Origin of the sequence: Salmonella sp. HY31 (assembly GCF_042604575.1) — a bacterium.
Classification (GTDB): domain Bacteria; phylum Pseudomonadota; class Gammaproteobacteria; order Enterobacterales; family Enterobacteriaceae; genus Salmonella; species Salmonella diarizonae.
In genome coordinates this window covers 4,195,430-4,309,616 of record NZ_CP170479.1, presented here as the reverse complement: position 1 = coordinate 4,309,616, position 114,187 = coordinate 4,195,430, and the positions used below count along the sequence as shown (strand labels likewise).

The window sequence follows — 114,187 nt, the reverse complement described above, 5'->3', positions numbered from 1 at the left end:
GTAATTTTAACGGTGAAACGGAAGCGGTTGACTGGGCGCTATTGTGGCTGCCGGAAGGCGGCGAATTACTGACGGAAAGCTACGTCAACCTGATCCCGACCATGCAGGGGGGGACGCACGTCAACGGTCTGCGCCAGGGCCTGCTCGACGCGATGCGCGAATTTTGCGAATACCGCAATATTCTGCCGCGCGGCGTTAAACTGTCGGCGGAAGATATCTGGGATCGCTGCGCTTATGTGCTCTCCGTGAAAATGCAGGACCCGCAATTTGCCGGGCAGACTAAAGAGCGTCTGTCGTCGCGTCAATGTGCGGCATTTGTTTCCGGCGTGGTGAAAGATGCCTTCAGCCTGTGGCTGAACCAGAACGTGCAGGCGGCGGAACAACTGGCAGAGATGGCGATTGCCAGCGCGCAGCGGCGACTGCGCGCCGCAAAAAAAGTGGTGCGCAAAAAGCTCACCAGTGGTCCGGCGTTGCCGGGGAAACTGGCGGACTGTACCGCGCAGGATCTTAATCGGACCGAGCTGTTCCTTGTGGAAGGGGATTCGGCAGGCGGTTCCGCCAAGCAGGCGCGCGATCGCGAATATCAGGCGATCATGCCGCTCAAAGGTAAGATCCTTAACACCTGGGAAGTCTCTTCCGATGAAGTGCTGGCCTCGCAAGAGGTGCATGATATTTCCGTGGCGATCGGTATCGATCCGGACAGCGACGATCTGAGTCAGCTGCGCTACGGCAAGATCTGTATCCTGGCGGATGCGGACTCCGATGGTTTGCACATCGCTACGCTGCTTTGCGCGCTGTTTGTCCGACATTTCCGCGCGCTGGTGAAGAATGGACATGTCTACGTCGCGCTGCCGCCGCTATACCGTATTGATTTGGGTAAAGAGGTCTATTACGCGCTGACGGAAGAAGAGAAGGCGGGCGTACTGGAACAACTGAAGCGTAAGAAAGGCAAGCCGAACGTACAGCGGTTTAAAGGCCTGGGTGAAATGAACCCGATGCAGTTACGCGAAACCACGCTTGATCCGAATACTCGCCGCCTGGTGCAGCTCACCATTAGCGATGAAGACGATCAGCGTACTAACGCGATGATGGATATGCTGCTGGCGAAGAAACGTTCTGAAGATCGACGCAACTGGCTACAGGAAAAAGGCGATCTCGCGGATCTGGATGTGTAACGGTTGTTGCACGCTTTATCCGGTCTGCACACCGCAGGCCGGATAAGCGAATCTGGCATGACGCCGTAGCCTGATGGCGACACTTGCGCATCTCATCAGGGCTACGTCAGACGATGGTAATAACTTAAACGCCGGATTCCAGAATACGAATATTCATTTCCAGCACATCGTCTTTTACCGCGTCGCTATAGGCTTTCATATGTGGGGTTTGCAGATGCGCCTCAAGGTGCGCAACGCTTTCCCACTGTTCAATCATCACGATCGAGTCAGGCGCTACAGTCTGAAAACTCACGCCCGCGGCATGATCCACCATCGGCGCGTAACCGTGGCAACCCTCTTCTTTAAGAACGGTTGGAATGATTTTCGCAAACTGATCGAGGACGGCCTGACGGTGATGTTGGCCCGGACGTGTGCGAATTTCGGCAATGACGGTAAGCATGGTTAACTCCTTCTAATTCCAGGATGACCAGTTAAGCAAAAATTTCGCTCAGATGCTTGCGATATTCTGCGGTATAGCGCGGAACATCCGGCATTTTAATCACGTCGTTGGCAATAAACGTTGGCAGCGCGTCCATGCCCAGGAACTGGTTGGCTTTATGGAATGGCAGATAGACGCCATCTACGCCTACGCCGTGGAAAAACTGATCTTTTTCGGTAAATGCTTCCATTGGCGCATTCCACGTCAGTGACAGCATATATTTTTTCCCCTGCACCAGACCGCCGGAACCGTACTTTTTCGCGGCATCGGAACGCGTGCGGCCATCGCTGGCATAGAGCGTGCTGTGACCTTCGGTAAAGACATCATCCATATATTTTTTTACTGTCCACGGCGCGCCCATCCACCAGCCTGGCATCTGCCAAATCACCACGTCAGCCCAGACGAAATTCTGCACCTCTTCTTTAATGTCATAATCGCTGTCGGCACGGACGATCTTAACCTGATGACCCAGATCGCGCAGAAGCCCATCGGCAACTTCGGTCAGGGTGTCATTCAACTGGCCGTTGGAGTGCGCGAATTTTTTCGCCCCGTTGATAATCAGTATGTTGCTCATTATTTTCCCTCTAAGGAATGCGTTTGCTGCTGATTCTACGCTGACGGGCGGTACGGTGAAATTAGCAAAATGTGCAAAGTCTTTTGCGTTTTTGGCAAAAGTCTCTGCTACCAGCGTACTACGGCCTCAAATCCACCTTCCGCGGCGTTGCCAAACGACACCGTCATGCCGTGCAGCGTAGCGATGCGGCGGACTATTGATAATCCCAGACCGCTGCCGGTCACACTTTGGCCAGGCGGGCGATAAAAACGCTCGCCGATATGCGTCAGAATCTCTGGCGCTACGCCGGGGCCGTTATCTCTGACGGTGAAGCTGCGGGCATGTAAGGTAACGTCGACGACGCTGCCTTGCGGACTGTAGCGAATCGCATTATCCAGCAGGTTACGCACTAACAGGCTTAAGAGTAGCGGCTGACCGGTACGTATGACGTCATGGGCGTTAAGCTGTAAACGCACGTCGATATTCGCCTGCTGCGCCGGATGATAAATGTCCATCACCGCGGACTGCAGCAGCTCTTCCAGCGAAATCTCCGCCACATCCTGCAAATTATCGAGCGAATCGAGGCGCGATAACGTCAGTAGCTGATCGACCAGCCGCGTGGCGCGATCGATCCCCGCATGGAGCTGGGTCAGCGCTTTATCTCGCGTCAGCGGATCGTCTCCCGAGAGTTGCGCCACCTCGGTTTGTACTTTCAGCGCGGCCAGCGGGCTGCGCAATTCATGGGCGGCGTCGGAGGTAAATCGCCGTTCGCGCACCATCATGGAGTGGATGCGGCTAAAAAGCTGATTAAGTGCTTCGACCAGTGGGCGAACCTCGCTCGGTACGCCTTTGGCGTCGAGCGGTGTCTCCGATTCCGGCGATCGGAAACGTAGCGCCTGCGCCAGCTTCTTCAACGGTCTGAGCTCGCGGTGAAGCAGGAGTAATAAAATCAGTAGCATGAAGGGAAGGGCGCTCAGCCACGGCGTTAATTGCGCCGCCACGATCGCCAGCGCCATATCTTCGCGGTAATCCCACTCCTGACCGACGACGATACGATAATTACCGTCCGCCGAGTTCAACCACAAAAAACGCCAGAGGTCGTTGTCATCTTTCAGATAGCCATTGTCGAAACCTTCCCGGCGATAGCGATACGGAATATCCTGACCGTTATCGCCATCATGCAGCAACATTTTGCCGTCAGCGGAAAAGATGGCGAACGCCAGCGCATCGTCATCGATATGCCCATGTTTTAATTTCTTTGGCGTATGCGCCATGCGCTGCGGGGCGTTGATCTCGTTAAGATCGAGGGTGCTAAGCCGTCTGGCGAACAGCATCAACTGTGTGTCAAACAACTCGTCGACATTATCCGTCGTCTTTCTCCAGGCCACAAAACTGGAAATTGCCCAGGTGATGGAGACCAGAATCAGGAAAATAAGCGTCAGCCTGACGCGCAGGCTAAGACGTTGCGTCAATTTCATGCGTCACCCAGGGTGTAGCCGATGCCGTGTACGGTGCGAATAAATTCGCTGCAGAGCTTGCGGCGTAAATGATGAACATGGACTTCCACTGCATTGCTGGACACGTCGTCATCCCAGTTATACAGCTTCTCTTCAATAAGCTTGCGCGGCAGCACGCGACCTTTGTTGCGCATTAACAGTTCCAGCAGCGCGAACTCTTTCGGTTTTAGGGCTAGAGGTTCGCCGGCAAGTGTCGCGACGAGATTACCTGGATTGAGTGTCACCTGGCCGTGGCGCAATTCGCTACTGGCCTGACCGCTGGCGCGGCGTACCAGCGCCTCCAGACGGGCTGCGACCTCAATGAGCGCAAAAGGTTTACATAAATAGTCATCGGCGCCCAGACGTAGCCCCTCGACGCGCTCTGCTAACGCATCGCGCGCCGTCAGGATCAGTACCGGTTCCTGTTTACCCTTTTCGCGCCATTCGCGCAAAATATCCCGTCCGTCCATCCCTGGCAGCGTCAAATCTAAAATGACCGCATCATAAGGCGCGCTGTAAAGCGCCTCTTTGCCCGGACGTCCCTCGGTAAACCAGTCGACGCTGAAACCCATTTTACTCAGGCCCGCTTTTATGCCATCGCCAATAAGTGTGTCATCTTCTACCAGTAAAATTCGCATCTGTTCTTCCCTGCGGTAACTCGCGTTACCGTCAGTTAACCTTGTCGCCGCAGGCGATGTACAGAAAAAAAGAATCTTTTTTTGCCTTAAGAAGTTGTTAAGGATTAACTTATTAAATGGATCTGAAACGACATGAAAGGGAAAAGTAATCATGAAAAAATTAGCTGCAATCGTTGCCGTTATGGCATTGTGTTCTACCCCGGTTCTGGCGGCTCAGCAGGGCGGCTTCTCCGGCCCGTCGGCGACGCAAACGCAAGGCGGCGGATTTGTCGGCCCGAACGGCAGCAGCACGACGGTAGAGAGCGCTAAATCGCTGCGTGACGATGCGTGGGTAACGCTGCGCGGGAATATCGTCGAGCGCATTTCCGACGACCTGTATCTGTTTAAAGATGCTACCGGTACTATCAATGTGGATATTGACCACAAGCGTTGGAACGGCCTGACCGTAACCCCGCAGGATACCGTTGAAATTCAGGGCGAAGTGGATAAGGACTGGAATTCCGTTGAAATTGACGTAAAACAGATCTCTAAAGTTGCCAAATAAACCCCATCAGGGCCGCGCTCGCGGCCCTTTTCTTTGTGACTCAACGCGCCAGATAGGGTAGTATCTGCGGCAATATTGCCTGAGAGATACCGGGTATTGTTCGGGCTAACAGTTGAGGAATCACAATCAATGAGCGAGATGGCAGAGCGCCTTGCGCTGCATGAATTCACGGAAAACGCCTATCTGAATTATTCCATGTACGTCATCATGGACAGGGCGTTGCCGTTTATTGGTGATGGTCTGAAACCCGTTCAGCGTCGCATCGTCTACGCGATGTCTGAACTGGGCCTTAACGCCAGCGCCAAGTTTAAAAAGTCCGCCCGTACCGTCGGCGACGTGCTGGGTAAGTATCATCCGCATGGCGACAGCGCCTGTTATGAAGCGATGGTGCTGATGGCGCAGCCGTTTTCTTACCGTTATCCGCTGGTCGACGGGCAGGGAAACTGGGGCGCGCCTGACGATCCGAAATCGTTCGCCGCGATGCGTTATACCGAATCTCGCCTGTCTAAATATGCGGAACTCCTGCTGGGGGAACTCGGTCAGGGGACGGCGGACTGGGTGCCTAACTTCGATGGCACCATGCAGGAACCGAAAATGTTACCGGCGCGTCTGCCGAATATTCTGCTGAACGGCACCACCGGTATTGCGGTGGGGATGGCAACAGATATTCCGCCGCATAACCTGCGCGAAGTAGCGAAAGCGGCGATTACGCTGATTGAGCAGCCGAAAACGACGCTGGATCAGTTGCTGGATATCGTCCAGGGGCCGGATTACCCGACCGAAGCGGAGATCATTACCCCACGTGCGGAAATTCGTAAAATTTACGAAAACGGGCGTGGCTCCGTGCGCATGCGCGCGGTATGGACCAAAGAAGACGGCGCCGTGGTGATCACCGCGCTGCCGCATCAGGTGTCCGGCGCGAAAGTGCTGGAGCAGATTGCTGCGCAGATGCGTAATAAAAAACTGCCGATGGTGGACGATCTGCGCGATGAATCGGATCACGAAAACCCGACGCGTTTAGTGATTGTGCCACGATCCAACCGTGTGGATATGGAGCAGGTGATGAACCATCTGTTCGCCACCACCGATCTGGAAAAAAGCTACCGTATTAACCTGAACATGATCGGTCTGGATGGTCGCCCGGCGGTGAAAAACCTGCTGGAGATCCTGACCGAATGGCTGGCGTTTCGCCGCGATACGGTACGTCGTCGCCTCAACTATCGTCTGGAGAAGGTCCTCAAGCGCCTGCATATCCTCGAAGGTCTGCTGGTGGCGTTTCTCAACATCGACGAAGTGATTGAGATTATCCGTAGCGAAGACGAACCAAAACCCGCGCTGATGTCGCGTTTCGGCATCACCGAGACCCAGGCGGAAGCAATCCTCGAACTGAAACTGCGTCATCTCGCCAAGCTGGAAGAGATGAAAATTCGTGGCGAGCAGGACGAGCTGGAAAAAGAGCGTGACCAGTTGCAGGGCATTCTCGCCTCCGAACGCAAAATGAATACCTTGCTGAAAAAAGAGCTACAGGCGGATTCCGATGCCTATGGCGACGATCGCCGTTCTCCGCTGCATGAGCGTGAAGAAGCTAAAGCGATGAGCGAACACGATATGCTGCCGTCCGAACCGGTGACTATCGTGCTGTCGCAGATGGGCTGGGTGCGCAGCGCCAAAGGTCATGATATTGATGCGCCGGGGCTTAACTATAAAGCGGGCGACAGCTTTAAAGCCGCGGTGAAAGGTAAGAGCAATCAACCGGTGGTGTTTATTGATACCACCGGGCGTAGCTATGCTATTGATCCCATTACGCTTCCGTCGGCGCGCGGGCAGGGCGAGCCGCTGACCGGCAAACTGACGCTGCCGCCGGGGGCGACCGTAGAGCATATGCTGATGGAAGGCGATGACCAGAAACTGCTGATGGCGTCGGATGCGGGCTACGGCTTCGTTTGTACGTTTAACGATCTGGTTGCCCGTAACCGTGCCGGTAAGGCGTTGATTACTCTGCCGGAAAACGCGCACGTCATGCCGCCGTTGGTGATTGAAGACGAGCACGATATGCTGCTGGCGATTACCCAGGCCGGACGTATGTTGATGTTCCCGGTAGACTCTCTGCCGCAACTGTCGAAAGGCAAAGGAAATAAGATCATTAATATTCCGTCAGCGGAGGCGGCGAAAGGCGATGATGGTCTGGCGCATCTGTACGTGTTGCCGCCGCAAAGCACTCTGACTATCCATGTCGGGAAGCGCAAAATCAAACTGCGTCCTGAAGAGTTACAGAAGGTGGTCGGCGAACGCGGACGCCGCGGCACATTAATGCGCGGCCTGCAGCGTATCGATCGTATTGAGATTGATTCACCGCATCGCGTAAGACATGGCGACAGTGAAGAGTAAGAAGGTGTCACTCGTAGGCCGGATAAGGCATTTATGCCGCCATCCGGCGCTCTGCCGTTGCCGGATGATGATGCAGTAGCGTCTTATCCGGCCTACGGTTTCAGATCGGATTAACATTAAAATTTCCCGTAAAACCGTTGTTTATTCGTGCATTGCGATTAACAATACGTTTTTCCAGAGAGCCACACTTACCAAAATCCTAACCTGAATTTCAGGTGACGTAGAATGCCGGGCTCTTAGGCCTTCAGAGGTTGTTATGCTATATATTTTTCGTCTTATTGTTACCGTTATTTACTCCATTCTGGTCTGTGTTTTCGGTTCTATTTACTGCCTTTTCAGCCCACGTAACCCAAAACACGTGGCGACGTTTGGACATATGTTCGGTCGCCTGGCCCCGCTGTTTGGCCTGAAAGTGGAGTGCCGCAAACCCGCAGACGCGGAAAGCTATGGCAATGCTATCTATATCGCTAACCACCAGAATAATTATGATATGGTCACGGCGGCGAATATTGTGCAACCGCCAACCGTGACGGTGGGGAAAAAAAGCCTGCTTTGGATCCCGTTTTTTGGGCAACTGTACTGGCTGACCGGTAATCTGCTGATTGACCGTAATAACCGCGCCAAAGCGCATAGCACCATTGCGGCAGTGGTTAACCATTTTAAAAAGCGCCGTATTTCTATCTGGATGTTCCCTGAAGGTACGCGTAGTCGGGGACGCGGTCTGCTGCCGTTTAAAACCGGCGCGTTTCATGCGGCTATCGCGGCTGGCGTGCCGATCATTCCTATCTGCGTTTCCAACACCTCTAACAAAGTCAATCTAAACCGCCTGAACAACGGACTGGTGATTGTGGAAATGCTGCCGCCAGTCGACGTCAGCAAATATGGTAAAGATCAGGTTCGCGAGCTGGCAGCCCATTGCCGTGCGTTAATGGAGCAAAAAATCGCGGAACTTGATAAAGAGGTTGCGGAACGTGAAGCGGCCGGTAAGGTTTAAGCGATCTTACTCTGTTATTGTAGAAATCATTTTTTCAGGCACAACTCTTTAGCCTGTTTTACATGGAGCTTATATGTCATTCAGTCGGCGTCAGTTTCTTCAGGCATCGGGAATCGCACTATGTGCAGGCGCGATTCCCTTCAGGGCGAATGCTGCCGGTCAGCAGCAGCCGTTGCCTGTTCCGCCGTTGCTGGAGTCCCGTCGCGGACAGCCGCTATTTATGACGCTACAGCGAGCGCACTGGTCTTTCACGCAGGGCACGCGCGCGCCGGTTTGGGGAGTAAACGGTCGTTATCTGGGGCCGACAATCCGCGTCTGGAAAGGCGATGACGTTAAACTCATCTATAGCAACCGTCTGGCGGAAAATGTCTCCATGACGGTTGCTGGTTTACTGGTGCCGGGGCCGCTGATGGGGGGGCCAGCGCGTATGATGTCGCCGAACGCCGACTGGGCACCAGTGTTGCCGATTCGCCAGAGCGCCGCGACGCTGTGGTATCACGCCAACACGCCTAACCGCACTGCGCAGCAGGTGTATAACGGCCTGGCCGGAATGTGGCTGGTCGAAGACGACATCAGTAAAACGCTGCCCATTCCGAACCATTACGGCGTGGATGATTTTCCCGTCATTATCCAGGATAAGCGGCTGGATAACTTTGGGACGCCGGAGTACAGCGAACCGGGAAGCGGCGGTTTTGTCGGCGATACGTTGCTGGTGAACGGCGCGCAAAGCCCCTATGTCGAAGTGTCCCGCGGCTGGGTGCGGTTACGGTTATTGAACGCCTCGAACTCGCGCCGGTATCAGCTCCAGATGAGCGATGGCCGGGCGCTGCATGTGATTTCAGGCGATCAGGGCTTTTTACCTGCGCCGGTTTCCGTCAAACAGTTGTCACTGGCGCCCGGCGAGCGACGTGAGATCCTGGTTGATATGACTAACGGGGATGAAGTCTCGATCACCTGTGGGGAAGCGGCCAGCATAGTCGATCGGATTCGCGGTTTCTTTGAGCCTTCCAGTATTCTGGTTTCTACCCTGGTGCTGACGTTGCGGCCAACCGGATTGCTGCCGCTGGTGACCGATAATCTGCCGATGCGTCTGTTGCCGACGGAGATCATGAGCGGCGCGCCTATCCGCAGCCGGGACATTAGTCTTGGCGACGATCCGGGGATCAATGGCCAACTGTGGGATGTGAATCGCATTGATATTACCGCCCAGCAAGGCTCCTGGGAGCGCTGGACGGTACGCGCCGATATGCCGCAATCATTCCATATTGAGGGCGTCTCTTTCCTGATTCGTAACGTCAACGGCGCTATGCCGTTCCCGGAGGATAGAGGCTGGAAAGATACCGTCTGGGTGGATGGGCAAGTCGAATTGCTGGTCTACTACGGTCAGCCGTCCTGGCCGCACTTCCCGTTCTATTTCAACAGCCAGACGCTGGAAATGGCGGATCGCGGCTCGATTGGGCAGATGCTGGTAAACCCGGTGCCATAATCCTTTTCTCGCCCGTCAGGGCGAGAGGTGAATACCTTTCGATTTCTCCTTCGTTCCGGCTTATAATCCCCGGCCTTTGATTATTTTTTTACCATTTTTGGAAGCACTATGAGCGCAACATCCCTGATCCAACCGGATCGCGACCTTTTCTCCTGGCCGCAGTACTGGGCCGCCTGCTTTGGGCCGGCGCCGTTTTTGCCGATGTCACGTGACGAAATGGATCAACTTGGCTGGGATAGCTGCGACATTATTTTGGTGACGGGCGACGCGTATGTCGATCATCCGAGTTTCGGCATGGCCATTTGTGGCCGTATGCTGGAATCCCAGGGCTTCCGCGTCGGTATCATCGCTCAGCCGGACTGGAACAGCAAAGACGACTTTATGCGTCTGGGCAAACCGAACCTGTTTTTCGGCGTCACCGCCGGTAATATGGACTCGATGATCAACCGTTACACGGCCGATCGCCGACTGCGCCACGACGATGCCTATACGCCAGATAACGTGGCGGGCAAGCGCCCGGACAGAGCCACTCTGGTCTATACCCAGCGTTGCAAAGAAGCGTGGAAAGATGTACCGGTGATCCTCGGCGGCATTGAGGCCAGTCTGCGCCGTACCGCGCATTACGACTACTGGTCTGATACTGTGCGCCGTTCCGTGTTAGTCGATTCCAAAGCCGACATGTTGATGTTCGGCAACGGTGAGCGTCCGCTGGTGGAAGTGGCGCACCGTCTGGCAATGGGTGAAACCATCGATCAGATTCGCGACGTGCGTAACACTGCGATTATGGTTAAAGAAGCTCTGCCTGGCTGGAGCGGCGTCGACTCCACTCGTCTGGACACGCCGGGTAAAATCGATCCAATCCCCCATCCCTATGGCGAGGATCTGCCGTGCGCGGATAACAAGCCGGTCGCGCCGAAAAAGCAGGAAGCTAAGGCGATTACCGTGCAGCCGCCGCGTCCGAAGCCGTGGGAAAAAACCTATATCCTGTTGCCATCCTTTGAAAAGGTGAAAGGCGACAAGGTGCTGTACGCCCATGCGTCGCGTATTCTGCATCACGAAACTAACCCTGGCTGCGCGCGGGCGCTGATGCAAAAGCACGGCGATCGCTATGTCTGGATTAACCCGCCCGCTATACCGCTCTCCACTGAAGAGATGGATAGCGTGTTTGCGCTGCCGTATCAGCGCGTACCGCACCCGGCTTAAGGCAATGCCCGCATTCCGGCCTATGAGATGATCCGCTTTTCGATCAATATCATGCGTGGCTGCTTTGGTGGCTGCTCTTTCTGCTCGATCACCGAACATGAAGGACGCATTATTCAGAGCCGCTCGGAAGACTCTATCATCAACGAGATCGAAGCGATCCGCGACACGGTGCCGGGGTTTACCGGCGTGATCTCCGATCTGGGTGGTCCTACCGCGAACATGTATATGCTGCGCTGTAAGTCGCCGCGTGCGGAGCAGACCTGTCGTCGCCTGTCGTGCGTGTATCCGGATATCTGTCCGCATATGGATACTGACCATACGCCGACGATCAATCTTTATCGCCGCGCCCGCGAGCTGAAAGGCATTAAGAAAATCTTAATTGCCTCCGGCGTGCGCTACGACATCGCCGTGGAAGATCCTCGCTACATTAAAGAGCTGGCGAGCCATCATGTGGGCGGCTATCTGAAGATTGCGCCGGAGCATACTGAAGAAGGTCCGCTGTCGAAAATGATGAAACCGGGTATGGGCAGCTACGATCGCTTTAAAGAGTTGTTTGACCTTTACTCTAAACAGGCCGGAAAAGAACAGTATCTGATCCCGTATTTTATCTCCGCGCATCCGGGCACGCGGGACGAAGATATGGTGAATCTGGCGCTGTGGCTGAAGCGCCACCGCTTCCGTCTGGATCAGGTGCAGAACTTCTACCCGTCACCGTTGGCGAATTCGACCACCATGTATTACACCGGCAAAAACCCGCTGGGTAAGATTGGTTATAAGAGTGAAGATGTGGTGGTGCCGAAGGGAGATAAGCAACGTCGCCTGCATAAGGCGCTGCTGCGTTATCACGATCCGGCGAACTGGCCGCTGATTCGCCAGGCGCTGGAAGCGATGGGGAAAAAGCATTTGATTGGCGGTCGCCGTGAGTGTCTGGTGCCTGCGCCGACCGTTGAAGAGATGCGCGAAGCGCGTCGCCAGAACCGCAACACCCGCCCGGCGTTGACCAAACATACGCCAGTGGCGCATCAGCGACAGGGGCTTGCTGCTAATAAGAAGCGCGGGAAAGGCGCGGGGCGTTAAACGGTTTTACAGGTATCCTATCAGGCTGGATAAGGCGAAGCCGCCATCCAGCGATTATTTTGCCTGATGGCGCTGCGCTTATCAGGCCCACAGATCGACCCAGGCCGAACGCATCCGGCAACGATTACGCCTGGATTTGCCGAATTCTGGCCGCCAGCGCGGCCAGTTTTTCATCACCCGCCCGTTCATGATCGTGCGATGAGAGATACCCCTCGTAGCGCTCGAAAAATTTATTCTGTCGCGATTCGATAGGTTTCCATTCACTCAGATTAGCTGTGCCGTGCATCGGACTTAGCTTACTGTGCACATGATCGACGCCAAATCCCTCAAAAAACATCCCGGTACGGCCCACATCCACAAACGCCTTATCCAGCAGTTTCGCCACTTTTTGCGTCGCCAGCATCAGGTCCGCCAGCGCCTGCGGTGGTAGATCGAACGCGTAGCTGGGGTAATGTTTTTTCGGGATCACTACGGTAAACCCATCGGTATTCGGAAAAATGGACAAAAAAGCCAGGTGATGCTCATCTTCCCAAACTTTATGACAAGGCGCTTTACCTTCAACTATTTGACAGAAAATGCAGGTCATTCCATTTCTCCGTTAACCGAGGGGCTTATCGATGCGTTAAGCGTTTAATACAACCCTAACACTTTCCACCATGCGAGGCCGACTGTCAAAAAGACCGCCTGATTAAAGAGGCTGATAATAAATCCCGTTCGCCACCAGACGCCCGTCGGTACATAGCCGGCGCCAAAAAGAATAGGGCCGCGTGCGTGGGTATACTGCGTAAGAGAGCAGTACAGGCTGCTGGTAAACGCCAGCATAAGCGCCATCGGCGCCGCCGGTATATTCAGATGCAGACCGACGCCCAGAAACACCGCATACAGCGCGGCGATTTGCGCGTTGCCGCTGGCGAAAAAATAGTGGGTATAAAAATAGGCTGCGTTAAGCAGCAGCAGGATGATCATCCAACTGGTTCCATGCATCGTACTGCCGATGCTGTCGCCAATCAGGTTGCCAAACCAACTGGTGAATCCTAGTTTCTTCAACTGGTTAGCCATCATCAGCAGCGCGGCGAACCAAATCAACGTATCCCAGGCGCCTTTTTCGCTTTTAACGTCTTCCCAGGTGAGCACGCCGCTCAGTAATAAAATTGAGAGACCGACAAAAGAGGCCGTTGTGGCATCCACGCCAAGCGTGTCGCCAAAAATCCACAGCACCAGTAACACGCCGACGGTCGCCAGCATGAGCCACTCGCCGCGCGCCATATTGCCCATTTGCGCCAGCTCTTTGCGCGCCAGATCCGGCGCATTCGGCGTATGTTTAATCTCCGGACGCGTCAGCCAGTAGACCAGCAGCGGGACGATAAGAAGAGAGACCAGGCAAGGCAGGAGCGCTGCGATAAACCAGCTTCCCCAGCTCAACGTAACGCCGGCGTTCGCCGCCAGTTTTACCGCCAGCAGATTACCCGTATAACCGGTCATAAACAGTGCGGCGGTGACGTCGTTAACATTGCCAATACAGGTGATCAGAAAGGTGCCGATTTTACTGCGAGACTCATCTTCCGGATGTGAATCAAAGCTGCGCGCCAGCGAGTCGGCGATCGGGTAAATCACGCCGCCGCAGCGCGCAGTGTTACTGGGCATCGCGGGGGAGAGGATCAGATCGGCAAACGCCAGGCCATAGGCCAGGCCCAGCGTTCGTTTACCTAACAGACGGATCATTTGTAGGGCGATACGCCGACCCAGCCCGGTTTTGATAAACCCACGGGCAATCATAAATGCCACGACGATAAGCCAGATCAGTGAACTGTTCAGCTCGCTCAATGCCGTGGTAATCGCGCCGCTGGCCGTTTTATCGCCGGCGGCATAGGCGAGCGCAAAGACGGTGATGCCGATAATACCGACCGCGCCAATAGGCAGCACTTTCGCCACAATTGAGGCGATCGTCGCGACAAAAATAATCGCGGAATGCCAGGCCGGCGCGCTTAACCCGGAAGGGGGCGTTAGCTGCCACAGTCCGGCGGCGATCACCAGAATAAGAATGAATGGGAGCCATTTGACGCCCTGAGATTTTTTTTCCGCCACAATCACACATCCATAAATATTTTATATGCATTAAGTAAGATGATAATTAATATGAATAAATTTTCATAAAATCAGAATAATGCTGCGCTTGTGCGCGGGGGAAATATACTGTTAAATGTGCGCCAATTGTTTCTTAATATTTCGGAATGCAAAAAAGCCCGACGAAATCGTCGGGCATGAAGCGCGGTAAGTCCGGCTTAGCCGCCGAACTGATCCGGATCGGGACCGAGGCGTTTTCCTTGATCCAGTTTTGCGATCTCGCCTAATTCATCTTTATCGAGACGGAAATCCCAGACAGCAAAGTTTTCCGCGATACGGGAAGGGGTGACGGATTTCGGGATGACGACCAGCCCGCAGTCCAGATGCCAGCGAATAACAATCTGAGCGGGCGTTTTGCCGTATTTATCCGCCAGCTCGCGAATCACTTTCTGATCGAATACGCCTTCGCCGCCCTGCGCCAGCGGGCTCCAGGATTCGGTCTGGATTTTATGCGTCGCATTCCACGCATGTAGCTGGCGCTGTTGCATCAAGGGGTGTAGCTCGATCTGGTTGATTACGGGGGTAACGCCGGTTTCATCGATCAGACGCTGGAGGTGATGGATCTGAAAGTTACAGACCCCGATACTCTTTACCAGCCCCTCTTTTTGCAGCGCGATCATGCCCTTCCAGGCTTCCACATAGTGATCGATAGCCGGTACGGGCCAGTGCATCAGATAGAGATCGAGATAATCAAGCTGCAGTTTTTTCAGACTCTCCTGCAGGGCTTCGCGGGGACGTTTTTGATCGTCATTCCACAACTTGGTGGTGATAAACAGTTCTTCCCGCGCCACGTTCGCTTCTTTTAACGCTTTACCGACACCCTCTTCATTCTGATACGCAGTGGCGGTATCAATCGATCGATAGCCCACCTCCAGCGCTTTATGAATCGCCGCGATCACCTCTTCATTGCTTGCTTTCCAGACTCCCAGTCCAAGTTGTGGTATTACGTTGCCATCCTGTAGCCTGATAATGGTTGGATTAGCCATGATGTGTTCCTCTTTTAATTGGCTCGCCGGAGTCGGGTCCGGCGAGACTAAGTGACTTAAGTCTGGACGAAATGGCCAAAAACGAAAGTCAGAGGCGAAAAAACCTTAGCGCGCCGCTTCGTAAATCCGACGACTGACATCCAGCGTAATATCCTGATTTTCACCTAAATTTGTGCATCCATGCGCCTCAAGTTTGGCCAGTAGTGCCGGAATAGCGCTGCCATCCAGACCGTAATCGGACAGGTGGGTAGGCACGCCCATTTGTTCGAAGAAATGGCGGGTGGCGGCAATGGCGGCATCAATACGTTCGTCGTCGGAACCGTCGGTGATATTCCATACACGTTCAGCGTATTGCAGGAGTTTTGCGCGTTTAACGTCGCGTTTTTCGTTCCATAGCGCAGGCAGAATGATAGCCAGCGTTTGGGCATGATCGAGACCGTGCATCGCCGTAAGCTCATGACCCAGCATATGCGTCGCCCAGTCCTGCGGAACGCCAGCGCCAATCAGGCCATTTAACGCCTGAGTGGCGGCCCACATCACGTTAGCGCGGACGTCATAGTTTTCAGGCTCTTGCAGCGCTTTGGGACCTTCTTCGATCAGTGTGAGTAAAATGCCTTCGGCGAAACGATCCTGAATTTTGCCGTTAACCGGGTAAGTGACGTACTGCTCAACGGTATGGACGAAAGCATCCACGACGCCGTTCGCAACCTGGCGCGGCGGTAATGTATAAGTGTAGACCGGATCGAGTACGGCAAATACCGGTTGCACGAACGAGGAGTGGAAGGCCTGTTTATCGCCAGTGGTTTTACGGGAAATGACTGCGCCGGCGTTCGATTCTGAGCCGGTTGCCGGCAGGGTCAGCACGGACCCCATCGGGATTGCGCTACGAATCTCAGTACCGCCGGTTTCCAGAATGTGCCACGGATCGACGCCGTCCGCATACTGCGCCGCTGCGGCGATAAATTTGGTGCCGTCCAGTACGGAGCCGCCGCCAACGGCCAGCAGGAATGTAATATTTTCGTCGCGTACAAGCTGAACGGCCTTCATCAGCGTTTCATAGGACGGGTTCGGTTCGATACCGCCAAACTCCCTAACGTCCAGCCCTTTTAACGCCTCCTGAACTTGCGCCAGTACGCCGGTCTTTTTCACGCTACCGCCGCCATAGGTAATCAGCACATGGGCGTCCTGCGGGATCTGATCGCGAAGATCGACGATTGCGCCTTTACCAAACAGAATGCGGGTAGGTGTATGTAATTTAAAATTGTTCATTGCTCATTCCCTTATATGGGTAAAAAGAGGGCAGACGGCTGTCTGCCTGATGGTCATCATTGTGGTCTTGTGATAGATGTCTCTCAATGCACATTTCTGCCAATGTTTTGCCTATTTCTCCAGAATGCTGGAGAAAATCGCTAAAAATGCGCACAATCCAGCGGAGTGGATTTGATAAAAGAATGGCGCGTTATGAATCGTGAAGCAATTTGCTTACAGCTAGCGGATAAAATTAATTATTTGAAAAATAATGATAAAATAATCAGCGAGCGACTACCGGGTATTCGTCTGTTATATGGCGTTGAGCCGGGACCGCGCACGCCGGTCATGTATCAGCCTGGCATCATATTTCTCTTTTCCGGCCATAAAATTGGCTATATTAATGAACGCGAGTTTCGTTACGACGCTAATGAATATCTTTTACTGACCGTTCCGCTCCCTTTTGAATGCGAGACCTGGGCGACGCCGGAGATACCGCTGGCCGGTATTCGGATCGACATTGATGTGCTGCAACTGCAAGAGTTGCTCATGGACATTGGCGAAGATGAGCGTTTCCAGTTGCCGATGGCGGCCAGCGGGATTAACTCCGCCACGCTGTCGGACGAGATTTTATGCGCGGTGGAAAGGTTGCTGGATGTGATGGAGCGCCCGCTGGATGCGCGGATTCTGGGAAAACAGATTATTCGCGAAATTCTTTATCATGTGCTGATGGGGCCGCGCGGCGGGGCGCTGCTTGCACTGGTTAGTCGTCAGACGCACTTTAGCCTGATCAGTCGCGTACTTAAACAGATCGAAATGAAATACACTGAGAATCTGAATGTTGAGCAACTGGCGGCAGAAGCGAACATGAGCGTGTCGGCATTTCACCATAATTTTAAGGCGGTCACCAGCACCTCGCCGTTGCAATATTTAAAAAGCTACCGACTGCATAAGGCGCGGATGATGATGATTCACGACGGTATGAAGGCCAGCGCCGCGGCGATGCGGGTCGGCTATGAGAGCGCATCGCAGTTTAGCCGGGAGTTTAAACGTTATTTTGGCGTGACGCCGGGCGAAGATGCGGCAAGAATGCGGACAATGCAAGGGAGCTAAGTGGGTCATCCCGCCACAGGCCAACGAAGCGTAACCGGGCCATCCTGGCCGGTTATGGATGCCTCAGGCGTTACAGTATTTCTTTTTAATCACCACGACCAGCGTACCTAACAGCCCGGCGACCAATAGCGCGATGGGAAGGATCATTAAAAATGTCATTACCTGGTCTTCATGGCGCTTAACAAACGGGATCATACTGAGCGCGTAGCCGAAGCTGGTCACGACAGTCACCCACAGCAGGCCGCTTAACCAGTTAAAAAACTGAAACCGGCGGTTGGAAAGGCCGGAAATACCCGCCATCGTTGGCAGCAGAGTGCGGACAAACGCCAGAAAACGCCCGGCAAGCAACGCTAACAAACCGTGACGGTCAAACATGCAGGTGGCGCGCTGATGATATTTTGCCGGAAGCTGCGCCAGCCAGCCTTTGACGGTACGCGTATTACCGAGCCAGCGTCCCTGGATATAACTTAGCCAGCAGCCGAGACTGGCCGCGGCGGTGAGAATGCCAATTGTTGGCAAAAAATGCATCACATCCTGGGCGATCAGCGCGCCTGCCAGTAGCAGCAGACTATCGCCGGGTAAGAATGACGCTGGCAGCAGACCGTTTTCTAAAAATAGCGTGGCGAACATGACAAAGTAGACGACGCTGACAACGTGTGGATTCGCCAGCGCGGCAAAATCATGTTGCCAGAGCGCAGCGATAATATCTTGAATGACAGCCATGAACTTTCCTGTGGAACAGCATTTACGCTTTTATGTGCCTATTGTACTCCTGAATCGCCCGGGATGCCTTGATCCCGGACGCAACAAACGCAGACTTTTCCACGGAAATTGTCTGCATATATGTCCATCTGCGGCAACTTTACACAATTCTGGCGAATCCGGCGGCTAAATCAGCGATTAAATCATCAACATTCTCTAAACCAATATGCACCCGGACCAGCGTACCGGTAAAATCTACGCCGCCTGCGGGACGAATCGCGGCGATCTGTTCCGGCTGATTGGCGAGAATCAGCGATTCGTAGCCTCCCCAGGAGTAGGCCATACTGAACAGCGAAAAGTTATCCAGATAGGCTGATAATTCTGCCTCGGTCAGCTTTTTATTGAGCACGAAGGAAAACAGACCGCTGCTGCCTGTAAAGTCTCGTTTCCAGAACGCATGACCTTTGCTACCCGGCAGGGCCGGATGATTAACGCGCGCGACCTGAGGATGGTTCGCCAGCCACGCGGCGATTTTGAGGCTGCTTTCATGATGCTGGCGTAGTCGGACGCCGAGCGTGCGCAGACCGCGGCTGGTCATGTAAGCCGTGTCCGCGTCGAGCATTTGCCCCATCAGATAGGCGTTTTCCCGCAATTGTTCCCAGCAGCGCGCATTTGCAACGGCAGTACCGACCATCGCGTCAGAATGACCAATCAGATACTTGGTGCCTGCCTGGATAGAGATATCGATATCGAACTCCAGCGCGTTAAACAGAACGCCAGCTGCCCAGGTATTATCCATCATGATGACGGCTTCTGGCGCGACGCGTCTCACCGCACTGACAATGGTCGGAATATCATGTACTTCCATGGTAATAGAGCCGGGGGATTCCAGAAATACGACTTTCGTGTTCGGCTGAATATGTTGCATGATATCCGCGCCGATGAGCGGGTCGAACCAGCTTGTCGTCACGCCCAGTTTGCCGAGAATTTTGCTGCAGAAATCCTGGCTGGGTTCATAGGCTGTGTTAGTCATCAGGACGTGGTCGCCCTGTTCAACGAATGCCAGAATGGTGTTGGCGACCGCCGCCGCGCCGCACGGGAAGAGCGCGCATCCGGCGCCACCTTCCAGTTCACACATGGCTTCCTGGAGCGAAAAGTGGGTCAGCGTTCCCCGACGTCCGTAAAATAATTCGCCGTTGGCGCGATTGCGGGTGGCGTGTTTTTTGGCCTCGACGGTGTCAAATACCAGTGAAGAAGCGCGTTGAATCACACTATTCACTGAGCCAAGCGTGTATTTTTTGCTGCGTCCTGCGTTTACCAGTTTGGTATCCAACTGTTTATCCGTCATGTTGCGCTTCCTGATTTTAACCGTCTGGATGTCTAAACTAGCATGAATATAACAATCTGCATCCTGGCTACGTGTGATACAGATGAAAATTTTGCCAAAATAAAAACAGGTGACTTTTTTACTGCGTAAGCGCAAAGAAAAAGCATCAAAGGTGCGGCAGTATGTAAATAGTAATGAGAACGACTATCAATTCGACGTCGTTTTGATATTATTATGCTCAGATTTTGTGATTTGCGTCCTGGAGATACAGAGTGGGTAATAATTTGATGCAGACGGATCTTTCCGTCTGGGGTATGTATCAGCACGCCGATATTGTCGTGAAGTGCGTGATGATTGGTCTGATTCTGGCGTCGGTCGTCACCTGGGCTATCTTCTTCAGTAAAAGCGTTGAATTTTTCACTCAAAAGCGCCGCTTAAAGCGTGAACAACTGCAATTAGCCGATGCGCGCTCCTTAGATCAGGCTTCCGATATTGCGGCAGGTTTCAGCGCAAAAAGCCTCAGCGCGCAGCTCATCAATGAAGCGCAGAATGAGCTGGAACTCTCTCAGGGCAGCGAAGATAACGAAGGGATTAAAGAACGTACCGGCTTCCGTCTGGAACGTCGCGTCGCGGCGGTTGGCCGCTACATGGGACGAGGCAACGGTTATCTGGCGACGATCGGCGCCATTTCCCCCTTCGTCGGGTTGTTTGGTACCGTATGGGGCATTATGAATAGCTTCATCGGTATTGCGCAAACGCAGACTACCAACCTGGCGGTGGTCGCTCCTGGTATTGCGGAAGCGCTGCTGGCGACGGCGATTGGGCTGGTAGCCGCGATCCCGGCGGTCGTCATTTACAACATCTTCGCACGTCAGATAGGCAGTTACAAAGCAACGCTGGGCGACGTAGCGGCGCAGGTATTGCTGCTGCAAAGCCGCGATCTCGATCTAAATGCGAGCGCCTGCGCGCAGCCGGTACGCGCCGCGCAGAAATTACGGGTAGGGTAATGCGTCATGGCAATGCGTCTTAACGAAAACCTGGATGACAACGGTGAAATGCATGAAATCAACGTGACGCCGTTTATCGATGTCATGTTGGTTCTGTTGATTATCTTTATGGTGGCTGCGCCGCTGGCGACGGTGGATGTCAAGGTGAATCTGCCCGCTTCTACCAGTACGCCGCAGCCGCGCCCGGAAAAACCGATTTATCTGTCGGTGAAAGCGGATAACACCATGTTTATCGGTAACGATCCGGTGACGGATGATACGATGATTGCCGAGCTAACGGCCCTGACGGAAGGGAAAAAGGATACTACGATTTTCTTCCGCGCGGATAAAACCGTAGATTATGAAACCCTGATGAAAGTGATGGATATGCTGCATCAGGCGGGCTATCTCAAGATTGGTCTGGTTGGCGAAGAGACCGCAAAAGCGAAATAAGTATTCTGCTGACGCTGTAGGCCGGGTAAGGCGAAGCCGCTACCCGGCTTTTTATTGCCTAAGATGGCGCTCTGCTTAACAGAATTGCGCCAGCTTAATCTACTCCATTCGTTAGCCTAAATGTTCCCCGCCGCACACGCCGTGCACTTCTGCGGTAACGTAACTTGATTCCTGACTTGCCAGATAGACATACACCGGGGCCAGCTCTGCCGGTTGACCGGCCCGCTTCATTGGCGTCTGCTGGCCAAACTGCGGAATTTTATCCTGTGTTTGGCCGCCAGAAATTTGCAGCGCTGTCCAGATAGGGCCAGGCGCGACAATATTCACGCGAATTCCTTTTTCCGCCACCTGTTTCGCCAGGCCGCGGCTGTAATTGAGGATTGCCGCCTTGGTTGCCGCATAATCCAGCAGGTGCGGACTGGGCTGATACGCCTGGATAGACGACGTCGTGATAATACTGGCGCCTTTTGGCAGCAGCGGAATCGCTTCCTGGGTTATCCAGAACAGGGCAAAAACGTTAACGGCGAAGGTTTGCTGAAATTGCTCACTGGTCAGATCTTTTATCTCCGGGATTGCTGTCTGTTTACCGGCTACCAGCGCCAGAATGTCCAGCCCACCCAGCGCTTCACGCGCCTTATGGACCAGCGAACGGGCGAAAGATTCGTCGCTAAGATCGCCTGGCAGTAACACCGCTTTACGGCCGCACTCCTCAATCAGCGTTTTAACCTGCTGGGCGTCCTCTTCTTCCGCCGGTAGATAGTTGATCGCGACATCTGCGCCTTCACGCGCGTAAGCGATGGCGGCAGCGCGCCCAATCCCGGAGTCGCCCCCTGTCACCAGCGCCTTACGATCTTTAAGGCGACCACTGCCGACATAACTTTTTTCGCCGCAGTCAGGAACAGGCGTCATTTTCGCCTGGACGCCGGGCGCCGGCTGTTTTTGCTTAGGATACTCGCCGGTATAATACTGCGTGGTAGGGTCGTATAGATGAGACATTGAGCTTCTCCCTTCAGGTTGAACACCTTTTAAGCGTAGACACTTTTACTACCGTAAGAGGGATAATCAGAACGATCCTTATGCTTCGCCCGTATTCACAACAGAGTTAACTAGCCATGACGGTTATTTTTCTTGCCGTGCGACGGTGGCGACGTTGCGCGTCCGGTAGTCGCCATCGGAAAGCTTACGCGTCAGACGTAAGGTTGCCGTCTCGCGAGCCAGCAGATGCTGCCAGTCACTTTCAAGACGAGACATAATTTTGTCTCGTAATTCAGGATGCTGCTCGATAATGGCATTGATGGTCGCGCCATAAATCTCCTCTTTGACCTGTAATGCATAAATCTCCCGTCGGTTTTGCCACTTCAGGCGCACTAACGCCGCCGGTATGGATACCACTTCCTGCGTTACCTTTTCCAGAGTGGCATTTTTACTGGCGATTAGTGCTGCAAGATTTTGCTTTAAGATAAATTCATCGCTTTTATGGTTATCTAAAGCCAAATAAACGTTATTATCTTCGACCTCTTTCATCTTTATCTTCCAGTGAATAAAATAGCGGCGTATTGGTCTCGCGAGTGATTAAATTAAGCCAAATGGCATTGCCTTTTTCATTTATCATTGCGGTTTTATCCGCCAGTATTTTACTTAGCGTTTGGGCGTCAATATCGCCTTCAGCCTGTAGTGCGTTTATCAGACGGGCAAACGTTTCAATTTTAGCCACACAATACAGACGTTCTTTAATATGACGGTCGCGTTCTTCAAATAATACGTTTCTGGGTTGCCCGGCAGCGTTAGCGCTAATTAAAATATCGGGCTCGTAATCGCTGAGTTTTGTCTTTCCCTGAGCCAAATTTTTACTGTTTTCTGTGGCTTCAGGGGGCGGCAATGACAGGCGAAAATGAGAGGAAACCAGATGCTCAGGAAGCATGACTAAATATCCTTTACGATCAGCGGTATACTATTTTTAATAGTGTAGGTTTCGTTGACAATAACATGGTGTAATTTTAAAATCAAAAAAAATGGAGCCTGCTATGAACAGTATTTTTTATTCTGTTATTATATTGCTATTACTGACTGGCGCGATACTCTTCCTGATGTGGGAGGTTAATAAAAAACGTCCTGGTGGAAAAGCCGTAAATTTAAATCAAACTGAACCCATGACAAAGGAAGAGGGTGAAGATCATTTTTCAGTATTAATGAATTCGATAACGCCGGTATGGTACTGGCGCGTTAACCATGAATATATCGATTTCCTTCATGCAACGATAAAACGAATGACAATGACTGAGTTGAATGAAACGCCCGGATTATTTGACGCTCAACGCCGTTGCAGCGACCTTAACTCTGCCGTTTATAAGTATTACGACAATATTAAGAAGCGTTGTCTGAACGGTGAAAAGGTGCCGTATTCGGATTTGGACGTCCTTAATTTACGTCAGTGTTTTCGGGAGTTCAGTCTTGAAGCCTACCCGGCGTTGGTAGCGCTGGTATGGCCTGAATATCAGCGCCCACAGGTTAAACCGGATGAGATTTAACTGGCATGTTGATCTGATGTTGCATGGTTGAGATATACTGTTGCTGGTTTTAGTTACCTGACAGGTCCCTATGGAACGCTTTCTTGAAAATGTAATGTATGCGTCTCGCTGGCTGCTCGCGCCGGTGTATTTTGGCCTCTCTTTGGCGCTGATCGCTTTAGCGTTAAAGTTTTTCCAGGAAATTCTACACGTTCTGCCGAATGTTTTTGCCCTGGCGGAGGCCGATCTGATCCTGGTACTGTTATCGCTGGTTGATATGACGCTGGTCGGCGGGTTGCTGGTAATGGTCATGTTCTCCGGGTATGAAAATTTTGTCTCTCAGTTGGATATCTCGGCGGGCAAAGAGAAACTGAACTGGCTGGGGAAAATGGATGCGACTTCGCTAAAAAATAAGGTGGCGGCATCGATAGTTGCTATCTCTTCCATTCACCTGTTACGCGTGTTTATGGATGCGAAAAACGTCCCGGATAACAAATTAATGTGGTACGTCATCATCCATCTAACCTTTGTCCTGTCGGCGTTCGTGATGGGCTATCTTGACAGGTTGACGCGGCATAACCATTGAGCCGTTGTCAACGGCGGAGCAGTCGGGCAAAGGACGCTGAGCCCGGCTGTAAGACGCCGCTTCTTTAACGGCGGATAATCGTGTCCCTTCTGCCTTACGCAATATTTCTACTACATCCATACATTTGCTAAGTAATAACACTGAAAGATTTTCTCTGTGTTCACAGATATATAACATCTGTGCGCGCGTAAACGGCGATAACTGTAAAAAAATGGAGAATGCATTATATATTCTCCGCGCCTTGCCGATAACGAGAGTACGTCATCGTCTGATGACGAATCTCTTATATTCAGCAAGGAAATTCATATGCGTTTGCTGCAAAACTTTACTATTCGTATGGTCATGCTGACGATACTGGGGCTTTTTTGTCTACTCTGGTCGGGGGTGGGGTTATACAGCGTCCATGCATTATCCGAAGTTTCGGAAGGAAATGATATTGACCGACATCTTGTGCGGCAAATGACAGTGCTAAGCCAGGGTAACGATCAATATTTCCGCTTTGTTACCCGCCTTAGCCGCGCGATGGATGTAAAAATCGGCGGCGGCACGCCCGATTTTGCGCCCGCTCAGCAGTCGCTCGAGAATATGCGTCAGAAGCTGGAGGAGATGAAAACGCTGTCGCCAGGGCCGATGAACCCTGATATCTCAATGGCGGTGTTGTCCAACTGGCAGGCCTTGTTGGAGAAAGGCGTTATTCCTCAAATGCAACTGGCGCAGCAAGGATCGCTGACCGCCTGGAGCGAACATGCCAGTACGGTCACGCCTGCACTCAGCCGCGCGTTCGGCGCCAGCGCGGAACGGTTTAATCATGAAGCTGGCGCCATGCTGGATAACACCCGCGTGATGGTCGATGGTAAAACCTATACCATCCGCATCCTGCTTATCACGGCGGTGATTCTGGGTATTGGCATCCTGATTTTTACCGATCGCTATCTGGTTGCAATGATGGTGAAACCGCTGGAGCGCATCCGTCAGCAATTTCAGCGCATCGCGCAAGGCGATCTTAGCCAGCCGATTGAAACGTTAGGGCGTAACTGCGTAGGTCGGTTGGTGCCGCTACTGCGCGCGATGCAGGACAGTTTACGGGAAGCTGTGAGTACGATTCGCGCCGGAAGCGACAATATCTGGCGCGGCGCGACGGAAATTTCTACCGGCAATAATGATCTCTCCTCCCGAACGGAAGAACAGGCCGCCGCGTTGGAAGAGACCGCCGCCAGTATGGAACAGCTTACCGCAACGGTGAAACTGAATGCCGACCACGCCCGCCAGGCCAGCCAACTTGCGGATGCCGCCTCGGTAACGGCAGGAAAAGGCGGTGAGCTGGTTTCCGATGTGGTGGAAACGATGGATGGTATTTCCGCCAGTTCGCAGCAGATCGCCGAAATTACTACGGTGATTAATAGCATTGCTTTCCAGACCAATATTCTGGCCTTGAACGCAGCGGTAGAAGCGGCCAGAGCGGGCGAACAGGGACGCGGCTTCGCGGTGGTCGCTGGTGAGGTGCGTAATCTGGCCAGCCGCAGCGCGGGGGCGGCGAAAGAAATTGAAGCATTAATTGGCGAATCGGTACGCCGCGTAGAGCAGGGTGCGGAGCTGGTTAAAGAGACCGGAGCGACGATGGACGCTATCCTGCGCGGCGTCACAGAAGTGACGACGATAATGAAACAGATCGCGTCCGCCTCCGAAGAGCAAAGTAAAGGTATCTCTCAGGTTGGCGTGGCGATTACGCAAATGGATAGCGTTACGCAACAAAACGCCGCGCTGGTGGAGCAGGTTTCCGCGGCGGCGGCGGCGCTGGAGCGGCAGACGGAGGATTTGCAACGCTCCGTACAGCAGTTCCGGCTTTCTGCTGGTGAACCGCAACAGCGCGCAACGGCGAAAGCGGCGCCTGGCGTTCAGAGAACGGCATCAGCTTCCGCGCAGGCTACTGATGAATGGGTAGCTTTCTGATGTGAAGCAAAAAAGCGCGTAATGCGCTGGCCTTCATTTAATTAGTCGCTATATAATTTATTATATAGCGACTGGGGAGGTCAGATGAATAATCATTTTGGGAAAGGGTTAATGGCCGGGTTGAACGCGCCATATGCATATAGCGCGCATAATGCGGTGAATTTCTGTTCTGATTATAAACGTGGCTTTATATTAGGTTTTACGCACCGTATGTTCGAAAAGACCGGCGATCGCCAACTTAGCGCGTGGGAGGCCGGAATTCTGACGCGTCGCTATGGTCTGGATAAAGAAATGGTGATGGATTTCTTTAAAGAGAATCATTCCGGGATGGCAATTCGCTTCTTTATGGCAGGTTATCGACTCGAAGGTTGATCCAACAGGGGTATTATCTTGCTTTAATTAATTACACTATTGCCTCTTCCCTTCGTTTTACTGTTCCGTCGAAGTATTATGGCGCACATAACCATAAAAAAAGTGTGGTAAATGGCGCACCGATCGCAATAACTTCTTCGCGAACAGTGCAAAATAAAAGCCAGGTCTTCGTAACGGAATAACTATAAAATGACTGGAGATAATACTCTCATCACTTCTCACGGCATTAACCGTCGTGATTTCATGAAGCTTTGTGCAGCACTGGCCGCTACTATGGGGCTCAGTAGCAAAGCCGCCGCAGAAATGGCAGAGTCGGTATCCAATCCACAGCGTCCGCCCGTTATCTGGATTGGCGCTCAGGAGTGTACCGGTTGTACCGAATCACTGCTTCGTGCTACACACCCAACCGTCGAAAATCTCGTTCTGGAGACCATCTCTCTGGAATACCACGAGGTACTTTCCGCCGCGTTCGGCCACCAGGTCGAAGAAAACAAACATCACGCTCTGGAAAAGTATAAAGGGCAATATGTTCTGGTGGTGGATGGTTCTATCCCATTAAAAGATAACGGTATCTACTGCATGGTTGCCGGCGAGCCGATTGTGGATCACATCCGCAAAGCCGCCGACGGCGCAGCCGCAATTATCGCAATCGGTTCCTGCTCGGCATGGGGCGGCGTTGCTGCGGCTGGCGTAAACCCAACCGGCGCTGTCAGCCTGCAGGAAGTCTTACCAGGCAAAACGGTTATCAATATTCCTGGTTGCCCGCCAAACCCGCATAACTTCCTGGCGACCGTCGCGCATATCATCACTTACGGCACGCCGCCGAAGCTGGATGCGAAAAATCGTCCAACCTTTGCCTATGGCCGTCTGATTCATGAGCATTGCGAACGTCGTCCGCACTTCGACGCAGGCCGTTTTGCCAAAGAATTTGGCGACGAAGGCCACCGTCAGGGCTGGTGTCTCTACCATCTTGGCTGTAAAGGGCCGGAAACCTGGGGCAACTGTTCTACGTTACAGTTCTGCGACGTCGGCGGCGTCTGGCCAGTGGCGATCGGTCATCCTTGCTATGGCTGTAACGAAGAAGGTATCGGGTTCCATAAGGGCATTCACCAGCTTGCTCATGTCGAAAACCAAACTCCGCGTTCAGAGAAACCTGACGTCAATATGAAAGAAGGCGGCAACATCTCTGCGGGTGCCGTCGGTCTGCTTGGCGGCGTAGTAGGTCTGGTTGCCGGCGTCAGCGTGATGGCGGTACGTGAACTGGGGCGTCAGCAAAAGAAAGATAACGCTGACTCACGGGGAGAATAACCGTGAACAGACGTGACTTTATTAAAGCAGCCTCCGGTGGAGCATTGCTGTTGGGCGCCGCGCCCTCCGTCAGCCATGCGGCTGCAGAAAACCGTCCGCCGATTCCAGGTTCGTTGGGAATGCTGTACGACTCCACTCTGTGCGTGGGCTGTCAGGCCTGCGTCACAAAATGTCAGGATATCAACTTCCCGGCGCGTAACCCGGAGGGGGAGCAGACCTGGTCGAACAACGACAAGCTATCGCCGTATACCAATAACATTATCCAGGTATGGCGCAGCGGCACGGGCGTGAACAAAGATCAGGAAGAGAACGGCTACGCCTACATCAAGAAACAGTGTATGCACTGCGTCGATCCTAACTGCGTTTCCGTTTGTCCGGTGTCGGCGCTGAAAAAAGATCCGAAAACCGGCATCGTCCACTATGACAAAGATGTCTGCACCGGCTGCCGTTACTGTATGGTCGCCTGTCCGTACAACGTACCTAAGTACGACTACAACAACCCGTTTGGCGCGCTTCACAAGTGTGAGTTGTGTAACCAGAAAGGCGTTGAGCGTCTGGATAAAGGCGGTCTGCCGGGGTGTGTGGAAGTTTGTCCGGCAGGGGCCGTCATTTTCGGTACTCGTGAAGAGCTGATGGCAGAAGCGAAAAAACGTCTGGCTCTCAAACCAGGCAGTGAATATCACTATCCGCGCCAGACGTTGAAAACGGACGACACCTATCTGCATACGGTGCCTAAATACTACCCGCATCTCTATGGTGAAAAAGAAGGCGGCGGTACACAGGTGCTGGTGCTGACAGGCGTTCCTTATGAAGATCTGGATCTGCCGAAGCTGGATGACCTTGCAACCGGCGCGCGCTCCGAGCATGTTCAACACACGCTTTATAAAGGCATGATACTACCCCTGGCTGCGCTGGCGGGCTTAACCGTGCTGGTTCGTCGTAATAGCAAAAACGACCATCACGATGGAGGAGACGATCATGAGTCATGATCCAAAACCGCTGGGCGGGAAAATCATCAGTAAGCCGGTCATTATCTTTGGGCCGTTAATCGTCCTGTGTATGCTTCTTATCGTGAAGCGTCTGGTCTTCGGGTTGGGTTCCGTTTCCGACCTGAACGGTGGTTTCCCGTGGGGCGTCTGGATTGCCTTTGACCTGTTGATCGGCACCGGCTTTGCCTGCGGCGGTTGGGCGTTGGCATGGGCGGTGTATGTCTTTAACCGTGGGCAATACCATCCGTTGGTGCGCCCGGCGTTGCTGGCAAGCCTGTTTGGCTACTCGCTGGGTGGCCTGTCGATCACTATCGACGTTGGTCGTTACTGGAACCTGCCGTATTTCTACATTCCGGGTCACTTCAACGTGAACTCGGTACTGTTTGAGACGGCGGTCTGTATGACTATCTACATCGGTGTGATGGCGCTGGAGTTTGCGCCTGCCCTGTTTGAACGTCTGGGCTGGAAAGTCTCGCTCAAGCGTCTGAACAAGGTGATGTTCTTTATTATCGCACTGGGCGCGCTGCTGCCGACGATGCACCAGTCCTCAATGGGGTCATTGATGATCTCGGCGGGTTATAAAGTGCATCCTCTATGGCAAAGCTATGAAATGCTGCCGCTGTTCTCGGTTCTGACCGCGTTTATCATGGGCTTCTCCATTGTCATATTTGAGGGTTCGTTGGTTCAGGCAGGTCTGAAAGGAAACGGTCCTGACGAGAAAAATTTGTTTATTAAGCTGACAAATACCATCAGCGTGCTGTTGGCGATTTTCGTCGTCCTGCGCTTTGGCGAACTGATTTATCGCGATAAACTGTCCTATGCGTTTGCCGGCGATTTTTACTCCGCCATGTTCTGGATTGAAGTCGTCCTGATGGTCTTCCCGTTAGTGGTGCTGCGTGTGGCGAAACTGCGTAATGACTCTCGTATGCTGTACCTGTCGGCGTTGAGCGCGCTGTTGGGCTGCGCGACGTGGCGTCTGACCTATTCGCTGGTGGCATTCAACCCGGGCGGCGGCTACCACTACTTCCCAACCTGGGAAGAACTGTTGATTTCTATTGGTTTTGTGGCTATTGAGATTTGTGCATACATCGTACTCATTCGTCTACTGCCGATACTTCCTCCTTTAAAACAAAACGATCATAATCGTCATGAGGCGAGCAAAGCATGAGCCAGAGAATTACTATTGATCCGGTAACCCGTATTGAGGGTCATTTACGCATTGACTGCGAAATTGAGAACGGCGTCGTATCCAAAGCATGGGCGTCCGGCACCATGTGGCGCGGTATGGAAGAGATCGTGAAGAACCGCGATCCGCGCGATGCATGGATGATTGTGCAGCGTATTTGCGGCGTTTGTACGACAACCCACGCAATTTCCTCCGTTCGTGCGGCGGAAAGCGCGCTGAATATCGATGTTCCCGTCAACGCGCAGTATATCCGTAATATTATTCTGGCGGCGCATACCACCCATGACCACATTGTCCATTTCTACCAGCTCTCTGCGCTGGACTGGGTGGACATTACCTCTGCGCTGAAAGCCGATCCGGCAAAAGCTTCCGCGATGCTGGATGGCGTGTCGAGCTGGCACCTGAACAGCGCGCAAGAGTTCACGAAAGTTCAGAACAAGATCAAGGATCTTGTCGCCAGCGGTCAGTTGGGTATTTTCGCCAATGGCTACTGGGGACACCCGGCAATGCAGTTACCGCCGGAGGTCAACCTGATTGCGGTCGCCCACTATCTACAGGCGCTGGAATGTCAGCGTGACGCTAACCGCGTGGTGGCGTTGCTGGGCGGTAAATCGCCGCATATCCAGAACCTGGCGGTCGGTGGGGTGGCGAACCCGATCAATCTCGACAGCATCGCTACGCTGAACCTTGAACGCCTGATGTATATCAAATCGTTTATCGATAAGCTGAGCGACTTTGTCGAGCAGGTGTATAAAGTGGATACCGCGGTGATTGCGGCCTACTATCCGGAATGGCTGGAGCGCGGCAAAGGTGCGGTGAACTACCTGAGCGCGCCGGAATTTCCGACCGACGGTAAAAACGGCAGTTTCCTGTTCCCGGGCGGTTACATTACCAATGCCGATCTGTCGACATACCGTCCGATCACCTCTCACTCCGACGAGTTCCTGATTAAAGGTATTCAGGAGAGCGCGAAGCACGCCTGGTATAAAGATGAAGCGCCGCAGGCGCCGTGGGAAGGCACCACCATTCCGGCTTACGACGGTTGGTCGGATGACGGTAAATACTCATGGGTCAAGTCGCCGACATTCTACGGCAAAACCGTAGAAGTCGGGCCGCTGGCGAACATGCTGTGTAAACTGGCCGCCGGTCGTGAATCCACGCAGACTAAGCTCAATGAAATCATTGCGCTTTATCAGAAGCTGACCGGCAAAACGCTGGAAATGGCGCAACTTCACTCTACGCTGGGTCGTATCATCGGGCGTACCGTTCACTGTTGTGAATTGCAAAACGTCTTGCAGGATCAATACAACGCGCTGATTGTGAATATCGGCAAAGGCGACTACACCACTTTTGTGAAGCCGAACATTCCGGCGACGGGCGAGTTCAAAGGCGTGGGTTTCCTGGAGGCGCCGCGCGGTATGCTGTCTCACTGGATGGTGATTAAAGACGGCATTATCAGTAACTATCAGGCGGTGGTGCCATCGACCTGGAACTCAGGTCCGCGTAACTTCAACGATGACGTGGGGCCGTACGAACAGTCGCTGGTCGGCACGCCGATCCGGCTAAGCCGCTGGAAGTGGTACGTACGATTCACTCCTTCGACCCTTGTATGGCGTGCGCGGTGCACGTGGTGGACGCCGATGGCAATGAAGTCGTCTCGGTGAAGGTTTTGTAATGCGGATATTAGTCTTAGGGGTCGGCAATATTTTGCTGACCGATGAAGCCATCGGGGTGCGTATTGTTGAAGCGTTAGAGCAACGATACACCCTGCCGGATTTCGTTGAGATTCTGGATGGCGGTACGGCGGGAATGGAACTTCTTGGCGATATGGCGAGTCGGGATCATTTGATCATTGCCGACGCCATCGTGTCGAAAAAGAACGCGCCGGGAACCATTATGGTACTGCGCGACGATGAAGTTCCGGCGCTGTTCACCAATAAAATTTCCCCCCATCAGCTTGGACTGGCCGACGTATTGTCGGCCCTCCGCTTTACCGGCGAGTTTCCGAAGAAACTGACCCTGGTCGGCGTTATTCCACAGTCGCTGGAACCGCACATCGGCTTAACGCCAACCGTAGAAGCGATGATTGAACCTGCGCTTGAGCAGGTTCTTGCCGCGCTGCGTGAATCCGGCGTGGAAGCAATTCCTAAGGAGACGGCGCATGTCTGAAGCGTTTTCGGGATTCGACACGGCGCCCGTCGCCCGGGTTCAGGCGGCGTTTGAAGAGATAGCCCATCGTTCGATGCACGATCTTTCGTTTCTGCATCCGAATATGCCGGTGCATGTCTCTGATTTTACGTTGTTTGAAGGGCAATGGACGGGCGTGGTAATTACGCCGTGGATGTTGAGCGCGTTAATCTTCCCTGGCCCGGACCAGATCTGGCCGGTGCGTACCATCGGTGAAAAACTCGGTCTGCAACTGCCTTATGGCACGATGACCTTTACCGTTGGCGAACTGGAAGGCATTTCGCAATATCTCGCCTGCTCGTTGATGTCGCCGCTTTCCCGTAGTCTGTCGCCGGAAGAGGGCGTCCGGCTGGCGGATGACTGCGCGCGAATGCTGTTATCCCTACCGGTAAGCAATCCTGATGCGCCGCAGACAAGCCGACGTGCGTTGCTGTTTGGCCGTCGGAGCTGTGAGAATGCATGAGCTGTCCCTTTGCCAAAGCGCCGTTGAAATTATCCAACAGCAGGCAGAACAGCACGGTGTGGCGCGCGTCACCGGCGTATGGCTGGAGATAGGCGCGCTTTCGTGCGTTGAAGAGCGCGCGGTTCGTTTCAGCTTTGACATCGCCTGCCAGGGGACTTTAGCGCAAGGGTGCGAATTGCACATCGACTACAGACCGGCCCAGGCCTGGTGCTGGGATTGCAGTCAGGTGGTGGAAATTCTCAGGCATGACGCGCAATGTCCGCATTGCCATGGCGATCGCCTGCGGGTGGATACCGGTGATTCGTTGAAAGTAAAAAGTATTGAGGTCGAATAACCCGCATTTTATTTCAGGTGGTTAATTATGTGTATTGGCGTCCCCGGTCAGGTGCTGGCCGTCGGTGATGATATTCACCAGCTTGCGCAGGTGGAAGTGTGTGGCATCAAACGTGATGTTAATATTGCTCTGATTTGTGAAGGTAAGCCAGCCGAGCTGGTAGGGCAATGGGTATTGGTACACGTTGGTTTTGCGATGAGCATCATTGACGAAGACGAAGCGAAAGCCACGTTAGATGCGCTGCGCCGTATGGAGTATGACATCACCAGCGCGTGATCCCTTAATCACCTCTATTATATCGCTCTATAATCGTTGTATAATTATTTATATATCGATTGTGGGGCGAAACCTATGAATAAATCTTTGCGCCAGCTCTCTCTGCTGGCGTTGCTTTTTTGCTGGCCGTTAATGTCACAGGCGGCGCGTACTTTTACCGATCAAATTGGCCGCCAGGTCACGGTTCCGGATACCGTGGACAGAGTGGTGGTGCTCCAGCATCAAACGCTCAATCTCCTTGTACAAATGAATGCCACTGACAAAATCGTTGGGGTCATGGCGAACTGGAAACAGCAATTAGGCGACGGCTATGCGCGTCTGGCGCCGGAACTGGCGCAAAAAGCCTCTCTGGGCGATCTAACGCACGTTGATCCTGAAAAACTGGTGGCGCTGCACCCGCAGGTGGTGTTTGTCACGAATTACGCTCCGCAGGAGATGATCGACAAGATCAGCCGTCTTGGTATTCAGGTGGTGGCGATTTCGCTGCGCCATGATGTTGCTGGCGAGCAGGCTAAAATGAACCCGACTATAGCGGATGAGGAGCAGGCTTACGATCGTGGACTGCGTGAAGGAATCGCTCTGATTGGCGATATCGTCAATAAACCGCAGGAGGCGAAAGCGCTGATTGAGGCGATGGAGAAAGGTCGCAAGATGGTCAGTGACCGTTTGCAGTCGGTTCCTGAAAATAAGCGGGTTCGCGCCTATATGGCGAATCCGGAACTGACCACTTACGGTTCCGGTAAATATACCGGTCTGATGATGGCCCATGCGGGGGCGCTCAATGTGGCGGCATCCACCGTGAAGGGGTTTAAGCAGATAACACTGGAGCAGGTGATCGCCTGGGATCCGCAGGTGATCTTTGTCCAGAATCGCTATCCAAAGGTCGTCAATGAGATCCTGCAAAGTCCCCAGTGGCAGGTCATTGACGCGGTGAAGTATCATCGGGTTTACCTGATGCCGGATTATGCCAAAGCCTGGGGATATCCGATGCCGGAGGCGGTGGGAATCGGCGAACTGTGGATGGCGAAAAAGCTCTATCCGGAAAAATTCCACGATATTGACATGCAAAAGGCTGCTAACGACTGGTATCAACGTTTTTACCGTACTGACTATCAGGGCGTCCAGTGATGCGAATACTGGCAGCGGGGAGTTTGCGTGCCGTCTGGCCGCAGCTAATGGCAGCGTTTCAGGCGGATGCGGTATGTGATTTCGGTCCGGCGGGGCTGTTACGTGAACGTATCGAAGCGGGCGAAGCGTGCGACTTTTTTGCTTCGGCGAACCTGGCGCATCCGCAGGCGCTGCTGGAGACCGGGCGGGCGCTGCGGATCGCGCGTTTTACGACGAACCGTTTGTGTCTGAGCGTGCGGGCGCAGGCGATGCGTGAAGGCGAGGACTGGCTGTCGCTATTAACCCGGCGGGATCTGCGGATCGGTACATCAACAGCAGGTTGCGATCCTTCCGGCGATTATACGCAGCAGCTTTTTTCGCGTATGGGCAACGAGGGCGAAGTGGTCCGAAAACGCGCGGTAGCGCTGGTTGGCGGCAGGCAGACTTTGCCGTTACCGGCGGGCCGGCTGGCGGCGGAATGGCTCATCAATCATGATTACACCGATATCTTTATCGGCTATGCCAGCTATGCTCCCCGTCTGCGGCGGGTTAATTCGCTGCGAGTGGTTGATATCCCGGAACCTTATAATCCCGTGGCTGAATATGGCTTTGCCTGCCTGAGCGAGCAGGGAAAAACGCTTGCCGACTTTTTGCTGTCGCCACGAGCGAGGTTAATTCTCATGCAACATGGGTTTAGTTAAACGCCGAATATCACAAACGCGCAGGGTTGATAAGCGAAGGCTATCAGGCAATACAATGCCGGATGGCGACATCAAAATCTGATCCGGCATCATGGCTTAGCTCTGACGTTTGTCTTCGGTATTGGTATCAAAGTCGCTGGCGTCATGGCGTTCGTGAAGCTGTTCGTTCAACGGTCCGTTGGTCCGGTTGACGATGCGCCCCCGCTTTACCGCCGGACGTTCGGCTACTTGTTTCGCCCAGCGTTGCACGTTTTGATAACTGCCGGCATCCAGAAACTCCGCTGCATCATAGACATTCCCCAGCACCACGTTGCCAAACCACGGCCAGATTGCCATATCGGCAATGGTGTACTCCTCTCCCGCGACATACGGGTTGTGAGCTAACTGCTTATCCAGCACGTCCAGCAGACGCTTGGCTTCCATGGTGAAGCGATTAATGGCGTACTCAATTTTTACCGGCGCATAATGATAGAAATGACCGAAACCGCCGCCGAGGAACGGCGCCGCGCCCTGTAGCCAGAACAACCAGTTAAGGGTTTCTGTGCGCTTAGCCAGATCCTGCGGCAGGAAATGGCCAAACTTATCCGCCAGATAAACAAGAATCGCGCCCGACTCAAAAACCCGAATTGGCGGGTTGTGTGAGTTATCGCGCAGCGCTGGGATTTTTGAGTTCGGATTGATGTCAACAAAGCCGCTGGAGAACTGATCGCCCTCGCCGATGCGAATCAACCAGGCGTCATATTCGGCGCCGCTTACACCCTGTGCCAGGAGTTCTTCCAGCATAATGGTCACTTTCTGGCCGTTAGGCGTTCCCAGCGAGTAGAGCTGTAACGGATGTTTGCCGACGGGCAGCGTTTTGTCGTGCGTCGGGCCGGAAACCGGGCGATTAATGTTAGCGAACGCACCGCCGCCGGATTTATCCCACGTCCAGACTTTTGCGGGTTGATAAGTATTATCTGCCATATTGACCTGCCTTCAGAGTGGTGGTGTTGAAGCAGTGTAGCAGTTTGCTAACCGGACATTTAACCGATTGGGACATTCCGGCGAGTGAAATTTTAACCTTCTGGCCTCAGTGTGCCTTATTGAGGTGTATGATTATGTCGACCTCTGTCCGGTTAGTGTCACAGAGCAGACAATCAGAGCGAAATCACGCCAGGCTGCTCAGGCGGTATTGTTTTGAGGTAAGGTGCATGAGCAAAGGAACCACCAGTCAGGATGCCCCCTTCGGGACATTATTGGGCTACGCCCCCGGCGGCGTAGCGATCTACTCTTCAGATTATAGTTCCCTCGATCCGCGGGACGACGACGACGCAGCTTTTCGTAGCTACATCGACGATGAATACATGGGGCATAAATGGCAGTGCGTGGAATTTGCCCGCCGTTTTCTCTTTCTGAATTATGGCGTTGTTTTTACTGACGTCGGCATGGCCTGGGAAATCTTCTCGCTGCGTTTTCTGCGCGAGGTCGTGAATGACAATATTTTGCCATTGCAGGCCTTCCCGAACGGTTCGCCGCGCGCGCCGGAGGCCGGGGCGCTGCTCATCTGGCAAAAGGGCGGCGAGTTTAACGAAACCGGTCACGTCGCGATTATCACCCAACTCCTGGATAACAAAATTCGTATTGCTGAGCAAAACGTTGTCCACACGCCATTGCCGCCAGGGCAGCAATGGACTCGCGAACTGGAAATGGTAGTAGAAAACGGGTGTTACACCCTGCGCGACACTTTTGATGACACGACGATTTTAGGCTGGATGATCCAGACCGACGACACGCAATACAGTTTGTCACAGCCTGACATCGCTAATCAGTCGCTGGCGATTCGCGGCGCAAGGCTGCCAGAGAAAGGTCAGTTTGACGGTCAGTGGCTGGATGAGCGCGATCCGTTACAAAAAGCCTATGTACAGGCGAACGGACACGTTATCAATCAGGACCCGTACCAGTATTTTACGATCACCGAGAGCGCCGAACAGGAGCTTATCAAAGCGACCAATGAGTTGCATTTGATGTACTTGCACGCCACAGACAAAGTCTTAAAAGACGATAATCTGCTGGCGCTATTCGATATCCCTAAAATTCTTTGGCCGCGCCTGCGTCTCTCCTGGCAGCGCCGTCGTCATCATATGATCACCGGTCGTATGGATTTCTGCATGGATGAACGTGGGCTGAAAGTCTATGAATACAATGCCGATTCCGCATCATGCCATACCGAAGCGGGATTGATTCTCGAAAAATGGGCTGAGCAGGGCTATACCGGTAAGGGGCATAACCCGGCGGAGGGCTTAATTAATGAGCTGGCAGGTGCCTGGAAACACAGTAAAGCGCGTCCTTTTGTCCATATCATGCAGGATGATGATATCGAGGAGGACTATCACGCGCAGTTTATGCAGCAGGCGCTGTATCAGGCCGGTTTCGCGAGCAAAATTCTCCGCGGGCTGGGCGAGTTGCGTTGGGATGAAGCCGGGCAGTTGATCGATGGCGACGGACGGCTGGTTAATTGTGTCTGGAAAACCTGGGCGTGGGAAACGGCGATGGAGCAGATACGCGAAGTCAGCGAGACGGAGTACGCCGCAGTGCCTATTCGTACCGGGCACCCGGAAAATGAAGTCCGGCTGATTGATGTATTACTGCGCCCGGAAGTGTTGGTGTTTGAACCGCTGTGGACGGTTATCCCGGGTAACAAAGCGATCCTGCCTATCCTGTGGTCGCTCTTCCCGCATCATCGCTATCTGCTCGACACGGATTTTACCGTTAACGATGAGCTGGTGCAGACCGGCTATGCGGTAAAACCGATTGCCGGACGTTGCGGTAGTAATATTGATCTGGTGAGCCATCAGGAAGAACTCCTGGATAAAACCAGCGGCAAGTTCGCCACGCAGAAAAATATCTATCAGCAGTTGTGGTGCCTGCCGAAGGTCGCCGGGAAGTATATTCAGGTCTGTACGTTTACCGTGGGCGGAAACTACGGCGGTACGTGCCTGCGCGGCGATGATTCATTAGTCATTAAAAAAGAGAGCGATATTGAACCGTTAATCGTCATCAAAGCGTAACGGGGTCATTCTCGTCGGGATATCGGCGTTGGTGCCGATATCCCGCCTGCTATGTTTACCAACGAACGGCTGTCAGCTCGTCATTTACTGGTAACATATGAGAAATAATAACACAAATTATTCTTAACTTTTCTGGCGCAGGCGGCGACGCTAGCCGCGTTGGCGCATACGTTTCCTGATTTTCGTCTAATCGGTATTTTTTGCGGCCGATTACGCCGCCCCCATCCCTTTGGATTTAGGTCATGCCTGTTTGGCTGATAAACGGACAACACAATATATTGACGAGTTCAAATAACATTATTAGTCATATAAAAAGTTTACGTTAGGTTATTTTTCTATTCCAAAAATTTGTGTTTAAACCCTGTCTGTAATTCTCAGATAAACCTGTAAATAAACAGAAATAAATGCTGTTAATTATTATTTATGCCTCCTTTTTGGCCTTGTAAGCGATATTTTTGTGTAAAGTAAAGCTACTTGTAGTATCGCTGTTAATGGCATTGTTGAATAATTTACTCTGTAATTATTTAAGTTTAGTGGACGTTTTGTCTTATTCTATAGAACGGACGATTATGGCAGATGACATCCGATTTTTCATTATGTTAGCATGAGTTGATAATACTTTATCCAGGCATAGATCAGGATGTCCACATATAATAAGGAGAATGGTATATGTTTAAAAAAGTATTAGGCTTGCGCCACTGGAATAATAATGTTGTAAAAATACCGCCGCCAGCAGAATCTGGCGCTAATGCGTCTGACGTGGTGATGGATACTCCTGAGCCTTATGAGCGGATACTGTGCCAAAAAATTCTGATGGGGATCTCGACGATCGATATCATTCGTAATGCCATCATCAAGTCCTGTGAGCAGCTAAACATTGAAAAAGAACGCATTAATGAACTTAACGAACAGAATGATAAAGCCAGAAGTTCATTAAAATCGCTCGTGGAATTCATCACTGAAATTGGCACGACTTCATCGGATATTGGCTGTCGTATGGGCGACTTAAATACCTCCTTAACGCAAATTAATGCGTGTATTAAAGAGATACAGAAGATCGCTAACCAGACCAACCTGATAGCGATTAACTCCGCGATCGAGGCCGCGCGTGTAGGGGATGCCGGGCGTGGTTTTAGCGTTATTTCGAAAGAAGTGAAAAACCTGTCCGAAGATGTTAAACATAGTTCGAAAAGCGTTAGTACGCTAACCTCTGTAATCAAAGATAATACGGCCAGAGTGAGTGAGGTGCTGGATAACCAACAACCAGTTATTGATAATATTACGACTAATATAAATCAAATTGTGGAGTCTATTGGCATCGTCATTGATAAATCGCTGAGCATGAAATCGGTCATGCAGTACATCTCTACGGTGCAGTTTTTGAATATTGTTAAAGTTGACCATGTTATCTGGAAAATGGAAGTCTACAAGTTACTCTTAAATAAAGACATAAACAGTAAAATAACGATGCACGATCAGTGCCGGCTGGGGAAATGGTACTACGGTTTTGAAGGACAGCAGTTTAGCAACTACTACAGTTTCCGTAGTCTGGAAGCGCCACATAAAGAGGTGCATACCGCTGGTCACTCTGCGCTGAACTATTTTACCGCAGGCGATATGAATGCGATGTCGCAAGAACTCGACAGAATGGAGCGTTCCAGTAATGAAGTTGTTAACCAACTGGAAATGCTGGCTGTCGATTTATTAAAAGAAACCACACCGTGAAGCCATGAGTTATTGCCGTATAGCTAACAGGAGCCATCATCGACAGGACTGAGGTATCACACTTTCTGCACTCGAGTTATTCCGAACAGAGAAAAGAAGCATGACGCAGAAGATGGCTGTGTTTGTTCACCCGAATCACTTACCTTAGTAAGTGATTCGGGATTAATCAGCGACATCTTTGCTTTTTATCGGAGGCCAGATGGCTGGAAAAATTCGTTACTGATAAATTTCTCACTTTCTTACCGCCTTCCTGCCCCTCGAAATACCTGAAACCTGTGCTCACAGATTAATAGCGATTATTTAATCGTGAAATAACGCTGGGCATTATTGAAGCAGATATCCTGCACCATACGGCTTAGCATCGCTTCATCATCAGGAATCTCTCCGTCCTGCGCCCACTGTCCCAGCAGGTTACAGAGAATACGACGGAAATATTCATGTCGCGTATAAGAAAGGAAACTGCGGGAGTCGGTCAGCATCCCGACAAACTGACTTAACAGTCCCATCTGCGACAGTTGCTCCAGTTGGCGCAGCATCCCGTCTTTCTGATCGTTAAACCACCAGCCGGAACCAAACTGCACTTTTCCGGCAATTCCCGGCCCCTGGAAGTTACCGATCATGGTCGCCAGGACTTCATTATCACGTGGGTTCAGGCAATAGAGGATAGTCTTGGGCAGTTCATTGGTCACATCCATACTGTCGAGCAAACGGGAGAGCGCCCAGCTAATGTTATTATCGCCAATGGAGTCAAAGCCGGTATCCGGCCCCAGCAGGCGGAACATACGGGTATTATTGTTACGGATCGCGCCAATATGTAGCTGCATTACCCAGCCGCGCGCGGCGTACTGACGGCCCAGCCAGACCAGCACCGCCGTGGTAAACTGGGCGATCTCAAGTTCGCTCAGCGTTTCGCCAGCCAGACGTTTGCCAAGAATGGCGTCAAGCTGCGCGTCGTCGGGCACCGGCGCAAATCGCAGCGTTTCAATGCCATGATCGGACGCGCGGCAGCCGCAGGCGGCGAAATGGTCGAGACGGCGAGTGAGCGCCTGACGTAAATCGTCGAAACGGGTAATGCTGACATCTGCCGCCGCTTCCAGTTTCCCCAGGTAATCGACAAAGCCGTCCAGTTCGATTTTGAAAGCTTTGTCGGGGCGCCAGCTTGGCGCGACTTCAATATCAATGCTATCGTCGGCGGCTATCTGGCGGTGATATACCAGAGAATCTATCGGGTCGTCGGTGGTTCCGACCATCCGCACATTCATCTGCTGCATAATACCGCGCGCGGAAAAGGCCGGCGTCGCCAGTTTCTCATTACACTGCGTCCAGATACTTTCCGCGGTATCCGGTCCGAACAGCGTGCCTGTAATGCCAAATGGACGGCGTAGCTCAAGGTGCGTCCAGTGATACAGCGGATTACCCAGCGTTTTCGGTACGGTATTGGCCCAGGCCATATATTTTTCATAATCGCTGGTCTCTTTGCCGGTGATCAGCGACTCATCCACGCCTGCGCTTCGTAGCGCTCGCCATTTATAGTGGTCGCCTTCCAGCCAGATCTGACCGAGGTTATCGAAACGGCGATCGTCGGCGATTTCCTGCGGGCTTAAATGGCAGTGGAAGTCATAAATCGGCATGGGCGCGGCGTATTTATGGTACAGCGTGCGGGCAATGTCGTTTTTAAGTAGAAAATCTTCAGTCATAAACGTAGCCATGATTTATCTCCTTACTCTCCCAGCGCTTCTACTGTGGCCTTCGCGCCGTTCTGCAATAGCTGTTGGTAAGCGTCGGTAACGGCTTGCACAAATTCGCGATTCTTCGGCAGGTCGTTGCCAAAGATAGACTCGATGGCTAGTAGCCCGCGTACGCGTTCTTCCGGTGTCTGATATTGCTGATGAATCGCCTGATACTGCGCGAGCAGCGGATCGACGACATCAATGGTTTTACCTTGTTCATCCACACCGCCGACGTAACGCATCCATCCGGCGACGCCCAGCGTCAGGCGGCGATAGTCATCGCCTTGTTGCAAGTGCAGACGTACCGGGTCCAACAGACGCTGCGGCAGTTTCTGACTGCCATCCATCGCGATCTGCCAGGTGCGGTGTTTCAACGAGGGGTTAGTGAAACGCGCAATCAACAAATTCGCATATCCTTCCAGATCGGTGCCTTCCGGCATCGACAACGTCGGTGCTTGTTCATCAAGCATCAGCGCGAGCGCCGCGCGACGGTAAGCCGGGTTGGTCATGGTATCGGCGATAGTGTCATACCCGCCGAGATAACCCAGATAAGCGAGGAAAGAGTGACTGCCGTTAAGCATACGTAGCTTCATCATTTCAAACGGTACGACGTCTGCAACGAATTGCGCGCCGACGGTATCCCAATCCGGGCGGCCATTCACAAAATTATCTTCGATGACCCACTGGCGGAAGGGTTCGCAGGCGATAGCGCAGGGATCATAAACGCCCAACTGGTCGGCAACCAGTTGTAGCGTCTCTTCGGTCGCCGCCGGAACAATGCGGTCAACCATGGTGCAGGGGAAGGTCACATTGTCGGCAATCCATGCGGCGAGGGCGGCATCACGAGCTTTCGCCAGACCGAGGACGGCAGCCTTCGCGACGTGACCATTCTCGCGCACGTTATCGCACGACAGCACGGTAAAGGCTTTCAGTCCTTTCTCCCGGCGCATGTTTAGCGCTTCGACAATATAGCCAATGGCGGATTTAGGCTGCTGTGGATGGGCAAGATCGTTTTGGATCAGCGGGTTATTGACATCAAGCTCGCCGCTGGCGGGGTCGGTGCAGTAGCCTTTTTCGGTCACGGTTAAGGAGACGATCGCGGTTTCCGGGCGCGCCATTGCCGCCAGAATCCCTGCATGGCCGTCGAATTCAGGGTGCAGCGCTTCTTTCATTGAACCGATAATTTTCAGTTCGGTGCTTTCTGCGCCGCGTTCTGCAACGGTGTACAGCAGATTTTGCGCTTTCAGGTTCGCGATCAGCCGCGCGTCGTTACCCGGCATCAGGTTTACTTCACAAATGCCCCAGTCGCTGTCGCTCTTTTCCAGTAGATGATGGGTAAAGAGCGCCTGGTGCGCGCGGTGAAACGCGCCGCAGCCCAGATGCACAATACGGGATACCAGACGTGATTTGTCCCAGTTTGGGCGGGCGACGGAAACCTGGGCGGTGGCGATATTCTGTTCCATTGCAAACTCCTGTCATTCGACGTCTTCGCCCACGATCTCCGGGGCGAGGCATGTTGCTATTGCATTGAGTAGGGGAAATCGCATGACGCGTCGCGCCATGCGAGAGAAGGTTACTTGCTAAAGAAAGCGCGCTGGATAGCCAGTTCGACACCGCGAACTTCCGCAAGCCCTTTCAGACGGCCAATGGCGGAATAACCCGGATTCGTTTTCTTCTTCAGATCGTCCAGCATTTGATGACCGTGGTCCGGGCGCATCGGGATCAGATCATCGCTACCTTCGGCTTTACGACGGTGCTCTTCTTCTACAATCGCTTTAACGACTTCATACATATCCACATCGCCGTGTAAATGGGCGGCCTCGTGGAAGGTCTTCGGATTCTCTTCGCGCAGCGTAGAGCGCAGATGCGTAAAGTAGATGCGCGGACCAAATTGTTTGATCATATCAACCAGATCGTTGTCGGCGCGCACGCCGTAAGATCCTGTACACATGGTGAAACCGTTCGCCATGCTATTGACGGTGTCTACCATCCATTGCATGTCTTCAATGGTAGAGACAATGCGCGGCAGGCCGAGAATAGGGCGCGGCGGATCGTCAGGGTGAACGGCCATACGCACGCCAACCTCGTCGGCAACCGGAATAATGGCTTTCAGGAAATAGGCGAAATGTTCACGCAGTTTTGCTTTATCGATATCTTTATACGTCGCCAGGTGTTGACGGAACTGATCCAGCGTATAGCCTTCTTCCGCGCCAGGTAAACCGGCAATAATGTTGCGGGTCAGACGCGCTTTGTCTTCCTCGCTCATGGTGGCGAAACGCTGATCTGCCTGAGCAATCTCTTCTGCCGTATAGTCGGCTTCTGCTCCCGGACGCTTCAGGATATGCAGTTCGAACGCGGCGAATTCAATCTGGTCAAAACGCAACGCTTTTGAACCATCCGGCAATACATATTCCAGATCCGTACGTGTCCAGTCCAGCACTGGCATAAAGTTATAGCAAACCGTGTAGATACCGCATTGCGCCAGGTTACGCAGCGTTTGCTGGTAGTTTTTGATCCATAAATCGTACTGACCGGTGTGGGTTTTGATGTCTTCGTGGATAGGTACGCTTTCTACCACAGACCACTCCAGACCCGCCTCTTCAACGATAGCTTTACGTTTCTGGATTTCGTCTACCGACCAAATTTCGCCGTTCGGGATATGGTGTAACGCCGTCACCACGCCGGTTGCGCCAGCCTGGCGTACATCTGACAGCGTTACCGGGTCGTTAGGTCCGTACCAGCGCCAGGTTTGTTTCATATCTCGTTTCCTCTTCTTGCGATAACGTCTTCGTGGTTGACCCATTGCCAGCCAACACCGAAATGTGCTTTGTAAAACCCGTTCTGACCCCTAAATTCAACCAAAATTTTTCTCATGTCAACCTTATTATTTAAATTGGCTAACCAAATCACAAATATCATCATTTATGGTCTGCCAATTTTATTTATTTGATCTGTGTCAATTTTTGCCGGGTAAAAAGCATTCACCATTCAACTTGAAATGAGTTGATGTATTTATTTCAGAAATATTAATGGCGAGTGTTGCCGCCAGATTTTGACCGGTCCGGATGAGAAAATATTGATTGGTCAACCAATTTGTGTGATTTCAGTTTTCCCGCTACAGGTCAGACGGCGTGGAGATAATGTTTTTTAACGAGGCTTTATCATGAAGATGACAAAATTAAGATGGTGGATTATCGGCCTGGTCTGCGTAGGGACCATCGTAAACTACCTGTCCCGTAGCTCGCTTAGCGTTGCGGCGCCAGCGATGATGAAAGAACTCCATTTTGATGAGCAACAATATTCCTGGGTGGTGAGCGCCTTCCAGCTTTGTTACACCATTGCGCAGCCGATCACCGGCTATTTGATGGATGTCATCGGACTGAAAATCGGCTTCTTTATCTTTGCGTTGTTGTGGTCGCTGATCAACATGGCGCACGCGCTGGCTGGCGGCTGGATAAGCCTGGCATTTCTGCGTGGTCTGATGGGGCTAACCGAAGCGTCGGTGATTCCTGCCGGGATTAAAGCCAGCGCCGAATGGTTCCCGACGAAAGAACGTGGTATTGCGGGGGGCTTGTTTAATATCGGCACCTCGATTGGCGCGATGCTGGCGCCGCCGCTGGTAGTCTGGGCGATGCTGACCTTTGCTGATAGCGGCATCGGTACTGAAATGGCGTTTGTGATTACTGGTGGTATCGGCGTGCTGTTCGCCATCACCTGGTTCCTGATTTATAACTCGCCAAACAAACACCCGTGGATCACCCACAAAGAGCTGCGTTATATCGAAGACGGCCAGGAAAGCTATCTCCAGGATGACAACAAAAAACCGGCCGTTAAAGAGATCGTTAAAAAGCGTAATTTCTGGGCGTTGGCGATCACTCGTTTTCTGGCTGACCCGGCATGGGGAACGCTGAGTTTCTGGATGCCGCTGTATCTGATTAACGTCATGCATCTGCCGTTAAAAGAGATCGCCATGTTTGCCTGGCTGCCGTTCCTGGCGGCGGACTTTGGTTGCGTTGCAGGCGGTTTCCTGGCGAAGTTCTTCATGGAAAAGATGCACATGACCACAATTAATGCGCGTCGTTGTAGCTTTACCATCGGCGCTATTTTGATGATTTCGATCGGTTTTGTCAGTATTACGACTAACCCATACGTCGCCATTGCATTGATGAGTATTGGCGGTTTTGCGCACCAGACGCTTTCTACTGTCGTCATTACCATGAGCGCTGACCTGTTCAAGAAAAATGAGGTCGCGACGGTTGCCGGTCTGGCAGGATCTGCGGCATGGCTGGGACAGTTAAGCTTCAACCTGTTTATGGGGGCGTTGGTCGCTATTATCGGTTACGGCCCGTTCTTCATTGCACTAAGTCTGTTCGATATTATCGGCGCCATCATTCTGTGGGTACTGATTAAAGATCCAGAAAAGCGCCACCCGCAAATGACGGAGCAGCCGCTGGCGTCTCACCGCTAAAGCTGTCTCGGTTTCATAGGCCTGATAAGCGAAGCGCTACCAGGCTCTAACGGCCACCTTCGGGTGGCCGTCTTCATCTTACCTGAGCATAAAATCATACTGGATGCTCATTTTCACATCCCAGTAATTCAGGCGATCGCCCAGCGCGCTACCGTCGCGTTTTTCGCGCCCTTTGTCAGCGGCAAGAAAAATGTTCATGCCCTCTAGCGGCCCCTCTTCAATACGATAATTTATGGCTCCCAGCAGACCCAACCCCTTAATGTGAACAGCGCGCTGGCTGGACTCATAACCGCGCGTGACGACAGGCGCGAACGTCATGGTGAGCTGTGGCGTAACACGGTAATTAACGCCCGCCTGCCAGGACTGCATGCCTTCCCGGTTGCGATCGAGGCTTAAAGAGAAGGGATAACCAATATCGGTATCGACCACCGCGCCGTTCATGGCGTGTTGCAGATAGCCGCCGCTGGCAAACAGGCTGCCCCAGGGGGCGCTCCAGGTAAACTGACCGCTAACCAACCCGGTCTCATTAGGCTGGGTGGATGAACGGCTTAGCCCCTCCAGCCGGGCGTAAAAACCGAGCAGCTCGCCTTTCAGGGCATAACCATCGTCTAGTGGTATCCGTTTTTCAAAGATACCCTGTACCTGACGGGAGACATCGTTTTGCTGCGAGCCGCCTATGGAATAGCGGCTGTTCTCGTCGTACCAACTGGCGGCGAAAAATGCGCGTGGACGATGATGATCATATTGACCCGTTTTACTGTTGTAGACGCCTTCATTGCGAATACCGGTCGTTGAGTCTGTCCACTGAAAAACGCGGGTACGCCACATTGCCCAGAGCTCTACATTTGGCGTCAGCGCCAGGTAGCCCAGCGCGCCTTCGGAAGCGGTCGGTAGCGTGCGCTGTGAGCTGTTGGCGATGAGCGGAATTCGCCAGGGGAGACTGCCATAACTATAATCGGTGCCAAAACGACCTATTTTTAAGCGGCTATTTTCTGTTGGCTTTATTTTTATTGCGCCAAGCACATAGCCGAAACTCTCGTGTCCGTCTAAGTACCAGCGCGTACTCATATTATCGCGAGCACCGAGTTTATAAACATAATACGCGCTACCCTCGACGCCAATCCGTTGTGAATAATAGCCGCTATTAAAATCAATTAACCCACCCTGGACCCAGGCATAAATATCTCTGCCGGCGCCCGCGCTGGGCTTATCAGCTCTTCGTAACTCATTTTTCAATCTAAAACGTAAGGCGGACTCATCATCAGAAATTTGTAGGGCCAGGGCAGAAGGACAGGCCGCGGCCACGGCTATCGGAATAGCCGCTATCTTCGCGAATTTTTTCATTGTTTAACCTGTTGTATATTATTGTTATCGAAAAGCTATTTATTGAAATCTTTAATAAGTTGTTGCTGTGACTGTTTTCGTTTATCTATCTCCTGAACAATCTCCTTAAATTTATTATCCGTTAATGGGTAAAACCAAATAATAATAAAAGCCAGTAACATAAAGCCGCACGGTATGAGCGATATAGACATCCGGATACCGGTAATGACTTCCGGCGTTTGCGTCTGATTGGCGATATAACCACTTAACCCAAGAATAAAGGCCGGAATAGAACCGCCGATAGCCTGGCCGCATTTACGGGTAAAAGAAAATAGCGAGTAAGTCAGGCCTTCTATGCGCACGCCCGTGAGATATTCGCCGTACTCCACGGTATCCGCCTCCAGCGCCCACATTACCGTCATGGTGATCCCCTGGCCAATAGCGGCAATCGCCAGAGCGGTTAAGGCCACGGGCACTGAATGGTCAGACATATAAAAGAAAAGTAAATACCCAAGGGTGCCCATTAAGGCGCCCGCCAGGAAGGTGTTCTTCTTACCTATCTTCGCTACCAGACGGGGAACCAGAGGTGCAGACGCCACAGAACCTACCAGCATTTGTACCAGCACGATAACCGAGAAAAGGGCGGTATCATTCAAAACATAGCGTACATAGAACAGTGACGATGCGCTGACGGCGAAGGTCGAGATCAGAATGCATAGCGCGCCGGTACAAAGCATAATTAGCGGGCGGTTCTGTTTAAGCGTTTGCAGACTGATTTTTAACGATGGCTGCGCGACGATACGCACCACGTTTTCGCGGGTAGATTTAAAACAGATGAAATACAGCGCCATACCGGCAATGGCCAGGATAATGGTCCAGAAGAGGTAGACCGACGCCATTTCTGTCGGGCTGGAATGAGTAATACGCGGCCCGATCAGGAAGGCCAGACAGACAAACGTTAGCGAGGCCGCAATACTGCGCGCCGCGCCGAGACGGGCGCGCGAACGCGGTTCCTGAGTCATTGCCGTCGCCAGAGATCCATAGGGAATATTGACCATGCTATAGCAGAACCCAAGTCCCATATAGGTGAGATATGCGTAAATAACTTTGCTGCTATGGCTCCACTCTGTCGGGACGCAGAAGACCAGTACGCTAAACAGCATTAACGGCGCCGATCCGAACAGCAGGAACGGGCGAAATTTCCCCCAGCGGGTATTGACGCTATCTACTATGCGTCCCGCCACCACATCGGCGAAGGCGTCAAATATACGTACCAGTAAGAGCATCGTACCGGCAGCGGCGGCACCGACGCCTGCGACGTCGGTGTAATAACTTAGCAGGAATAGCGCCCCCATGGCGAAGGCGAAATTATTGGCGACATCACCCAGGCTGTAGCCTATGATAGCGCGCCAGGAAAGCGGCTGGTTCATGATTTCTCTCCCTGCTGTGGCTTTTCGCCGAAGGTCATACCGGTCCAGCGTTTTTGCAGTATAAAGGCCGCCGATTTTGGTCTTCTGTCGCGGGTAAAAATCCCTTTTCGATTACCGCCGACGCGCATAATGCCCTGTGAAGTCGCGAAATCGGCAAAGTTCCAGACCTGCTCGCCGACAACGGCGCTTACGCGATCGAATACCCGGTGATACATCTCCAGCCAGGCGCACTGGTATTCTTCGCTCCACATGTCGCTGTACACCGAATGCAGCCCTGCCAGCGTATCGACGCCATATTCCGTCATGATGATGGGGCGGTGGAGTTTCTCCTGCCAGGCCAGTAACTCTTTCTCCAGCACTTTTTCTGCTTTCGCAAGATCGCCGCTTTGTACATACCAACCGTAATAGCGGTTCAGGCATACCACATCGAAGAGGTCGGTGATGGTGTCGGTTTCCACATCACAGAACATGACGTTCACGCAGGTTATAGGGCGGGTCGGGTCCAGTTCGCGCGTGGCCTGCGCCAGTGGCTCAAAATAGTCTCTGGCGCCTTCTGGACGGGTATCCGGCTCATTCGCGATACTCCACATCACCACGCTGGGATGGTTTTTATCGCGGGCGATCAATTCCTGAATAGCCTTGAGATGCGCCCGCTGTGTTTCATCATTGACGCCTTCCTCGCTGTATAGCGCCTTCGGTTTTTCGCAGGAATCAAAGCCGATACCTAAAGAGAGATTGAAACCAACGGCTGCGGTTTCATCAATGACGACAATGCCATGCTCATCCGCCCAGTCGAGCATCTCTTCGGCGTACGGATAGTGCGACGTGCGATAAGAGTTGGCGCCAATCCACGACATTAGCGCGTGATCGTGTACCATCAGCACGTTATCAAATCCTTTCCCTCGTAGATCGGCATCTTCATGGCGACCGAAGCCGGTAAAATAAAAAGGTTTATGATTTATCAGAAACTGTTCGCCTTTTACCGCTACGCTACGGATTCCTACCCGAAGCGGATAGTCATCACGTTCGCCCTGATGCTGTGCGATAACCCGCAGCTCGTACAGGTATCCTTCGCCCGGTTGCCATAAGCGCGGCGCCGCTATCTGTAATTCGCCCTTTGCCCCTTCGCCGTAGGCGACAATATGCTGCCCGGCATCCCGCAGTTCTACGCGTACTTCACCGTTGGCCTCCACCCGCCAGCTCAGCGTGGCCCGGGAGAGATCGTTCGCAATCTCCGTCGTCACCGTAATATCCTGAACAAACGTTTTTGGCGTGGTGTAGAGCATGACGCTACGGTGGATACCGGCGTAATTAAAGAAATCATGGAAGTATGATTGCTGCCTTTTCCCCGTTTCATCACGGGTCACCACCCCCGGAGGGATAGTCTGCCAGCTCAGCTCGTTATTGACGCATACCGTGATACGTATGCTCTCTCCGGCTGCCGCCAGGTGGCTGATATCCGCTTCGAAAGGCGTATAGCCTCCCTGATGTTCCATCACGGCGTGGTCATTTACCCATACCTTTCCATAATGCGTGACGGCATCAAAACGTAGAACGATGCGTTGATGCTCCCAGCCTTTGGGGATGCGGACGTTGAGCTGATACCAGACATTGCCGACATAGTTGCGGATCTCTGCATCGGCAAACTGATCGTTATAACTACCCGGTACGGCGATGGCGCGGCTTTGGGGGAGCGGTTGTCGCCACCATTGTTGCGCGATACCGCAATCGTCTGCATCCGTGCAAAACGACCACAGTCCATCAAGTTTTTTGATTTCGCGGCTCTGGGTTTCTACGGGACGTAACATTGTTTACTCCTTAATCCTGATGAATTTCCATTGGTCAACCAGCAATAAAAACAAGTTAACCAGTTGTCTGGGGCAATAGTTATCACGCAGCGATCGAGAGGGAAAATGCAGAAAGGAAGGATCTTAAGGCGGATCAAAAAAAGCAGGATTGCAACCTGATTTTTGTGTCTTTTGTCACATAAAACCATTTTCATCCGTTGACATATGGCAAAAAATATTCAATCGAACGTTCGTTCTGTTGTTTTTTATACAGGAAGTGAGGGGGGGGCGGGAGGGATATCATGAGGATCAAAGAAAATAGGATGAAGAGTAGGCGCCTGAAGTGCGCCCGGGTACACTGCCACCACGCAGAGTGAAAAATGGGTCAACGTAATGGAGAATAAACTTACCGAACCACTACCGACGCGGATGCGAATTTTACGCGCCGCCAGGCAGTGTTTTGCTGAAAACGGTTTTCACAGTACATCAATGAAAACGATCTGTAAGGCCAGCGACATGAGCCCCGGCACACTCTATCATCACTTCCCTTCTAAAGAGGCCCTGATTGAAGCCATTATTTTAGAAGATCAGGAAAGAGCACTAACCCATTTTCGTGAGCCGCTGGAAGGCGTTGGGCTGGTGGATTATCTGGTGGAGTCAACTATTGCCGTCACGCGTGAAGACTACGCGCAGCGGGCGTTGGTCGTAGAGATTATGGCTGAAGGGATGCGTAATCCTCAGGTCGCGGAAATGCTAACCAATAAATACCACACCATTATCGCCTCGCTGGTTGCACGTTTTAACGATGCGCAGGCGAAGGGGGAAATTGGCGCCGATGTGGATAAAGAAATGGCGGCAAGGCTATTATTAGCTACCACATATGGTGTTTTATCGGATAGCAGCTCTGCTGAGAATGCCCGGCACGTCAGTTTTGCGACGACGTTAAGAACTATGTTAACCGGGCTACTAAAATGCAACTCTGCAAGCTAGTTGTCGGCAAAAATACGCGTTCGTTTTATACGAGCGCGTTATCATTTAGTTTGCCTGGTTATTTTCAGATGCTGAAAATAATATTGTGGTAAGGGTTATTGTTTTCCGCCAGGATTTTTATCGACTCTCTAACTCGCTGCGTTAATCGATAACGTACCCTTTATGTAAATAAAGGCTCAATACTTCTACTTTTTTACTCCATAAATTTTGCGCAGCCTCACAAAAAATAGCCTGACGTTGAAATGCTTATTCCATAATATCCTCTATACACTATACGTTAATTTGGGTTTAAATTTCATGTCGGGGATATCACGATGACACGCAATTTTACTGTTTCAGCCTGTCAGTATATTGTTACTGAAATAAACACTTTTGAAGATTTCATAACAAAGGTAAGAGCACTCCTTAATAAAAGTAAGGGTGCTGATGTCGTTATCTTCCCGGAACTATTTACCATTGAATTATTCACACTATTGAAAAAATGGCAAGAAAGACCAATTTCACACCTTATTTTAATTGAACAGTTCACGGATGCCTATAAGCAGCTTTTTCAACAGGAAGCGAAAGAAAGAGGACAGTTTATCGTTGCCGGCTCTCATCTGGAGCAGACCGGGGCAGATCGATATGAAAATGTTGCGCATATATGGGGACCCGATGGTGAACATTATTCCCACAGTAAGACGCATATCTTCCCGGCTGAACGTGGCTGGTATACTCAGGAAGGCGATAAAATGGCTGTTTTTCAACTGCCATTTGCCAGAGTGGGTTTTAATATTTGCTATGAAGCAGAAATTCCGGAGTGTGCCGCGACACTGGCGGAGCAGGGCGTGGAGTTAATTTTAACGCCTTCCGCCACGTTTACTGAACAGGGATTTTGGCGAGTCAGGCATTGTTGCCATTCACGTTGTATTGAAAATCAAATTTACCTTGTCCACTGTTGCCTGGGCGGAAATCCTGGCGGACCATTGCCTGCCTGCTGGGCCCGAAGTTCAATTTTAAGCCCCTGTGATGTCGTGTGGAAAAATCCACAAGGTATTATTGCAGAGGCGCACGTCAATAAAGAGGATGTCATCTCAGGAGAAATTAACCTCGATATTCTATATGAAAATAGACTTGAGGGAGCAGCAACAACGTTCAAGGACAGACGCAGAAAAGCAGGCATATACAATATCTGGCCATCACACATTAAATAACAAAATGTGTCCCTTCTATGTATTAACTGGAGGTCGTTATGGGATATTTAAAATTACCTGAGGGTAAAAGGATTGCGGTTAATCTTGGTGTCGATGTTGATGCTCAGTCTTTATGGCTTGGCGGATTTAATCGACCATCGCCATCCTTTATGTCACGCGGGGAGTTTGGTGCGCAAGTTGGCGTGCCGAGGCTTCTGAAATTGTTCAAAGAAAATAATATCAGAACCACCTTTTTTATTCCCGGACACTCTGTCGACACCTTCCCGGAAATCAGTAAAGCGATTTTTGATGCCGGGCATGAAATCGCTCACCATGGCTACTATCATGAAAACCCGACGCTGGTGAATCGTGACACAGAACGCCGACTTATGGATCTGGCATTCGCCTGTTATAAAAGACATTTCGGCATACGTCCTGCGGGATATCGTTCTCCCTATTGGGATTATAGCGAGAATACGCTGGATCTTCTGGAGGAAGCCGGTTTTATATATGACAGTAGCCTGATGGCGAGAGATCTTGTGCCTTACCATCCTCAGCGTTGGCAGGTGAATTGGGAGACGGGAAATATCGCAGGCCCAGCTAGCGCGATTCTGGAAATTCCTGTCAGTTGGTATCTGGATGACTTTCCCGCACTGGCGTATACCGGCAACCAGGAGGGGATGAGCGATACTGATGGTGTTCTGCGACGCTGGAAGGATATTTTTACCTATGCTTATAACCATCAGGAAAAAGGTTTATATGCGATGGCTCTTCATCCGCAGATAATCGGTCATGGGCATCATATGATGATGTTGTCACGTTTGATTGAACATATTAAAGGGCATGATGGCGTATGGTTTGCAACCTGTGAAGAGATAGCCCGTGTGTGGGTGGATGATGAAGAAGATCGTCAAAAAATGCTCCGTCCTGATGTTCGTGGCGTAGCGCCGGTTCCGGATGATTATGGCTGGCCTGGTAAATGATACCGCCTCATGACAATGTTAATAATATCAGCCGGGTAACGGATTACCCGGACAGAAGTTGTCTGTTTGCTCGCTCGTTAATTAATATTGTCCATCAGAAAGGGCTGCTATCCTGAGGCGTATAAAATTCTTTTTTATTTCAGTAAAAGCGTTAATTAACTGGAATGATTTGTTTTTTGATTTAAATCATTTTTTAGTGTATGCAGTAAAATAAAAAATTAAGAAAATAACATTCATAATGTGAATATTCAGAAAAATAAAATTTCCATAGTGATTAAGTTTTATTTAACGCTTTGATTTTTAATATTTTGTATGTGTTAATTGATGTGAGTCAATTTGGCGGTTTTTTATTGAATAAGTAAAAATTAAGTTGATATTTGTTTTTTGATGTGTTTTTTATATATGGCTGGTTATTATTCTGAAATGTCGATTTTTGAATAACGACGCTGTGATACCGGCGCCAGGGATACTTTGCGATAAAAGGGATTGAATATGGCAGAGAGCATTCAGTATAACCTCAATTGTATTTGGCCACTGTGGGTCAAAATCATCTTTGACGTTGCAATCGGCGGAATAACGTTCATTAGACGCGGGTAAACGTTAGCAAAACCTCTGTAAACCTGACGCTTTTCACGCTGTGTTTTTTGGTCGCTGCGCTTTTAATGAGAGTGACAAGAGTTGGCCGCCTGTATTCGTCTGGCCGCTGAACTGCCACCTGATCAACAAGGAGATAAATCATGGATGCGATTTTTTTAAAGCTCGACAATATCAAAGGCGAAAGCCAGGCTGAAGGCTTTGAAGATCAGATAGAGATCATGTCTTATAGTCACAATGTGGCAATGCAGGTAAGTAACGATGTTAGCCTCGCCGAGCGGACTTCCGGGCGCGCGCATGTTGGTGAAATGTCGCTCACCAAATTTGTCGACCTCGCCACGCCTGTGCTCAATGAGTACTGCTGTAGCGGGAGGCTAATTAGAAAAGCGGTGCTGACGTTGTGCCGCAATGACGATGGCAAGATGCGGCCGTTTATCGTTTATACCCTGACAAACGCGCTGATATCACAACTCAGTGTTAGCGGCGGCGGCGGCGGTAAGCCGGTGGAAACGATGTCGCTGAACTTCACGAAAATCGAATGGCAAATCACTGCCGAGAAATCAGACGGCGCTCAACAGGAGTCCAGATCGTCAGTATGGGATCTGGCGATGGACCAGAAATAATGATGACGCCAACCATTCCGGTCGCGCTATTCGACAGGCTCTTGGTTGAGGGGATAAGCCCACATGAATTGGTACGCCGAAAGTTAATGTGTTTATTCAATTCTTGCGCTGTGGCAGGTGGCGAGACGTTACCGCCGCTGCTCACTCGGGGTATGCCGGAATGGCACGAGGTAAATGTGGGTGATAAACGGGTTCTCAACTGGTTTTGCCGTGAACTTCGCGCTGCTATTTTACGTTATGAACCGAGAATCAACATGCTGAGAGTCAGTGTAAAAGATGCCCATCATCAGACGCTGGCGTTGTCTCTGGAAGCGATGTTACAGGATGAGTCTGAACCGTTAAGGCTGGAGATAGCCTACTCTAACGGTAGATGGCGCGAGTTAACGCAGGAAGGAACGCCGGGCCGGGCGTTTAACATTACCCACAAGCAATAAAACGCAGCGAGCGAACCTGATAATCAGGCAGGCAGTCCGCCTTTCGGTATGGCCGATCTGCCTGCATCATTTTCAGCGCACTATTGACGCTAATAGAACGTCGATTCGTTTAATATTGCTACGAGAACATATAACATTTTCATGATTGTTAATAACGGACCATGACCGATTTAAGTTCGGTATAGTCATCAATAAACGCGCTGCCAAATTCACGACCAATACCCGATCCTTTCATCCCTCCAAAGGGTACCGCTGGATCGAGGAAGGTATGCATATTGACCCACACCATGCCAGCATCAATATCTTCAGCGTAGCGTAATGCCTTAGAAATATTTTCCGACCACACACTTGCAGCAAGGCCAAATGGCGAAGCGTTGATATGCGAAAGCGCCTCTTTTTCATTCTGATAACCGATAAAACTACAGACAGGGCCAAAGGTTTCCTCGTGCATCAGCGTACTGTTTTTACTACGCACTTTTACCGCCGTCGGCTGTAAAAAGTACCCGTCGCCGGGTAAAGTCTCACCGCCGTAAACAATGGTATCCCCTTCTTCCCGTGCGAGTTGAATCAGACGCAGTACTTTTTCAAACTGAACCTGATTCGCCAGCGGGCCCATCACCGTTTTTTCATCTAAAGGCGAGCCGGGCGCGATCTCCGATAACCGTTGTCTGAGGAGCGTCATGACCGTATCCAGTTTCTCCTGGGGCAGATAAAAACGCTCTGCAGCCGCACAAATCTGTCCTTGATTCAGATAACCGGCTTCAAGAATACCGTTGACCATGGCTTGGGCCGTGAGATCATTGAGAAACAGCGCCGCATTTTTCCCTCCCAGTTCGAGGGTAACGCGTTTTCCTGACGATATTGCCGAACGCCGGACTTTCTTACCCGTCGCCACCGACCCTGTGAAACTGACTTTGGCGCAATCTGGATGCGCGATCAGCTGTTGCGCTATCTCACCGCCAACACCGTTTACCACGTTAATCACGCCATCAGGGAGACCCGCCTCTTTAGCCAGTTCAGCGACTCGCAGCAGCGTCAGCGGGGTATATTCACTAGGTTTGATGACAATGGTACAGCCACATACCAGCGCTGCGGCCAGCTTCCAGATAGCAATCATAATTGAGAAATTCCACGGCACGATACCGACGACCACGCCAATGGGTTGGCGTTGGGTAAACGCTGTGTATCTCTCTTCTCCCATTGATGGCAGTGAGACATCCAGCGTTTCACCGGTTATTTTTCCTGCCCAACCGGCAAAGTAACGCAGGAATGCCACTGACTGATCGAGTTCAAGACCGCGCGACAGCATAATCGTTTTACCTGAACACACGCTTTCCAGTTGAGCTAACTCTTCACGATGAGCGGCAAGAGTATCAGCCAGTTTCAGCAGTAATGCGCCGCGTTGTAACGTTGGCATTTTACGCCAGACATCAAACGCCTGTCTGGCGCTCTGCATGGCCTGTTCTGCCTGCGCAGGAGTTGCCGACACAACGTCGGCAATGATTTTGCCGGTGGCTGGGTTAGTGACCGAAAAGTTCGTGCCGTTTCCGGCCTGACGTTCACCTGCAATAAATTGCCCGTGTCGTTGGCGTAAAAAAGTGGTTACTTCGGCAAGTAATGTCACATCGCTCATCAGAAGTGCCTGTAGGTCAGGAATGTACGTTTTTCCATCCCAACATACTTGCCTGGAAATGAATATCGTTCCAAAGAACGTCATTCTTCCGGACGATATTTTGTAAAACGTTACCGTGCTGTGATAGCGGTCTTAGTCAAGCGTGATGACAAGGTAACGCGATGAATACAAAAATCGATGCGTTGAATTACTACGGCGCGACGAAAAAATACCCGTTGCATTTTCCTGCTCTGCAAGAGGATATTGATGCCGATGTGGTGATCATTGGCGGTGGCTTTTCAGGCATCAATACCGCGCTGGAACTGGCGGAGCAGGGGATCACCAATGTTGTCGTTCTGGAAGCCCGACATCTTGGGTATGGCGGCACCGGGCGAAACGGCGGTCAGGTAATGGCCGGTATAGGTCACGACATTGAAGCCGTTAAAAAATATGTAGGCGCAGCGGGAATGGAGACGCTGTTTAAAATCTCGAACCTCGGCGCAGGCATTATTCGGGAGCGAATTCGTAAATACCATATTGATGCTGATTTTGTCCCCGGATATGGTTATCTGGCCTACAACCAGCGGCAGTTAAAAACGCTGCAACAGTGGGAAAAAGAATTCAAAGCCGCTACGCCGGAAGACGATATTGAACTCTATACCGGTAAAGACGTGCAGCAGGTTATCGGTTCCGACGTCTATTGCGGTGTTCTCAAGCATATGGGGGGAGGGCATGTCCACTCGCTGAATTTATTGCTGGGCTCCGCTCAGGCTGCGAATTCGTTGGGGGTGAAGATATTCGAATATTCACCAGTGGTTGAGGTCAGTTACGGTAAAACTGTGCGGGTACGTACTGCGATGGGCAGCGTAAAAGCGGCCAAATTGCTGTGGGCCTGTGATAGTTTCCTCAATAATCTGGAACCAGAAATTTATAAGAAAACGCTGGTTACTTATTCTTATCAGGTCTCTACAGAGCCTCTCTCCAGTGAGCTTGTTGAGCGGATCAGTCCGTTGCGCGGGGCTTTCAGTGATATCCGCCCGGTTATAAATTACTACCGTCTCACAAAAGAAAACCGTCTGCTGTTTGGCAGTGCCACAAGGTTTCTTGAATATACCCCTCACGATTTTGCTGCCTGGAACCGCGCTCTGTTGACCGAGGTCTTTCCTTATTTGAAAGACGTTAAAATCGATTTTGCCTGGGGCGGACCGATGGCCTGTAGCGCGAATCTGTTTCCGCAGATTGGCACGCTTCGTGAGCACAATAATGTTTTTTATGTTCAGGGATATTCCGGATTTGGCGTCACGCCCTCCCATATCGTATGCAAAATTCTGGCCGAAGGAATAAATGGCGGTTCCGAGCGGTATCGTCTGATGAGTAGCATTCCCCACGCGACAATTTATGGTCGCGATAGTCTACGTCTATTGCTGGTCAGTGCTGGAAAACTGATACATCAAACAGCCGGTTTCTGGAAAGGCCGGAATTAACCAGGAGAACATTAATGCACGCTTTTAAACTCAATCAACCTGTTCCTGAATTACAGCCAGTCGGGAGTGTCAGCCTGTTGGGGGCGTTACCAACAGAAGGCGATCCCCAGGTCGCTGTCGCAATGATTTACGGTAAACCTGAGGATGTATTTACCTGTGGACTGTTTTCATCGACCCGCGGCGGTTTCACTATGATTTATCCCTTTACTGAGCATGCAACCGTGCTGGAAGGGGAAGTGGAACTCACTGTCGCTGGTCAGGAACCGATACGTTTTTCACCGGGCGATAGTTGGTTTGTTGAACAGGGAACCGAAGTGGCGTGGAAAGTTTTGACGCCCCGTTTTGTAAAACATTATCTGGCAAAAGTTGAAAGCCACAAGCAGGACTGAATCCTTTAATTGTTCGTCAGTAGCGTTGGCATTACTGGGGAGAATAACTCACTCCCCATTTGCTATTAGCGCGTGCGGGGACGGCGTCACAAATTTATTTACCGTTATCCCTCTTCAGGACGATACCCGCTGGATGGGATGCCTGCCATAAATAAACGTTATTCCGGAGCGGTAATTTATTGTTGTAATAATAGTGAAGAGGTTGACCATGTTTAAAAACAGACTTGCCAGCCATCTTGAACGTGGCGTTATCGGTTTCCCCACGACGCTTGCCAGCTCCGTCGGGCTGATTATGGCAAGCCCGGTGATCCTGACCGTGACCAGTGGTTTTGGCTCAGGGGGAGATACCTTTGCTCTTGCGGTATTACTGGCATTTATTATGATGCAAGCGCAGATTACCACCTTTGCCGAAGCGGCAACACTCATTCCCACGACTGGTTCCGTCTACGACTATATTTCCTGCGGGATGGGGCGTTTTTTCGCTATCACCGGTGCGCTTTGCGCTTATCTGATCGTACACATTTGCCGGAACGGCAGAAACAATTCTCGCTGGCGTCATGGCGTTGGTGAACTTTGAGTCTGTTAATGAACACGTGGCCATGCAGCACAATACCTGGATGGTTGGCGTCGGCATGGTAGTGGTTTTCGGAATACTGAATGCCATTGGTGTTGAAGTATTTGGCAAGGTGGAAGTATTTCTTACTTTCGGTATGTGGACTACCCTGACTATCTTCGGTTTATGCGGGATCATGTTATCCCCGGTCACTCATCATTCTGGGTGGTTTGGCGCACCGCTTGATGTCAGTAATCTCTCTGGTCTGTTTGGTTATATTGGCATGGCGATGTTTATGTTCGTCGGTTGTGAACTGGTAACGCCAATGGCGCCGGAAATTAAAAAAGCGCATCGTACGATTCCCAGAGCGATGGCGCTTGGCCTTTTAGCGGTGGCAGGTTGTATGTTCCTCTATGGCGCCGCGATTAATCGTCAGGTAAATAATGTGGTCGTCGATGCGGCAAACAATATCTTTTTACTGGATACGCCGATGGCTATTCCCGCCTTCGCTAATCGTGTCATGGGACATGTCGGGCAATACTGGCTGGGCGTGGGGTTGTTGTTGGCGGGATGTGCGACGATTAATACTCTGATGGCTGCAGTACCGCGTATTATATACGGCATGGCGCTGGACGGCGCTTTGCCGCGGTTTCTGACCTGGCTGCACCCTCGCTTTAAAACACCGGTAATCGCCATCGCTTTCGGTGTTGCGATTCCCTGTTTACACGCCTGGTATCTGAACGGTGATATCGACCACATTGTTCCGCTGATCCTCGCTGCGGTCTGCGCCTGGGGGGTAGCTTATCTGCTGGTAACGTTATCGGTCGTTATCTTACGTATTCGGCGTCCCGATCTGCCCCGCGCTTACCGGGCCCCCTGGTTCCCCTTACCTCAGATTATTTCGAGCGTGGGTATTATTATCGCCATTATTAATATTGCACCTCCAGGAATGAACAGTCGGGATGTACTTATACCATTCGGTATTATGCTTGGATTGACTGCCGCCTATGCCTTATTCTGGACATTATGTGTGCAACGGGTTAATCCTTTCCTCCCGCTTCCCGTAGAAGAGGTCGTGGAACGGGCGATGGGCAATTATGAAAAGCGAAACAATGAAGAGATGACGCCAGATGTCCTCCGTCCCCTGGTTTAAGAGCACATTAATGAACATGGTGTTACGTGATTTGAGCGGCTGGCGTTGTGAAAAATTGACCGAGCATAGCGCCGTGCTGCATCTGAATGCATTTACCCAGGTTATCTGCCATGTTCAGCAAAAACGGTTATTTATGGCCAGTATTTATAGTTGTGAATTCAGGGTGAAAGGCGCAATCAATTATCCTTTGCAGGGTAAAATTCGCGTTCATCAGCCCGGATGGCTGAAACGTTATCCAGTCATTTTTACTGGCAGTAAAAGTACTGCCGGGCTGATTAACTATCTTAATCGTTTCCCCAATTTACAACAGGCTCTGAGTGAACTGGATTATCGTCGGTTTACTCTGGTTTTACATCATAAGGAATGGTATTGCAGCATTGAGCTATGGGCTGCTAGCGAAGTGGTTTGTAAAATGCCGCCGCTGCGCCGTTATCTGCGGCTTGAGCGGCACCAGCGTGTTCTTCTGCTGAGTGTGATAAATATGATCAATCAGGTCATGAATCAATGGCTGCAACAGGATACCGACGCCAGATAATATGACATTTTATTGAAGTGCCAGCTCAGAGAGTGCTATTAATTCAGGCATATATGACACGCGGGGAAACGTCCCGCCATTGACGCGGGATAAAAGAGAAAGCGTTCACATATTCAGTGAGTGTTGTACCGAGGGCATTCTGGTTCGGGAAACCAGTTCCGTACGATTTATCACTTCTGTTTTAGCAAAAATATTGCGTAAATGCGTTTTCACTGTTGAGAGAGATATATTCAACTGACGGGCAATCAATTTGTTGCTGGCGCCTTCGCAGACCATTCCCACAATTTCACGCTCTTTTGCGGTCAATATTGACGCCAGATCGTTGTCTCCCTGAAGAGAATCATGAATCGCCAGTCCCAGTAAGGGTTGTACTGCCTGTGCTCGCAAACGCTCTTCGCTGGAAAAAGGTATATCGCGCATTAATGAAATGCCCGCGATAATACGATGGCCCCGACGAATAAAGATCTCAATCATGTCGCAAACATGATTAGGTAGCATAAATTCATGATAATAATGGCGATGACGGGCACAGATACCGGGCGTCATCGTCGCTACTGTAATAACCCGTTGGCCGAACCGGGAGGGCGATAGCGGGTCTAATGGTTGAAAATGCTCCAGATATTGTTGGTGTGTGTCATTAGAAATGTTATGTAAAACATAACCTTCCGGTTTTAAATAATCATTAACACGATAAAAAACTGCCGACGACAGAGGAATGAGTTGCGCAATGCTCTGTAAGCAATGGAGAGTGATCCCGTCATTATGGCCAGTATTTGATAAGGCTGACATGTTATCTCCTTCCATCCGGATGAGCGCGCCGGGACGCAGTAAGACAGTGGTTGTTGAAACATACAATTTACATTCATGTAACACAATCATTCATATGTTAATAATGTGACGCGTGTTGCGATATTTTTCATAACCATTTGAAATATATGACTTATAATCTAAATATCATCTTGTTTTTTAAAAAACATCTAAAAATTATTAATATAATGCTTTTCTGTCGTGGTTGAACTCATATCCTGAAAATGCCGTCGGTTCTCGTCCTTCAGGACGATATCCTTTTGAGACGACTGTTCTATGATTTTCTGAAACAGCGCAGGTTAACAGAGGCTTAATTTCTGGCTCAGATATGATTTGCTAAATAACGTTTCAATAGTGTCATGCGCTATGCAGAAAACCGGCGTGTCAATAGATACAGCTTGCTCACGGCATTCTGCCCGCAGCACCAGACGGACGTTATTGCGAAATGTTAGTGATGTCTCTGCATCAGAAATGATAATTACAGGACAGAATAATGTTGAATCTTAACACATTACGGCAACAGCAAATCCCCGTAATGACTGAAAACCGGGCGCTGGTACCCTTTCATATTCTGGCGAAACCCATAGGCCCTGCGTGTAATCTGGCCTGCCGCTATTGTTATTACCCACAGGGTGAAACGCCCGTAGAAAAAATGAATGAATCAACGCTGGAGGTTTTTATTTGTCGCTATATTGCGGCGCAACCTGCCAGTGCGCGTGAAATTAATTTTGTCTGGCAAGGCGGTGAACCGCTTTTAGCCGGAATCGGTTTTTATAAAAAGGTAATAGCGCTTCAACAACGATATGCGCCTGATGGCGTGACGATCAGTAATAGTCTGCAAACGAATGCGACGTTGTTAAACGATGCCTGGTGCCGTCTGTTTCGCGACAATAATTTTACTATTGGCATCAGTCTTGAGGGCAGTGAAGACTTGCAAAATCATCATCGTCCGGGCAAACGTGGCGAGGCCAGCTATCCGGCTGCGCTACGGGGAATCGCATTGTTACAACACTATCGAGTCGATTTTAACTTACTGATTGTCGTGCATGATGACATGGCTCGCCATGCGGCAGCCATCTACGATCATGTTGTTAGTCTTGGCGCTCGTTATCTGCAATTTCAGCCACTGATGAACGAAGGCAACGCCCTACAGCAAAGTTACCGATTGAGTGCGGATAACTGGGGGCGTTTCATGATCGATATCTGGCGTCAATGGCGCAAACGCGGCGATATGGGGCGGGTCTTTGTGATCAATCTTGAACAGGCATGGGCACAATATTTTACGCATATCAGCGCCACTTGTGTCCACTCCGCCCGCTGCGGCACGAATCTGGTCATGGAACCGGATGGCAAACTCTATGCCTGCGATCATCTGATTAATAGCCAGCATTACCTGGGACAGCTTGCTAATAATACGTTAGCTCCAGCAGTAGATGCCGCAATCCGGCTTCCCTTTGGTATTAAGAAAAGCCAGCGCCGGGAGTGTCAACGGTGTTCTGTGAAAATGGTCTGCCAGGGAGGCTGCCCCGCACATATCAACAGTGCCGGCTACAACCGACTTTGTAGCGGCTATTACTCTTTTTTCACGGAGATTCTGGCTCCGCTTCGTGCCTGGCCCCGGGATCTGAATGGCCTGAAGGCCTGGCGTGCTGACGTTGTGAACAGGTTTTCGGGCTGATAGCCCTTCTTGCCGCATTTGCCCGCCGCTCTTGTACAACATCCGTAGTCTGAAATGGAGAATAAGCCGTGAAAAAACAAGCAACACTTGCCACACTCAGCATTATCTTCTCCGGTACGGCGCACAGTACGCAAAACGAACGTCCTGATATTATCGTGATTATCGCTGATGATATGGGATATTCTGACATCAGTCCCTTCGGTGGGGAAATCCCAACGCCTAATTTGCAGGCGATGGCTGAGAACGGCGTGCGGATGAGTCAATATTACACGTCTCCCATGTCTGCTCCCGCCCGTGCGATGCTATTAACCGGGAACACCAGTCAGCAAGCTGGTATAGGCGGTATGTGGTGGTATGAAAATACCATAGGTAAGGAAGGCTATGAATTGCGCCTGACTGATCGGGTGACTACCATGGCTGAACGCTTTAAAGATGCTGGTTACAATACGCTGATGGCGGGTAAATGGCATCTTGGTTTTACGCCAGGCTCGACGCCAAAAGATCGGGGCTTTCGTCATTCTTTCGCCTTGATGGGGGGAGGCGCCAGTCACTTTGATGATGCTGTGCCGCTGGGAACCGTTGAGATATTTCATACCTATTACACCCGTGACAACCAGCGCATTTCACTGCCCTCCAATTTTTACTCCAGCGAAGCCTATGCCAGCCAGTTGAATCGCTGGATCAGTGAGACGCCACGGGAACAACCCATCTTTGCGTGGTTGGCCTTTACTGCGCCACATGATCCCCTGCAGGCGCCGGATGAATGGATTAGCCGTTTTAAAAGTCAGTATGAACAGGGCTATGCAGCCGTCTATCGTCAGCGTATTGCTCGTCTGAAGAAACTGGGTTTTCTGCGTGATGACATACCTCTGCCAGGACTGGAACTTGATAAAGAATGGCAGGCGATGACCCCGGAACAGCAGAAATACACGGCAAAGGAGATGCAGGTTTACGCTGCTATGATCGCCAATATGGATGCACAGATCGGCACCGTTATTGAGACGTTAAAAAAGACCGGGCGCGATAAAAACACGATTCTGGTCTTCTTAAGTGATAATGGTGTTAATCCGGCGGAGGGCTTTCACTATGAATCTGAACCAGATTTTTGGAAGCAATTTGATAATCGTTACGAAAATATTGGTCGTAAAAATTCATTTATCTCTTATGGCCCCCACTGGGCTGATGTCAGCAATGCACCTTATGGTCGCTATCACAAAACGACCAGCGGCCAGGGGGGGATTAATACCAGTTTTATGATTTCCGGTCCTGGTATCATACATAATGGCGCCATAGATCACACTACGATGGCGGCGTATGATGTCGCGCCCACGCTATATGAATTTGCAGGTATTGATGTCAGTAAATCATTATCTGAAAGACCGACACTGCCAATGATCGGCGTGAGTTTTAAACGCTATCTGACCGGTGAAAGTCTGCACGCGCCTCGCACGCAATATGGCGTTGAACTCCATAATCAGGCGGCCTGGATAGATGGAAAATGGAAATTGCGTCGTCTTGTCACATTATTCCCACAGGCTGGTAATGCGCCATGGGAATTATTCAACCTGCAACGTGACCCCCTGGAAACAGATAATCTCGCAGCAGATTATCCGGATAAAGTGAAAATACTGAGTAGTGCATATGAGGCATTTGCAAAACAGACAATGGTGCTTTATGCCAAAGGCAAGCTTATCGATTATGTGGGTATCGACAGTAAAACCGGGCGCTATCTGGCAGTCGATCCACAGACATTGCAGCCAGTTCCTGCTCCGTTAGTGATTCCTTTAAACACAAAATCGGGTCACTAATTATTGGTTACGTTTCAAATGATTATTCAACGCTCACGTAACAGCATTCAGCCAGTGACTTTCAGGATGAAGTTTCTCAGCGTTGGCGATGTATCGCCGCGCCGGTATGCCAGAGCCAGCTTTGCGACGGGCATCTGGTCTGCAACGGGGCGGTATACTACTCCCTTGACCTTAACCTGTCTCATTGAATCTGGAACCATCGACACGCCCATCTCTGCCGACACAAGGTTAATGACTGACGAAATTTGCGGCACGAGTTGACCAATTTTCGGTTCAAAGCCCGCCTTACCGCAGGCCTCGATCACTGCGTCATAAAGCGACAGGCCGATTTCACGTGGGAAGAGTAAAAAAAACTCATCTTTGAGAGTCGAGAGTGCAATCTGTTTACACGCCGCTGCTGGATGCGTTTCTGCCAGCACAATAACCATCGGCTCTTCAGACAGTAACCTGAGCTGGAACCGTTCATTGCCTGTAAAACCGGGTCTCAGAAAGGCAACATCCAGCGATCCTTCATTCAATTCATCAGCCAGTTGGGTTGTATTTCCTTCCTCAAGCTGTAAACGAACGTCAGGATAAGCCCGCTTGAAAGTACGGATTGCGCCGGGGACCACACTGTTAAATGCCGCAGAGGCAGTAAAACCCACCCTTAACACGCCCGACTCCCCCCTGGCAACACGCTGCGCCGCCAGCGCGGCTCTTGTCGCGGTAGCAGGCATCCCTTTAACAACATCATAAAATGCTTTTCCAGCCTCGGTTAATTCCGCGCCATGAGGCACTCTTCGGAATAGCTGCGCTCCCAGCTCTCTTTCCAGATCCTTAATCTGTTGGCTTAGCGGCGGCTGACCTATGCCTAATTTTGTCGCAGCCCGCGTGAAATGCCGCTCTTCAGCGACGGCGAGAAAATAGCGAATATGGCGCAGTTCCATCCTCATCTCCAAAAGCAATTAAGAATGGCACCATCATATATTGGAAGAATGAAACCGGCGAGCGCATAGTGAGGTTAACAGGAGGTGCAATATGTCCGATATTTCTCATGCTCCGACACGTAGCTGGCTTTTTACTCCAGCAATTCGACCCGAACGTTTCATAAAAGCAGTTGAAAGTGGGGCGGACATTTCTATTATCGATCTTGAAGATTCCGTCACCCCGAATGACAAGGCGCAGGCCCGGAAAATTGCGATGCAGTTCCTTTCATCCCGACCAAACTCATCGCTAAAAATAGCATTAAGAATTAATGGAATGAATACTCATGCTGGCATTGAAGACCTGCATATGTTACTGGAATGCCGTTTTTTTCCTGATTACATTATTCTTCCGAAAACAGAGTCAGCCGCGCACCTGCAAATCGTGGATAGTCTTATCATGATGGCTGGTTCTGATACTCGCCTTATTGGCATTATTGAGTCAGTTGCCGGGCTTAATGCCGTAGAGTCTATTGCGGACGCCACCCCCAGACTCTACGGGTTGATGTTTGGCGCCACACCTGCCTGGGAGCCTCTTGCGCTGGCGCGGGCCAGAATAGTGGCTGCCTGCGCTATGAAAGGGCTTCTTGCAATAGATGCTCCCTTCTTTGATATAGGCGATTTTTCAGGTCTGAAAGAGGAAACGCTGCAGGCGCTCAGTTTTGGTTTTTCTGCAAAATCGGCTATTCACCCCGCTCAGATTAGCGTAATCAACACCGCATTTACTCCTACAACAGCAGAAATTAATCATGCTCGTGCAGTACTGACAGAGAATGCCAAAGGCGTCGGGATCGTTAGCGGCATGATGATAGATGCAGCCGTTGCCCGTCAGGCCCGGCGATTACTCGCCCGGGCAGGGATCTTTTCCTGATTTTATTAACAGAGGAATTGATTATGAACACGTTATTACCCGCTTATAAAACCATTAGCGAGGGGCGCTACCGAGAAGTTTCGGGTCTTTACTGGGAGGATTTTTATCCCGGTGATATTTTTGAACATCGTCCCGGTCGGACGGTTCTGGACGCCGATAATGTGTGGTTTACCCTGCTCACTCTCAATGTGCAGCCGGTCCATTTCGATGCGGCTTACGCCAGCAAAACGGAATGGAAAAAGTTACTGGTTGATTCAACGTTCACTCTGGCGCTTTTAACCGGTATGAGCGTGCGTACTGTCAGCGCCAAAGTGGTGGCCAATCTTGGCTGGGATAAGGTACAAGCCGTCCATCCGGTTTTCGCAGGGGATACACTTTATGCTGAAAGCACTGTACTCAGCAAACGCCTGTCAAATAGTCGCCCTGGACAAGGCATCGTTACCGTTCGGACATGTGGTATTAACCAGGATGGTGTAGAGGTCATGCGCTTCGAACGAACAATGTTAGTTTATTGCCGTGGATGCTCGCCTGAAGAAGACGCCGCTTATTGAGAAATCGCCCTGAGGTTTAGAGTCATGATGAATGTTAATGCAGCGTATGCCGAAAAATGTGTGACGCCTGACGAAGCGGTTACTTTAATTACCTCCGGCAGTCACCTCTCTATGGGAATGTTTGCAGCAGAGCCTCCAGCTTTGCTGAATGCGCTGGCAAAGCGAGCGAAAAGGGGAGAAATCAACGATCTGCGGGTTTACTGTTATGAAACAGCCAACATTGCCGGGAACACTATTTTCCGTTATGAGCTAAGTGACTATATTCATCTCTACAGTATGTTTATTACCGGTATTGAACGGGCTTTAATACATCAGGGGATTGAGAGCTCCGGGCGAAAAATAGTTAACTATGTTCCTTCAAATTTTCATCAGGCGACGCGATTACTGGCTGATGATATTGGTATTGATACTTTTATTCACACCGTGTCCCCTATGGATAAGTATGGCTATTTTAATTTTGGAACTGGAAACGATTATTCCACCCGGATTGCGAGGACAGCTAAAAAACTTATTGTCGAAGTTAACCAATATATGCCGCGCGTTCATGGAGAAGGTGCTGCAATCCATATTTCAGAAATTGACGCCATTGTTGAAAACCATGTTCCTTTAATTGAACTACCAATACGTACTGCCGTAGCTGAAGATATTGCTATCAGTCAGATTATCACCTCTCTTGTGCCAGATGGCGCTTGTCTCCAGATGGGGGTCGGCGCATTACCGGAGCTCATCTGTAATGCGCTCAAGGAACATAATGATCTGGGGGTCCATACAGAGGCGCTGAATCCGGGGTTGGTAAGTTTGATTCAACAAGGCGTCGTTACCAACCAGCGTAAAAATATCGACCGGGGAATGTCTGTATTTACTTTCGCTATGGGACAAAAGGATATGTATGACTATCTCAACGACAACCCCTCTTTTTTTAGTCGGCCTGTCGATTATGTTAACGATCCGGGGATCATTGCGCAAAATGAGAATGTTGTCTCCATTAACGCTACCTTACAAATCGATCTTACCGGCGCCTGTAACTCTGAACATTTGCTTGGACACCAGTACAGCGCTTCAGGAGGGCAATTGGATTTTGTCAGAGGCGCATATGCATCTAAAGGAGGTCGTTCCGTTATTACGACACGCTCAACGGCCGCGAATGATACGATTTCTCGTATTGTTCCCCGCCTTGAGGGGCCTGTAACAACCCCACGAACGGATACGCACTGGATAGTCACTGAATTTGGCTCCGTAAACCTGAAGGGGCTCTCTTCAACCGAGCGTGCGCTCAGGATTATTGAATTGGCGCATCCCAATTTTCGGCAGCAACTTAGAGTAGATGCAAAAAAAATGCATCTGATTTAAAAGTAGGTTAATGCTATTTTTTAATATAGCATCCCCAAAATATAAACATTATGAGTCTATTCAAATGATAATTGACAGAATTGATCACCTTGTATTAACGGTATCTGATATATCAACCACAATAAGATTCTACGAAGAGGTACTTGGTTTTTCTGCGGTAACATTTAAACAAAACAGAAAAGCGTTAATATTTGGAGCGCAAAAAATTAACCTCCATCAGCAAGAAATGGAGTTCGAACCAAAAGCGAGTAGACCAACGCCGGGATCTGCCGATTTATGTTTTATTACATCGACACCGATAAATAATGTTGTGTCTGAGATCTTACAGGCAGGCATTCCCATTGTTGAAGGCCCGGTTGAGAGAACTGGAGCCACAGGCGAGATAATGTCTATCTACATCAGGGACCCTGATGGAAACTTAATTGAAATTTCGCAGTATGTTTAATGTTAAAACTTACTATTACTGCCTTTATTATGATCACGCATCCGTTTATATTGGCTTGATGGAGATCATATGGCAATAATTTCTGGAAAGAGTCTATGTTCAAACTTATTGACTTGAAGACATCGAGGAATTCATAAGGAAGTATAAAAAAGGAAAGGTGGTGCCGGACTCGGAATCATATCCACGATTAACGTGTTGTTTATTATTGGTTTTGTTGGTATTTCTCTCAAATAACGCCCCCACGAAGGCCCCCATAAAAAATCGCTTTTGTTTTGTGAGGGTTATCACGAAAAATCGTTGTTTTGTGAGTGGGGGCTTTGCTATGTGTGGGGTTAGATCCACATATAGCGGATGGAACTCCACACAGCAGCGCTAAACAACCCATCTTACATTATGCAATCAAAGTCCCACACCCCTTCGCATTGAACATCTTCCAAACCTACATTTGATATGTTGGAACAACCGTTTTTGAGATAATCAGAAACGACATATCTTCTAATGTATAGATTCTATTAGTATTTTTGCTATACTTTTGAGATGCTGTCATGCACCAGTTGAGATAACTAAACATCATGGCCCAATTTAAGCATTTTGAGCTGTCGCTTCTGAACCCCAGTTTTGACTCCCCTTTGGTCGATGCGCTGACGGAGCTGGAGTTACTCCGGCACCTGCGGCTGGAAACCGATGTTCATCCAATCCTGTTTGCGCAGTTGAAGGCAGTTTTCCACATGCTGGAGAGTCTTGGCTCTGCAAGGATTGAGGGAAACCACACCACGCTTGCTGATTATGTTGAAAGTAAGGTTGAAGGAACACAGAGTTCGACGGATCAGCTCAAAGAAATCAACAATATTGAAGCTGCGATGGAGTACATCGATGAATACCTGAGCAACGGAGATGAGATAACGGAATATTTTATCCGCGAGTTGCATAGTCTGGCAGTAGTCGGGTTGCAACAGGAAGGAGACAGAACGCCCGGCGCATATCGGCAACATAACGTTAGCATTGCTCAGTCTGAGCATTTGCCGCCGGATCACATCCGCGTTGCTGATTATATGTCAGAACTGACAGCCTTCATTAACCGTGCCGATAAGCCAAAGTACGATCTGATGAAGATTGCGCTGGTGCATCACCGCTTTGGCTGGATACACCCCTTTGGCAACGGTAATGGCAGAACAGTCAGACTGCTGACCTATGCGTTGCTTATCAAATATGGTTTTAACGTTCAGGCGGGTGGTCGGGTTCTCAATCCGACAGCGGTATTCTGTAATGATCGTGAACGCTATTACGCCATGCTTTCGTTAGCCGATAAGGGAACAGAGCAGGGGCTGGAAGAATGGTGTTTATATGTGCTTTCGGGGATCTCCTCTGAGCTGAAGAAAGTTGATCAACTGACAAGCCATGCTTTTCTGAGTGAAAAAATCCTGTATCCGGCTATCGATTTTTCGTCGGAGAGAGGACTGACAAACCCGCTGGAATCGAAGGTTCTGAAACGTGCCGTCGAACTGGGGACGATAAAAGCGGGCGATCTACGCACTGTTTTGCCCGATCTGAAACCGACGCAGGTGACTTATCAGCTTGGTAAGCTGATTGATAGGGGATTGCTTCAACCAGTAGAGGAGGGGGCGCGTACCTATACAGCGAAGTTTTCTAACTCGTATCTGATACGAGGGGTGATTAAGGTTCTGCGGGAAGAAGGGTTTATTCCAGATTTGTGATATCAAGAATATATTAGTGTATTATTTACTCTTTTTTATGGTCGTTTTTGACGAAACATAGCAGCTATTAATATAGCTGCTATATCTCTTATTTTATTTGCTTGGAAAATTTAAATTCAATTAGAGACTTCATTTGCCATAGTTGGGATGACCCCGACTGGTTCTGTTTTTTCAACGTCATTTATTAGTGTGTTCATATAATTAATATCAAGGAAATGGCCCTGTGCAAATGAACTGAAAATTGGAAAAATAAATGAAATAAATCTTTGAGGATATATACGGTCATCAATAATAAGCTTAGTAAATGTTACTAATCTTTCCTCTGTGGTGCATCCATCGGAAGCATTAACGACATCTTTGTAAGTATCCCGCATAATCGTGCCATTCACATTTAGAGATCCTCCGGCATAATCAATCTGCCAACAAAGGAGCTCGCTATGCGTAAAGCCCGTTTTACTGAGCATCAGATCATCGCCGTGATTAAGTCGGTCGAAGCCGGACGAACGGTTAAAGATGTCTGCCGGGAGGTCGGTATCTCTGAAGCCACCTATTACAACTGGAAGTCTAAATATGGCGGTATGGAGGCCTCTGATATTAAAAAGATAAAAGAGCCTGAGGACGAGAACAGACGTCTCAAACAGATGTTTGCCGACCTCAGCCTGGAATGTCGGGCGCTGAAAGACGTTATCGAAAAAAAGCTTTAAAACCAGCCTCTAAGCGTGAGCTGGTCACTCATCTGATAACGACATTCGGACTCAGTATCCGTCAGGTCTGCCGGAGTCTGAACCTGAGCAGAACGGTTTACCATTACCGCCCGGATTCTACGCATGACGAACCCGTTATTGCCGCATTGCAGGCAGCGGCTGAACGATACCCGCGATACGGTTTTCCGAAGCTTTTCCAGGTTCTGCGGCGGCAGGGATACCAGTGGAATGACAAAAGGATCCACCGTATTTACTGTCTGCTGAAGCTGAATTTTCGCCGTAAGGGTAAACAACGGCTGCCGGTGCGTAATCCCTCGCCACTGGCCATACCGGAAGTGCTGAACCAGAGCTGGTCTGTCGATTTTATGAATGATGCTTTGGTCTGTGGCCGTCGTTTTCGCACGTTCAATGTTGTTGATGACTTTAACCGTGAGGTGTTGTCGATTGAAATCGATCTGAATCTGCCAGCCCCACGAGTGGTCCGGGTGCTCGACAGGAACGCGGCAAACCGCGGCTATCCGGCCATGCTTCGCATGGATAATGGACCGGAATTTATCTCGCTGGCACTGGCTGAATGGGCAGAGAAACATGCAGTAAAAGTGGAGTTTATCCGGCCGGGTAAGCCAACGCAGAACGCTTTCATTGAGCGTTTTAACCGGACATACCGTACAGAAATACTCGATTTTTATCTGTTCAGAACACTGAATGAAGTGCGGGAAATCACAGAGAAATGGTTATCAGAATATAACTGTGAACGCCCGCATGAATCGCTGAACAATATGACGCCGGAGGAATACCGACAACACCATTATCTGGCCGGGATCTCAAAAAATGCATGGAACTAAAACGGGTCTATTTACAGCACCACCTCAATACTGGCGCAGTCAGAAAGGCACTGGATAACGCCATTGCGGTGGCGGAAAGCCGAAATGGCAGACTGATTGATAAACCTGACCTGAAAACGGCCATGAAATACTGGCACAGCCAGGCGTCGCGAATTGGCTTAACCGGGGCATACTCTCCTCACTCGCTGCGCTATGCCTGGGCACAGGATGCGATCCGCCATTATCTGGCACAGGGATTCAGTGATAAAGAAGCACTGGCACAGACGGCAATGGATCTGGGGCATGGTGATGGGCGTGGGCAATATGTCCGTCTGGTTTATGGTCGGGAGATAGTATTATAACTTTTTCGGTATGATGCAGGAAAGATATCCGGACTGTTATGATCTGCGGGGGAAAGCCCACAGAATCCTGGTATAACTCCATTCAATAAAGGCTGAGTATGATTCGCTTGAATTGAATAATACTCAGCCAGAAACGTCTATTCTTTAACCTGCTGTCTGGTCATGGCCCGCTTATTCATCAGTAATCTGAGGATCCAAAGGCTCAGAGCAACGGTGATGATATTTAGAATATCTACAACATAAATAAACGCAGCATGATACTGGGCAATTATCAATGCTAACAGATTACCGCCAGGTGCGTGTTTCAGCGGGGCGGTGAGATTGCCTGAGGCGACTGCGTTAATCCACTCCGTCAATTGATTCGCCGGGAGACTGAACTGCATAAAAAGACCAGGCAAAGACCCTGTCAGATGAGAGGTCAGTAATGAAGCATATAATGCAACTGCCAGCGCTTCACTACCCAGCCTGAGCGTATTAAGCAATCCGGCAGCCATGCCTGCCTGTAACGGATCCACGCAACTTAATGCCAGGCCATCGACCAGACCGGCGGATAATCCCATACCCGTACCAATTAATAATAATGGTATGGTCAATATCCATAGTTCACGGTCTGGCTGGCTGAAAAGGATTAAAGTTATACCGCCAGCGATAAATGCAGCCAGGCTGATAAACAGAATCATACGGGCTGATGCCCCACCTGAGACCAGCCTGCCTGCAATCACCGGGCAGAAAAGAACGGGCAGAGTGAGTGCGATCATCATGAGACCGGCTTTTGACGGTGTGAGCTGCATCACTCCTGTCAGATAGCTGGGATAATACGTCAGCAGTGTCACGAAGATGACGCTGGCAACCACCGGGATCAGGATCAGTCCGACGAAGGTACGATTCTTCAACAGGTTAAAATTCAGCATTGGGTTATCAATACGGTTTTCATAGAGATAAAAACCAACAGTTATCACGGCGGCAAGTATCAATAATGACAGTGTTCTGATATCTGTCCAGCCCCACTGAGCCCCCTGTACCATCGCCAGCATAAACAGCAGGAGGGCGGTGATAAAGAGTACGGTTCCGGCAATATCAAAACGAAACCGTTTATTCGTCGCGGTATCTCCGGGAATAGATTTAGCCAGAATTAACACAACCGCCAGCGTGATGGCATGAACAGCAAAAATGGCGCGCCAGTTGATAAAATCAAGAATAAAACCTGAAATTGTCGGGCCAAAAGTAATACCGATCCCGGCAGTGGTGCCAAAGAGGGCGAAAGCCTTAGTCCGTTGACTGCCTTCGAACCGGGCGATCAGAATAGCGCTGCCGCATGAAAAAATAGCGGCACCTCCGATCCCGGCCAGAGCACGGGAAATATCAAGATACAAAGCGCCGGGAGAGAGTGCCGACATGACTGAAGCTACGGCATAAATTGTGGTTCCGGATAAAAAGGCTTTCTTCCGCCCGCAGGCATCAGCAAGCGTTCCCCAGAATAAGGTAAAGCAGGCAAACGTTAAGTTAAAGGCGTTGACGACCCACTGTAACGCTGACAGGTTGGCGTTCATGTCTGCGCTAATAAATGGCAACGCAATTGCCGTTCCGGAAATTGAACCAGGCACAACAAATACCGCCAGTAAAATGGCAAATAAAAGTAACCTGCTATTTGGCTGAGACATAATGGCTCCAGATGATCAAATAATAACGGGCAGTGCGTCAGGACGGCGTAGTACGATACCTTCACACCATGGCAGGTCGTTTAGGTTGTCATGGCGTAGTCTCATCTGCGGATACTGACGAGTTAGCAGGGTAATGACTGTGTTGATTTCCAGGCGAGCAAGCTCCTGCCCCATGCAGTGATGCATGCCGTAACCAAACTGTAGGTGCTGGTTATTTTCACGATAAGGATTTATTAACAGAGGGGCGTAATACACTGCGGGGTCACGGTTTGCCAGAAATACATCGGCGTGAATCGCTGCGCCTGTCGGGATAACGCCTGTATCCAGTTGGATATCTTGTGTGGCAATCCGGGGAAAGGTCGATGTGCTTCCCAGGTTGGTTAGCCGCAGCATTTCTTCAACCATCGCAGGAACGAGTGTCGGTTCGTCGTGTAACTGTCTCCATATTCCAGGCATGTAAAGCAGACCATAGATGATTTTGGTCATAACCGTCAGAGTATTTTGATCGCCTCCCAGCACCGAACCCAGCAGGATAGCTGTTAATTCTGCATCATTAAGTGGTGGCTGGCAGTTTTCCCTGTTTTGCACAAATCTGGCAATCAGGCCGTCTTTGCTATGGTGTCTTTTGTCCTGAACATGCTCCATGACATATCCGTAAAGTAATTCAAATCGATGAACCAGATCTTCAACATCATCAGGAGCCGCTACCTGTACAATATGACTCAGCGTGCGAAAATAGTGTTTATCTTCAAGGGGAAGTCCCAGCAAGGTACAGTTTGTATCAGCGGCAACGTGATCCAGCAGATCAGTAAACAGATCGGGCTGTTTTTTTAGCGCCATCTTTTCTGCATATCCCTGTACCAGGCGCGTAATAACGGGTTCCAGCCATTTCAATCCGCTTCTGCTGTAGTCTCTGGCGACAAATTGTTTTACGCGAGTGTGGTCGGGAAAATCCAGATTCAGCAACAGTTCCTTTGGTGTTAGCGTTGGCAACACACTGGGCCCACCTATTTCGTTAGAGGGGCTGCGGAGGCAGGTTTTATCCATCAGGATTTTTTTGACATCCTGATAATTGATGACATGAAACGCCTCGTGCCCACTCAGCAGACGAATAACTCCGATCTCCTGATAAGTGGCGGCCTTTATAATTTCATATCCCATTTGGGGATCGTAATGAGGTATATCCGTTATACGATATGTTCTGTTGTCCATTATTATTCCTCTCCATAAGTTAAGGTGTGTAGTTTGTTTAAACAATCCTCATTGTTGAGGAACTGGATCGTCCGCCAGCCACGCTTTTCAGCAGCGAGGCAGTTTTCGACCAAATCATCAATGAGTACACACTGCTCAGGCGTAACTCCGGCAACCTGTTCCGCAAGAGCAAAAAACGAAGGGTCTGGTTTCCGACATCGGACATCACAGGAATCGACAATATGTTCGACGACATCGTTGAGACCAACCATGGACTGCCAGTAGGGCCGCCACTCGACCACATTATTCGTGAGGATACCGACCCGATAACCAGCGTTCCGCATATCTGTAATTTGCTTTACCATTGCAGCGTTGGCGGTAACGTGAGCAAACCATTGCTGGCCGAAATGTTCTAACTGTGCCCGGCGGGTATCTGTTTCAGGAAAAAGACGTGCCATTGTTTCCCTGAGACGCGATCCCCATTCCAGCTCGGTTAATATGGCATTTTCAACCGGGGCCAGCGTGGGCAGGTTCATATCATCAGCGACCGATTTCATTGCGGCCTGTAGCTGGTCAGTCGGAATTCCGGTTTTTTCATAATAAAGGTCGAATAATGAAGAAATAGGAGGAGATAATACGCCACCAAAGTCGAACCAGTAGAAATCCGTTTTTTCTTTATGTTCGTATTCAGCATCATTTACAACTTTAAGTATGATAGTCCCAATGGTATTTTTAGTACCGTTTTGTAAAACAGAAATTGGCACATTAATTAAAGTGCCAGTGACTGTGATTTCATGCAGGTCAACGATACATTGAGCTGTGCTGCTTAATTCACAGAATTGCTGGAAAGACATATTGCAATTATAGAGTATCAGTTGGTTTGCTGGTGTACCTTTATATGAATTGACTGCCAACAGAGCTGCTTGTCGGCAGGCCTCGATAATAAACATGCCAGGAATATGATCTAATGGGTGGTCAAAAATAGACGAGTAGGATTGATCGACAATAAGTGTGGCTGAGAGCATGCTATCTTTTATCTGCACATCACCAATAACGACATTGCGCGGGAAGATCCGGCCAACAGATGTGCATTGCGCTGGTTTAATATTGTTATAATTTAAGGGGGGGAGATTCTCATTTTTCGCTCTTAATTTTTTCCAGACGGTATCATCCATCCAGCCAATCCCCATTATTTTCTGTGCACAGGCGATATTGTTAATCAGGAGTGTCATTTCTAAGGTATAACCAGCCAGGATCTTTTTGCGATACTTTAGGTTGGTGATTTTGACCTGAATTACCGAATGTAATGGCTGCTGCATTATCTCCAAAAGAGGATAATTAAGGATTTTAAATTCGGCATTATTAAAGATAAATTTTGCATTGAGGGGGACATCATAGTATTTGTGTGTCACATAAATAGATGTTTGCCGGAAGACTTCTAACAGTAACATTGCGTCATAACATCGGTGACCATCAGTGAGTTCGGGGAGATCATTAAAATACATGTGCGATTTTGGCAACATGGCGGAAAATATAAAATGATTACTGTCCACTTGTTGTGAGTCAGTGATGAAAACCTCGTTGATAGCCTGCCGGTGAACATATCTTCTATCAATCGAGCCATCAAAAGATAACTTATTTTCCTGAGACTGATATACAGAATCCATATGGACATTCTCCATTGCATGTGTAGTGAGTGACACATTCTGGCTGTAATGGTATGTTCGATGAACATCGAACGTATCATTAAAAATGAACGTTCGATGTTCATCGAACACACTATGTGCGAAAAGTAATTAAATGTCAATTTATTACAACTTATCTTTGCTGTGTAGGCGATATTTACTATAGTATCAATGGGTTAATCTGGGAGTGATGGAATGAATGACATGCTAAGACAGGATCATCCACTGGTTTTGGCTACTGTGCTGAAGGCTTTAAATGACCCAACACGGTTAAGAATCATCCAGGAGCTAATCAACGATGAGATCGGCGCAGAAAGGCACTGTACATCGTTCAGCGGTCTGTCTGAAGTAGCCCGTGCGACAAGATCGCATCATTTTAAAGTCTTGCGCGAAGCGGGTCTTGTTTCTCTGGTTGACCGGGGAAATTTGCTGTTAGCCCGGCTGAGGCGGGATGAAATCGAAAAAGCTTATCCTGGTTTACTCAACATTCTTGCCCGTGGCTAAAGTCATATCTGTCATCACCAATTGGGCCGTGGTGTCCGGTGCCTGACGCTGAATATTGTGCGCTATTACTGAAAGCGTCAGATTCCAGGTAAAGGGCTAAAGGGTAAGGGATGTTTAAGGGTAAAAGTCTTACCCTAAAGGGTAAAAGGCTTGACCTGCTGTTGAGATTTTTCGACTACGTGAAACTGATGCTGGTGGGCAGGTCTCAATACTGGAGCAATAAAAAGCAGTTCCGCTTAACATCGGGAGAGCTGCTTTTTAGTACTGTACGTTAATAAACTCTGATCATGCTGGGTTGCTGTTCATAGCGATACGGCGGAACAAATTTCTGCCGACAGACGTCGAGATAGTCCGACCACCACTGCATCATCTGCGTGCGCTCGTCAAGGTGCTCTGCCTTGTGGATATAGGCTGCTCTCACGCTGTTACGCTCCTGATGGCTCATCTGCCGTTCTACGGCATCTTTCGACCAGCGTCCGGACTCGATCAGCGCACTACAGGCCATTGTGCGAAAGCCGTGGCCGCAAACATCCACCTTCGTGTCATAACCCATTGTACGCAGTGCTTTGTTGATGGTGTTTTCACTCATCGGCTTACGCGGATCGTGGTCACCGGGAAACAGCAATTCGCCGTTGCCGGACAGTAATTTTAGCTGTTTCAGTACCGTAACCGCCTGTTTTGACAACGGCACCAGATGTGGCGTTTTCATCTTTGCGCCACGCTCTGAATAGCGCACGTCCGGAATGGGCTCACGCTGCGCGGGGATCGTCCACATGGCACCTTCCAGATCGATCTCTCCCCAGCGGGCAAAGCGTAGTTCACTGGAGCGAATGAAGATCAGCAAATTCAGCAGTGCTGCCAGCCGTGTCAGCAGTCTGCCGGGATAGCCTTCAATATGCTCCAGCAGTTCCTGTAATCTTTCCAGTGGCAGGGCGGGGTAATGGTTTTTCTGCGGTGGCTCTATGGCCCCTGTAAGATCATTCGCCGGGTTACTGGCAATCAGGCTTTCCTGCACCGCATAGCGCATAATGGCTGTAGTGCGTTGCTGTATCCGCGCGGCGGTTTCCAGATTCCCCTTTTTCTCAGCCACCCGCAGCGGGATCAGCAGATCGGCAGTTTTCAAATCGGTGACAGGAAATTTGCCTATGAGCGGGAAAACATGCAGCTCCAGCGAGCGCTGGATTTTTGCAGCGTGGCTTTCTGACCAGCGGATATTTTTTGCCAGCCACTTTCGGGCGACCTCTTCAAAAGTATTGCCGCTTTTTTTCGCCTGTTTCTCCTGTCGTTTTTTCTCACCCGGATCGCCCCCCGCACTGAGGGTAGATTTGGCTTCTTCACGTAGCTTACGGGCATTCGCCAGCGAAACGACAGGGTAAGCACCAAACGCCAGCTTCTTCTCTTTGCCGCCAAAACGGTACTTGAGTTGCCAGAGTTTAGAACCGTTGGGTTTAATCAACAGGTACAGGCCTTGCGCATCGGTAAGCTTGTAAGGCTTATCGAGAGGTTTTGCATTGCGGATAGCGGTATCGGAGAGTGGCATGGTGGGGCTCCATAGTTTATCGAACCGACAGGCCCCCAATTAAGCCCCCAAAAACTATGGATGTCAAAAGACCCGTTGGTACTCAATGATACCATCGGGTCTCTTTAACTTACTGATTTTTATATATCCTCGGACTTACTGAGACATCCCAAGACAAAAATATGGTGCCGGACTCGGAATCGAACCAAGGACACGGGGATTTTCAATCCCATTGTTCTGGCTTTCACGGGTAATCCAGACTGTCAGACAGGAGTCTTCAGTGTAGATCATTGGTTGCACATTTTAAAGAGAGAGTGTGCCAGTGAACATTCTGCCCGTTGTATCCACCAAAGGTGGCGAAGGAAAATCAACCCAGTCTGCTAATCTTGCCGGTTTTCTGGCGGATGCTGGTCTCCGTACTCTGCTGATAGACGGAGACCATGCCCAGCCCACGGCAAGTAATATCTTTCCGCTGACGTATGAAGCGCCGGCCGGTCTTTTTGAATTACTGATGCGCACGGCTGACCTCAGTCATCCCGACAACATCATCTCCCGCACGGCTATCGACGGCCTTGACCTGATAGTCTCCAATGACCCCCATGAACAACTGAAAACGGCCATGCTTCATGCGCCGGATGGTCGTCTCCGTCTGCGTAATGTGCTCCAGCATCCGCTTTTCCAGAGCTATGACGTCATTGTGGTGGATTCACAGGGCGCGCGTTCCGTCATGCTGGAAATGATTGTGCTGTCTGCCACGGAGTCTGTGGTGGGGATGGTGAATCCGGTTCTGCCGGATGTACGTGAGTTCATTCGTGGCACAGTCAACGTCATGGAAAACCTGTTGCCCTACCGTGAACTGGGTATCCCCCTGCCGAAAGTCCGCACCCTGGTTAACTGCATGGATTATACGGCGCTGGCCAGACAAACACTGGCGGAGCTGACCGACATTATTAACTCAGGTCGCTACAGCAAAGTGCTTCCGGAAGGCGCGGTCACCCTGCTTTCAACACAGATTTATGACCTGAATATTTACAAACAGGGACACGCAGCCGGTCAGCCGGTGCACCGTCTTGAAAAAGCGTCTGCCCGTCGCAGTGATTCTGCGCTGGTCACCATGCACAGCCTGGCCTGTGAGTTGTTGCCGGAGTGGAGTGAGTTTTTTGATGTACTGCTGGAAAACGGAGGTGAAAGCCTGTGAACAGAAAACTGATATGGCGCGCTGTGGCTTCAGCTTCAGTTTCCTGCCCCGGACACGATGAAGTGCATGTGTTTGTTGAGGCTGCAGATTACGAAGAAGCGAAAAAACATTTGTATGACCGTCTGGAGGAGGAATGGCAGCTTCCTGTGAGCCACATAACTTTCCACAACGTGTGGAATGAAAACGAGCTATGTGAAATGTCTGCAGGTCCGAAGGCACCTTCAGGCCTTCCCCTGCTTGAGTCGGGTGGGGGAAATGGTGAGGTCTTTTATGACCATAATCCGCTGCTCCTCATTGCTTCTCAGCGTCTCAGGGCTGTGATTGAAGGGGCGCTGAGTGTCCTGCCAGAGCGTGGTGAACAGGATGAGTGTGGTCGTGGAATTTAAGTCTCTGACAGGTCGCAGCCAGACAGTATGTGTCGGGTGTGGTTATTCCGGTGTTCGGTTTGGTGATGCTGCAGGCCAGGACACCCGGCAGTGGGTGAAGGTGAATCATGAGAGCGGGCTGGGGCTGTGCTCCGGCTGTGATGCATTTCTTTTGCAGGAACGCCTGCGTCGTCAGCGGCATGACCCGCTTTTTTCATGTGGTGTTTCCGGCAAACATCGAAAAACAGAGGGGGCGATATGACAGTTTTTGTAATGCATATCCCTGTCGGTACCGGGGGCAGCGGACATGTGTGGTGTCCGCTGCATGCTGATGAATCAGCCTTTACCCGTGAACGGGTCATCCAGCTTATCCAGACGTCTTTCTGCGTTGCGCAACACGTCCTGTGCTCCCGGGGTGGATGCATATGCCTCCAGTTCAGCAGCAAGAGCCTGTTCCATTTCTGTTGCTGTCATGGCAGCAACATCGGCCGCAGAGCGGTTGTCGCGAATAATGAGGTAGCTGTGCAGGATATTAAGTGGTGCCACATTTTTATTGATGTTTTTCAGTCCCTGCTGAACCGCCAGCCAGTCACCCGGCCACTGCAGGCGATACAGTTTGTGCCGGTTGTAAGTTTCATTCGTTGTGTTACAGGCCATACGCCAGAACTCCTCAGACATGTTGATGAGCGTATTTTCACCTTCCGGCAGACTGAACGCAGCGAAGTAATCAATGCCGGACGGCAGTTGTTGATGATTTGTATTCATCTTTTTTCCTTTTTAAGTCAATTGGTTATGAATATAAAGATGCTGTCCGTACCTTCTGACCGGGGTCGGCAAACTTACCGGTCTGAAAATGTACAGACAGTTACCGGGATTTTTCTCCCGACAGCTGTACGTCCGGCACCCTTTTTTCTTTTTTTACATAGTCCGGTTTCTGGCCCTGTGGGTCGGTATACCTGTTCCCGTTAAATGAGAAGGAGTGGAATCATGAACCGTAATCCGTCTGAAAATCTGTCTGAAAACACGTCCCGTCAGTTCCTGTCCCTGGCCTCGCCAGCAGAGGCTGCATGCCATGCACTGCTTCGTTTCATTGAACGTGAGATTCTTGAGAAAAATGCGCCTGAAGAGCAGGTCCGGGAACGTTGCAGGGTATTCACCACACTGCTTAATGAGGGATTTACTGCCCTGTCTGATAAGGCAGGGCAGAATTTAGCTGACCTCCGGGAACAGTGCCGGCAACTGGAGCATCACATCACCAGACTTGGAGATGAATGCAACGATGTTAATCGCAGAAGCGCAGAGATTACCCGCAACATCAATCGGGCTTTCGATATGAACATAGCGCTTGATATTGCCAGTCGGTCATGTAATTCAAAGCCTTCTGGTTCGTCCAGTACTCACTCCAGTAGTCCGTCAGGGCAAGAGACATCTCAGCAGGCGTCATCTGCTCAACCGTTGCGGGGAGCCAGTGATGCTGATGAATAAGCGCAAACTTAACAGCTTCCGGAATGCTGGTGAGGCTATCATCCCGGAAAAACCAGTGGCGGCTGTGAATCAGCCAGTGCCCGAGCCAGCAGAGTCGGTAAGCGAGCTTATGGTCTGCGCCGGGAAAGATTTCAGTTCCCTGGTCAAAGAAGGTTTTACAACGTTCCACATCGTCGGGTTTCATGCGTCCGGCTTTCCAGTCTTCAAAGTATTTTTCATTGCTGTCAGTGACATAAGGACAGTTGTTATCAATGCCGGACGGCAGTTGTTTTTCTGTATTCATAAGATTTTTCCTTTAAATCAACTTGTTATGAATGAACGGATGCTGTCCGTACCTTCTGACCGGGGTCGCCAAACTTACCGGTCTGAAAATGTACAGACAGTTACCGGGATTTTATTCCCGACAACTGTTCGTCCGGCACCCTTTTTCCTTTTTTTACACAGCCAGGTTTCCGGTTATCTGCGGGGAAGTGACGCACCTGGCGGGCTGAGAGATATGGAGGTGAAAGTATGTCTTCCTCAGTGAAATATTCTCCGGTTCCGGCGGTCTTAACCCGCCCTGAATCGCTGGCTGAACTGAACCTGCTGATGACCCGGATTGCCAGTGGGTGCCGTGTGGGGCTTCCGGCGTCAGGTCGTCCGGTCATTGCGGTGCATGGTGGTTATGTTTCATACAGTTCTCCACGCGCCGGACATGTTTTTCAGGACGGTTCCCGCCCGGAGACAGTGATGACCGTCAGTAACCGGGAACGGATGTGTGAATGGTTCAGTCAGGTCTGGCTTCCGTTGCATCTGGCTGCCCTTGAAGGCGATGAGAACGCTTTTTTCAGTGCGGAGGTCAACATGGTGCGCCGGGAGCTGCAGCGCGTTCCGGGGGATTCAGTGAACTGCATGTGCTGGGCAAGCCTTGCTGCACTGGCATTTGATGCTGAAGAGCGGGTGGAACTGCAGAAAGGCAATAATGAGAACATCGCAACATATGATGAGAGCATCTCGACATATGCATTCCGTGCTGCCTGTACTGTGAGTCGCTGTCTGAGCCGGAATGCTTCCGGAGGTATTCCGCGCTCATACCCTGAATGGAAAGCGATTTTGTTTCCCCGTGATGGTGCTGACATTTTCCCCGACGGGTGGCTGGAAAATATGACCCGTCGGGCTGAACGTGTTTTTACGAGTGCGAAACGTCAGTGTGGAATGCTCTCAGCCAGTCAGCCAGCGCTTTTTTCTCAACAAACACGTCAGTGTGCCAGTGAGCAATGCACCGGCCGTATTCAGGCCGGCCGGCATCATTCAGGGAGCCACCCTGACGTTTCAGTTTATGCAGAACGCTGTGCACAAGAAATGTCTCTTTCACCGGTCCATCCGGCCCGACAGTGTCCAGTTCAATCCACTGATTCTGCTGAAACGGAGTAAAAGGATGAGCCGATTCAATGCAGTTCGGGGGAAAGGGGTTACAGAGCCCGTCTTTTTCCGTCATGACCTTTCCGTTACTCAGCAGTCAGAACTGCAGGGTGTATTTCACTTCAGATTCAATGCCGGACGGCAGTTGTTTTTCTGTATTCATAAATTTTTTCCTTTAAAACAACTTGTTATGAATGAACGAATGCTGTCCGTACCTTCTGACCGGGGGCGGCAAACTTACCGGTCTGAAAACGTACAGACAGTCACCGGGATTTTATTCCCGACAACTGTACGTCCGGCACCCTTTTCCCTTTTTTCACACAGCCAGGTTTCCGGCAGTCAGAGGGGGAGGGTACGCCATGGCTGAAATGTCAGTTCTCTGTGCATACGAAGCAGAGCAGGCCGTTCTGGGCGGTCTGATGCTGGAGAATGAACGCTGGGATGAAGTGGTGCTGATGCTGAGTCCTGACGATTTTTATGTGGCTCCGCACCGGGCCATCTTCCGTGCCATGTCTGAACTGGCGGTGAATGGTCAGCCTCTGGACCTGATTACACTGTCAGAGCATCTGGAACATCAGGGCAGGCTGGACGTCCTGGGTGGTTTTGCTTATCTGGCCGAGCTCAGCAAGAACACACCTTCTGCGGCCAACATCATGGCCTATGCAGGCATTGTGGTGGAGAAAAGCGTTCTGCGTCAGTTACAGGCCACCGGAAACACCCTGATTGCTGATGTGGCGGCACCGAACGCCACATCACGGGACGTGCTGGATGCTGCAGAGCGGCGTCTGTTTGCTCTTGCGCAGAACAGGACGCTCCGGGAGCGCACGGAAGCCTCTCTTTCATCCGCGCTCGATACTGTTCTGCAGCAACTGGAAAGTGTGCTCGGCTCCGGTGGTGTGACCGGTACCCCCACGGGATTTGACTGTCTGGATGAAATGACCTGTGGCCTGCAGCCCGGCGACCTGGTCCTGCTGGCTGCCCGTCCGTCAATGGGGAAAACTTCTCTGGCGTTGTCCATGTGTCTCAGTGCCGCCCGGCGACGGACAGAAGAGAGCGTTCTGGTATTCAGCATTGAGATGCCGAAGGAGCAACTGATTCTGCGCATGCTTTCCATGCTGGGGCGTGTGGAGCTGAATCATTTGCGCAGTGGCAACATGGATGATGAGGACTGGGCGAGGGTGTCATCTGCGGTTGGCATGGCGCTGGGTGACGGAGGCATGGATACGCTGGGTGAGCGCCTGATAATTGATGACTGCAGCCAGCAGACACCGTCATCGCTGCGTGCCAGTGCCCGCCGTTATACCCGCCTGTACGGTAAACCCGCTCTGATTATGGTGGATTACCTGCAGCTGATTCGGGCGCCGGAGCTGGAGAACCGCACACAGGAAATTGCTGAAATTTCCCGTTCCCTGAAAGCGCTGGGGAAGGAGCTGGGATGCCCGGTGCTGGCCCTCTCCCAGCTTAACCGTCAGGTGGAACAGCGTGCAGATAAACGCCCCAATAACGGTGACCTGCGTGATTCCGGGGCACTGGAGCAGGATGCTGACCTGATTATGTTTATTTACCGCGACGAGGTCTATAACTCCGATTCACTGGCAAAGGGGGAGGCTGAAATTATTGTCAGCAAGCAGCGTCAGGGGCCCACAGGCACGGTGCGGGTCAGATTCGACGGTCGTTACACACTGTTTACGCCCTCTGAAAATGACGGGCAGGGAGGATATGCGTGATGGCACACAAGCCACTGAATCTCGGGGCTGCCATTATGCAGCCCGGTCGTCAGGCCAGTGCCGCCGGTAATGTGGTGGCGCTGGGGGAAACCCCCATGATTCTGACGCTGGACCAGTTACGTCCGAATCCGGATAATCCGCGTTATGACGACATCAAAAACTCCATTCACGCCCGCGGGCTGGATACTGTGCCCAAAGTCACCCGTATGCCGGACAGTGAGCCGGATGTGTATATCTTCAGTGACGGGGGAAACACCCGTTACCAGATACTGACGGAACTCTGGAAAGAAACGGGGGACCCGCGTTTTTACCGTATTCATGTACTGTTCAAACCCTGGCCGGGACGGCTTCAGTGTGTGATTGGTCATCTGGCGGAAAATGAAGTTCGCGGTGAACTGACCTTTATTGAGAAGGCACAGGGCATTCACAAAGCACGCCTGATTTATGAGGAGTCTCTGCAGCGTCAGGTAACGATACGGGAACTGGCGACCTTACTGACTGATGAAGGATTGCCTGTCAGCCATACCTCCATCAGCCGGATGGAGCATGCCCTGAAATATCTGTACCCCTGGATCCCCGATCTGATGGAGTCGGGGCTGGGAAGCCCGCAAGTCAGAAATCTGCTTGCGTTACGTCAGGACGCAGAACGTGTCTGGGGGCAGTTTGCGCTGGCGTCCGGCACGGATGCGGAATTTGACCGTGTGTTCGGGGAAAGCTGCCGGAAGTTTAATTCGCCGGAGCTGTGGTCACTGGAGATGTTTCGGGATGAGCTGATCGGGGATTTGTTGCAGGCGCTGCCACATCCCTCCCTGGACTACGACCGGTGGCTGCTGGAGCTGGATCCAAAAGAGCGGAACCGTCGTCACCATTTTGGTGAGCCGGAACCGGTGGTGGTGCCGCCTTCAGTCCGTGACAGTGGCACAGGGCAGTCCGGTGCACAGGTATCCCGTATCCGGCCTGAGGTACCGGAAATCTCTGCCCCTGATACTGAGCCCGGACAGCATGATGTTGCCCGACCGGAGAACGCTGTTTCTGACACAGGCCTCACTGAAAAATGCGGGTTTCCTTCCCCGGAGGAGACTGCAGACAGAGCGCCTTCTTCTGCCGGGAAAGTCCGGCGTTCAGAGATGCAGCCGGATATGTACGGTGGTGAGCCGGTCTTCAGCGGTGATGCTGTGGACGCGGGGATTGCCGGGGCCGCTGTGCCATCCGTTATGACCGGCGATACAGCGCCGTCCGGAACACCTGATGCACTTCCCGCGTCTGTGACGCATTTTGCTGAAGGACGGGATGATATCGAGCATCTGCAGAATGAGGCCTTCCGGCTGGCATGGGAACTGGCTGAGTCTGCCGGCTGTGCTGAAGAAATTGCCATGGACAGGGAAAGTGACCTGTCGGCTGGTTTCGGGACTGCAGAGGAGAAATGTTCGCCGGTGACGGCATTTCTGATGGGGCTGACCGGTGATGCACCGCTGACAGTGTCTCCCGTCAGTCTGACAGACCTGCTGACAGGTGGCAGTGCGCCGGAGGCATGGCCACTGCTGGATGATGAACATGCCGTGAAGCTGCTGCGTCTTCTGAGTGTGCTGCGCCGTCTGCGCGCCCTGCAGCGTAGTGTGTTACCCGAAGATGATGAGGAGGATGAAAGTGATGAGTGATATGCCGCATCAGGAGCGTCTGGTCAGACGGGTCAGGAAACTGCTGGAGCTGAGCCGCAATAACAGCAATGCCCATGAGGCCGGGCTGGCGCTTGCAAGGGCGCAACAGCTGATGGCGAAACACGGTATCACGGAGCAGGATGCGGGACTTTCTTCGGTGCAGACGTCTTCATCACAGGGGGCACCTTCTGAGGCTGAAAAAGTTCCGGCGTGGATGTTTCGTCTGGTCATGGTGGTGTCACAGACATTTGGCTGCAGGGCGTATTACGACTGGCGGTTGATGCCCGGTGGCAGGTATCGCCGGTGTGTGACGTTTTACGGTTTCAGTGAACGTCCTCAGGTGGCGGCTTATGCGTTTGATGTTCTGTGCCGTCAGCTGAGGGACGCAACGGATGCGTATCTCCGTACACAGAGCCGGTGGCTGAAACTGAGCACCCGCCGTGCCCGGGCCGCCCAGTTCCGTGATGGCTGGGTTCCGGGCGTTCGTCAGGTGGTGATGCCATTCAGTGTGACAGAAGAGGAAAGCCGGCTGATGCGTCTCTGGCTGGAGCAGCAGGCGATGGAGACGGTGGCCCCCCGGGAGGTGAAAGCCTGTCGCGGCGGTGACCTGGTCCGCTGGCAGGGGTGTGAGGCCGGGAAAAATGCCTTACTGCATCATGGTGTGGGGGGAACTGTCCGCCAGATGGTGCCGGGGCTGATGATACGGGAGGCGTCATGAATAACAGCTTATCTCAGGCAACCAACGGTCTGCTGATGCAACTGGTGATGGACCTCAAAAGCGGCTACCTGCGTCGTTGTGAATCTCTGGGACTGGCCCGGGAAGAAATGCAGATGCTGCAGGGACTGACCATTGAGGAAATCCATTACCTGTCGAACTCGGAAGTGTCGGTTATCCGGCTGGACATTAATCATGAAAACCTGCTGCGTATGCTGCAGCAGGCCCGGACGGAGCAGAAACGTCTGCAGCGCATTGACCGTGCACTGGCGCTGGGTGGCTCCATTGAGCTGATGGCGTTTTACTTTGGACTTTCCAGTGTGGATGTTGCGGCGCGCCGGCGCATTGCCGGTATTGATGTTCGGCCGGGACGTGGTGTCATGCTGAGCGATGAGGAAAGTGCAGAGCTGTGGCGTTTATGGCAGAAGGCGGGCATCACGGATGTGGAGAGTGCGGACGGACTGGATGTCATGATGCTGGCTGCGGAGCAGATGAATATCCCGCTGACGGCCATCTGGCATGCAGTAAGGGGATGGTGCGCTGACCGGCAGACGGAGCCGGTAAGGAATGCGTCATGAAAATGACAGAACTGGCACCGGGCATTCTGGCCAGCCCGTGTGTACCGCCGGCCTGCTGTCGTAAGGCGGTTCAGATGGTCAGTCTGTTCCGGCAGGGTGTGCGTAATTACCGGCAACTGAATGACCGGGGGACCCGTTATTACAAGATAAACGTCGGACGCGCCTGGCGTCTGCTGAGCCGTAACCGGGGAGAGACCTGGGAACTGCTCAGTCATGAGCGTTACAACTGCGCCAGACGTAAATGAAATGTGCAGGCCGGACCGGAGTATCGGGGCCGGCCCTGTTGACGACAAGGTATTGCACAGGAAATTGACTCCCATGAATGAGCTTAGCTGGAAAGCGTTGAGTAAGGCGGTAAAACGATATCAGGATGTGCTGTCGTGGAGTCGTTCAGACAGACACAGTCCGGGCGCTGAGCGGGAATTAGCTGCTGCAGCCGGAAATATCAGGAAGGCCATTGGTGATCAGGAAATTGACGTGATTGTGGAACTGGTGACGGAACTGGAAGATGCAGAATGGAGAATTACAGTATACGGCTTCCTCTTATTATTGACGTGGGCATTAATCGCCCTGTACATCCTGTTTTTCCGGTGAACGGGTAAAACGTGAAATTGCGTGGGAACTGGATGATGGTTCTCGCAGGGTGTTAAGGGGTGAAAAACAGGAGGCAATCAATGAACAGTATTCATTATCAGGCACTGCGTGAGGCAGCGCAAAACTATCAGTCGATGCTGGCGTGGTATGAGGCTATCCCGGATAGTCCAGACGCCGAGGTTAATTGTGATGAAGCTTTGGCTGCGTTTAAGCGTCAAATTCGTCACAGGGAAGTGGATATTATCGCCGATCTGCTGGATGAACTGGAAGCCGCAAAAAAGCGTATTGCAGAACTGGAGGAGGAGAAAGAAACGTTGCGTCCGGTTGGTGTTATGAGCAGGAGAGCATTTTGGCGGCTTGAGAATAGAGAGTCACGATTTATTGCACTCTGGCCCGGACCGGGAATATGCCTGCTGCGTAAACGTCCTGATGACGGCGTTATTGTTTACGCCAGAACCGACGCCGGCATTGGCGTGAAGCAGCAAAATGACACAGGGATTAAGGATTAATCGAAAATGTTTAGCCAGCCCCCTGCATCCAGCAGGGGGCTGTAATAAGCATTTTTGTACCGGATAAAAAGCGGCGATATTGCCGCTACTGAATGAGGTGATTATGGCGTTACCTGCGGAAAGCCTGATTGCGTATACCCTGGAAAAAATGAAGTACCGTATGGCCACCGGAGCCCGGAAGGAGGAGGGGCGAATACGCAGCGGACTGTTGTTCACCGGCAATGTGCACGATGCCATTCCGCGTCGTCTGTTGCTGGATACGCGTCTTTCACCGCTGGATAAGGTGGCATGGATGATGATCCGGCTGTATGCGCAGAATAATGAGGGGGCCATTTTTCCTACTTACGATGAACTGCAACTGCAGCTGGCATCGCCGGGAAAGGGAAAAGCCTCCAGAGAAACCGTCAGCCGGGTATTACTGATGTTGCGGATCACGGGCTGGCTGAGCCTGTGTAAACGGGTTCGTGATGATAAAGGCCGGGTTCGGGGAAACATTTACGCCCAGCATGACGAGCCCCTGACGTTCTGCGATGCAGAGGCGATGGATCCACGTTATCTGGATATGGTGGTAGAAGCCTGTATGAGCCGGAACCGGACCATCAGTCAGACGGCACGGGATATTCTGGGGGAAATAAAAAATGATCCGGGAATGCGTCACTATCGCAGCCATATCAGTCAGCTGGAAACCCGGATAGGAAGTGCCCAGACACCGGGGCAGATGGCTGCCCGTCAGCGGGTGACGGAGGGCAGAATGCAGCCGGGTTCGGAAACCGAACCGGTGGTGGAAACACTGAGTTCGGCACCGGAAAATCTGAGTTCGGTTTCCGAATCGGGTAAAAAAATGGGGCAAGAAAGACAGAGTTCGGATCCCGAACCATCAGGAAAATCAGCAGGTTATCACAGAGTCCGGAAACCGAACAATTACGTACGTAATATCACACACAGTGTGATTAAAAACACGTACGTACTGCCGGCGTCGCTGACGGGGCAAATCAGGGAGGAGGATGCCATTATGCTGACCAGTCAGTTGCAGGCGTTGCCGGAAGCGCTGGCACAGGGGGTGCTGGAAAGTCTGTCTGGGATGCTGGGCAGTCAGTCACTGCAGAACCCGGTGGGCTGGCTGCTTGCGGTGCTGAAGCGTGCCCGGGAGGGAAATTTTTATCCGCCGAAACAGAAACAGTGCGTCGCTGCATCAGCCACCACACGGGCGGGAGAAGGAGAGCGCTCCACTTCGCAACCTGTTGTCACCCGGAAACGTACAGAACCTATTTCAGCAGAACGTCTGAGCGGCATTGTGGCAGGGCTGCGGGCCTCCCTGCGTAACCGTTCCGCGATAAGAGTCCGGTGAAGTGGAAGGTGTTACTGGCACCAAAGTACAAAAAATAGCCGATGGTGGCAGTGCCACCAAAGTACAAAAATTAGCCGATGGTGGCAGTGCCACCAAAGTACAAAAATTAGCCGGTGGTGGCAGTGCCACCAAAGTACAAAAATTAGCCGATGGTGGCAGTGCCACCAAAGTACAAAAATTAGCCGATGGTGGCAGTGCCACCAAAGTACAAAAATTAGCCGATGGTGGCAGTGCCACCAAAGTACAAAAATTAGCCGATGGTGGCAGTGCCACCAAAGTACAAAAATTAGCCGATGGTGGCAGTGCCACCAAAGTATAAAAAATAGCCGGTGGTGGCAGTGCCAACAGAGAGCGAAAATTATGCTGCGTCAGCAGCATGGAAGGCGGCGGCACTGAATATCCTGAAACATCTGACGGTAAACCGCCGAAGCCCGGCGTCAGCCGGAAACATCCTGACAGGATGCAGTGTTCCCCTCCAGCCCTGCCAGACCCTGTTTGTTTCTGGGGAAAGCCAGGATTGCATAAAGGGACCGGAGGACAGGGGGAAAACCGAATACTTGTCGCCGTTTTTCTCGTCAGTATACTTTCCGCGCTGAAATTTTGACTAAGGAAGGATTTTTTATGACCAAAATTAAAATTCTGGCACTCAGTATGCTGACCGCTATATCGGTGAACACAGCTTATGCTGAAAGCACTCTGACACTGGGGGCCGGTGTCGGCGTGATTGATCAGCCTTATAAAGGTTACGACTCAAAAGCCTGGCTTATCCCGGCAGTGTCTTATGACGGCGACAGCTTCTGGTTCCGTGGTCTGGGCGGTGGATATTACCTCTGGAACGATGCTGCAGATACTCTGTCGGTGATGGCCTACTGGTCGCCGATGTATTTCAAACCGGATGACAGCAATGATCATCAGTTACGCCGCCTTGATAAACGTAAAAGCACGATGATGGCCGGGGTGTCCTGGTCCCATCACACGCCGTATGGTTTTCTGCGAATGAGTCTGGCGGCGGATGTTCTGGATAACAGTAATGGCGTTGTTGGTGATGTGGCGTGGTTATACCGTTATGTGAATGGCGGATTCACCCTGACACCGGGTATTGGTGTGGCGTGGAGCAGCCAGAAACAGAACGACTATTATTATGGCGTATCGCGTCGTGAATCTGCGCGCAGCGGTCTGGAGCGGTATAAAGCGGATAATGGCTGGTCACCTTACCTTGAAGTCAGTGCAAATTACACCTTTGCCAGCAACTGGGGGATCTACGGAACCGCACGTTACAGCCGCTTATCTGATGAAGTTAAAAACTCTCCCATGGTGGATAAGTCATGGGATGGACTGTTTTCCACCGGGATCACTTATCGTTTCTGATATCGGTATGATCTGATGCTCACCGGTGCCGGATCACGGGCACCGGTGTACTGTACTTCCCTTTCTTCCCCATTTTTCTGTGGCCTGAATCTGGTTTTCTGTTGTTCCTTCTGCGCTTCGTCCTGACGATCTCACTTTATCCCTGATTGTTATAAGGAACTGATATGAGTGAAGATAAACTGAACCAGAAAGAAGTGCGGGCCGGCGCATTGCAGTCCTCGCTGTCCATTCTGTTACATACCCACTATGCCATCCGCCTGTGGGAAGGGCGCAAAACGGAGAAGGTTTCCGGTGACGGTAAACCCCGTCCGGGTATCATCAGCATGCCTCAGGTCATTGCCCGGGCAGGGCAGGCAACCCGGGATGCGGAGCGTGATAATCCCTGGGCGGATATGCTGCTGGTCAGGCTGGAGGAGGCGTTATCGCAGGCATCGGAGCAGATCCGCCAGCAGGTCGCCGGACTGGAGGCGGTGCTGAACAATATTCCCGGCAATATCGTGATCTCAGATATTGCATCATCTTCGCCCGTGAACATTGGTGTTTTCAGCAGTTCTCCGCTGGGGTATCGCTGTGTCTGGCTGCTTGTGGGGTATGACGAACTGGTCATGAAAGCGTTTCATGCCTTTCACTACGGGCTGATTTCGCGGGCGCAGCGGGACAACATACTGGATACCGGAGGACACGCTGTCCGTAAGGTGTATGGCGTGGCACAGTCCTATAAAACGGTTCATGCCACCCGGCAGGATATTTTATCCGGCACGGAGAAGGGCAGGGTGGCTGTCAGCCGTTTTGGCAAACCTGATCCGGATGTCATGAGTGGTAAAAAACGCTCTGTTTTTTCTCCGCCTCTGAAATAATACAGCGGAGGTACCATGCAACTCTATTTGTGTGAAAAACCGTCACAGGCGCGGGATATTGCCCGGGTGCTGGGACTCAGCGGGCGGGGAGAGGGCTGTATTGAAGGTGATACTGTCACGGTCACCTGGGCTGTGGGGCATCTGCTGGAGCTGGCCGCCCCGGAAGCGTACGGGGAGCAGTTCGGGGTTCCCTGGCGTATGGAGTCGCTTCCCGTTCTGCCAGAAAACTGGCAGATGACGGTTAAACCGCAGACGAAATCCCAGTTTACGGTGATCAGCCGCCTGCTGAAGCGTGCGTCTGAAGTGGTGATCGCCACGGATGCGGACAGGGAAGGAGAAGTCATCGCCCGGGAACTGCTGGCGTACTGCCGGTACCGTGGGCCAGTCCGCCGGCTGTGGCTGTCAGCCCTGGATGAGGCCAGCGTCCGGGAGGCGCTGGCAAATATTCTGCCCGGTGAGCAGACGGCCCGTCTGTATGATGCCGGCCTGGCCCGTGGTCAGGCTGACTGGCTGATCGGGATGAACCTGACGCGTCTGTATACCCTTAAAGCCCGGGCGTCGGGGATCCCGGATGTGTTATCCGTCGGAAGGGTACAGACGCCGACACTTGCCATGGTGGTCAGACGGGATCAGGAGATTGCCAGTTTTGTACCACGCCCCTGGTGGCAGGTGTTTGTCGGGCTGGAGAACGACGGGATCCGGTTCCGGGCCGTCTGGGTGGCGGCAGAGCAGTACTGCGATGAAGAGAAACGGTGCGTGAACGTTCAGGCGGCCCGGGCCGTTCTTCAGTTGTGTCAGCAGACACCGTCAGCGGTGGTGCATGAGGTGACCCGGAAGCGTGAAAAAGCACCGGCTCCGCTCTGTTTTTCGCTGGGGACACTGCAGGAGGCCTGCTCCCGGAAATTTGGTATGGGGGCGCAGACTGTGCTGAATATCGCGCAGTCCCTGTATGAGACGCACAAAGCCACGACGTATCCCCGGACGGACTGTGGCTATCTGCCTGAATCCATGCAACAGGAAAGCCGGGAGGTACTGGCGGCAATGGCGCGCTCAGATCCTGCCCTGACGCCGGTTCTGGCACAGCTCGATCCCGGTTTTGTTTCACGTATCTGGAATGACAAAAAAATTACGGCACACCATGCCATCATCCCGACCCGGCAGGTCTTTGATATCAGGGCACTGAGTGAAGATGAGCTGAAGGTATATCTGCTCATTCGCCAGCATTATCTGGCCCAGTTTCTGCCCCTGCAGGAGTCTGATATTACCGATGCAACACTGACACTCGGCGGGCAACGGTTCAGGGCCCGCGGGAAAGTGAATGTGGTGACGGGCTGGCGAGGCCTGTTTTCCGGGGAAGCAGCAGAAGATGCTGAAGGCGAAGATGAACAAACGACGGAAATGGCGTTGCCGGCGCTTGAACGGGGTGAACACTGCCGGATTAGCGGTTCAGAACTGAAGGACCGGATGACGTCACCTCCGGCCCCTTTTACGGAAGGGACCCTGATTGCCGCCATGAAAAATGCTGCCAGTCAGGTCAGTGATCCGAAGCTGAAAAAAGTGCTGAGGGAGAATGCCGGTCTGGGGACGGAGGCCACGCGGGCCGGTGTGCTGGAGGTGTTATTTGTCCGGCAGTATCTGGAGAAGAGCGGGAAGAATATCCGGTCAACGCAACGGGGCAGGGAACTGACGGCCGCCCTGCCGGAAGCCCTGACCAGCCCGGGAATGACGGCGCTGTGGGAGCAGGCTCTGGATGATATAGCACAGGGCAGAATGTCGCTGGATACCTTTATGGACAGACAGCAGCAGTGGGTGCGTCATCTGGTCTCATCCGGGCGGGAACAGCCCTTCAGTATGACGGTTCCGGTGACGCCGCCGTGCCCGCTTTGTCAGGGGCCGACCCGGCAGCGAAAGGGAAAGCACGGGCTGTTCATGAGCTGTCAGCGGTATCCTGAGTGTAAGGGCGTGGTGAACACGCAGAAAAAGGCCGGGCGGCGAAAAAAATCGGGAAAAACTAAAACAGAGTAATCTTAATTTCTCCCTGTTCAGGATCGGGTAGTGTGGTTAAGCTTTGATGCAATACCCTGCTGACCACAGTGGAGCGGGCAGCTCCAGGGTCCGGTAACCCGTAATGCACACTCGCGGGGTTACAAGGCGCATCCCCTCCGTGAAAACCGCGCCGGGATTTATCCCCGGAGATGATGAGAGTTAACCCCGGGGGCTGGTATCCCCCTCAGGCACCGGAAATCCCGGTGCCTTTTTTATTTGTTTTAGCGTTGACATTTGTCAGTGGTGACTTAAAGATGACCGGGCTTGACTGTCGTTTTTACGACCACCAATGTTCCGGCAGCCTGTGAGGAACGCCTTCGGGTGGCTGCATTCAACACCCCCTGAGCCTGAAAGGGTGGTGCATTCCACGTGAATGGGGTAAATCTGCGCGCTCTTGAGAGCAGAATGTCGTCACAAAAAGCGCATTATGACGCGACGATGAGGGCTTTTTTATCTGTTCAGACAGCCGGAATTCAGCTGATCCGGCATCCCCGACGGGAACATTCACTCCCGTCAGGGATGGTGATGTTCTCCGTCATCACATTTTTTAACTCCATGGAGAAATCACCATGTCTGTAAATACTGCCAAAACTGAATACTTTAATCTGACCCTGAAAGGTCTGGGGTATCTCAGTAATGTACGTCAGGTGAATCACCAGAACGGCTCGTTTCTCAGCTGTGTGGTGAATGCGCTGAGCGGACCCACGGACAGCCCGTCCTACGTCCGTTTTGATGTCACGGTTGCCGGTAAAGAGGCGACCGCCCTGATTGCCCGCTGCCAGAAGGCGGTGGATGAAGATCGCAAGGTGCTGCTTGGCTTCACGCTGAGCAACCTGTCCACTGACATTTTCACCCTGAACAAGGGAGAGCATGCCGGTGAGCAACGCGTCAGCCTGAAGGCCCGCCTGATCAAGGTGGACTGGATCAAGATAGGCCAGGAGATGGTTTACAAGGCTGAAAAATCAGACTCCCTGCCGCCACAAAACGGCACCATGCAACAGCAATACGCAGAAAACTCTTTCTGATCGTACTTTTCTCAACCGTCCTGATGAAAACAGACTGCCTCATCAGGGCGGTCTGTTTTCTTATTGTCTTTATCTTTAAGGAAACTTCCCATGCAACAGTCAAATGGCATTCTGGCCGCACAGGCCGGTTATACGTTACCCCTTCAGGTTCTCAGCAGCGTACGTGGTTATTATATTGGTACTCAGTGTGATGAGGGACCGGTGTCCCGCGAATCCATGGAGTATTACAGGAACCATGAGCAGGCGGCACAGGCGCTGGAAAACGGCACCTGGACGCAGCGGACGTGTGCGTGAGGATGAGGAGGGCATATGGCGTCACGCGGTATTAATAAGGTGATACTGATAGGACATCTTGGACAGGACCCGGAACTCCGTTACTTCCCCAATGGCGGCGGAGCTGTGGCGAACCTGACTTTGGCCACCAGTGAATCCTGGCGTGATAAACAAAGCGGTGAAATGAAGGAGCAGACCGAGTGGCACCGCGTGGTGATTTTCGGAAAACTGGCGGAGATTGCCGGTGAATACCTGCGTAAGGGGTCACAGGTATACATCGAGGGCCAGTTAAGGACCCGGAAGTGGTTCGATCAGCAGAATGGTGTTGATCGCTACGCAACGGAGGTGGTGGTGAGTGTCAACGGCACCCTGCAGATGCTGGGCTCTCCGCGCCAGCAGGGCAGCGGTGCCGCACCCGCACACAGCGGTCAGGGAACTGCCGGGGCGCCGGCGGGTAACTCACCGTCACCGGCTTCCGGGAACGGCGGGGGAATGCCGATGGATTTTGACGACGACATTCCTTTCAGTGGACCGGGATATGGCGCTGAACGGCGGATTATCCATGCCATGTAATGTTAACCCCGGGGGCATCACTGCCCCCATTTTTACCAAGGAGGTATCGTGAGTGAAAAAAATCATACCACCCCCACGCCACACGATGCGGCGTTCAGGGCGATGATGGAAACCCCTTCGGTTGCAAGGGATTTTCTGGAGGCTGCGTTGCCGCCAGCACAGTTACAGCGGTGCGATATGAACACCCTGAAGCTGGAGTCGGCCACGTTTGTGGATCCGGATCTGCGTCAGTTTGCCAGTGACGTTCTGTGGAGCATGAAAACCACCGATGGCCGTGATGGTTACATCTACGCGCTGACGGAACATCAGAGCTCTGCGGATCGTTTTATGGCCCTGCGCATGATGCATTATGTGCTGGCGATAATGTATCGCCACCTGAAAACGCATAATCGGGCTCCCATTGTGATCCCGGTGCTTTTTTATCACGGTGAACCCAGTCCGTATCCGTACAGTCTGAACTGGCTGGACTGTCTGGACGATCCGGCGTTTGGTCGTGAGCTTTACGGCGAAGGAAAGCCGCCCCGCGTTATTGATGTTGGTCTTCTTGATGATGAGGGTATCCGCTGCTATCAGCAGATGGCTGCCCTGATGCTTCTGATGAAGGTCCGTCAGCGGAAGGGCGATCTGATGACGCAGCTTGACTTTCTGTCACAGTTGCTTCAGATACAGGGAACACACGATCAGGTGGTGGTTCTGTTAAACTATATGGTGAAGGCGTGCGATTCGGCTTCACCGGAATTTATACGGGCGATGGCAGAACATCTGCCCCGGTATGAGGATGATATTATGACTATCGCTGAACGACTTCGTCAGGAAGAGAGAGAAAAGGCGCTTGAGAAGATGCTTGAGGCAGCCCGTCGGATGCAGAAGATGGGGATGTCGCCTGAGAGTATTCAGGAGATCCTGCAGCTTTCTGATGAAGAGCTGCAGAAAGCGCTCGGTTAATCCGTTTCCGTGTTATCACGGGGCGGGGTGTGGCTGATATGAGAGGCCACACCCCGCATTATCAACATCACGCCAGCTTTTACGCTGGCGTTTTTTTTGGTAAGAGAAAATCTGACAACGTTTTTTTCCTTACGGGAGTTTCAGACAATGGTTGATTGTAAAGAAAATGCGTATATGGACGGGATGCGTGATGCGGAACTGGCGGTTGCATGGAAATTACTTATGTGCAGATGCTTTTCCACCATGTCCATTGAAATACTTTCGAATGCCAGCCCGGGGGATTTTCTTATGCTTCTGATGACGAGACATAAACAGGAAATCGCATGGGCATTGCAGAATGAGAATTTTTCGGAAGAGAAAATTTGCCATATTGCACAAATTTCACCAGCGGAAATAAACGCGCCTTACAGACCGCGGTATACCCGGAAACAATACATGAGAGAAGTTGCTACCAGGTTGCGTGAGGAGGGCGTATCACGGCCTGATATCTGCAGGATGACCACGCTGGGGGCAGAGTTACTGTCGGATGATAACTGGCAATGTTATGAGGAACATTATGCTAAAGGATACACGGATGCACTATATGAAACCGTATGGCGAATGGATAAAGCGAAATATTGCACCAGTACTGTCCATCAGATTACAGGGTTATCGTTGCAGGAGATTGGTCGTGTGCTGAGTCAATGTGAATTTTTGTGTCGGGCGCGCCAACTGGCAAAAAATGATGATGATTTCGAAGCGTTTAAATCGGCCTGTGAATTATCAGATAGTGTTATTAGTACTGTGCTTCGGGGGTGAGTTGTCCGTCAGTATGTCGGCCCCTTATCTTCCGGAACCATGACTATTGATAACGGCCTTTGTGCCGGCGTTTTTTTTGTTTACTGATAATGAGTTGTTCGTTGAGCCTGTCGGCGCTTCTTTGCACAGTGACCGCTGTTTTATCACTGCAGAGGAGTTATCCGGATGAAGATGCAACCCGGGATCTTATTTTCCCTGGTTACCCTGGCCCTGCTGGCCGGGTGTAACAGCCCACAAAAACTTCAGCAACGTGCGCCGGCCATGCCGGTACCTTCCGTCAGCGTTTCCCGCAATGTGCAGCCGGTGTCACAGGATATTTATGCGCAGCCGGCACCGGAAGTGGTGCGTTACGACCGTTACCTGCTGGTCAGCACGGCACCACAGGCCGCACAGCGTGACCCGCTTTCCCAGGTGATTGATATCCGTATTCCGGCGTCGTTAAAGCCCACCGTGGCCGATGCCATGCGTTATGCCCTGAAACAGTCCGGTTACACGCTGTGTGCCACCGGGCCGGCCAATGGTGTGCTGTACCGCCAGCCCCTGCCCGCCGTGCAGTATCAGCAGGGACCGGTACGACTGCGTACGGCCCTGCAGGTGATGGCGGGACCGGCCTGGCAACTGGAAGTGGACGATGTTCAGCGGGTGGTCTGCCACAGTCTGCGGGAGGGGTATCAGTTACCGGCAGGCCAGCTGGCACCGGTGCCGGCTTCTCCGGCAATCACGGCTCCGGTGGCACAACCGGCTAAGGGAGGCTTCCTGAAAAAATGAGCGAACAACAGGAGATGATGACACCCGTTCCGGCAGATAAACCCACAACACGCCGGTGTTCACTTCTGCGGGGCGTGGCAGTGAGTTCCCTGATTCTGCTGGTTATGGTGACGGGCGTGGCGCTGTATCTGACAGGGCGCGGCATGCTGGCGATGGATACCCGTCTGGCAACACTGGAACAACAGCAGCGGGAGCGTCTGACACCAGCGGCGCTGGCCCCGTTGCAGTCACGACTGAGTGAACTGGAGGCGAAGCTGCAGACAGAGAGTGCGCGTCTGGCGCAGCTGGCCCGGCAGCCCGTTCTGACGGCGTCTCAGCAGACGCAGCTTAAGGAACTGCCGGCGTCCCTTGAGCAGATTCAGGCGGCACAGAAGGCCCTTTCCCTGCGGCTGGACATACTGGCGGCACTGGCAGAGAAGTCACAGTCCCGGGCGGTTCAGTCCGAATCCCCCTCGGCTTCCGGCACCGGGAAAAAGGACGTATCCGGAACGAAAGAACCCTCTCCGGTGGTACAGAAAACTGCCCGCCCTGCAACGGCACGTACAGGTATGTCGCGCACCTCCCGCCAGGCGCCGTTTGTGCTGACCGGCACCGAGCGCCGGGGGGCGCTGTCATATGCGGCGGTGGCACCCCGGGGATATACCAGTCTGTCGCAGGTGGCACTGCTCGGGGAAGGTGAGAGTGTGGCCGGCTGGACACTGATTCATGCCGGTCATGAACAGGCGACGTTCCGGGTAAACGGACGTCAGGTACAGGTCAGGGTGGAGTGAGTGAAGATGAGACTGAAATCCCTGTTACTGGTGATGCTGATACCTGTACTGGTACAGGCCGCAGACCAGAACACGACCGGGACGGACGCGTCCCGTACGGATACGTCACAGCATACGCAGAGCGCCACGCAGTCGCTGCAACAGCAGGCCGGGCGGTGGGGACTGAGTGAGGAGGACTGGGGGCGTTATCAGGCACTGATGGCGGGACCCCGCGGGATACAGTCGCCGGGTCTGGACCCGCTGACAGCACTGGGTATTGAGGCCCGTACACCGGCTGAGCGCCGGGCGTATGCCGAAAAGTGGGTGAAGGAAGAGTATGCCCGTACGGAGAAGGAGCTGGCTTTTCAGCGGGAGGTTGATGCGGCATGGAAGCGTCTTTATCCCGGAAAGCTGCCGGTCAGTATGGGCAATACCGGTGTTCTGGCCGGGGACACCGGAGGCAGACTGGCGTTGTTTGTGAAGGCGAAGGACTGTGCGTCCTGTGATATCCGCCTGAGTAAGGTGCTGGCATCCGGTAAGCCGGTGGATATTTACCTGGTGGACAGTCAGGGGAAAGACGGGCTGCTTCGTCAGTGGGCGCGTGAACACAATATCCCACCGGAGAAGGTCCGCAGCCGGCATATCACCCTGAACCATGATGCGGGGCGCTGGCTGCGTTCTGGTGAGGGACAGATGCCAGTGGTACTGCAGCAGGGGGCAGACGGATGGCGCGTGGCTGCATTCTGAGTCTTCTGCTGATGACGGGCATGTGTCAGGCCGTTGCGCAGACCATTCCTGACGGGTATGTGCAGGTGGCCCGTGCACACGGTATTCCGGCAGAAGTGCTGTATGCCGTCTCCCTGACAGAGACCGCCATGGCTCCCGGTGATATGGCCGGCGTCATGCAGTATTCCCGCCGCGACGGGCGTCTTCCGGATGCCTCCCGTCCCTGGCCCTGGACAATTAATGTGGCCGGGAAGGGGTACCGTTATGCCAGCCGTCTGGAGGCCTGGCAGGCACTGCAGGTGTTTCTGAAACGTTATCCGGCCAGACGCATTGATGTCGGGATAGCGCAGGTCAATCTGGGGTGGAATGGTCATCGTTTCCCGTCAACATGGGCGGCCTTTGACCCGTACACCAGTCTTGAGACGGCGGCAGTCATTCTGCAGGAGTGCCGTCAGCGCCATCCCGACAGCTGGCTGAAGGCAGCCGGTTGTTATCACCATCCTGCCGGTGGAAAGCCGGCCGCCCGTTACACCGCCGTGGTCAGACGTCATCTGGACCGGCTGAATGCAAAAAGTATGACGTCACAGCAGACAGCCATGCTGGCACCGGCTGCGGATTATATCTGGACAGAGCCCCGGAGGCGCGAATGAACAGACTGAGACGGATTACTTTTTATTTTCCTGTATGGCTTTTGTTTTCAGCGAGCGTCAGTGCTGAACTGACGGTGATTGCTGACCTGGGCGGCAGGGATGCTGCTCCTTTTTTTGAGGGTATCAACCGGCAGGCACCGGCTTCTGCTCCGGTTGTTTCACCACCGCCTCTTCTGCAGGGGGAAGCCGCGATGCTGCCGGTCAGCACACCTGAAATGTCACCCGGTGAGGTGACTCCACGCCCGCTTCAGCTACCGGGCATCGGTGCACTTTTCCTTGTGGGGGATGATGCGTATTCCCGCGAGTGGCTGCAGAAAAATGCTGCTGCGCTCCGGGCGCGCCATGCCGCCGGGATGGTGGTGAATGTGGCTGATGAAAACGGCCTGCACATGCTGCGTGAACTGGCCCCCGGTGTGGCGATGGCACCGGCATCCGGTTCTGCGCTGGCCCGCCGGTTACAGCTGAAGTCTTACCCGGTACTGATAACGGACAAGGGGCTGTCACAGGAGGTGGTGCCATGATGCAGGCACCTGTGATAACCGCAGCCCTGCTGGTCAGCCCGGTGCTGATGGTTTGTCTGGTGTTCTGCCTGCTGGCCGTGTTGCTGATGCTTATCCTGCGGGGAGGGGGGCGAAAACAGAAATGCGCCCGGACCTGCCGCCATCAGCGTTACCGCGTCACCGCACCCGGGTGCTGGCCAGACTGAAGACGCTGCCGGGGGATGCTCAGCGTCTGACGTATCTGCGCAAAATCAACCCGTATGTCTTCGAAGAACTGCTGTTACTAGCCCTGAAGCAGCAGGGGATGACGGTTATCCACAATCCCTGCTACAGCGGTGATGGTGGTCTGGACGGACAGGTGGTGATTAACGGTGAGCGCTGGCTGATACAGGCAAAGCGCTACGGACGGACCATCCGCCCGGCACATATTGATGCCTTCGGGGAACTGTTGCGCCGGGAGGGCTGCCGGGGATTTTTTATTCATACAGGTCGTACAGGGTCGGCCAGCCGGGCCAGGCTGACACTGTGGCCGGATATCGAACTTGTCAGCGGTCAGCGTCTGCTGAAACTGCTGAACGGAACATTACTGACAGATGAACTTACCAGGGGGGAGCGGAGATGATGACGGTAAAACGGATGTTTATGCTTTTATTCAGAGTGGTGATTGTCTGGCCGGCCATGCTGACGGGATGCCTGATGATGCTGTATTTCGCAGAGGTTGCCAGCGGTGGTGTGACAGGGCTGGCGCAGCGTTATGAGGCGGAGTCTGCCCGCTGGCGTGATGCGCCGGAAGGGGCGGTGATGATGCTCCGGTGTCCGTCGCGTCCCTTTGTGGTGCCGGTAACAACCGGGGAGTGGCGTGCACTGTCCGCCACTGATGCAGAATGCACCCGGACGCCGCGCTCTTTCAGGCAGGCTGCAGAGGCAGATTTTCAGTCACTGCACATACTGGCGCTGACACTGCTGCTGGCATCCGTGGTTCTGGAAGGCATTTCGGCCGGCATGTTGCGCCGGAAAACCGCATCCGTACCGGTATCACCACACTGTGGATGTGGCCGGGGCCGTGGTGCGGTTGCACACTGGCCTGACCATGATAATGATGAAATTCCGCAGAAGGGAGGTCAGGTATGACGGCTTCACTGCTGGCCCGTGTGCAGGCAAATGTTCCTGTCTGGGCACATGAACAGCTGGCTGCATGGGATGCCGCAGAGTTTGCGGCAATGTCGGATTTTATTACGGAACACTACTGGACGGGACAGGGCAGTATCAATGTGTACCGCATTGTGGGGACTGACCATCCACAGTATGCCGGAATGACCTGGCTGGCGCTGCTGGAGCGCGGTAAACGCATGGACATCAATATCCCGTTACTCGAAAAGAATCCGGGATATTACACGCAGGCAGAGCAACAGCATGCCGGGATGAGTTTTGTCAGCACGGATGGCATTCACTGGTATGTCAGTGCTGACGGTAATCACCGCAGCTGTCTGGCCCGCTTTCTGTTTCACCTGCAGGGGGAGGGGCGTACACAGCTTCACAATGTGGCCCAGAGTGTTTATCACACAGACCAGGCGTTCCGGTCTGCCTGTCGGGAGATTCACAACCTGACAGAACCGTTGTCCCGGCATGGTGTGTATCTTCGTCTGCAGACCCGGCGGCAGTGTGTTTCCCGCGAAGACCAGGCCTGCTGGAAAGTGGACCGTTTCAGAACAGAGGCGCAGCTGACAGTGGATGACGGTCATGTCGGCGGACATGACGGGCCACCGGTGTATAAGGCATTACTGCTGAATGCGGCAGATGCATGGCGGGAGGTGATGGTGTTACAGCGCAGACTGGAGGTTCTGTCAGCGTCACCGGAGAACGATTTGCCGCGCTCATGGTGGTGGCGTCTTTTACAGAGAGGTACCCGGTCATGAGTAACCGTTATGTGATTGAGGCCCTGCTGCGACCGGCGGTGGAGCTGAACACTGCCGTGGTGGCGGCAACGGCGGCCGGTGTCTGTGTGACAGCGCCCTGGGCGGTGGCGCTGGCCCCCTCTGTCAGTTATGCCACTGCCGCCGGTTTTGGCGTTCTGGCAGCGGTCCGTTTCCGCCAGGGAATGAAGGTCATCCGCTACCGTCGCAATCTGCGGCGTCTGCCCCGTTATGTGATGAGTACCCGGCAGATACCCGTGAGCCGTCAGCGCCTTTTTCTGGGGCGGGGATTTCGCTGGACACAGAAACACACCCAGCGCCTTCAGGATACGCTGCGCCCGGAGGTGGCCAGGTACCTTCAGCCGGGCTGGCTGTACCGGATGGCCCGTCAGCTTGAGCTGAAAACGGAGCATACCGTCCCCCGTCTGGGCGCACTTTTGCGCAAGGACTCTCCGCTGAATCCGGTACGCCCTCTGCCGCCGGTGGGCGGGAATCCGGCACTGCATGGTATTGAACCGGATGAACAGGATGTGACGCTGGCGCTGGGAGAGCGGGTGGGACACACCATTGTTTATGGTACCACCCGTGTCGGTAAAACCCGGCTGGCAGAGCTGCTGGTCACACAGGATATCCGCCGGGGAGAGGTCACCATTGTCTTTGACCCCAAAGGGGATGCTGACCTGTTGCTGCGTGTATGGGCAGAAGCACACCGTGCCGGCAGGGGCGATGAGCTGTATATCTTTCATCTGGGCTGGCCGGAAATCTCTGCGCGTTATAACGCAGTGGGGCGTTTTGGCCGGGTATCGGAGGTGGCCACCCGTGTGGCGGGACAGTTGTCCGGTGAAGGCAACAGTGCTGCTTTCCGGGAGTTTGCCTGGCGTTTTGTCAATATCATTGCCCGCGCCCTGGTGGCGCTGGGAGAACGCCCGGATTACACGCTGATTATGCGCTATGTGAACAATATTGCTGACCTCTATATTCGCTATGCCGGAAAGGTGGTCAGTGAACAGATGCCGGAACTGGAAAGCGCCATTCTGAATAACATGAATGTGCTGGGTGAGGATGATGTGCCCCGGACCATGCAGAACCAGCCGGATGCTGTGCGTATCTGGGCTATTGAGGTGGCGCTCAGCAGTGAAGCCGGGAAGAAACTTTATGACCCGATACTGGATGGTCTGCGAAGTGCCGTACGTTATGACCGGACCTATTTCGATAAAATCGTGGCCTCCCTGCTGCCGTTACTGGAAAAACTGACCACAGGAAAGACGGCAGAGCTGCTGGCACCGGACTACCTGGATATGAGCGATACCCGTCCCGTGTTTGACTGGGAGCAGGTGATACGTAAAAAGGCGGTGGTGTATATCGGTCTTGATGCGCTCAGTGACAGTGAGGTGGCCAGTGCCGTGGGAAACTCCATGTTTGCAGACCTGGTGAGTGTGGCCGGACATATCTACAAACACGGTATGAATGCCGGATTGCCCGGTGCCGGGGAGAGTAAAAATGTGGTCAACCTGCACTGTGATGAGTTCAACGAACTGATGGGCGATGAATTTATTCCGCTTATCAACAAGGGCGGTGGTGCCGGTATGCAGGTGACGGCGTATACCCAGACGTCTTCGGATATTGAAGCCCGCATCGGTAATGCGGCTAAAACTGCCCAGGTACAGGGTAACTTCAATAACATGATTATGCTGCGCGTCAGGGAGAACCGGACGGCAGAGCTGCTGACCAGTCAGCTGCCTCAGGTGGAGATTTACACCAAAACACTGGTGTCGGGGCATCAGGATACCGCCGATGTGACGTCCGGCCAGGATTTCACCTCCAGTACCCAGGACCGCGTTGGCACAGTAAAGGTACCCTTACTGGAGCCGGCGGATATCGTCACCCTGCCAAAGGGGCAGGCATTTGCCCTGCTGGAAGGTGGACAGTTGTGGAAAATCCGGATGCCGCTGCCGGCGTCAGAGAAGGACGATGCGCTGATGCCGGAGAGTATTGCAAAAGTGGCTGAAGCCATGCGGCGTCATTACCACACCGGAGAGGGATGGTGGCATGAAGCCCCGGCCGTGAATGTGCCGGAAGGAGACGGACATGGCTGATTCCCGTCGTGATGTGAATCGCCCTGACACCGCACAACCGCCACGCCGGCACGGGCTGCTGTATAACCTGCTGTGGGGCTGGCCGTGGGCACTGGCCGGGATGGTGCTCTCCTCCCTGTTGCTGAGCCTGCTGGTTGAGTACGTGGGTATTACGTTTTTCTGGCCCGGGCAGGGGGCCGGGCACAGTGAAGCGGTCATGAACACCGAGCTGGGCTGGTTATCCTCGGAATTTACCCGCAGTCTGCTGCTGTCCACGCCGTCAGTGACGGTGATGAAGTGGGTGTCCACGGCGTACCAGTGGCTGTTTGTGGACAGCGGATTTATGGCCTGGATGAAGCAGGGAGCTTCGGCCGATAACAGTGTGATACAGGAAGTGGATACCCTGGGCCGCTGGCTGGCGCATAACCTGCATGATTACCTGATGGCCACGGTATATGTGACGGTGGTGACGCTGGTCCGGGTGACGATTCTGGCACTGTCAGTGCCCCTGTTTGTGATGGTGGCTCTGGTGGCTGTGGTGGAAGGTCTGGGAAGACGTGACCTGCGCCGGTACGGTGCTGCGTATGAATCCAGTTTTGTTTATCACCATGCCAGAAAGTCCATTAAACCGGCGATATACATTCCCTGTATTCTTTATATGTCCTGGCCCACGGCGGTATACCCGAACCTGCTGATATGGCCGGCGGCCATGCTTCTGGGAGTTGCCATCACCGTGACCATGGCATCCTTCAAGAAGTATTTATAATCCACAGATGCCGGACACTCCGGTGCAAAACTGGTTTTGTGCCGGGGTGTCGGCAGACAAGCCATGTTACAGCCTTTTCTGCGCGTCAGTCAGCTGATAAGCAGAATTTAAATTAATGGCTTTTTGTTAAATTAACTGCTGTAACAGCGCAAATACAATAATACGTCAGTACTTTTTTCATAAAATTTTTTGTAATCTTTTGTGTACGAAGTTTCATAGCGTGGACGCATTCACTGATACGTTGCGATTCTGTGTCGCAGGGAGGAAAAATGCTGATTTCTCGTTGCCTTTTTCTGACAGCCTTTTTTGTCAGTTTTGGTGTAAAAGCAAGCACAATTTGTGTTGGTTATTATGTCGGGAATAATGTTGGGTTTACAAGCTCTTTTGTGGGGGACCAGTTTAACAAGGTAAATATTAAAACCCATGGGCGATGGAATGGTGGTGGTCAGAATTCTCTTTATAAGTCTTTGCGAAATTTTGCCGGTTTCTCTTCCTATTCCGTTGCTGTCCCTAAACAAATATCACTGCCTGGTTCTTCAGTACAGTTGACGCTGACATTATCTGGTAATGTCATTACAGTTCCCACAGATAACAGATGGCAGGCTGTTTTTGTTCAGCAAACAAATGAAGGATGTGCCGTTAATACACAGGGAGTCTGGCAACAGATTCATGCCGGTATTCGGGCCGGGCAGGTAAATATAGCCTTATCAGGCAACGGGCTTCCTTCGGGACGATATCAGCTGGATGTACCCTATATACTGGCATGGGGCTCCTCAACGGATGGTAATGCAAACAGGGATTTTCAGGATACATGGAAAGCGGGAAATGTCGGGACGAGTAATGTGACCGGATATTTTTCTCTTGACTTTACGATTAAAAATAAGTGTGAAATAACATCAGTGAATAATGAGCTGGTATTAAAACATGGGACAATGACTCCGGATGTGGTTTCCGGAAGCAAGGTTATCAGTAAAGAGTTGTCTTTATCATGTGAGACACCCACCGGGGTGAGGTTTCAGTTCCAGCCTCAAAAGGTGGATCTGGGGAATGGTGTCAGTAGCCGACTCACACTTAAAATCTCAGACAGAGAATATTCCGATAACCCCGTTTCTGCAGTGATAGATAACAGTAAATTAAGGGTGATTTCAACCCTGCAGGGGAAACCCGGTGCTGCCGGCGAATTATATGGTGTTTCAGTCCTTACGGCACTTTATGATTAACAAAATATCAAACAATGGCGCCTTCATGATGCGCCATTGTTTGATGAGTATCTTTTTTCTGATTAATCAGTTGACGAGAATCTGCATAATCCCGCTTCCTGTAAAGGAGCCAGCAACCGGATGACTGATATCGTTCAGATGATAAGTGGATGTGACGGCAAGCGTTTTGGTGCCGCTTATGTGGAATGTATCTTTATATTTATCTCCGTTTCCGTCGTTAAAGAGCAGCTCACAAACACCTCCATCTCCGCATCGGGTAAAATTTTCAGTTTTTCCTGATATTGTGTGACTCCCTGTCAGCTTCACAGAGACAGAAGATCCCTCACGACAGGTAAGATTGACGTTATAGGGTCGGGTTTTGTTTTTGTCGGCAAGCCTGCCTGCCATTTCACCGTGAGACAGATTTATGGATTTCGTACTGATATCGCATTTAGAAACTACTGTAACACGTGCATTAATATATTTATCCGGGACAGAAAGAACCTCTGAAATAATGCTGCTGCCAGGATATGTTGAACCTGCGTGTTTGTGTTCCTCATAGGCGTATTTATAGGGGATGGATACATTATATACACCTGCAGGTACAGACTGTTTGGGAATGATCAATTTTACGGATGCTGCGGGTGCCCACCAGTCAACACCTGAAACTGTTGCGCCAAGAGTCCAGCATGAATCTAACGGTGTTTGTTTGGTTATCTGATTTACAGCCATTGAATATGTTGCAGGATAGGAGAAATCGGGCCTCCTCCATGCACCACTCAGAACCGGTTCGGCTTTGAATTTTAAGCCTCCACTTTGAATTTCTCTGGTTGGAATGGCTATCCATCCTGTTTTTTGTTGTGAAGCCGGTAGCGAGTCAGGTCCACCGGAACAGGCTCGACGAATAACTTTCCCGGGGGACCATCCGCCTAATGACGATGTCATTGTGGCAGTGGCTGAAACGGTGTAATCGTCATAAGTGACATCAATATCCCTGAACACATCATTCTTAGGCTCAAAAAGAAACCATCGGTAGTTAGCATGAACAGATGAAGAAACTGAGATGCCAGTCAGTGCTAACAGAAAAATTATTTTTTTCATTACAATCTCTGCCATAAAAAGAATACACTGCGGCAGTTGTAATATGATTACATCAGGAAAAATGAATTTAAAGAACTCAGATTACAACAAAACTATAAGAAATCATTTATTTTTATCAGGGCTATATGTTAACGGCGAAATACCTGGGGGCGCAGGGGATCGTAACCAGTTCCGGGGATTAACTGTGTCTGCTTAAGGAGGGGCTGTGTCGAAAGGTCGGGCGGACAGCCCGACCAGAGTATCAGAAGTAGTACTTGAGGCCTGCAGTGGTTATGAAACTGTAATTTTCAATACCTGCGCCATTCTTGATGTAGTCATAAGTGTTATCATTATGGTCATAAAGTGCTGTATCACCTTTCTTATTAGTGACCCGATTCCACGTACCTTCAACATAAACTTTTGCATTCGGCGTTACATAATAACCAGCGTTAATGGCTACAGAGTAGTAATTCTGGTCTTTGACTTTTTCTCGATAGGTGATTCTTTTACTCGGGTCATAATGCTCATCATTATCAGAGGATTCCACCCAGCCACTGTATTTAAATGTGCCCCCAGTTCAAAATCTTCATAACGGTAACTGCCCGTCAGGCCAATATAGGGCATTTTAAAACGCTGTTTGTAGCCTATGGCTCTTTCTCCGTCCGGGAAGGTGCCGGTTGTATCTCTGAATCCATCATCAGAGCTGTAGATATAGGAACCGCCTCTGGCGGTGAAGCTGTAACGGCTTTCCTGATACCCCGCCATGAGGCCAAGGCGGTAATCGGGTTCATTTAAGATCCATCCTTTAACATTCAGGTCAAATTCGTTGGCAAATGTCAACGCCACGATGTTTGACCGTTATTTGCCATTTTCATGCCCGCTAAGATACTTTCGTTACTGATGCTGTCCGCTTTTCACCATTTCATCATCACTGATTGGCGTTGTGTTTTTGGTCAGCACTCCAGCTTTACGTTTCTCTTTTAACCGGTAACTCTCTCCTTTGATATTCAGCGTGGTTGAGTGATGTAGCAACCGATCCAGTATCGCTGTTGCCAGCACGTGATCTCCGAACATTTCTCCCCAGTCTGCGAACCCTTTGTTTGACGTCAGTATGATGCTCGCTTTTTCATATCGACGGTTCAGTAGCCGGAAGAACAGGCTGGCTTCCTCTCTGTTCATCGGCAGATAGCCTATTTCATCCAGGATCAACACCCGGGCATAACTCAGTTGCTGCAGCTGACGCTCCAGACGGTTTTCCTGTTTCGCTTTCATCAGTGTCGCGATCAGTCTGTCCAGTGGCATAAACAGTACCCGATGTCCCGCATCCACCGCTTTCACGCCAAGAGCTATGGCCAGATGAGTTTTTCCGACACCAGGAGGTCCCAGCAGGATCACGTTTTCGCTGCGCTCCACGAACGCCAGACCAGCCAGTTCCCGGACAACCTTACGGTCGATGCCCGGCTGGAAGGTAAAGTCGAACTGCTCCAGCGTTTTGACCCACGGCAGACGAGCCTGCTTCAGCCTGGACTCCATACCGCGCTGATGCCTGCCGTTCCATTCCTGCTGTAGCGCCATGCACAGGAACTCCCGGTAGTTCAGCTCTTTTTTAGCTGCCTGTTCCAGCAGGCTTTCAACGTGATAACTCAGATGCTCCATTTTCAGGCGACTCAGCAGGACTTCCAGCTCATGCATCACAACAGCTCCTCATAGGCACTCAGTGGTCGATGTTCCACCTGACTGACCTGCTGCCAGAGCGGGGCGTGATGCTCCGGCACTGTCTGCCAGCCAGACGATGCCGAACAGAGGCGATGTGAGGCCACCAGTTTCTCATTACTGTAGATCCGCAACTCGTCATCCAGCGATATTCGTATCGATACCGGCTGACCACACAGCGCTTCGGGAACGCTGTAACGATTACCACCAACCTCGATATAGCTGTCCCAGGACACATGGCGGATATCGAAGTAACTGGTATCGAAGTCCGTATCCGGTAACGGCTGCAGATGTTCCTGCTCCAGCGCGAAGCGCTGTTCCGGCGTTTCTTTGAACTGGCGAAGTTCCCGTTTGTCAGCCACATCGGCTATCCATTGCTCCAGTTGTTGATTAACATGAGTGAAGCTGTCGAACCTGCGGTACCGGACGAAGAAGTTCTCCTTGAGGTATTTCACCATTCGCTCAACCTTACCTTTTGTTCTGGCCCTGCGTGGACGGCATGCCCGTGGCAGGAAGTTATAGTGGTCGGCCAGCAACAGGAATCCGGAGTTGAACACGACTTTCCCGTTGTTATTCTTCAGCACCGCAGCCTTCTGGTTATCAACCAGCACCGTTTTCACACAACCACCGAAGTAGCGGAAGGCGCGAACCAGTGATTCGTAGGTATGCTCAGCATCCTGTTTTGGTGCTGCGAAGACATGGAAGCGGCGGGAGAACCCCAGCGTATTAACCGCAAAGTTAACTTTGCACCGTTGCCCGGCAACCTCCACCTCAACTTCGCCCCAGTCGTGCTGGAGCTGGTATCCAGGCTGAGTTTCGAAGCGAACTGTTCTTTTTGACGGACGCATTTTACGTTTGGGCTGGATGTAGTAACGCAGCATGGAACGTCCGCCCGTATAACCCATTGCCTTAATCTCCGCGAAGATAACCTCACTATTCCAGACATTCTCTGCCAGGCGCATGTCGATGTAATCCATAAACGGTTTCAGCTTAACCATTTTGTGGCGGGTCTTTCTGGCTGGCGGTTCAGGGTATTTGAGGTAGCGTCTGACCGTCCGTTCAGAGCAACCAATCTGAGTCGCAATATCGACAATGTACGCGCCCTGCTGGCGCATTTGCTTTATCATGTAAAAGTCCTCTCTGCTCAGCATGTTGATGTCCTTTCTGGTGTGAGAACCTTAAGGAAACAACATGTTGGGTGGAGCGGACAATCCAAATGGTGAATTACCGTCTTATATCACTGGCGCTGACACAAAATTAAGGCGGGTATCAGGATGCCTGCTCTCATCTGTCCAGATGTCCGGTTTATCTGAATCCTGCCAGTCACGGTCAACCATATTTCCCCCTTTCTGACCGAGGGTTGTCCAGCCTGATGCACCAACAGACAAACGGGGGAGCAGGTCCCAGTTAATGGTGCCTTTAATAATAGCGGCGTTGCTGTATTTCCAGTCCAGTTGACTGACTTTCCGTCCTTCCTCTTCAGGAGCGTAAACTCGCTCTTTGGTTTTACCGCTCAGTGTTCCCAGACTCAGTTCTGTGCTGACCTTTTCAGGGGTAAAAGCGAAAGGTTCAGTGGTGGCCAGAGCATTGAGTGCAACGGGAGCAGAAAATGCCATTACCAGAAGTTTTAATCGCATAATAATTGACTCCTTTCAGTCTGATTGATCAGACAAATATTCGTTGGTTTTTTATTTTTCCGTCAATTGTGAAACATTGTTTTGTTTGACTTTTGTTTAAAATAATTGCTCCCGGTGCAAGAAATCAGAAAATTTAATTTGTCACGCCATTGATAATTATCATGTTAATTGCAGCGATTTGTTTGAATTAAATATCTGTATTCTGTTATCACCAGGAATGAAAAACCTGTGCCTGTGTTGACATGCAATAGGGTTAATTTTTTCTTTTATAAAAAGAGTTTATCGCTGACTCATCTCCTGCCCTTACGCATTCTGTACGCACCGTTTAACTCTGAAGGAGGTGCGTATGCGTTCTTTTCCGGCATCATCTCGCCGTGCTGGCCGTCTGGCCGGTGCTGCGGGGATGCTGTTTCTTTCCACCTTTGCCATATCCGTTCAGGCGGCTGAACAGGATGAACTGGCCACTGCCATGCGCCAGCTTGACCAGGTGCAGGCGGCGCTGGAGCGGGCCCGGGTGGCCGCTGTGCAGTCCGGCTCGTCTGAGTCATCCCGTTACTTCTTTGATTATCCCCGGGCGCGTGCCGATCTGGAGACCATTCGTGATGGCATTGACTGCTATCTCACGCCTTCCCGGGCCCAGCCCCGCACAACGTCAGCCGTGAACGGGCACTACCGGCGGGAGCGTCCCTGATGGGCATGTCTGCCATGCAGTCCTCCGCCTTTAAAGCAGCATCCGGGGAAATGGATATCAGTACCCTGCATCTGCTGTCACTCGGGCTGCTTTTTGCCGTGCTGTTTCTCTGGGCGGCCTGGGCGCTGCTGGATGTCTGGGCGGGCTGGAGTAATGAGAAGGTCCGCAGCGCAATGCTGGGGCGCTTTTTTATCCGGCTGACTCTCCTGCTGGTTCTCAGTATCTGGATGTTTGCCAGCTGAGGTGAGTTGTTATCTGAATCATGATTATGAGGATTTTGTGTTTATGAAGTGGTGTTTTCGTTTTCTGAAACGTGTTGTTTCTCTGCCGCGCACAATGCTGTTGCGTTTGTGGCAGGCCGTGTTTTCTGTGTGCCTGCTGCTCCGGATGAGTATGCAGCCGGCGCTGGCTGATCTGCCCCAGATGGAGCCGCCGTCATCGGGTGGTGGTGGTGGGCTGTTCGGGCAGATTAAAGGCTATTCCCAGGACGGCGTGGTGCTGGGTGGTCTGATTATTTCTGCCATTGCTTTCATTGTTGTGGCGAATGCTGCGATTTCCACGTTTTCGGAAATCCAGGATGGAAAAAAATCCTGGACGCAGTTTGGGGCCATTGTGGTGGTGGGGGTGATCCTGCTGGTTGCGGTGATCTGG

The 114,187-nt window shown here is 51.7% G+C and carries 108 protein-coding genes and 8 pseudogenes (2 of these 116 cut by a window edge); 82 read left to right on the top strand and 34 right to left on the bottom strand.

Annotated features, from left to right (window positions below):
- Positions 1 to 1,175, top strand: partial view of a DNA topoisomerase IV subunit B gene (gene parE, locus ACE15A_RS20610; protein ID WP_000195315.1) — the 3' portion only. The gene continues 718 nt to the left of window position 1, outside the view; 1,175 of the gene's 1,893 nt are visible here — the last part of the coding sequence; its start codon lies off the left edge, out of view; the stop codon is at positions 1,173 to 1,175.
- Between the two features lie 124 nt (positions 1,176 to 1,299).
- Here parE and ACE15A_RS20605 read toward each other — a convergent pair whose 3' ends face one another.
- From ACE15A_RS20605 to qseB, 4 genes are all read right to left on the bottom strand, one after another.
- The gene (locus ACE15A_RS20605; protein WP_000958589.1) at positions 1,300 to 1,614 is read right to left on the bottom strand and encodes a putative quinol monooxygenase; all 315 of its coding nucleotides are present in this window, start codon (positions 1,612 to 1,614) and stop codon (positions 1,300 to 1,302) included.
- Between the two features lie 31 nt (positions 1,615 to 1,645).
- Positions 1,646 to 2,227: an NAD(P)H-dependent oxidoreductase gene (locus tag ACE15A_RS20600; RefSeq protein ID WP_053508220.1), complete on the bottom strand. Its 582-nt coding sequence runs from the start codon at positions 2,225 to 2,227 to the stop codon at positions 1,646 to 1,648.
- A 107-nt stretch (positions 2,228 to 2,334) separates the two neighbouring features.
- Positions 2,335 to 3,684, bottom strand: coding sequence for a quorum sensing histidine kinase QseC (gene qseC / locus ACE15A_RS20595; protein WP_053508218.1), 1,350 nt, complete (start codon positions 3,682 to 3,684; stop codon positions 2,335 to 2,337).
- Positions 3,681 to 4,340, bottom strand: coding sequence for a quorum sensing response regulator transcription factor QseB (gene qseB / locus ACE15A_RS20590; protein WP_053508216.1), 660 nt, complete (start codon positions 4,338 to 4,340; stop codon positions 3,681 to 3,683). Before qseB ends, qseC begins: the two co-directional genes overlap by 4 nt.
- Before the next feature lie 151 nt (positions 4,341 to 4,491).
- On the opposite strand from qseB, the gene ACE15A_RS20585 reads away from it, so the two are divergent.
- The 5 genes and pseudogenes from ACE15A_RS20585 (at position 4,492) to ACE15A_RS20565 (ending at position 12,032) form a co-directional block, all read left to right on the top strand.
- A complete protein-coding gene (locus ACE15A_RS20585) occupies positions 4,492 to 4,884 on the top strand; it encodes a YgiW/YdeI family stress tolerance OB fold protein (RefSeq protein WP_023248566.1) in 393 nt (130 codons plus the stop codon).
- 129 nt (positions 4,885 to 5,013) lie between these two features.
- Positions 5,014 to 7,272, top strand: a complete 2,259-nt coding sequence (parC, locus tag ACE15A_RS20580; protein ID WP_053508214.1) for a DNA topoisomerase IV subunit A — start codon at positions 5,014 to 5,016, stop codon at positions 7,270 to 7,272.
- Positions 7,273 to 7,528: 256 nt separating this feature from the next.
- On the top strand, positions 7,529 to 8,266 hold the full coding sequence (gene plsC / locus ACE15A_RS20575; protein WP_053508212.1) for a 1-acylglycerol-3-phosphate O-acyltransferase: 738 nt from the start codon (positions 7,529 to 7,531) through the stop codon (positions 8,264 to 8,266).
- Between the two features lie 73 nt (positions 8,267 to 8,339).
- Positions 8,340 to 9,752 (top strand): cell division protein FtsP, encoded by a 1,413-nt coding sequence (ftsP, locus tag ACE15A_RS20570; protein ID WP_053508210.1) that lies wholly within the window; start codon positions 8,340 to 8,342, stop codon positions 9,750 to 9,752.
- Positions 9,753 to 9,860: 108 nt separating this feature from the next.
- Positions 9,861 to 12,032: pseudogene (locus ACE15A_RS20565) on the top strand (YgiQ family radical SAM protein).
- Positions 12,033 to 12,156: 124 nt separating this feature from the next.
- Here ACE15A_RS20565 and ACE15A_RS20560 read toward each other — a convergent pair.
- From ACE15A_RS20560 to yqhD, 4 genes and pseudogenes are all read right to left on the bottom strand, one after another.
- Entirely contained in the window at positions 12,157 to 12,618 is a 462-nt protein-coding gene (locus ACE15A_RS20560; RefSeq protein ID WP_023248562.1) for an HIT family protein, read from the bottom strand.
- Positions 12,619 to 12,662: 44 nt separating this feature from the next.
- Positions 12,663 to 14,148, bottom strand: a pseudogene (locus ACE15A_RS20555) (DASS family sodium-coupled anion symporter).
- A 166-nt stretch (positions 14,149 to 14,314) separates the two neighbouring features.
- The gene (dkgA, locus tag ACE15A_RS20550; protein ID WP_053508206.1) at positions 14,315 to 15,142 is read right to left on the bottom strand and encodes a 2,5-didehydrogluconate reductase DkgA; all 828 of its coding nucleotides are present in this window, start codon (positions 15,140 to 15,142) and stop codon (positions 14,315 to 14,317) included.
- A 105-nt stretch (positions 15,143 to 15,247) separates the two neighbouring features.
- Complete coding sequence (gene yqhD, locus ACE15A_RS20545) at positions 15,248 to 16,411, bottom strand: alcohol dehydrogenase (protein WP_053508205.1); 1,164 nt, start codon at positions 16,409 to 16,411, stop codon at positions 15,248 to 15,250.
- A 192-nt stretch (positions 16,412 to 16,603) separates the two neighbouring features.
- Between yqhD and ACE15A_RS20540 the strand changes: the two genes are divergently transcribed.
- Positions 16,604 to 17,503: an AraC family transcriptional regulator gene (locus tag ACE15A_RS20540; RefSeq protein WP_023248559.1), complete on the top strand. Its 900-nt coding sequence runs from the start codon at positions 16,604 to 16,606 to the stop codon at positions 17,501 to 17,503.
- Between the two features lie 63 nt (positions 17,504 to 17,566).
- Here the strand turns inward: ACE15A_RS20540 and yghB are convergent, their stop codons facing one another.
- The gene (yghB, locus tag ACE15A_RS20535; protein ID WP_023248558.1) at positions 17,567 to 18,226 is read right to left on the bottom strand and encodes a DedA family general envelope maintenance protein YghB; all 660 of its coding nucleotides are present in this window, start codon (positions 18,224 to 18,226) and stop codon (positions 17,567 to 17,569) included.
- A 139-nt stretch (positions 18,227 to 18,365) separates the two neighbouring features.
- Positions 18,366 to 19,553, bottom strand: coding sequence for a cystathionine beta-lyase (gene metC, locus ACE15A_RS20530; protein ID WP_023248557.1), 1,188 nt, complete (start codon positions 19,551 to 19,553; stop codon positions 18,366 to 18,368).
- 251 nt (positions 19,554 to 19,804) lie between these two features.
- Here metC and exbB point away from each other — a divergent pair, with 251 nt between their 5' ends.
- Positions 19,805 to 20,539: a tol-pal system-associated acyl-CoA thioesterase gene (exbB, locus tag ACE15A_RS20525; RefSeq protein ID WP_023248556.1), complete on the top strand. Its 735-nt coding sequence runs from the start codon at positions 19,805 to 19,807 to the stop codon at positions 20,537 to 20,539.
- 6 nt (positions 20,540 to 20,545) lie between these two features.
- Complete coding sequence (gene exbD / locus ACE15A_RS20520; RefSeq protein ID WP_023248555.1) at positions 20,546 to 20,971, top strand: TonB system transport protein ExbD; 426 nt, start codon at positions 20,546 to 20,548, stop codon at positions 20,969 to 20,971.
- A 111-nt stretch (positions 20,972 to 21,082) separates the two neighbouring features.
- Here exbD and ACE15A_RS20515 read toward each other — a convergent pair whose 3' ends face one another.
- The 3 genes from ACE15A_RS20515 to ACE15A_RS20505 all read right to left on the bottom strand — a co-directional run bounded on the left by ACE15A_RS20515 (position 21,083) and on the right by ACE15A_RS20505 (position 22,892).
- Positions 21,083 to 21,967: an SDR family oxidoreductase gene (locus ACE15A_RS20515; protein WP_023248554.1), complete on the bottom strand. Its 885-nt coding sequence runs from the start codon at positions 21,965 to 21,967 to the stop codon at positions 21,083 to 21,085.
- Between the two features lie 123 nt (positions 21,968 to 22,090).
- On the bottom strand, positions 22,091 to 22,495 hold the full coding sequence (locus ACE15A_RS20510) for a hypothetical protein (protein WP_023248553.1): 405 nt from the start codon (positions 22,493 to 22,495) through the stop codon (positions 22,091 to 22,093).
- Positions 22,476 to 22,892, bottom strand: a complete 417-nt coding sequence (locus tag ACE15A_RS20505) for a hypothetical protein (RefSeq protein ID WP_053508203.1) — start codon at positions 22,890 to 22,892, stop codon at positions 22,476 to 22,478. The genes ACE15A_RS20510 and ACE15A_RS20505 overlap by 20 nt, the downstream gene beginning before the upstream one ends.
- 103 nt (positions 22,893 to 22,995) lie before the next feature.
- Here ACE15A_RS20505 and ACE15A_RS20500 point away from each other — a divergent pair, with 103 nt between their 5' ends.
- The 14 genes and pseudogenes from ACE15A_RS20500 (at position 22,996) to ACE15A_RS20435 (ending at position 34,937) form a co-directional block, all read left to right on the top strand.
- Positions 22,996 to 23,499 (top strand): ESA_00282 family adhesion-associated protein, encoded by a 504-nt coding sequence (locus tag ACE15A_RS20500; protein ID WP_023248551.1) that lies wholly within the window; start codon positions 22,996 to 22,998, stop codon positions 23,497 to 23,499.
- A gap of 70 nt (positions 23,500 to 23,569) precedes the next feature.
- On the top strand, positions 23,570 to 24,064 hold the full coding sequence (locus ACE15A_RS20495; RefSeq protein ID WP_000439335.1) for a TIGR00645 family protein: 495 nt from the start codon (positions 23,570 to 23,572) through the stop codon (positions 24,062 to 24,064).
- Between the two features lie 306 nt (positions 24,065 to 24,370).
- Positions 24,371 to 26,014: a methyl-accepting chemotaxis protein gene (locus ACE15A_RS20490; protein ID WP_023248550.1), complete on the top strand. Its 1,644-nt coding sequence runs from the start codon at positions 24,371 to 24,373 to the stop codon at positions 26,012 to 26,014.
- A gap of 84 nt (positions 26,015 to 26,098) precedes the next feature.
- On the top strand, positions 26,099 to 26,386 hold the full coding sequence (locus ACE15A_RS20485) for a DUF2623 family protein (RefSeq protein ID WP_053508201.1): 288 nt from the start codon (positions 26,099 to 26,101) through the stop codon (positions 26,384 to 26,386).
- 189 nt (positions 26,387 to 26,575) lie between these two features.
- Positions 26,576 to 27,694, top strand: coding sequence for a hydrogenase 2 small subunit (gene hybO / locus ACE15A_RS20480; RefSeq protein ID WP_023248548.1), 1,119 nt, complete (start codon positions 26,576 to 26,578; stop codon positions 27,692 to 27,694).
- Positions 27,695 to 27,696: 2 nt separating this feature from the next.
- Positions 27,697 to 28,683, top strand: coding sequence for a hydrogenase 2 operon protein HybA (gene hybA, locus ACE15A_RS20475; protein WP_023248547.1), 987 nt, complete (start codon positions 27,697 to 27,699; stop codon positions 28,681 to 28,683).
- The gene (gene hybB, locus ACE15A_RS20470; protein ID WP_023248546.1) at positions 28,673 to 29,851 is read left to right on the top strand and encodes a Ni/Fe-hydrogenase cytochrome b subunit; all 1,179 of its coding nucleotides are present in this window, start codon (positions 28,673 to 28,675) and stop codon (positions 29,849 to 29,851) included. Before hybA ends, hybB begins: the two co-directional genes overlap by 11 nt.
- Positions 29,848 to 31,544: pseudogene (hybC, locus tag ACE15A_RS20465) on the top strand (hydrogenase 2 large subunit). The gene hybB and the pseudogene hybC overlap by 4 nt, the downstream one beginning before the upstream one ends.
- Entirely contained in the window at positions 31,544 to 32,038 is a 495-nt protein-coding gene (locus ACE15A_RS20460; protein ID WP_001221962.1) for a HyaD/HybD family hydrogenase maturation endopeptidase, read from the top strand. The pseudogene hybC and the gene ACE15A_RS20460 overlap by 1 nt, the downstream one beginning before the upstream one ends.
- Entirely contained in the window at positions 32,031 to 32,519 is a 489-nt protein-coding gene (hybE, locus tag ACE15A_RS20455) for a hydrogenase-2 assembly chaperone (protein ID WP_023248543.1), read from the top strand. The genes ACE15A_RS20460 and hybE overlap by 8 nt, the downstream gene beginning before the upstream one ends.
- Entirely contained in the window at positions 32,512 to 32,853 is a 342-nt protein-coding gene (gene hypA, locus ACE15A_RS20450) for a hydrogenase maturation nickel metallochaperone HypA (protein WP_000544945.1), read from the top strand. The genes hybE and hypA overlap by 8 nt, the downstream gene beginning before the upstream one ends.
- A 27-nt stretch (positions 32,854 to 32,880) precedes the next feature.
- Positions 32,881 to 33,129 carry a hydrogenase maturation factor HybG gene (gene hybG, locus ACE15A_RS20445; RefSeq protein ID WP_000334891.1) on the top strand — a complete coding sequence of 83 codons (249 nt, stop codon included), beginning with the start codon at positions 32,881 to 32,883 and terminating at the stop codon, positions 33,127 to 33,129.
- A gap of 75 nt (positions 33,130 to 33,204) precedes the next feature.
- The gene (locus ACE15A_RS20440; protein WP_053508197.1) at positions 33,205 to 34,257 is read left to right on the top strand and encodes an ABC transporter substrate-binding protein; all 1,053 of its coding nucleotides are present in this window, start codon (positions 33,205 to 33,207) and stop codon (positions 34,255 to 34,257) included.
- Entirely contained in the window at positions 34,257 to 34,937 is a 681-nt protein-coding gene (locus ACE15A_RS20435) for a molybdate ABC transporter substrate-binding protein (protein WP_053508195.1), read from the top strand. The genes ACE15A_RS20440 and ACE15A_RS20435 overlap by 1 nt, the downstream gene beginning before the upstream one ends.
- 96 nt (positions 34,938 to 35,033) lie before the next feature.
- Here ACE15A_RS20435 and yghU read toward each other — a convergent pair whose 3' ends face one another.
- Positions 35,034 to 35,900: a glutathione-dependent disulfide-bond oxidoreductase gene (yghU, locus tag ACE15A_RS20430; RefSeq protein WP_053508193.1), complete on the bottom strand. Its 867-nt coding sequence runs from the start codon at positions 35,898 to 35,900 to the stop codon at positions 35,034 to 35,036.
- A gap of 227 nt (positions 35,901 to 36,127) precedes the next feature.
- Between yghU and gss the strand changes: the two genes are divergently transcribed.
- Together gss and ACE15A_RS20420 are read left to right on the top strand one after the other, a co-directional pair.
- Entirely contained in the window at positions 36,128 to 37,984 is a 1,857-nt protein-coding gene (gene gss / locus ACE15A_RS20425; protein WP_053508190.1) for a bifunctional glutathionylspermidine amidase/synthase, read from the top strand.
- Positions 37,985 to 38,653: 669 nt separating this feature from the next.
- Positions 38,654 to 39,709: a methyl-accepting chemotaxis protein gene (locus ACE15A_RS20420; RefSeq protein ID WP_023248538.1), complete on the top strand. Its 1,056-nt coding sequence runs from the start codon at positions 38,654 to 38,656 to the stop codon at positions 39,707 to 39,709.
- Positions 39,710 to 40,005: 296 nt separating this feature from the next.
- Here ACE15A_RS20420 and uxaC read toward each other — a convergent pair whose 3' ends face one another.
- The 3 genes from uxaC to uxuA form a co-directional block, all read right to left on the bottom strand.
- Entirely contained in the window at positions 40,006 to 41,418 is a 1,413-nt protein-coding gene (gene uxaC / locus ACE15A_RS20415) for a glucuronate isomerase (protein ID WP_023248537.1), read from the bottom strand.
- An 11-nt stretch (positions 41,419 to 41,429) separates the two neighbouring features.
- A complete protein-coding gene (locus ACE15A_RS20410) occupies positions 41,430 to 42,902 on the bottom strand; it encodes a fructuronate reductase (RefSeq protein ID WP_053508188.1) in 1,473 nt (490 codons plus the stop codon).
- Between the two features lie 110 nt (positions 42,903 to 43,012).
- Positions 43,013 to 44,197 carry a mannonate dehydratase gene (uxuA, locus tag ACE15A_RS20405; RefSeq protein WP_023248535.1) on the bottom strand — a complete coding sequence of 395 codons (1,185 nt, stop codon included), beginning with the start codon at positions 44,195 to 44,197 and terminating at the stop codon, positions 43,013 to 43,015.
- Positions 44,198 to 44,602: 405 nt separating this feature from the next.
- Between uxuA and ACE15A_RS20400 the strand changes: the two genes are divergently transcribed.
- Positions 44,603 to 45,907, top strand: a complete 1,305-nt coding sequence (locus ACE15A_RS20400) for an MFS transporter (protein ID WP_129382506.1) — start codon at positions 44,603 to 44,605, stop codon at positions 45,905 to 45,907.
- Between the two features lie 78 nt (positions 45,908 to 45,985).
- Here the strand turns inward: ACE15A_RS20400 and uidC are convergent, their stop codons facing one another.
- From uidC to uidA, 3 genes are read right to left on the bottom strand one after another with little or no spacing between them, the layout of a single operon-like run.
- The gene (uidC, locus tag ACE15A_RS20395) at positions 45,986 to 47,251 is read right to left on the bottom strand and encodes a glucuronide uptake porin UidC (protein ID WP_053508186.1); all 1,266 of its coding nucleotides are present in this window, start codon (positions 47,249 to 47,251) and stop codon (positions 45,986 to 45,988) included.
- Between the two features lie 35 nt (positions 47,252 to 47,286).
- Positions 47,287 to 48,660: a glucuronide transporter gene (uidB, locus tag ACE15A_RS20390; RefSeq protein ID WP_053508184.1), complete on the bottom strand. Its 1,374-nt coding sequence runs from the start codon at positions 48,658 to 48,660 to the stop codon at positions 47,287 to 47,289.
- Positions 48,657 to 50,468, bottom strand: coding sequence for a beta-glucuronidase (gene uidA / locus ACE15A_RS20385; RefSeq protein WP_053508182.1), 1,812 nt, complete (start codon positions 50,466 to 50,468; stop codon positions 48,657 to 48,659). Before uidA ends, uidB begins: the two co-directional genes overlap by 4 nt.
- Positions 50,469 to 50,840: 372 nt before the next feature.
- On the opposite strand from uidA, the gene ACE15A_RS20380 reads away from it, so the two are divergent.
- From ACE15A_RS20380 to iraD, 5 genes are all read left to right on the top strand, one after another.
- On the top strand, positions 50,841 to 51,437 hold the full coding sequence (locus tag ACE15A_RS20380; RefSeq protein ID WP_023247077.1) for a TetR/AcrR family transcriptional regulator: 597 nt from the start codon (positions 50,841 to 50,843) through the stop codon (positions 51,435 to 51,437).
- 314 nt (positions 51,438 to 51,751) lie between these two features.
- The gene (locus ACE15A_RS20375) at positions 51,752 to 52,630 is read left to right on the top strand and encodes a carbon-nitrogen hydrolase family protein (protein WP_023247078.1); all 879 of its coding nucleotides are present in this window, start codon (positions 51,752 to 51,754) and stop codon (positions 52,628 to 52,630) included.
- A gap of 38 nt (positions 52,631 to 52,668) precedes the next feature.
- Positions 52,669 to 53,592, top strand: coding sequence for a polysaccharide deacetylase (locus tag ACE15A_RS20370; protein WP_053508179.1), 924 nt, complete (start codon positions 52,669 to 52,671; stop codon positions 53,590 to 53,592).
- Positions 53,593 to 54,329: 737 nt separating this feature from the next.
- Positions 54,330 to 54,809, top strand: coding sequence for an Hcp family type VI secretion system effector (locus tag ACE15A_RS20365; RefSeq protein ID WP_053508177.1), 480 nt, complete (start codon positions 54,330 to 54,332; stop codon positions 54,807 to 54,809).
- Positions 54,809 to 55,243 (top strand): anti-adapter protein IraD, encoded by a 435-nt coding sequence (gene iraD, locus ACE15A_RS20360; protein WP_053508175.1) that lies wholly within the window; start codon positions 54,809 to 54,811, stop codon positions 55,241 to 55,243. Before ACE15A_RS20365 ends, iraD begins: the two co-directional genes overlap by 1 nt.
- Positions 55,244 to 55,391: 148 nt before the next feature.
- On the opposite strand, the gene ACE15A_RS20355 is transcribed toward iraD, so the two are convergent.
- Entirely contained in the window at positions 55,392 to 56,876 is a 1,485-nt protein-coding gene (locus tag ACE15A_RS20355; RefSeq protein ID WP_053508173.1) for an NAD-dependent phenylacetaldehyde dehydrogenase, read from the bottom strand.
- Between the two features lie 161 nt (positions 56,877 to 57,037).
- On the opposite strand from ACE15A_RS20355, the gene ACE15A_RS20350 reads away from it, so the two are divergent.
- The 4 genes and pseudogenes from ACE15A_RS20350 (at position 57,038) to ACE15A_RS20335 (ending at position 60,969) form a co-directional block, all read left to right on the top strand.
- On the top strand, positions 57,038 to 58,339 hold the full coding sequence (locus ACE15A_RS20350) for an FAD-binding oxidoreductase (protein WP_023247083.1): 1,302 nt from the start codon (positions 57,038 to 57,040) through the stop codon (positions 58,337 to 58,339).
- 14 nt (positions 58,340 to 58,353) lie between these two features.
- Complete coding sequence (locus ACE15A_RS20345; RefSeq protein ID WP_023247084.1) at positions 58,354 to 58,728, top strand: cupin domain-containing protein; 375 nt, start codon at positions 58,354 to 58,356, stop codon at positions 58,726 to 58,728.
- A gap of 208 nt (positions 58,729 to 58,936) precedes the next feature.
- Positions 58,937 to 60,434, top strand: a pseudogene (locus ACE15A_RS20340) (APC family permease).
- Complete coding sequence (locus tag ACE15A_RS20335) at positions 60,412 to 60,969, top strand: DUF3156 family protein (protein ID WP_023247086.1); 558 nt, start codon at positions 60,412 to 60,414, stop codon at positions 60,967 to 60,969. The pseudogene ACE15A_RS20340 and the gene ACE15A_RS20335 overlap by 23 nt, the downstream one beginning before the upstream one ends.
- Positions 60,970 to 61,074: 105 nt before the next feature.
- Here ACE15A_RS20335 and ACE15A_RS20330 read toward each other — a convergent pair whose 3' ends face one another.
- Positions 61,075 to 61,758, bottom strand: coding sequence for a LuxR C-terminal-related transcriptional regulator (locus ACE15A_RS20330; RefSeq protein WP_023247087.1), 684 nt, complete (start codon positions 61,756 to 61,758; stop codon positions 61,075 to 61,077).
- A gap of 511 nt (positions 61,759 to 62,269) precedes the next feature.
- Here ACE15A_RS20330 and ACE15A_RS20325 point away from each other — a divergent pair.
- The gene (locus ACE15A_RS20325; RefSeq protein ID WP_053508171.1) at positions 62,270 to 63,454 is read left to right on the top strand and encodes an anaerobic sulfatase maturase; all 1,185 of its coding nucleotides are present in this window, start codon (positions 62,270 to 62,272) and stop codon (positions 63,452 to 63,454) included.
- Between the two features lie 68 nt (positions 63,455 to 63,522).
- Positions 63,523 to 65,262 (top strand): arylsulfatase, encoded by a 1,740-nt coding sequence (locus ACE15A_RS20320; protein WP_053508168.1) that lies wholly within the window; start codon positions 63,523 to 63,525, stop codon positions 65,260 to 65,262.
- A gap of 47 nt (positions 65,263 to 65,309) precedes the next feature.
- On the opposite strand, the gene ripR is transcribed toward ACE15A_RS20320, so the two are convergent.
- Positions 65,310 to 66,188, bottom strand: a complete 879-nt coding sequence (gene ripR, locus ACE15A_RS20315; RefSeq protein WP_023247090.1) for an itaconate degradation transcriptional regulator RipR — start codon at positions 66,186 to 66,188, stop codon at positions 65,310 to 65,312.
- A 91-nt stretch (positions 66,189 to 66,279) separates the two neighbouring features.
- Here ripR and ripC point away from each other — a divergent pair, with 91 nt between their 5' ends.
- From ripC to ACE15A_RS20290, 5 genes are all read left to right on the top strand, one after another.
- Complete coding sequence (ripC, locus tag ACE15A_RS20310) at positions 66,280 to 67,095, top strand: itaconate degradation C-C-lyase RipC (protein WP_129382505.1); 816 nt, start codon at positions 66,280 to 66,282, stop codon at positions 67,093 to 67,095.
- A 23-nt stretch (positions 67,096 to 67,118) separates the two neighbouring features.
- Positions 67,119 to 67,646, top strand: coding sequence for a (R)-specific enoyl-CoA hydratase RipB/Ich (gene ripB / locus ACE15A_RS20305; RefSeq protein ID WP_064055749.1), 528 nt, complete (start codon positions 67,119 to 67,121; stop codon positions 67,644 to 67,646).
- 24 nt (positions 67,647 to 67,670) lie between these two features.
- Complete coding sequence (gene ripA, locus ACE15A_RS20300) at positions 67,671 to 68,996, top strand: itaconate CoA-transferase RipA/Ict (protein WP_077944412.1); 1,326 nt, start codon at positions 67,671 to 67,673, stop codon at positions 68,994 to 68,996.
- Between the two features lie 64 nt (positions 68,997 to 69,060).
- Positions 69,061 to 69,441, top strand: a complete 381-nt coding sequence (locus ACE15A_RS20295; protein ID WP_024149592.1) for a VOC family protein — start codon at positions 69,061 to 69,063, stop codon at positions 69,439 to 69,441.
- A gap of 572 nt (positions 69,442 to 70,013) precedes the next feature.
- Positions 70,014 to 71,156, top strand: coding sequence for a Fic family protein (locus ACE15A_RS20290; RefSeq protein WP_053508164.1), 1,143 nt, complete (start codon positions 70,014 to 70,016; stop codon positions 71,154 to 71,156).
- A 116-nt stretch (positions 71,157 to 71,272) separates the two neighbouring features.
- Here ACE15A_RS20290 and ACE15A_RS20285 read toward each other — a convergent pair whose 3' ends face one another.
- Positions 71,273 to 71,545 carry a hypothetical protein gene (locus ACE15A_RS20285; protein ID WP_164984557.1) on the bottom strand — a complete coding sequence of 91 codons (273 nt, stop codon included), beginning with the start codon at positions 71,543 to 71,545 and terminating at the stop codon, positions 71,273 to 71,275.
- Positions 71,546 to 71,593: 48 nt separating this feature from the next.
- Between ACE15A_RS20285 and ACE15A_RS20280 the strand changes: the two genes are divergently transcribed.
- A protein-coding gene (locus ACE15A_RS20280) for an IS3 family transposase (RefSeq protein WP_129382503.1) occupies positions 71,594 to 72,705 on the top strand; the annotation gives its coding sequence in 2 pieces (ribosomal slippage) (positions 71,594 to 71,855 and positions 71,855 to 72,705; 1,113 coding nt in all).
- A 23-nt stretch (positions 72,706 to 72,728) separates the two neighbouring features.
- A pseudogene (locus ACE15A_RS20275) lies at positions 72,729 to 73,046 on the top strand (integrase domain-containing protein); the annotation flags it as partial.
- 137 nt (positions 73,047 to 73,183) lie between these two features.
- Here the strand turns inward: ACE15A_RS20275 and ACE15A_RS20270 are convergent.
- From ACE15A_RS20270 to ACE15A_RS20260, 3 genes are read right to left on the bottom strand one after another with little or no spacing between them, the layout of a single operon-like run.
- Entirely contained in the window at positions 73,184 to 74,707 is a 1,524-nt protein-coding gene (locus ACE15A_RS20270; protein WP_053508160.1) for an MFS transporter, read from the bottom strand.
- Positions 74,708 to 74,722: 15 nt separating this feature from the next.
- Entirely contained in the window at positions 74,723 to 75,919 is a 1,197-nt protein-coding gene (locus ACE15A_RS20265) for a cytochrome P450 (RefSeq protein ID WP_064055687.1), read from the bottom strand.
- Between the two features lie 2 nt (positions 75,920 to 75,921).
- Complete coding sequence (locus ACE15A_RS20260; protein WP_164984588.1) at positions 75,922 to 77,565, bottom strand: HAD-IA family hydrolase; 1,644 nt, start codon at positions 77,563 to 77,565, stop codon at positions 75,922 to 75,924.
- Between the two features lie 213 nt (positions 77,566 to 77,778).
- Between ACE15A_RS20260 and ACE15A_RS20255 the strand changes: the two genes are divergently transcribed.
- Positions 77,779 to 78,087, top strand: coding sequence for a helix-turn-helix transcriptional regulator (locus ACE15A_RS20255; protein ID WP_053508158.1), 309 nt, complete (start codon positions 77,779 to 77,781; stop codon positions 78,085 to 78,087).
- A gap of 271 nt (positions 78,088 to 78,358) precedes the next feature.
- On the opposite strand, the gene ACE15A_RS20250 is transcribed toward ACE15A_RS20255, so the two are convergent.
- Complete coding sequence (locus ACE15A_RS20250; RefSeq protein ID WP_053508156.1) at positions 78,359 to 79,627, bottom strand: integrase arm-type DNA-binding domain-containing protein; 1,269 nt, start codon at positions 79,625 to 79,627, stop codon at positions 78,359 to 78,361.
- Positions 79,628 to 79,928: 301 nt separating this feature from the next.
- Here ACE15A_RS20250 and ACE15A_RS20245 point away from each other — a divergent pair, with 301 nt between their 5' ends.
- The 3 genes from ACE15A_RS20245 to ACE15A_RS20235 are packed head-to-tail and all read left to right on the top strand — an operon-like array spanning position 79,929 to position 81,431.
- Positions 79,929 to 80,804, top strand: coding sequence for a ParA family protein (locus tag ACE15A_RS20245; protein ID WP_001422226.1), 876 nt, complete (start codon positions 79,929 to 79,931; stop codon positions 80,802 to 80,804).
- Positions 80,801 to 81,190 carry a hypothetical protein gene (locus ACE15A_RS20240; RefSeq protein WP_053509798.1) on the top strand — a complete coding sequence of 130 codons (390 nt, stop codon included), beginning with the start codon at positions 80,801 to 80,803 and terminating at the stop codon, positions 81,188 to 81,190. The genes ACE15A_RS20245 and ACE15A_RS20240 overlap by 4 nt, the downstream gene beginning before the upstream one ends.
- The gene (locus ACE15A_RS20235) at positions 81,180 to 81,431 is read left to right on the top strand and encodes a hypothetical protein (RefSeq protein ID WP_249928963.1); all 252 of its coding nucleotides are present in this window, start codon (positions 81,180 to 81,182) and stop codon (positions 81,429 to 81,431) included. The genes ACE15A_RS20240 and ACE15A_RS20235 overlap by 11 nt, the downstream gene beginning before the upstream one ends.
- Before the next feature lie 74 nt (positions 81,432 to 81,505).
- On the opposite strand, the gene ACE15A_RS20230 is transcribed toward ACE15A_RS20235, so the two are convergent.
- The gene (locus tag ACE15A_RS20230; RefSeq protein WP_053509800.1) at positions 81,506 to 81,934 is read right to left on the bottom strand and encodes a hypothetical protein; all 429 of its coding nucleotides are present in this window, start codon (positions 81,932 to 81,934) and stop codon (positions 81,506 to 81,508) included.
- Positions 81,935 to 82,156: 222 nt separating this feature from the next.
- Here ACE15A_RS20230 and ACE15A_RS20225 point away from each other — a divergent pair, with 222 nt between their 5' ends.
- The 31 genes and pseudogenes from ACE15A_RS20225 (at position 82,157) to ACE15A_RS20075 (ending at position 108,436) form a co-directional block, all read left to right on the top strand.
- A complete protein-coding gene (locus ACE15A_RS20225; RefSeq protein ID WP_164984562.1) occupies positions 82,157 to 82,654 on the top strand; it encodes a hypothetical protein in 498 nt (165 codons plus the stop codon).
- The gene (locus tag ACE15A_RS20220) at positions 82,641 to 83,180 is read left to right on the top strand and encodes a hypothetical protein (protein ID WP_226998531.1); all 540 of its coding nucleotides are present in this window, start codon (positions 82,641 to 82,643) and stop codon (positions 83,178 to 83,180) included. Before ACE15A_RS20225 ends, ACE15A_RS20220 begins: the two co-directional genes overlap by 14 nt.
- Entirely contained in the window at positions 83,165 to 84,067 is a 903-nt protein-coding gene (locus ACE15A_RS20215; RefSeq protein WP_053509802.1) for a hypothetical protein, read from the top strand. The genes ACE15A_RS20220 and ACE15A_RS20215 overlap by 16 nt, the downstream gene beginning before the upstream one ends.
- Positions 84,068 to 84,414: 347 nt before the next feature.
- Positions 84,415 to 85,782, top strand: a complete 1,368-nt coding sequence (gene dnaB-PI / locus ACE15A_RS20210) for an SPI-7-type island replicative DNA helicase (RefSeq protein ID WP_053509804.1) — start codon at positions 84,415 to 84,417, stop codon at positions 85,780 to 85,782.
- Positions 85,782 to 87,440, top strand: coding sequence for a ParB family protein (locus ACE15A_RS20205; RefSeq protein ID WP_053509806.1), 1,659 nt, complete (start codon positions 85,782 to 85,784; stop codon positions 87,438 to 87,440). Before dnaB-PI ends, ACE15A_RS20205 begins: the two co-directional genes overlap by 1 nt.
- The gene (locus ACE15A_RS20200) at positions 87,433 to 88,158 is read left to right on the top strand and encodes a DUF2786 domain-containing protein (RefSeq protein WP_053509808.1); all 726 of its coding nucleotides are present in this window, start codon (positions 87,433 to 87,435) and stop codon (positions 88,156 to 88,158) included. The genes ACE15A_RS20205 and ACE15A_RS20200 overlap by 8 nt, the downstream gene beginning before the upstream one ends.
- Positions 88,155 to 88,733 carry a DUF2857 domain-containing protein gene (locus ACE15A_RS20195; RefSeq protein ID WP_053509811.1) on the top strand — a complete coding sequence of 193 codons (579 nt, stop codon included), beginning with the start codon at positions 88,155 to 88,157 and terminating at the stop codon, positions 88,731 to 88,733. The genes ACE15A_RS20200 and ACE15A_RS20195 overlap by 4 nt, the downstream gene beginning before the upstream one ends.
- On the top strand, positions 88,730 to 88,978 hold the full coding sequence (locus ACE15A_RS20190; RefSeq protein WP_053509813.1) for a hypothetical protein: 249 nt from the start codon (positions 88,730 to 88,732) through the stop codon (positions 88,976 to 88,978). The genes ACE15A_RS20195 and ACE15A_RS20190 overlap by 4 nt, the downstream gene beginning before the upstream one ends.
- Before the next feature lie 73 nt (positions 88,979 to 89,051).
- On the top strand, positions 89,052 to 89,327 hold the full coding sequence (locus ACE15A_RS20185) for a hypothetical protein (RefSeq protein WP_053509855.1): 276 nt from the start codon (positions 89,052 to 89,054) through the stop codon (positions 89,325 to 89,327).
- 80 nt (positions 89,328 to 89,407) lie between these two features.
- The gene (locus ACE15A_RS20180; protein ID WP_053509814.1) at positions 89,408 to 89,836 is read left to right on the top strand and encodes an ead/Ea22-like family protein; all 429 of its coding nucleotides are present in this window, start codon (positions 89,408 to 89,410) and stop codon (positions 89,834 to 89,836) included.
- A gap of 103 nt (positions 89,837 to 89,939) precedes the next feature.
- The gene (locus ACE15A_RS20175; protein ID WP_053509817.1) at positions 89,940 to 91,184 is read left to right on the top strand and encodes an STY4528 family pathogenicity island replication protein; all 1,245 of its coding nucleotides are present in this window, start codon (positions 89,940 to 89,942) and stop codon (positions 91,182 to 91,184) included.
- Position 91,185: 1 nt separating this feature from the next.
- The gene (locus tag ACE15A_RS20170; RefSeq protein ID WP_164984563.1) at positions 91,186 to 91,503 is read left to right on the top strand and encodes a hypothetical protein; all 318 of its coding nucleotides are present in this window, start codon (positions 91,186 to 91,188) and stop codon (positions 91,501 to 91,503) included.
- A 302-nt stretch (positions 91,504 to 91,805) separates the two neighbouring features.
- Positions 91,806 to 92,552: a MipA/OmpV family protein gene (locus ACE15A_RS20165; protein ID WP_053509820.1), complete on the top strand. Its 747-nt coding sequence runs from the start codon at positions 91,806 to 91,808 to the stop codon at positions 92,550 to 92,552.
- A gap of 164 nt (positions 92,553 to 92,716) precedes the next feature.
- Positions 92,717 to 93,409 (top strand): PFL_4669 family integrating conjugative element protein, encoded by a 693-nt coding sequence (locus ACE15A_RS20160; RefSeq protein ID WP_053509822.1) that lies wholly within the window; start codon positions 92,717 to 92,719, stop codon positions 93,407 to 93,409.
- A gap of 15 nt (positions 93,410 to 93,424) precedes the next feature.
- Positions 93,425 to 95,434, top strand: a complete 2,010-nt coding sequence (locus ACE15A_RS20155) for a DNA topoisomerase III (protein ID WP_064055780.1) — start codon at positions 93,425 to 93,427, stop codon at positions 95,432 to 95,434.
- A 590-nt stretch (positions 95,435 to 96,024) separates the two neighbouring features.
- A complete protein-coding gene (locus ACE15A_RS20150) occupies positions 96,025 to 96,480 on the top strand; it encodes an STY4534 family ICE replication protein (protein ID WP_000115786.1) in 456 nt (151 codons plus the stop codon).
- A gap of 90 nt (positions 96,481 to 96,570) precedes the next feature.
- Positions 96,571 to 96,774, top strand: coding sequence for a hypothetical protein (locus ACE15A_RS20145; RefSeq protein ID WP_053509826.1), 204 nt, complete (start codon positions 96,571 to 96,573; stop codon positions 96,772 to 96,774).
- A 15-nt stretch (positions 96,775 to 96,789) separates the two neighbouring features.
- Positions 96,790 to 97,326 carry a single-stranded DNA-binding protein gene (ssb, locus tag ACE15A_RS20140; protein WP_053509828.1) on the top strand — a complete coding sequence of 179 codons (537 nt, stop codon included), beginning with the start codon at positions 96,790 to 96,792 and terminating at the stop codon, positions 97,324 to 97,326.
- A 48-nt stretch (positions 97,327 to 97,374) separates the two neighbouring features.
- Positions 97,375 to 98,271 carry an Rpn family recombination-promoting nuclease/putative transposase gene (locus ACE15A_RS20135; RefSeq protein WP_053509831.1) on the top strand — a complete coding sequence of 299 codons (897 nt, stop codon included), beginning with the start codon at positions 97,375 to 97,377 and terminating at the stop codon, positions 98,269 to 98,271.
- A gap of 147 nt (positions 98,272 to 98,418) precedes the next feature.
- Entirely contained in the window at positions 98,419 to 99,069 is a 651-nt protein-coding gene (locus ACE15A_RS20130) for a hypothetical protein (RefSeq protein WP_021580318.1), read from the top strand.
- A gap of 171 nt (positions 99,070 to 99,240) precedes the next feature.
- Positions 99,241 to 99,837, top strand: a complete 597-nt coding sequence (locus ACE15A_RS20125) for a PilL N-terminal domain-containing protein (RefSeq protein ID WP_170916235.1) — start codon at positions 99,241 to 99,243, stop codon at positions 99,835 to 99,837.
- Between the two features lie 80 nt (positions 99,838 to 99,917).
- On the top strand, positions 99,918 to 100,607 hold the full coding sequence (locus ACE15A_RS20120) for a Tat (twin-arginine translocation) pathway signal sequence (RefSeq protein ID WP_254610842.1): 690 nt from the start codon (positions 99,918 to 99,920) through the stop codon (positions 100,605 to 100,607).
- A 6-nt stretch (positions 100,608 to 100,613) separates the two neighbouring features.
- A complete protein-coding gene (locus ACE15A_RS20115) occupies positions 100,614 to 101,333 on the top strand; it encodes a TIGR03759 family integrating conjugative element protein (protein ID WP_053509835.1) in 720 nt (239 codons plus the stop codon).
- Complete coding sequence (locus ACE15A_RS20110) at positions 101,312 to 101,962, top strand: transglycosylase (RefSeq protein WP_053509837.1); 651 nt, start codon at positions 101,312 to 101,314, stop codon at positions 101,960 to 101,962. Before ACE15A_RS20115 ends, ACE15A_RS20110 begins: the two co-directional genes overlap by 22 nt.
- Positions 101,959 to 102,483, top strand: coding sequence for an integrating conjugative element protein (locus ACE15A_RS20105; RefSeq protein WP_053509839.1), 525 nt, complete (start codon positions 101,959 to 101,961; stop codon positions 102,481 to 102,483). Before ACE15A_RS20110 ends, ACE15A_RS20105 begins: the two co-directional genes overlap by 4 nt.
- Positions 102,480 to 103,084: pseudogene (locus ACE15A_RS20100) on the top strand (restriction endonuclease). Before ACE15A_RS20105 ends, ACE15A_RS20100 begins: the two are co-directional and overlap by 4 nt.
- A complete protein-coding gene (locus ACE15A_RS20095; RefSeq protein ID WP_053509842.1) occupies positions 103,081 to 103,593 on the top strand; it encodes a hypothetical protein in 513 nt (170 codons plus the stop codon). The pseudogene ACE15A_RS20100 and the gene ACE15A_RS20095 overlap by 4 nt, the downstream one beginning before the upstream one ends.
- Positions 103,590 to 104,378 (top strand): hypothetical protein, encoded by a 789-nt coding sequence (locus ACE15A_RS20090; RefSeq protein WP_064055781.1) that lies wholly within the window; start codon positions 103,590 to 103,592, stop codon positions 104,376 to 104,378. The genes ACE15A_RS20095 and ACE15A_RS20090 overlap by 4 nt, the downstream gene beginning before the upstream one ends.
- Positions 104,375 to 106,471: a type IV conjugative transfer system coupling protein TraD gene (traD, locus tag ACE15A_RS20085; RefSeq protein ID WP_053509846.1), complete on the top strand. Its 2,097-nt coding sequence runs from the start codon at positions 104,375 to 104,377 to the stop codon at positions 106,469 to 106,471. Before ACE15A_RS20090 ends, traD begins: the two co-directional genes overlap by 4 nt.
- Complete coding sequence (locus ACE15A_RS20080; RefSeq protein ID WP_064055783.1) at positions 106,464 to 107,216, top strand: TIGR03747 family integrating conjugative element membrane protein; 753 nt, start codon at positions 106,464 to 106,466, stop codon at positions 107,214 to 107,216. Before traD ends, ACE15A_RS20080 begins: the two co-directional genes overlap by 8 nt.
- 269 nt (positions 107,217 to 107,485) lie before the next feature.
- Complete coding sequence (locus ACE15A_RS20075; RefSeq protein ID WP_053509849.1) at positions 107,486 to 108,436, top strand: hypothetical protein; 951 nt, start codon at positions 107,486 to 107,488, stop codon at positions 108,434 to 108,436.
- A gap of 66 nt (positions 108,437 to 108,502) precedes the next feature.
- On the opposite strand, the gene ACE15A_RS20070 is transcribed toward ACE15A_RS20075, so the two are convergent.
- The 5 genes and pseudogenes from ACE15A_RS20070 to ACE15A_RS20050 all read right to left on the bottom strand — a co-directional run.
- Positions 108,503 to 109,516, bottom strand: coding sequence for a spore coat protein U domain-containing protein (locus ACE15A_RS20070; RefSeq protein ID WP_064055784.1), 1,014 nt, complete (start codon positions 109,514 to 109,516; stop codon positions 108,503 to 108,505).
- Positions 109,517 to 109,757: 241 nt separating this feature from the next.
- Positions 109,758 to 110,335, bottom strand: a pseudogene (locus ACE15A_RS20065) (omptin family outer membrane protease); the annotation flags it as partial.
- A 54-nt stretch (positions 110,336 to 110,389) separates the two neighbouring features.
- Positions 110,390 to 111,187, bottom strand: coding sequence for an IS21-like element IS21 family helper ATPase IstB (gene istB / locus ACE15A_RS20060; RefSeq protein ID WP_000544830.1), 798 nt, complete (start codon positions 111,185 to 111,187; stop codon positions 110,390 to 110,392).
- Positions 111,187 to 112,359, bottom strand: coding sequence for an IS21-like element IS21 family transposase (istA, locus tag ACE15A_RS20055; RefSeq protein WP_000952373.1), 1,173 nt, complete (start codon positions 112,357 to 112,359; stop codon positions 111,187 to 111,189). Before istA ends, istB begins: the two co-directional genes overlap by 1 nt.
- 96 nt (positions 112,360 to 112,455) lie before the next feature.
- Positions 112,456 to 112,845 (bottom strand): annotated as a pseudogene (locus ACE15A_RS20050) (omptin family outer membrane protease); the annotation flags it as partial.
- A gap of 346 nt (positions 112,846 to 113,191) precedes the next feature.
- Here ACE15A_RS20050 and ACE15A_RS20045 point away from each other — a divergent pair.
- The 3 genes in view from ACE15A_RS20045 to ACE15A_RS20035 are tightly spaced (at most 43 nt apart) and all read left to right on the top strand, a layout consistent with a single transcriptional unit that may run on beyond the window.
- Positions 113,192 to 113,536, top strand: a complete 345-nt coding sequence (locus ACE15A_RS20045) for an RAQPRD family integrative conjugative element protein (RefSeq protein WP_053507707.1) — start codon at positions 113,192 to 113,194, stop codon at positions 113,534 to 113,536.
- Positions 113,536 to 113,778: a TIGR03758 family integrating conjugative element protein gene (locus ACE15A_RS20040; protein ID WP_042094706.1), complete on the top strand. Its 243-nt coding sequence runs from the start codon at positions 113,536 to 113,538 to the stop codon at positions 113,776 to 113,778. The genes ACE15A_RS20045 and ACE15A_RS20040 overlap by 1 nt, the downstream gene beginning before the upstream one ends.
- 43 nt (positions 113,779 to 113,821) lie before the next feature.
- A protein-coding gene (locus ACE15A_RS20035; RefSeq protein ID WP_170916231.1) for a TIGR03745 family integrating conjugative element membrane protein crosses the window boundary here: on the top strand, positions 113,822 to 114,187 show its 5' portion. 33 nt of this gene lie beyond the right edge of the window; only the first 366 of its 399 coding nucleotides appear in the window; its start codon is at positions 113,822 to 113,824; its stop codon lies off the right edge, out of view.

Excerpts from the sequence above, each read along its gene's own strand:
- ACE15A_RS20605 (WP_000958589.1), bottom strand. The coding sequence starts at position 1,614 with ATGCTTACCGTCATTGCCGAAATTCGCACACGTCCGGGCCAACATCAC.
- ACE15A_RS20600 (WP_053508220.1), bottom strand. The coding sequence starts at position 2,227 with ATGAGCAACATACTGATTATCAACGGGGCGAAAAAATTCGCGCACTCC.
- qseC (WP_053508218.1), bottom strand. The coding sequence starts at position 3,684 with ATGAAATTGACGCAACGTCTTAGCCTGCGCGTCAGGCTGACGCTTATT.
- qseB (WP_053508216.1), bottom strand. The coding sequence starts at position 4,340 with ATGCGAATTTTACTGGTAGAAGATGACACACTTATTGGCGATGGCATA.
- ACE15A_RS20585 (WP_023248566.1), top strand. The coding sequence starts at position 4,492 with ATGAAAAAATTAGCTGCAATCGTTGCCGTTATGGCATTGTGTTCTACC.
- parC (WP_053508214.1), top strand. The coding sequence starts at position 5,014 with ATGAGCGAGATGGCAGAGCGCCTTGCGCTGCATGAATTCACGGAAAAC.
- plsC (WP_053508212.1), top strand. The coding sequence starts at position 7,529 with ATGCTATATATTTTTCGTCTTATTGTTACCGTTATTTACTCCATTCTG.
- ftsP (WP_053508210.1), top strand. The coding sequence starts at position 8,340 with ATGTCATTCAGTCGGCGTCAGTTTCTTCAGGCATCGGGAATCGCACTA.
- ACE15A_RS20560 (WP_023248562.1), bottom strand. The coding sequence starts at position 12,618 with ATGACCTGCATTTTCTGTCAAATAGTTGAAGGTAAAGCGCCTTGTCAT.
- dkgA (WP_053508206.1), bottom strand. The coding sequence starts at position 15,142 with ATGGCTAATCCAACCATTATCAGGCTACAGGATGGCAACGTAATACCA.
- yqhD (WP_053508205.1), bottom strand. The coding sequence starts at position 16,411 with ATGAACAATTTTAAATTACATACACCTACCCGCATTCTGTTTGGTAAA.
- ACE15A_RS20540 (WP_023248559.1), top strand. The coding sequence starts at position 16,604 with ATGAATCGTGAAGCAATTTGCTTACAGCTAGCGGATAAAATTAATTAT.
- yghB (WP_023248558.1), bottom strand. The coding sequence starts at position 18,226 with ATGGCTGTCATTCAAGATATTATCGCTGCGCTCTGGCAACATGATTTT.
- metC (WP_023248557.1), bottom strand. The coding sequence starts at position 19,553 with ATGACGGATAAACAGTTGGATACCAAACTGGTAAACGCAGGACGCAGC.
- exbD (WP_023248555.1), top strand. The coding sequence starts at position 20,546 with ATGGCAATGCGTCTTAACGAAAACCTGGATGACAACGGTGAAATGCAT.
- ACE15A_RS20515 (WP_023248554.1), bottom strand. The coding sequence starts at position 21,967 with ATGTCTCATCTATACGACCCTACCACGCAGTATTATACCGGCGAGTAT.
- ACE15A_RS20510 (WP_023248553.1), bottom strand. The coding sequence starts at position 22,495 with ATGAAAGAGGTCGAAGATAATAACGTTTATTTGGCTTTAGATAACCAT.
- ACE15A_RS20505 (WP_053508203.1), bottom strand. The coding sequence starts at position 22,892 with ATGCTTCCTGAGCATCTGGTTTCCTCTCATTTTCGCCTGTCATTGCCG.
- ACE15A_RS20500 (WP_023248551.1), top strand. The coding sequence starts at position 22,996 with ATGAACAGTATTTTTTATTCTGTTATTATATTGCTATTACTGACTGGC.
- ACE15A_RS20495 (WP_000439335.1), top strand. The coding sequence starts at position 23,570 with ATGGAACGCTTTCTTGAAAATGTAATGTATGCGTCTCGCTGGCTGCTC.
- ACE15A_RS20490 (WP_023248550.1), top strand. The coding sequence starts at position 24,371 with ATGCGTTTGCTGCAAAACTTTACTATTCGTATGGTCATGCTGACGATA.
- ACE15A_RS20485 (WP_053508201.1), top strand. The coding sequence starts at position 26,099 with ATGAATAATCATTTTGGGAAAGGGTTAATGGCCGGGTTGAACGCGCCA.
- hybO (WP_023248548.1), top strand. The coding sequence starts at position 26,576 with ATGACTGGAGATAATACTCTCATCACTTCTCACGGCATTAACCGTCGT.
- hybB (WP_023248546.1), top strand. The coding sequence starts at position 28,673 with ATGAGTCATGATCCAAAACCGCTGGGCGGGAAAATCATCAGTAAGCCG.
- ACE15A_RS20460 (WP_001221962.1), top strand. The coding sequence starts at position 31,544 with ATGCGGATATTAGTCTTAGGGGTCGGCAATATTTTGCTGACCGATGAA.
- hybE (WP_023248543.1), top strand. The coding sequence starts at position 32,031 with ATGTCTGAAGCGTTTTCGGGATTCGACACGGCGCCCGTCGCCCGGGTT.
- hypA (WP_000544945.1), top strand. The coding sequence starts at position 32,512 with ATGCATGAGCTGTCCCTTTGCCAAAGCGCCGTTGAAATTATCCAACAG.
- hybG (WP_000334891.1), top strand. The coding sequence starts at position 32,881 with ATGTGTATTGGCGTCCCCGGTCAGGTGCTGGCCGTCGGTGATGATATT.
- ACE15A_RS20440 (WP_053508197.1), top strand. The coding sequence starts at position 33,205 with ATGAATAAATCTTTGCGCCAGCTCTCTCTGCTGGCGTTGCTTTTTTGC.
- ACE15A_RS20435 (WP_053508195.1), top strand. The coding sequence starts at position 34,257 with ATGCGAATACTGGCAGCGGGGAGTTTGCGTGCCGTCTGGCCGCAGCTA.
- yghU (WP_053508193.1), bottom strand. The coding sequence starts at position 35,900 with ATGGCAGATAATACTTATCAACCCGCAAAAGTCTGGACGTGGGATAAA.
- gss (WP_053508190.1), top strand. The coding sequence starts at position 36,128 with ATGAGCAAAGGAACCACCAGTCAGGATGCCCCCTTCGGGACATTATTG.
- ACE15A_RS20420 (WP_023248538.1), top strand. The coding sequence starts at position 38,654 with ATGTTTAAAAAAGTATTAGGCTTGCGCCACTGGAATAATAATGTTGTA.
- uxaC (WP_023248537.1), bottom strand. The coding sequence starts at position 41,418 with ATGGCTACGTTTATGACTGAAGATTTTCTACTTAAAAACGACATTGCC.
- ACE15A_RS20410 (WP_053508188.1), bottom strand. The coding sequence starts at position 42,902 with ATGGAACAGAATATCGCCACCGCCCAGGTTTCCGTCGCCCGCCCAAAC.
- uxuA (WP_023248535.1), bottom strand. The coding sequence starts at position 44,197 with ATGAAACAAACCTGGCGCTGGTACGGACCTAACGACCCGGTAACGCTG.
- ACE15A_RS20400 (WP_129382506.1), top strand. The coding sequence starts at position 44,603 with ATGAAGATGACAAAATTAAGATGGTGGATTATCGGCCTGGTCTGCGTA.
- uidC (WP_053508186.1), bottom strand. The coding sequence starts at position 47,251 with ATGAAAAAATTCGCGAAGATAGCGGCTATTCCGATAGCCGTGGCCGCG.
- uidB (WP_053508184.1), bottom strand. The coding sequence starts at position 48,660 with ATGAACCAGCCGCTTTCCTGGCGCGCTATCATAGGCTACAGCCTGGGT.
- uidA (WP_053508182.1), bottom strand. The coding sequence starts at position 50,468 with ATGTTACGTCCCGTAGAAACCCAGAGCCGCGAAATCAAAAAACTTGAT.
- ACE15A_RS20380 (WP_023247077.1), top strand. The coding sequence starts at position 50,841 with ATGGAGAATAAACTTACCGAACCACTACCGACGCGGATGCGAATTTTA.
- ACE15A_RS20375 (WP_023247078.1), top strand. The coding sequence starts at position 51,752 with ATGACACGCAATTTTACTGTTTCAGCCTGTCAGTATATTGTTACTGAA.
- ACE15A_RS20370 (WP_053508179.1), top strand. The coding sequence starts at position 52,669 with ATGGGATATTTAAAATTACCTGAGGGTAAAAGGATTGCGGTTAATCTT.
- ACE15A_RS20365 (WP_053508177.1), top strand. The coding sequence starts at position 54,330 with ATGGATGCGATTTTTTTAAAGCTCGACAATATCAAAGGCGAAAGCCAG.
- iraD (WP_053508175.1), top strand. The coding sequence starts at position 54,809 with ATGATGACGCCAACCATTCCGGTCGCGCTATTCGACAGGCTCTTGGTT.
- ACE15A_RS20355 (WP_053508173.1), bottom strand. The coding sequence starts at position 56,876 with ATGAGCGATGTGACATTACTTGCCGAAGTAACCACTTTTTTACGCCAA.
- ACE15A_RS20350 (WP_023247083.1), top strand. The coding sequence starts at position 57,038 with ATGAATACAAAAATCGATGCGTTGAATTACTACGGCGCGACGAAAAAA.
- ACE15A_RS20345 (WP_023247084.1), top strand. The coding sequence starts at position 58,354 with ATGCACGCTTTTAAACTCAATCAACCTGTTCCTGAATTACAGCCAGTC.
- ACE15A_RS20335 (WP_023247086.1), top strand. The coding sequence starts at position 60,412 with ATGTCCTCCGTCCCCTGGTTTAAGAGCACATTAATGAACATGGTGTTA.
- ACE15A_RS20330 (WP_023247087.1), bottom strand. The coding sequence starts at position 61,758 with ATGTCAGCCTTATCAAATACTGGCCATAATGACGGGATCACTCTCCAT.
- ACE15A_RS20325 (WP_053508171.1), top strand. The coding sequence starts at position 62,270 with ATGTTGAATCTTAACACATTACGGCAACAGCAAATCCCCGTAATGACT.
- ripR (WP_023247090.1), bottom strand. The coding sequence starts at position 66,188 with ATGGAACTGCGCCATATTCGCTATTTTCTCGCCGTCGCTGAAGAGCGG.
- ripC (WP_129382505.1), top strand. The coding sequence starts at position 66,280 with ATGTCCGATATTTCTCATGCTCCGACACGTAGCTGGCTTTTTACTCCA.
- ripB (WP_064055749.1), top strand. The coding sequence starts at position 67,119 with ATGAACACGTTATTACCCGCTTATAAAACCATTAGCGAGGGGCGCTAC.
- ripA (WP_077944412.1), top strand. The coding sequence starts at position 67,671 with ATGATGAATGTTAATGCAGCGTATGCCGAAAAATGTGTGACGCCTGAC.
- ACE15A_RS20295 (WP_024149592.1), top strand. The coding sequence starts at position 69,061 with ATGATAATTGACAGAATTGATCACCTTGTATTAACGGTATCTGATATA.
- ACE15A_RS20290 (WP_053508164.1), top strand. The coding sequence starts at position 70,014 with ATGGCCCAATTTAAGCATTTTGAGCTGTCGCTTCTGAACCCCAGTTTT.
- ACE15A_RS20270 (WP_053508160.1), bottom strand. The coding sequence starts at position 74,707 with ATGTCTCAGCCAAATAGCAGGTTACTTTTATTTGCCATTTTACTGGCG.
- ACE15A_RS20265 (WP_064055687.1), bottom strand. The coding sequence starts at position 75,919 with ATGGACAACAGAACATATCGTATAACGGATATACCTCATTACGATCCC.
- ACE15A_RS20260 (WP_164984588.1), bottom strand. The coding sequence starts at position 77,565 with ATGGATTCTGTATATCAGTCTCAGGAAAATAAGTTATCTTTTGATGGC.
- ACE15A_RS20255 (WP_053508158.1), top strand. The coding sequence starts at position 77,779 with ATGAATGACATGCTAAGACAGGATCATCCACTGGTTTTGGCTACTGTG.
- ACE15A_RS20250 (WP_053508156.1), bottom strand. The coding sequence starts at position 79,627 with ATGCCACTCTCCGATACCGCTATCCGCAATGCAAAACCTCTCGATAAG.
- ACE15A_RS20230 (WP_053509800.1), bottom strand. The coding sequence starts at position 81,934 with ATGAATACAAATCATCAACAACTGCCGTCCGGCATTGATTACTTCGCT.
- ACE15A_RS20225 (WP_164984562.1), top strand. The coding sequence starts at position 82,157 with ATGAACCGTAATCCGTCTGAAAATCTGTCTGAAAACACGTCCCGTCAG.
- ACE15A_RS20220 (WP_226998531.1), top strand. The coding sequence starts at position 82,641 with ATGCTGATGAATAAGCGCAAACTTAACAGCTTCCGGAATGCTGGTGAG.
- ACE15A_RS20215 (WP_053509802.1), top strand. The coding sequence starts at position 83,165 with ATGTCTTCCTCAGTGAAATATTCTCCGGTTCCGGCGGTCTTAACCCGC.
- dnaB-PI (WP_053509804.1), top strand. The coding sequence starts at position 84,415 with ATGGCTGAAATGTCAGTTCTCTGTGCATACGAAGCAGAGCAGGCCGTT.
- ACE15A_RS20205 (WP_053509806.1), top strand. The coding sequence starts at position 85,782 with ATGGCACACAAGCCACTGAATCTCGGGGCTGCCATTATGCAGCCCGGT.
- ACE15A_RS20200 (WP_053509808.1), top strand. The coding sequence starts at position 87,433 with ATGAGTGATATGCCGCATCAGGAGCGTCTGGTCAGACGGGTCAGGAAA.
- ACE15A_RS20195 (WP_053509811.1), top strand. The coding sequence starts at position 88,155 with ATGAATAACAGCTTATCTCAGGCAACCAACGGTCTGCTGATGCAACTG.
- ACE15A_RS20190 (WP_053509813.1), top strand. The coding sequence starts at position 88,730 with ATGAAAATGACAGAACTGGCACCGGGCATTCTGGCCAGCCCGTGTGTA.
- ACE15A_RS20185 (WP_053509855.1), top strand. The coding sequence starts at position 89,052 with ATGAATGAGCTTAGCTGGAAAGCGTTGAGTAAGGCGGTAAAACGATAT.
- ACE15A_RS20180 (WP_053509814.1), top strand. The coding sequence starts at position 89,408 with ATGAACAGTATTCATTATCAGGCACTGCGTGAGGCAGCGCAAAACTAT.
- ACE15A_RS20175 (WP_053509817.1), top strand. The coding sequence starts at position 89,940 with ATGGCGTTACCTGCGGAAAGCCTGATTGCGTATACCCTGGAAAAAATG.
- ACE15A_RS20165 (WP_053509820.1), top strand. The coding sequence starts at position 91,806 with ATGACCAAAATTAAAATTCTGGCACTCAGTATGCTGACCGCTATATCG.
- ACE15A_RS20160 (WP_053509822.1), top strand. The coding sequence starts at position 92,717 with ATGAGTGAAGATAAACTGAACCAGAAAGAAGTGCGGGCCGGCGCATTG.
- ACE15A_RS20155 (WP_064055780.1), top strand. The coding sequence starts at position 93,425 with ATGCAACTCTATTTGTGTGAAAAACCGTCACAGGCGCGGGATATTGCC.
- ACE15A_RS20150 (WP_000115786.1), top strand. The coding sequence starts at position 96,025 with ATGTCTGTAAATACTGCCAAAACTGAATACTTTAATCTGACCCTGAAA.
- ACE15A_RS20145 (WP_053509826.1), top strand. The coding sequence starts at position 96,571 with ATGCAACAGTCAAATGGCATTCTGGCCGCACAGGCCGGTTATACGTTA.
- ssb (WP_053509828.1), top strand. The coding sequence starts at position 96,790 with ATGGCGTCACGCGGTATTAATAAGGTGATACTGATAGGACATCTTGGA.
- ACE15A_RS20130 (WP_021580318.1), top strand. The coding sequence starts at position 98,419 with ATGGTTGATTGTAAAGAAAATGCGTATATGGACGGGATGCGTGATGCG.
- ACE15A_RS20125 (WP_170916235.1), top strand. The coding sequence starts at position 99,241 with ATGCAACCCGGGATCTTATTTTCCCTGGTTACCCTGGCCCTGCTGGCC.
- ACE15A_RS20115 (WP_053509835.1), top strand. The coding sequence starts at position 100,614 with ATGAGACTGAAATCCCTGTTACTGGTGATGCTGATACCTGTACTGGTA.
- ACE15A_RS20110 (WP_053509837.1), top strand. The coding sequence starts at position 101,312 with ATGGCGCGTGGCTGCATTCTGAGTCTTCTGCTGATGACGGGCATGTGT.
- ACE15A_RS20105 (WP_053509839.1), top strand. The coding sequence starts at position 101,959 with ATGAACAGACTGAGACGGATTACTTTTTATTTTCCTGTATGGCTTTTG.
- ACE15A_RS20095 (WP_053509842.1), top strand. The coding sequence starts at position 103,081 with ATGATGACGGTAAAACGGATGTTTATGCTTTTATTCAGAGTGGTGATT.
- ACE15A_RS20090 (WP_064055781.1), top strand. The coding sequence starts at position 103,590 with ATGACGGCTTCACTGCTGGCCCGTGTGCAGGCAAATGTTCCTGTCTGG.
- traD (WP_053509846.1), top strand. The coding sequence starts at position 104,375 with ATGAGTAACCGTTATGTGATTGAGGCCCTGCTGCGACCGGCGGTGGAG.
- ACE15A_RS20080 (WP_064055783.1), top strand. The coding sequence starts at position 106,464 with ATGGCTGATTCCCGTCGTGATGTGAATCGCCCTGACACCGCACAACCG.
- ACE15A_RS20075 (WP_053509849.1), top strand. The coding sequence starts at position 107,486 with ATGCTGATTTCTCGTTGCCTTTTTCTGACAGCCTTTTTTGTCAGTTTT.
- ACE15A_RS20070 (WP_064055784.1), bottom strand. The coding sequence starts at position 109,516 with ATGAAAAAAATAATTTTTCTGTTAGCACTGACTGGCATCTCAGTTTCT.
- istB (WP_000544830.1), bottom strand. The coding sequence starts at position 111,187 with ATGCATGAGCTGGAAGTCCTGCTGAGTCGCCTGAAAATGGAGCATCTG.
- istA (WP_000952373.1), bottom strand. The coding sequence starts at position 112,359 with ATGCTGAGCAGAGAGGACTTTTACATGATAAAGCAAATGCGCCAGCAG.
- ACE15A_RS20045 (WP_053507707.1), top strand. The coding sequence starts at position 113,192 with ATGCGTTCTTTTCCGGCATCATCTCGCCGTGCTGGCCGTCTGGCCGGT.
- ACE15A_RS20040 (WP_042094706.1), top strand. The coding sequence starts at position 113,536 with ATGGGCATGTCTGCCATGCAGTCCTCCGCCTTTAAAGCAGCATCCGGG.